At 65.2% G+C, this 114613-nt stretch carries 102 protein-coding genes and 1 tRNA gene (2 of these 103 cut by a window edge); 55 read left to right on the forward strand and 48 right to left on the reverse strand.

Going from position 1 to position 114613, the window contains the following annotated elements; translation table 11 throughout:
- Positions 1-441 carry the 5' portion of a TetR/AcrR family transcriptional regulator gene (locus tag BN1263_RS11620; protein WP_058981287.1) on the reverse strand. Its footprint begins 216 nt before the window's first position, so 441 of the gene's 657 nt are visible here — the first part of the coding sequence; the start codon lies at positions 439-441; its stop codon lies beyond the left edge, outside the window.
- Between the two features lie 250 nt (positions 442-691).
- On the opposite strand from BN1263_RS11620, the gene BN1263_RS11625 reads away from it, so the two are divergent.
- From BN1263_RS11625 to BN1263_RS11640, 3 genes are all read left to right on the forward strand, one after another.
- Positions 692-5668, forward strand: coding sequence for an NAD-glutamate dehydrogenase (locus BN1263_RS11625; protein WP_058981289.1), 4977 nt, complete (start codon positions 692-694; stop codon positions 5666-5668).
- Between the two features lie 291 nt (positions 5669-5959).
- The gene (locus BN1263_RS11635) at positions 5960-6733 is read left to right on the forward strand and encodes an NAD kinase (RefSeq protein WP_005410243.1); all 774 of its coding nucleotides are present in this window, start codon (positions 5960-5962) and stop codon (positions 6731-6733) included.
- 47 nt (positions 6734-6780) lie between these two features.
- Positions 6781-7725, forward strand: coding sequence for a 5'-nucleotidase (locus BN1263_RS11640; RefSeq protein ID WP_019660382.1), 945 nt, complete (start codon positions 6781-6783; stop codon positions 7723-7725).
- Between the two features lie 48 nt (positions 7726-7773).
- Here BN1263_RS11640 and BN1263_RS11645 read toward each other — a convergent pair whose 3' ends face one another.
- The 12 genes from BN1263_RS11645 to asnS form a co-directional block, all read right to left on the reverse strand.
- Positions 7774-8325: a DUF2939 domain-containing protein gene (locus BN1263_RS11645; protein ID WP_058981293.1), complete on the reverse strand. Its 552-nt coding sequence runs from the start codon at positions 8323-8325 to the stop codon at positions 7774-7776.
- A gap of 42 nt (positions 8326-8367) precedes the next feature.
- Positions 8368-9348, reverse strand: coding sequence for an aldo/keto reductase (locus BN1263_RS11650; RefSeq protein ID WP_058981295.1), 981 nt, complete (start codon positions 9346-9348; stop codon positions 8368-8370).
- The gene (locus tag BN1263_RS11655) at positions 9348-10034 is read right to left on the reverse strand and encodes a DUF2461 domain-containing protein (RefSeq protein WP_021202728.1); all 687 of its coding nucleotides are present in this window, start codon (positions 10032-10034) and stop codon (positions 9348-9350) included. The genes BN1263_RS11650 and BN1263_RS11655 overlap by 1 nt, the downstream gene beginning before the upstream one ends.
- A complete protein-coding gene (gene sbcB, locus BN1263_RS11660; RefSeq protein WP_058981297.1) occupies positions 10031-11470 on the reverse strand; it encodes an exodeoxyribonuclease I in 1440 nt (479 codons plus the stop codon). Before sbcB ends, BN1263_RS11655 begins: the two co-directional genes overlap by 4 nt.
- Complete coding sequence (locus tag BN1263_RS11665; protein WP_019660377.1) at positions 11470-12837, reverse strand: FAD-dependent oxidoreductase; 1368 nt, start codon at positions 12835-12837, stop codon at positions 11470-11472. Before BN1263_RS11665 ends, sbcB begins: the two co-directional genes overlap by 1 nt.
- Positions 12838-12868: 31 nt before the next feature.
- Complete coding sequence (gene kynU, locus BN1263_RS11670) at positions 12869-14143, reverse strand: kynureninase (protein WP_019660376.1); 1275 nt, start codon at positions 14141-14143, stop codon at positions 12869-12871.
- 138 nt (positions 14144-14281) lie between these two features.
- On the reverse strand, positions 14282-14803 hold the full coding sequence (locus tag BN1263_RS11675; protein WP_026347065.1) for a 3-hydroxyanthranilate 3,4-dioxygenase: 522 nt from the start codon (positions 14801-14803) through the stop codon (positions 14282-14284).
- Between the two features lie 19 nt (positions 14804-14822).
- On the reverse strand, positions 14823-15485 hold the full coding sequence (can, locus tag BN1263_RS11680) for a carbonate dehydratase (RefSeq protein WP_005417406.1): 663 nt from the start codon (positions 15483-15485) through the stop codon (positions 14823-14825).
- A 72-nt stretch (positions 15486-15557) separates the two neighbouring features.
- The gene (locus BN1263_RS11685; protein WP_058981300.1) at positions 15558-16196 is read right to left on the reverse strand and encodes an FMN-binding negative transcriptional regulator; all 639 of its coding nucleotides are present in this window, start codon (positions 16194-16196) and stop codon (positions 15558-15560) included.
- Between the two features lie 7 nt (positions 16197-16203).
- On the reverse strand, positions 16204-16518 hold the full coding sequence (locus tag BN1263_RS11690; protein ID WP_019660373.1) for a hypothetical protein: 315 nt from the start codon (positions 16516-16518) through the stop codon (positions 16204-16206).
- Positions 16519-16525: 7 nt separating this feature from the next.
- Positions 16526-16825: a hypothetical protein gene (locus BN1263_RS11695; protein ID WP_005417403.1), complete on the reverse strand. Its 300-nt coding sequence runs from the start codon at positions 16823-16825 to the stop codon at positions 16526-16528.
- A gap of 30 nt (positions 16826-16855) precedes the next feature.
- Entirely contained in the window at positions 16856-18250 is a 1395-nt protein-coding gene (asnS, locus tag BN1263_RS11700) for an asparagine--tRNA ligase (protein ID WP_021202732.1), read from the reverse strand.
- Between the two features lie 128 nt (positions 18251-18378).
- Between asnS and BN1263_RS11705 the strand changes: the two genes are divergently transcribed.
- The 6 genes from BN1263_RS11705 (at position 18379) to zipA (ending at position 24714) form a co-directional block, all read left to right on the forward strand.
- Entirely contained in the window at positions 18379-18717 is a 339-nt protein-coding gene (locus tag BN1263_RS11705) for a HesB/IscA family protein (RefSeq protein ID WP_058981301.1), read from the forward strand.
- 217 nt (positions 18718-18934) lie between these two features.
- Positions 18935-19372 carry a 30S ribosomal protein S6 gene (gene rpsF, locus BN1263_RS11710; RefSeq protein WP_005410228.1) on the forward strand — a complete coding sequence of 146 codons (438 nt, stop codon included), beginning with the start codon at positions 18935-18937 and terminating at the stop codon, positions 19370-19372.
- Positions 19373-19383: 11 nt separating this feature from the next.
- On the forward strand, positions 19384-19614 hold the full coding sequence (gene rpsR / locus BN1263_RS11715; protein ID WP_002804494.1) for a 30S ribosomal protein S18: 231 nt from the start codon (positions 19384-19386) through the stop codon (positions 19612-19614).
- A gap of 104 nt (positions 19615-19718) precedes the next feature.
- Positions 19719-20168 carry a 50S ribosomal protein L9 gene (gene rplI / locus BN1263_RS11720; protein WP_005410227.1) on the forward strand — a complete coding sequence of 150 codons (450 nt, stop codon included), beginning with the start codon at positions 19719-19721 and terminating at the stop codon, positions 20166-20168.
- A gap of 258 nt (positions 20169-20426) precedes the next feature.
- Entirely contained in the window at positions 20427-23930 is a 3504-nt protein-coding gene (gene smc, locus BN1263_RS11725) for a chromosome segregation protein SMC (protein ID WP_058981303.1), read from the forward strand.
- Positions 23931-23976: 46 nt separating this feature from the next.
- Complete coding sequence (zipA, locus tag BN1263_RS11730; protein ID WP_058981305.1) at positions 23977-24714, forward strand: cell division protein ZipA; 738 nt, start codon at positions 23977-23979, stop codon at positions 24712-24714.
- A 95-nt stretch (positions 24715-24809) separates the two neighbouring features.
- Here zipA and BN1263_RS11735 read toward each other — a convergent pair whose 3' ends face one another.
- Complete coding sequence (locus BN1263_RS11735; RefSeq protein WP_058981436.1) at positions 24810-25934, reverse strand: pyridoxal phosphate-dependent aminotransferase; 1125 nt, start codon at positions 25932-25934, stop codon at positions 24810-24812.
- A gap of 303 nt (positions 25935-26237) precedes the next feature.
- Between BN1263_RS11735 and ligA the strand changes: the two genes are divergently transcribed.
- The 8 genes from ligA (at position 26238) to BN1263_RS20085 (ending at position 38718) form a co-directional block, all read left to right on the forward strand.
- On the forward strand, positions 26238-28709 hold the full coding sequence (gene ligA, locus BN1263_RS11740; RefSeq protein ID WP_186008967.1) for an NAD-dependent DNA ligase LigA: 2472 nt from the start codon (positions 26238-26240) through the stop codon (positions 28707-28709).
- 47 nt (positions 28710-28756) lie between these two features.
- The gene (locus BN1263_RS11745; RefSeq protein WP_019660365.1) at positions 28757-29242 is read left to right on the forward strand and encodes a GNAT family N-acetyltransferase; all 486 of its coding nucleotides are present in this window, start codon (positions 28757-28759) and stop codon (positions 29240-29242) included.
- Positions 29239-30195 (forward strand): EF-P lysine aminoacylase EpmA, encoded by a 957-nt coding sequence (epmA, locus tag BN1263_RS11750; protein ID WP_021202737.1) that lies wholly within the window; start codon positions 29239-29241, stop codon positions 30193-30195. The genes BN1263_RS11745 and epmA overlap by 4 nt, the downstream gene beginning before the upstream one ends.
- 141 nt (positions 30196-30336) lie before the next feature.
- Complete coding sequence (locus BN1263_RS11755; protein WP_058981310.1) at positions 30337-31065, forward strand: DUF3011 domain-containing protein; 729 nt, start codon at positions 30337-30339, stop codon at positions 31063-31065.
- 47 nt (positions 31066-31112) lie between these two features.
- A complete protein-coding gene (gene mtnA / locus BN1263_RS11760) occupies positions 31113-32177 on the forward strand; it encodes an S-methyl-5-thioribose-1-phosphate isomerase (protein WP_058981311.1) in 1065 nt (354 codons plus the stop codon).
- Positions 32178-32438: 261 nt separating this feature from the next.
- Positions 32439-35153, forward strand: a complete 2715-nt coding sequence (gene gyrA / locus BN1263_RS11765) for a DNA gyrase subunit A (RefSeq protein WP_058981314.1) — start codon at positions 32439-32441, stop codon at positions 35151-35153.
- Positions 35154-35476: 323 nt separating this feature from the next.
- Positions 35477-38005, forward strand: a complete 2529-nt coding sequence (locus BN1263_RS11770; RefSeq protein ID WP_058981316.1) for a membrane-bound PQQ-dependent dehydrogenase, glucose/quinate/shikimate family — start codon at positions 35477-35479, stop codon at positions 38003-38005.
- Between the two features lie 230 nt (positions 38006-38235).
- Complete coding sequence (locus BN1263_RS20085; protein ID WP_186008968.1) at positions 38236-38718, forward strand: REP-associated tyrosine transposase; 483 nt, start codon at positions 38236-38238, stop codon at positions 38716-38718.
- 151 nt (positions 38719-38869) lie between these two features.
- On the opposite strand, the gene BN1263_RS11775 is transcribed toward BN1263_RS20085, so the two are convergent.
- Positions 38870-39271 carry a DUF3037 domain-containing protein gene (locus BN1263_RS11775; RefSeq protein WP_058981318.1) on the reverse strand — a complete coding sequence of 134 codons (402 nt, stop codon included), beginning with the start codon at positions 39269-39271 and terminating at the stop codon, positions 38870-38872.
- Positions 39249-40025, reverse strand: a complete 777-nt coding sequence (locus BN1263_RS11780) for a HipA family kinase (protein ID WP_058981320.1) — start codon at positions 40023-40025, stop codon at positions 39249-39251. The genes BN1263_RS11775 and BN1263_RS11780 overlap by 23 nt, the downstream gene beginning before the upstream one ends.
- 239 nt (positions 40026-40264) lie before the next feature.
- On the opposite strand from BN1263_RS11780, the gene BN1263_RS11785 reads away from it, so the two are divergent.
- From BN1263_RS11785 to BN1263_RS11800, 4 genes are all read left to right on the forward strand, one after another.
- Positions 40265-40594 carry a hypothetical protein gene (locus BN1263_RS11785; protein ID WP_058981322.1) on the forward strand — a complete coding sequence of 110 codons (330 nt, stop codon included), beginning with the start codon at positions 40265-40267 and terminating at the stop codon, positions 40592-40594.
- A 166-nt stretch (positions 40595-40760) separates the two neighbouring features.
- Positions 40761-43223, forward strand: a complete 2463-nt coding sequence (locus BN1263_RS11790; protein ID WP_058981324.1) for a S9 family peptidase — start codon at positions 40761-40763, stop codon at positions 43221-43223.
- Between the two features lie 165 nt (positions 43224-43388).
- Complete coding sequence (locus BN1263_RS11795; protein WP_058981326.1) at positions 43389-45221, forward strand: M3 family metallopeptidase; 1833 nt, start codon at positions 43389-43391, stop codon at positions 45219-45221.
- A 250-nt stretch (positions 45222-45471) separates the two neighbouring features.
- Entirely contained in the window at positions 45472-45792 is a 321-nt protein-coding gene (locus BN1263_RS11800) for a hypothetical protein (RefSeq protein WP_058981328.1), read from the forward strand.
- Between the two features lie 13 nt (positions 45793-45805).
- On the opposite strand, the gene BN1263_RS11805 is transcribed toward BN1263_RS11800, so the two are convergent.
- Positions 45806-46789 carry a hypothetical protein gene (locus tag BN1263_RS11805; protein WP_026347064.1) on the reverse strand — a complete coding sequence of 328 codons (984 nt, stop codon included), beginning with the start codon at positions 46787-46789 and terminating at the stop codon, positions 45806-45808.
- Positions 46790-46927: 138 nt separating this feature from the next.
- Between BN1263_RS11805 and BN1263_RS11810 the strand changes: the two genes are divergently transcribed.
- Both BN1263_RS11810 and BN1263_RS11815 read left to right on the forward strand, forming a co-directional pair.
- A complete protein-coding gene (locus BN1263_RS11810) occupies positions 46928-47893 on the forward strand; it encodes a DUF2268 domain-containing putative Zn-dependent protease (protein ID WP_058981329.1) in 966 nt (321 codons plus the stop codon).
- 47 nt (positions 47894-47940) lie between these two features.
- Positions 47941-48771: an SGNH/GDSL hydrolase family protein gene (locus BN1263_RS11815; RefSeq protein WP_058981330.1), complete on the forward strand. Its 831-nt coding sequence runs from the start codon at positions 47941-47943 to the stop codon at positions 48769-48771.
- Between the two features lie 89 nt (positions 48772-48860).
- Here the strand turns inward: BN1263_RS11815 and BN1263_RS11820 are convergent, their stop codons facing one another.
- Complete coding sequence (locus tag BN1263_RS11820; protein ID WP_058981331.1) at positions 48861-49406, reverse strand: thioesterase family protein; 546 nt, start codon at positions 49404-49406, stop codon at positions 48861-48863.
- 69 nt (positions 49407-49475) lie between these two features.
- Here BN1263_RS11820 and BN1263_RS11825 point away from each other — a divergent pair, with 69 nt between their 5' ends.
- The 3 genes from BN1263_RS11825 (at position 49476) to BN1263_RS11835 (ending at position 51224) form a co-directional block, all read left to right on the forward strand.
- Positions 49476-50057: a TetR/AcrR family transcriptional regulator gene (locus BN1263_RS11825; RefSeq protein WP_058981333.1), complete on the forward strand. Its 582-nt coding sequence runs from the start codon at positions 49476-49478 to the stop codon at positions 50055-50057.
- A 44-nt stretch (positions 50058-50101) separates the two neighbouring features.
- Positions 50102-50482, forward strand: coding sequence for a VOC family protein (locus BN1263_RS11830; protein ID WP_058981335.1), 381 nt, complete (start codon positions 50102-50104; stop codon positions 50480-50482).
- 223 nt (positions 50483-50705) lie between these two features.
- Entirely contained in the window at positions 50706-51224 is a 519-nt protein-coding gene (locus tag BN1263_RS11835) for a hypothetical protein (protein WP_058981337.1), read from the forward strand.
- A gap of 46 nt (positions 51225-51270) precedes the next feature.
- Here the strand turns inward: BN1263_RS11835 and BN1263_RS11840 are convergent, their stop codons facing one another.
- The 4 genes from BN1263_RS11840 to BN1263_RS11850 all read right to left on the reverse strand — a co-directional run bounded on the left by BN1263_RS11840 (position 51271) and on the right by BN1263_RS11850 (position 58683).
- Entirely contained in the window at positions 51271-53382 is a 2112-nt protein-coding gene (locus BN1263_RS11840; RefSeq protein ID WP_058981338.1) for a TonB-dependent receptor family protein, read from the reverse strand.
- 347 nt (positions 53383-53729) lie between these two features.
- Complete coding sequence (locus BN1263_RS20465; RefSeq protein WP_144435347.1) at positions 53730-55940, reverse strand: hypothetical protein; 2211 nt, start codon at positions 55938-55940, stop codon at positions 53730-53732.
- Positions 55941-55942: 2 nt separating this feature from the next.
- Entirely contained in the window at positions 55943-56746 is an 804-nt protein-coding gene (locus tag BN1263_RS20470; protein WP_144435348.1) for a hypothetical protein, read from the reverse strand.
- Positions 56747-57228: 482 nt separating this feature from the next.
- Entirely contained in the window at positions 57229-58683 is a 1455-nt protein-coding gene (locus BN1263_RS11850; RefSeq protein ID WP_049449033.1) for a serine hydrolase domain-containing protein, read from the reverse strand.
- 224 nt (positions 58684-58907) lie between these two features.
- Here BN1263_RS11850 and BN1263_RS11855 point away from each other — a divergent pair, with 224 nt between their 5' ends.
- Positions 58908-59501: an Imm30 family immunity protein gene (locus tag BN1263_RS11855; protein ID WP_144435349.1), complete on the forward strand. Its 594-nt coding sequence runs from the start codon at positions 58908-58910 to the stop codon at positions 59499-59501.
- Positions 59502-59632: 131 nt separating this feature from the next.
- Here the strand turns inward: BN1263_RS11855 and hutU are convergent, their stop codons facing one another.
- From hutU to hutI, 4 genes are read right to left on the reverse strand one after another with little or no spacing between them, the layout of a single operon-like run.
- Entirely contained in the window at positions 59633-61300 is a 1668-nt protein-coding gene (hutU, locus tag BN1263_RS11860; protein ID WP_058981340.1) for a urocanate hydratase, read from the reverse strand.
- Positions 61297-62151, reverse strand: coding sequence for an N-formylglutamate deformylase (hutG, locus tag BN1263_RS11865; RefSeq protein ID WP_058981342.1), 855 nt, complete (start codon positions 62149-62151; stop codon positions 61297-61299). The genes hutU and hutG overlap by 4 nt, the downstream gene beginning before the upstream one ends.
- Positions 62148-63689, reverse strand: a complete 1542-nt coding sequence (gene hutH, locus BN1263_RS11870; protein ID WP_058981343.1) for a histidine ammonia-lyase — start codon at positions 63687-63689, stop codon at positions 62148-62150. Before hutH ends, hutG begins: the two co-directional genes overlap by 4 nt.
- Positions 63686-64909, reverse strand: coding sequence for an imidazolonepropionase (hutI, locus tag BN1263_RS11875; protein WP_058981438.1), 1224 nt, complete (start codon positions 64907-64909; stop codon positions 63686-63688). The genes hutH and hutI overlap by 4 nt, the downstream gene beginning before the upstream one ends.
- Positions 64910-64976: 67 nt before the next feature.
- Between hutI and BN1263_RS11880 the strand changes: the two genes are divergently transcribed.
- On the forward strand, positions 64977-66347 hold the full coding sequence (locus BN1263_RS11880; protein ID WP_058981345.1) for a formimidoylglutamate deiminase: 1371 nt from the start codon (positions 64977-64979) through the stop codon (positions 66345-66347).
- A 28-nt stretch (positions 66348-66375) separates the two neighbouring features.
- Entirely contained in the window at positions 66376-67104 is a 729-nt protein-coding gene (gene hutC / locus BN1263_RS11885; RefSeq protein ID WP_033835268.1) for a histidine utilization transcriptional repressor HutC, read from the forward strand.
- Between the two features lie 86 nt (positions 67105-67190).
- Here hutC and BN1263_RS11890 read toward each other — a convergent pair whose 3' ends face one another.
- The 3 genes from BN1263_RS11890 to BN1263_RS11900 all read right to left on the reverse strand — a co-directional run bounded on the left by BN1263_RS11890 (position 67191) and on the right by BN1263_RS11900 (position 69287).
- A complete protein-coding gene (locus tag BN1263_RS11890; protein ID WP_021202769.1) occupies positions 67191-68201 on the reverse strand; it encodes a restriction endonuclease in 1011 nt (336 codons plus the stop codon).
- A gap of 238 nt (positions 68202-68439) precedes the next feature.
- Entirely contained in the window at positions 68440-68931 is a 492-nt protein-coding gene (locus BN1263_RS11895) for a phasin family protein (RefSeq protein ID WP_058981347.1), read from the reverse strand.
- A gap of 80 nt (positions 68932-69011) precedes the next feature.
- A complete protein-coding gene (locus BN1263_RS11900) occupies positions 69012-69287 on the reverse strand; it encodes a polyhydroxyalkanoic acid system family protein (protein WP_005417302.1) in 276 nt (91 codons plus the stop codon).
- 125 nt (positions 69288-69412) lie between these two features.
- Here BN1263_RS11900 and BN1263_RS11905 point away from each other — a divergent pair, with 125 nt between their 5' ends.
- From BN1263_RS11905 to aroA, 4 genes are all read left to right on the forward strand, one after another.
- A complete protein-coding gene (locus BN1263_RS11905) occupies positions 69413-70219 on the forward strand; it encodes an FHA domain-containing protein (RefSeq protein WP_058981349.1) in 807 nt (268 codons plus the stop codon).
- Positions 70220-70400: 181 nt separating this feature from the next.
- A complete protein-coding gene (gene serC / locus BN1263_RS11910; RefSeq protein ID WP_058981351.1) occupies positions 70401-71486 on the forward strand; it encodes a 3-phosphoserine/phosphohydroxythreonine transaminase in 1086 nt (361 codons plus the stop codon).
- A gap of 51 nt (positions 71487-71537) precedes the next feature.
- Positions 71538-72737: a prephenate dehydratase gene (pheA, locus tag BN1263_RS11915; protein ID WP_058981354.1), complete on the forward strand. Its 1200-nt coding sequence runs from the start codon at positions 71538-71540 to the stop codon at positions 72735-72737.
- Positions 72738-72814: 77 nt separating this feature from the next.
- Positions 72815-74122: a 3-phosphoshikimate 1-carboxyvinyltransferase gene (gene aroA, locus BN1263_RS11920; protein WP_058981357.1), complete on the forward strand. Its 1308-nt coding sequence runs from the start codon at positions 72815-72817 to the stop codon at positions 74120-74122.
- Positions 74123-74294: 172 nt separating this feature from the next.
- Here the strand turns inward: aroA and BN1263_RS11925 are convergent, their stop codons facing one another.
- Positions 74295-74867 carry an energy transducer TonB gene (locus BN1263_RS11925; protein ID WP_058981358.1) on the reverse strand — a complete coding sequence of 191 codons (573 nt, stop codon included), beginning with the start codon at positions 74865-74867 and terminating at the stop codon, positions 74295-74297.
- Between the two features lie 119 nt (positions 74868-74986).
- Positions 74987-75625 carry an energy transducer TonB gene (locus BN1263_RS11930; RefSeq protein ID WP_058981360.1) on the reverse strand — a complete coding sequence of 213 codons (639 nt, stop codon included), beginning with the start codon at positions 75623-75625 and terminating at the stop codon, positions 74987-74989.
- 113 nt (positions 75626-75738) lie between these two features.
- Between BN1263_RS11930 and serS the strand changes: the two genes are divergently transcribed.
- Positions 75739-77019 (forward strand): serine--tRNA ligase, encoded by a 1281-nt coding sequence (gene serS, locus BN1263_RS11935; RefSeq protein ID WP_058981362.1) that lies wholly within the window; start codon positions 75739-75741, stop codon positions 77017-77019.
- A 42-nt stretch (positions 77020-77061) separates the two neighbouring features.
- On the opposite strand, the gene BN1263_RS11940 is transcribed toward serS, so the two are convergent.
- Together BN1263_RS11940 and BN1263_RS11945 are read right to left on the reverse strand one after the other, a co-directional pair.
- Positions 77062-77418 carry an SH3 domain-containing protein gene (locus tag BN1263_RS11940; RefSeq protein WP_058981365.1) on the reverse strand — a complete coding sequence of 119 codons (357 nt, stop codon included), beginning with the start codon at positions 77416-77418 and terminating at the stop codon, positions 77062-77064.
- Between the two features lie 243 nt (positions 77419-77661).
- Positions 77662-78249 carry an FMN-dependent NADH-azoreductase gene (locus BN1263_RS11945; protein ID WP_058981366.1) on the reverse strand — a complete coding sequence of 196 codons (588 nt, stop codon included), beginning with the start codon at positions 78247-78249 and terminating at the stop codon, positions 77662-77664.
- A gap of 128 nt (positions 78250-78377) precedes the next feature.
- Here BN1263_RS11945 and BN1263_RS11950 point away from each other — a divergent pair, with 128 nt between their 5' ends.
- Entirely contained in the window at positions 78378-79370 is a 993-nt protein-coding gene (locus BN1263_RS11950) for a LysR family transcriptional regulator (RefSeq protein WP_005410175.1), read from the forward strand.
- 81 nt (positions 79371-79451) lie between these two features.
- On the opposite strand, the gene BN1263_RS11955 is transcribed toward BN1263_RS11950, so the two are convergent.
- On the reverse strand, positions 79452-80525 hold the full coding sequence (locus BN1263_RS11955; protein ID WP_058981368.1) for a DUF4241 domain-containing protein: 1074 nt from the start codon (positions 80523-80525) through the stop codon (positions 79452-79454).
- 123 nt (positions 80526-80648) lie between these two features.
- On the opposite strand from BN1263_RS11955, the gene BN1263_RS11960 reads away from it, so the two are divergent.
- Positions 80649-80738: transfer RNA gene (locus BN1263_RS11960), tRNA-Ser, on the forward strand.
- Positions 80739-80790: 52 nt separating this feature from the next.
- Here the strand turns inward: BN1263_RS11960 and BN1263_RS11965 are convergent.
- Positions 80791-83544, reverse strand: coding sequence for a UvrD-helicase domain-containing protein (locus BN1263_RS11965; protein WP_058981370.1), 2754 nt, complete (start codon positions 83542-83544; stop codon positions 80791-80793).
- Between the two features lie 150 nt (positions 83545-83694).
- Positions 83695-84684 (reverse strand): acrylyl-CoA reductase (NADPH), encoded by a 990-nt coding sequence (gene acuI, locus BN1263_RS11970; protein ID WP_058981372.1) that lies wholly within the window; start codon positions 84682-84684, stop codon positions 83695-83697.
- A 101-nt stretch (positions 84685-84785) separates the two neighbouring features.
- Here acuI and BN1263_RS11975 point away from each other — a divergent pair, with 101 nt between their 5' ends.
- Entirely contained in the window at positions 84786-85139 is a 354-nt protein-coding gene (locus BN1263_RS11975) for a winged helix-turn-helix transcriptional regulator (protein ID WP_019660307.1), read from the forward strand.
- 133 nt (positions 85140-85272) lie between these two features.
- On the opposite strand, the gene BN1263_RS11980 is transcribed toward BN1263_RS11975, so the two are convergent.
- From BN1263_RS11980 to BN1263_RS12015, 9 genes are all read right to left on the reverse strand, one after another.
- Positions 85273-85743: an outer membrane lipoprotein gene (locus BN1263_RS11980; protein WP_260832944.1), complete on the reverse strand. Its 471-nt coding sequence runs from the start codon at positions 85741-85743 to the stop codon at positions 85273-85275.
- Positions 85740-86306: a putative periplasmic lipoprotein gene (locus tag BN1263_RS11985; RefSeq protein ID WP_019660305.1), complete on the reverse strand. Its 567-nt coding sequence runs from the start codon at positions 86304-86306 to the stop codon at positions 85740-85742. Before BN1263_RS11985 ends, BN1263_RS11980 begins: the two co-directional genes overlap by 4 nt.
- Positions 86307-86504: 198 nt before the next feature.
- Complete coding sequence (locus BN1263_RS11990) at positions 86505-88646, reverse strand: TonB-dependent siderophore receptor (RefSeq protein ID WP_058981373.1); 2142 nt, start codon at positions 88644-88646, stop codon at positions 86505-86507.
- A gap of 236 nt (positions 88647-88882) precedes the next feature.
- Positions 88883-90586 (reverse strand): ATP-binding protein, encoded by a 1704-nt coding sequence (locus tag BN1263_RS11995; RefSeq protein ID WP_058981443.1) that lies wholly within the window; start codon positions 90584-90586, stop codon positions 88883-88885.
- A 217-nt stretch (positions 90587-90803) separates the two neighbouring features.
- Entirely contained in the window at positions 90804-90986 is a 183-nt protein-coding gene (locus BN1263_RS12000) for a hypothetical protein (protein WP_058981376.1), read from the reverse strand.
- Between the two features lie 10 nt (positions 90987-90996).
- Positions 90997-91245 carry a hypothetical protein gene (locus tag BN1263_RS20090; RefSeq protein WP_080398811.1) on the reverse strand — a complete coding sequence of 83 codons (249 nt, stop codon included), beginning with the start codon at positions 91243-91245 and terminating at the stop codon, positions 90997-90999.
- Between the two features lie 253 nt (positions 91246-91498).
- Entirely contained in the window at positions 91499-91768 is a 270-nt protein-coding gene (locus tag BN1263_RS12005) for a hypothetical protein (RefSeq protein ID WP_019660300.1), read from the reverse strand.
- 196 nt (positions 91769-91964) lie between these two features.
- Positions 91965-93176: an MFS transporter gene (locus tag BN1263_RS12010; RefSeq protein ID WP_058981378.1), complete on the reverse strand. Its 1212-nt coding sequence runs from the start codon at positions 93174-93176 to the stop codon at positions 91965-91967.
- Positions 93177-93423: 247 nt separating this feature from the next.
- On the reverse strand, positions 93424-93720 hold the full coding sequence (locus BN1263_RS12015) for a hypothetical protein (protein ID WP_227844464.1): 297 nt from the start codon (positions 93718-93720) through the stop codon (positions 93424-93426).
- Between the two features lie 130 nt (positions 93721-93850).
- Between BN1263_RS12015 and BN1263_RS12020 the strand changes: the two genes are divergently transcribed.
- The 18 genes from BN1263_RS12020 (at position 93851) to BN1263_RS12095 (ending at position 111942) form a co-directional block, all read left to right on the forward strand.
- Entirely contained in the window at positions 93851-94108 is a 258-nt protein-coding gene (locus tag BN1263_RS12020) for a hypothetical protein (protein ID WP_058981379.1), read from the forward strand.
- Positions 94109-94144: 36 nt separating this feature from the next.
- Positions 94145-95824, forward strand: a complete 1680-nt coding sequence (locus BN1263_RS12025; protein ID WP_058981382.1) for a type IV secretory system conjugative DNA transfer family protein — start codon at positions 94145-94147, stop codon at positions 95822-95824.
- A 424-nt stretch (positions 95825-96248) separates the two neighbouring features.
- The gene (locus BN1263_RS12030) at positions 96249-96695 is read left to right on the forward strand and encodes a hypothetical protein (protein WP_021202791.1); all 447 of its coding nucleotides are present in this window, start codon (positions 96249-96251) and stop codon (positions 96693-96695) included.
- A gap of 89 nt (positions 96696-96784) precedes the next feature.
- A complete protein-coding gene (locus BN1263_RS12035) occupies positions 96785-97840 on the forward strand; it encodes a VirB8 family type IV secretion system protein (protein ID WP_019660295.1) in 1056 nt (351 codons plus the stop codon).
- Positions 97837-98616, forward strand: a complete 780-nt coding sequence (locus BN1263_RS12040; RefSeq protein WP_014037652.1) for a TrbG/VirB9 family P-type conjugative transfer protein — start codon at positions 97837-97839, stop codon at positions 98614-98616. Before BN1263_RS12035 ends, BN1263_RS12040 begins: the two co-directional genes overlap by 4 nt.
- A complete protein-coding gene (locus tag BN1263_RS12045; RefSeq protein WP_058981384.1) occupies positions 98613-99884 on the forward strand; it encodes a TrbI/VirB10 family protein in 1272 nt (423 codons plus the stop codon). Before BN1263_RS12040 ends, BN1263_RS12045 begins: the two co-directional genes overlap by 4 nt.
- A gap of 14 nt (positions 99885-99898) precedes the next feature.
- Positions 99899-100942 carry a P-type DNA transfer ATPase VirB11 gene (gene virB11, locus BN1263_RS12050; protein ID WP_021202793.1) on the forward strand — a complete coding sequence of 348 codons (1044 nt, stop codon included), beginning with the start codon at positions 99899-99901 and terminating at the stop codon, positions 100940-100942.
- A gap of 3 nt (positions 100943-100945) precedes the next feature.
- Positions 100946-101929 (forward strand): lytic transglycosylase domain-containing protein, encoded by a 984-nt coding sequence (locus BN1263_RS12055; RefSeq protein WP_058981386.1) that lies wholly within the window; start codon positions 100946-100948, stop codon positions 101927-101929.
- Positions 101930-102002: 73 nt separating this feature from the next.
- Entirely contained in the window at positions 102003-102413 is a 411-nt protein-coding gene (locus BN1263_RS12060) for a TrbC/VirB2 family protein (protein ID WP_058981388.1), read from the forward strand.
- Positions 102406-102714, forward strand: coding sequence for a VirB3 family type IV secretion system protein (locus BN1263_RS12065; RefSeq protein WP_019660289.1), 309 nt, complete (start codon positions 102406-102408; stop codon positions 102712-102714). Before BN1263_RS12060 ends, BN1263_RS12065 begins: the two co-directional genes overlap by 8 nt.
- 81 nt (positions 102715-102795) lie before the next feature.
- Entirely contained in the window at positions 102796-105234 is a 2439-nt protein-coding gene (locus tag BN1263_RS12070; RefSeq protein WP_058981390.1) for a VirB4 family type IV secretion/conjugal transfer ATPase, read from the forward strand.
- Between the two features lie 59 nt (positions 105235-105293).
- Positions 105294-106085, forward strand: coding sequence for a hypothetical protein (locus BN1263_RS12075; protein ID WP_058981392.1), 792 nt, complete (start codon positions 105294-105296; stop codon positions 106083-106085).
- A 77-nt stretch (positions 106086-106162) separates the two neighbouring features.
- Entirely contained in the window at positions 106163-107305 is a 1143-nt protein-coding gene (locus BN1263_RS12080; protein ID WP_058981395.1) for a TrbL/VirB6 family protein, read from the forward strand.
- Positions 107306-107335: 30 nt separating this feature from the next.
- Positions 107336-107860 (forward strand): DUF4189 domain-containing protein, encoded by a 525-nt coding sequence (locus tag BN1263_RS20095; protein WP_260832945.1) that lies wholly within the window; start codon positions 107336-107338, stop codon positions 107858-107860.
- Between the two features lie 601 nt (positions 107861-108461).
- On the forward strand, positions 108462-108629 hold the full coding sequence (locus BN1263_RS21005) for a DUF4189 domain-containing protein (RefSeq protein WP_080398812.1): 168 nt from the start codon (positions 108462-108464) through the stop codon (positions 108627-108629).
- A 345-nt stretch (positions 108630-108974) separates the two neighbouring features.
- The gene (locus tag BN1263_RS12085; protein ID WP_019660284.1) at positions 108975-109511 is read left to right on the forward strand and encodes a hypothetical protein; all 537 of its coding nucleotides are present in this window, start codon (positions 108975-108977) and stop codon (positions 109509-109511) included.
- Between the two features lie 57 nt (positions 109512-109568).
- Entirely contained in the window at positions 109569-110576 is a 1008-nt protein-coding gene (locus tag BN1263_RS12090; protein ID WP_058981397.1) for an XVIPCD domain-containing protein, read from the forward strand.
- A gap of 97 nt (positions 110577-110673) precedes the next feature.
- Entirely contained in the window at positions 110674-111942 is a 1269-nt protein-coding gene (locus BN1263_RS12095; RefSeq protein WP_448226385.1) for a hypothetical protein, read from the forward strand.
- Positions 111943-111994: 52 nt separating this feature from the next.
- Here the strand turns inward: BN1263_RS12095 and BN1263_RS12100 are convergent, their stop codons facing one another.
- The 3 genes in view from BN1263_RS12100 to BN1263_RS12110 are tightly spaced (at most 43 nt apart) and all read right to left on the reverse strand, a layout consistent with a single transcriptional unit that may run on beyond the window.
- Entirely contained in the window at positions 111995-113323 is a 1329-nt protein-coding gene (locus tag BN1263_RS12100) for an XVIPCD domain-containing protein (protein WP_058981400.1), read from the reverse strand.
- Positions 113320-113973: a hypothetical protein gene (locus BN1263_RS12105; protein WP_021202801.1), complete on the reverse strand. Its 654-nt coding sequence runs from the start codon at positions 113971-113973 to the stop codon at positions 113320-113322. The genes BN1263_RS12100 and BN1263_RS12105 overlap by 4 nt, the downstream gene beginning before the upstream one ends.
- A 43-nt stretch (positions 113974-114016) precedes the next feature.
- A protein-coding gene (locus BN1263_RS12110; protein ID WP_058981444.1) for a hypothetical protein crosses the window boundary here: on the reverse strand, positions 114017-114613 show its 3' portion. It continues 60 nt past the right edge of the window; only the last 597 of its 657 coding nucleotides appear in the window; its start codon lies off the right edge, out of view; the stop codon is at positions 114017-114019.

A 114613-nucleotide genomic window follows, 5' to 3' on the forward strand; every position in this document is an offset into this window, starting at 1 on the left:
GCCCTGCATGCAAACGGTTTCAATCCATTCAGCAAGATGAAGCGTCAGTGCGCCGGCGCCATGCCGGTACAGGGTACGCGCCTCTTCGGGAAACTGGGCCGCGTCGGAGGCGATCAGCCGGCAGGCCTGGCCCACGTGCGGTTGGTTGAAGTGCTCCAGGAAGTCGGTGGCGAACTGGAGCAGGCTGGCACGCAGGTCGTCAGTGCGGAGTGCACGAACCATGGCGCCGGTAGCGTGGCCGACGTGGCGCTGCATTACCCGGCGCAGCAGTTGCTGCTTGCTGCCGTAGCGCGAGTAGAGGGTCTGCTTGGAACAGCCGGCATGCTGGGCCACCGCGTCCATGCTCATCTGCATGCCCTGCTGGGCCAGCAGTTCGCGCACGGCATCGAACACGCGCTCATCGCGTGCGTCGAGGGCAACGGGAAGGTAGGCCGGGTTCACGCGGTGGACTATACCGTCCAGTTCAGGATTGTGGAATCGAATCGGCGTCGCCGCGTGTGTCTTCCGGTAACACGCTTTGCCGATCCTGTCGGCAGTGCTGAAGCCGGCGCCATCTCCATACCGGAGCGAACTGAATAGGCGTCTAAACCGCAGCAAACCCGGATCTGCTTATTCCGTCCTGCAGCAAGGCCTTTTCGTGCGGTAGGGCTACAATTTCATTTTCCCAACTGAGCAAGCGCATCGCTCTGCCATGAAACCGCAAAAAACCGCAGCCAAGACCGTGAAAAACAAGACGAAACCAGCAGAGTCGGAGGTCGCAGTGACCGCTGGTTTCTCCCTGGAGCCGGTGTACACGGCCTTGCGCAAGCGCTACCCCGCGGCCGCACAGGCCGAAGCAGTGGCCTTCGCCACTGACTTCTACAAGCGCATGGAGTCGGACGAGTTCCCGCACCACAGCGCTGAAGAGTGGGCCGCTCTCGCGGCCGAGACGCTGGAATTCGCCCGGGCCCGCAAGGCTGGCAAGGCCAACGTCCGCGTGTTCAATCCGACCGCGAAGGCCAACGGTTGGGAATCGCCGCATACCGTGCTGCAGATCGTCAACGACGACATGCCGTTCCTGGTCGATACCGTCACCATGTCGCTGGCCGAGCAGGGCGTGGGGGTCCACGTGCTGGGCCACCCGGTACTGCGTTTCACCCGCGACAAGGCCGGCAAGCTGGTCAAGGTCGGCGAAGGTGATGCCGAGTCGGTGATGCTGCTGGAGATCGACCGCCAGCCGGCCGTTGCAATGGCTGCCATCGAGCAGGCCATCAACAAGGCGCTGGATGAAGTGCGTGCGATCGTGCGCGACTGGCAGCCGATGAAGGACAAGGCGCTGGCACTGGCCGACGACCTGGGCAGCCGCCAGCTGCCGGTCGACGACGCGTCGCGCAAGGAAGCACAGGAGTTCCTGCGCTGGGCCGCTGACAACCACTTCACCTTCTTCGGCTACCGCGAGTACCGCGTCGAGAAGCAGGGCAAGGAAGAGGTGCTGGCGCCGCTGAACGACACCGGCCTGGGCCTGATGCGCGGCAAGGACAAGTCCGCCGCCCGTCCGGTCAAGACCCTGGCCGCGCAGGGCCTGAACACCACGTCCGGTTTGAAGGACGCGCTGATCCTGACCAAGACCAATGCCCGTTCGCGCGTGCACCGCGCCGGTTACATGGACTACATCGGCGTGCTGGAATTTGACGCCAAGGGCAAGATCATCGGCGAGCAGCGTTTCCTCGGCCTGTTCACCTCCAGCGCCTACAACCGTCGCCCGTGGGAAATCCCGCTGGTGCGCCAGCGCCACGAGCACGTGATGAAGCAGTCCGGCCTGGCCCCGGCCAGCCACAGTGGCAAGGCCCTGCGCCATATCCTGGAAACCCTGCCGCGCGAAGAACTGTTCCAGTCCAGCGAGGACGAACTGTTCCGCACCGCGATGGGCGTGCTGGGCCTGCAGGAACGCGTGCGCAGCCGCCTGTTCCTGCGCCGCGACAAGTACAGCCGTTTCATCTCCGCGCTGGTCTACCTGCCGCGCGAGCGCTTCAACACCGACGTGCGCCTGCGCATCGAAGCGATGCTGAAGGACGCGCTCCACGGCGAGTTCGTCGACAGCTCGGTGGTGCTGGGCGAATCGCCGCTGGCCCAGGTGCACCTGATCGTGCGCCCGAAGCCGGGTGAAATGCTCGACGTCGATACCGCCGAACTGGAGCAGAAGCTGGCCCAGGTCCTGCGCAACTGGCAGGACGACCTGCGCGAGGCGCTGGTGGCCCGCCATGGCGAGACCGAAGGCCTGCGCATCGCCGCCCGCATCGGCAAGGCGCTGCCGGCCGGTTACATCGAAGACAACAGCACGGCTGTTGCGGCCAACGATGTCAGCCAGCTTGATGCCCTGACCGGCCCGGACGACCTGCGCCTGAGCCTGCAGGCCGTGCCGCGCGAAAGCGGTGATGGCCTGCGCCTGAAGCTGTATCGCCAGCTGGACGACATCCCGCTGTCGGACGCGCTGCCGATGATGGAAAACATGGGCCTGCGCGTGATCGCCGAGCGTCCGTACCGCCTGTCGGTCGACAACGCCCCGGTGTACGTGCAGGACTTCGAGGTCGAATCGACCGCCGGCGCGATCGATGCCGCCAGCGTCGATGAAGCCTTCGGCGAGACCTTTGCCCGCGTCTGGCACGGCGATGCCGAGAACGACGGCTTCAACCGCCTGGTGCTGGCTGCCGGCCTGCACTGGCGCCAGGTCGCCATGCTGCGTGGCTACTGCAAGTACCTGCTGCAGACCGGCGTGCCGTTCTCGCAGGCCTACGTGGAAGGCACCTTCGCGCGCTACCCGCTGCTGGCCCGACTGCTGGTCGAGCTGTTCGAAGCGCGCTTCGATCCGGCTACCGGCCACGAGAGCAAGGACGACATCGCCGCCGGCCAGGCCCAGCTGAAGGCCCACTTCGATGTGCTGGCTGCTGGCGACGACGCCACCCTGAAGGTGCTCAAGACCGTGGTCGACGCCCGCAAGGGTGACCGCGACGCGCAGATGCAGGCCGCGCGCGATGCGCTGCTGAAGCTGATGGACCGTGTGTCCAGCCTGGACGAGGACCGCATCCTGCGCTCGTTCATGGGCGTGATCGACGCGACCCTGCGCACCAGCTACTACCAGACCGATGCCAACGGCCAGCACGGCCATGTCATCAGCTTCAAGTTTGATTCGGCGCTGGTGCCGGACCTGCCGAAGCCGCGCCCGTACCGCGAGATCTTCGTCTACGGCCCGCGCGTGGAAGGTACCCACCTGCGCTTCGGCGCGGTCGCCCGTGGCGGCCTGCGCTGGTCGGACCGTCGTGAGGACTTCCGTACCGAAGTACTGGGCCTGGTCAAGGCACAGATGGTCAAGAACACCGTCATCGTGCCGGTCGGCGCGAAGGGCGGCTTCTTCGCCAAGACCCCGCCGGTGAACGGCGACCGTGATGCGATCTTCGCCAACGGCGTGGCCTGCTACAAGCTGTTCATCCAGGGCCTGCTGGACATCACCGACAACATCGTCAACAACAAGATCGTGCCGCCGGTGGATGTCGTGCGCCACGACATGGACGATCCGTACCTGGTGGTGGCGGCCGACAAGGGCACCGCGACCTTCTCCGACATCGCCAACGGCCTGGCCATCGCGCACGGCTTCTGGATGGGCGATGCGTTCGCTTCGGGTGGCTCGGTGGGTTACGACCACAAGGGCATGGGCATCACCGCACGCGGCGCGTGGGAATCGGTCAAGCGCCACTTCCGCGCCCTGGGCCGTGACAGCCAGAGCCAGGACTTCACCGCAGTCGGTGTCGGCGACATGTCCGGCGACGTGTTCGGCAACGGCATGCTGCTGTCGCGCCACATCCGCCTGGTGGCTGCATTCGACCACCGCCACATCTTCCTGGACCCGAACCCGGACGCGGCCACGTCGTTCGTCGAGCGCGAACGCCTGTTCACCCTGCCGCGTTCCAGCTGGGCTGATTACGACACCAAGCTGATCAGCAAGGGCGGCGGCGTGTACCCGCGCAGCCTCAAGTCGATCGAGATCACCCCGCAGGTGCGCGAAGCGCTGGGTTTGGACGAGAACGTCAAGGCGCTGTCGCCGAACGATCTGATGAGCGCGATCCTGAAGGCTCCGGTCGACCTGTTGTGGAATGGCGGCATCGGTACCTACGTCAAGGCCGCCAGCGAGCAGCACAGCGATGTCGGCGACCGCGCCAACAACGCGCTGCGCGTGAACGGTGGCGAGCTGCGCTGCAAGGTGGTGGGCGAGGGCGGCAACCTGGGCATGACCCAGCTGGGCCGCATCGAAGCCGCCCAGGCCGGCGTGCTGCTCAACACCGACTTCATCGACAACTCGGCCGGTGTGGACACCTCCGACCACGAAGTCAACATCAAGATCCTGCTCAACGATGTGGTGCGGGCCAAGAAGCTGACCGTCGAGCAGCGCAACAAGCTGCTGGCCTCGATGACCGATGAAGTCGCCGAGCTGGTGCTCAACGACAACTACCGCCAGAACCAGGCGCTGAGCCTGATGGAGCGGATGGCGGTCAAGCGCCTGGGTTCCAAGCAGCACTTCATCCGTACCCTGGAACAGCAGGGCCTGCTGGATCGCCAGATCGAGTTCCTGCCGTCCGACGCCGAGCTGTCCCAGCGCAAGGCACGCGGCCAGGGCCTGACCCGCCCGGAACTGTCGGTGCTGCTGTCCTACTCGAAGCTGGTGGCGTTCGCCCAGCTGCTGGAATCGGACATCCCGGAAGATCCGTACCTGTCCAAGGAACTGCAGCGTTACTTCCCGACCCCGCTGCAGAAGAAGTACGCCGACGCGATGGAGCGTCACCGCCTGAAGCGCGAAATCATCGCCACGGCCGTGACCAACCAGACCATCAACCGCATGGGCGCCACCTTCCTGATGCGCATGCAGGAAGACACCGGCCGTTCCATCGCCGAAGTCGCCAAGGCCTACACCATCAGCCGCGAAACGCTGGATGCGCGCGCGCTGTGGGCGCAGATCGATGCACTCGACGGCAAGGTGCCGGAGTCGGTGCAGATCGACGCACTGGAAGTGATCTGGAAGCTGCAGCGTTCGTTCGTGCGTTGGCTGCTGTCGCGCCCGGGCGCGATGCCGGGCATCACCGAAGCGGTCAACCGCTACCAGGGTCCGTTCAACGACATCCGCGTTGCCTCGGGTGTGCTGCCGGATTCGCAGCGTCCGACCTACGAAGCCCTGGTGGCCGAGTGGAAGGAAAAGGGCCTGCCGTCCGCGCTGGCGCAGCAGCTGGCCGAACTGCACTTCCTGGAGCCGGCGTTCGACATCATCGAACTGGCCCGCACCCGCAAGCTGAAGCCGGTGGACGTGTCCAAGGTCCACTTCCGCCTGGGCGATGCCCTGCAGCTGCCGTGGCTGTTCGAGCAGGTCGATGCGCTGGAGGTCAACGGTCGTTGGCACGCCGTGGCACGTGGCGTGCTGCGTGACGAGCTGGCCGCCAACCACCGCAACCTGGCCGGCCAGGTGCTGGGCACCAAGGGCAGCAGCGCGGAGGCCAAGGTCGCAGCCTGGATGAGCCGTGACGACAACAGCCTGCGCTTCACCCTGGCGATGCTGGCCGAACTGGCCGAGCAGAAGACCCTGGACTACCCGACCGTTTCGGTCGCGGTGCAGCGCCTGGGCCAGCTGGCGGCACACGGCGCGTAAGTGAAGTAGTGCCAGGCCATGCCTGGCATGCGTGAACCGGAACGGCCCCGCGAAAGCGGGGCCGTTTTGTTTTTGCTTTCTCTTCTACGATCACTGACCCGACGCCGGCCGTGAACCTGCCAGGTGGATGACCGGCATATCCGCCGGGACCGTGAGCGCCATGGATGGCGCGATCGAGCCCCCAGGGATGGGTTTACGGCGTGTCCCGGCGGATATGCCGGTCATCTGCCCCACGGGGTCCAACTCCCGGCGCTCGGTTATGCTCTCCATCAAACCCACCCGGATCCACCGATGAGCGACACCCCCCGCATCGCTTTCCTGGCCAGCACCGCCGAGCCCGCGCAGATGGCCCGCGCGGCGATGATCTCGCGTTATGGCGATCACGCGCCGGAGCAGGCCGACGTGCTGTGCCCGCTGGGGGGCGACGGCTTCATGCTGCAGACCCTGCATCGGCATGGGCACCTGGGCAAGCCGGTGTTCGGCATGAAGCTGGGCACGGTCGGCTTCCTGATGAACCAGTACCGTGGAGACGACGACGTGCAGGCCCGCATCGCACGCGCAGAACCGGCCAACCTGCGCCCGCTGGAAATGGTGGCGCTGACCGAGTCCGGCACCAGTACCGGCTCGCTGGCCTACAACGACGTTTCGCTCCTGCGCCAGACCCGGCAGGCCGCGCATATCGGCATCGACCTCAACGGCCAGGAGCGCGTGGCCGAACTGATCGGCGACGGCGTGCTGGTGGCCACCCCGGCCGGCAGCACCGCCTACAACTATTCCGCGCATGGTCCGGTGCTGCCGCTGGGCTCGCACACCATCGCGCTGACGCCGTTGGCCCCGTACCGGCCGCGGCGCTGGCGCGGCGCGATCCTGAAGGCCGATACCGAAGTGCGCTTCCGCGTGCTCGATCCGTACAAGCGCCCGGTCAGCGTGACTGCCGACTCGCACGAGACCCGCGACGTGGTCGAGGTGACCATCCGTGAGTCGAAGGACCGCCGCGTGACCCTGCTGTTCGACCCGGAGCACAACCTGGAAGACCGGATCCTGAGCGAACAGTTCGTTTTTTGAGGACAATGGGCAGCCGGCCGTGCCGACCGCTTGAAGGACCCCCACCGATGGGCGACAACTCCCCCCGTTTGCTGACCGTCGCGGTGACCTCGCGCGCGCTCTTCGACCTCGAGGAAAGCCACGCGCTGTTCGAGAGCGATGGCGTGGCGGCCTATGCCGAATTCCAGCGCCAGCACGAGGACGATATCCTCGGCCCCGGCGTGGCCTTCCCGGTGGTGCGCAAGCTGCTGGCTTTGAACCAGGGGGCCAGCCCGGAGAATCCTCGCGTCGAGGTGATCCTGCTGTCGCGCAACTCGGCCGATACCGGCCTGCGCATCTTCAATTCGATCCAGCACTACGGCCTGGGCATCATCCGCGCGACCTTTACCGCCGGTGAGCCGACCTGGCCGTACGTGAAGCCGTTCGGCACCGACCTGTTCCTGTCGGCCAACCCCGAATCGGTGCGCAGCGCGCTGCGCCATGGCATCGCGGCGGCGACCATCCTGCCCAAGCCGCCTGGCGAGACCGCAGCCGCAGCGGCCGACCAGATCGACATCGGTCGCCCTGCCGGGCAGCTGCGCATCGCCTTTGACGGTGACGCGGTGATCTTTGGTGACGAGAGTGAACGCATTTCGCGCGAGCAGGGCGTGGAAGCCTTTGGCCGCCATGAGCGCGAACGGGCCCGCGAGCCGCTCAGCGGCGGTCCGTTCCGTGGCTTCCTGTCAGCGCTGCACACGCTGCAGGAAGTATTCCCTGCCGGCGAGAGCGCGCCGATCCGTACCGCACTGGTGACTGCGCGTTCGGCGCCGGCCCATGAGCGGGTGATCCGCACCCTGCGCGAGTGGGGCGTGCGCCTGGACGAAGCGCTGTTCCTCGGCGGCCGGCACAAGGGGCCGTTCCTGCAGGCGTTCGGCGCCGACATCTTCTTCGACGATTCGCAGCACAACATCGACAGCGCCCGCGAGCATGTGGCTGCCGGCCACGTACCGCACGGCGTCGCCAACGAGGGGTGAAACCATGCCGGGTGGGTGCCAACCGTTGGTTGGCACTGCCGTTACCGGTCAATGCGCGACCGACATCCCCAGCTGCAGATCCACTACCTTCCAGCGCAGCCCCTGCGGCTCCAGTACCACCTTCATCGGCGGCTGGCCGGGACCGCGATCGACATCGATCACGAAGCGGTCCAGCGCTTCGAAATGGTGTTCGGCATTCTTCAACGGTCGCGCCGGTTCGGTCGGGCCGAAGGCATCGCCGCCCTGCAGTTCATTGCGGCCGCGCTTCCACAGCACGTGGCCCTGCAGCATCGCGCCGATCCCGGTGGGGGTCACCATGGTGTCCACCGCGGCACCGCCCAGCTGGTCGCCCAGCCCGTACAGCAGGGCACCGAAGGGACTGGCCGCCACGTCCGGGCCGGCCTGGCGCACCAGGTAGTCATTGAGCTGCGCGCGCAGGCTGCTGCGCACGCGCGGGAAATCGACGTAGCGTTCCAGGCGCGCGGTGTCGCGCTGCTCGATGGCCTTGGAAAGGCCATTGACGGTCAGGTAGGGGCCGCCGAACCACCAGGCCGCCAGGGCCAGGACCAGCAGCACAACCAGTGCGGAGAGTTTCTTCATGGCGGACAGACTGCCGCAACGGCGGCAGTGCCGGGTGAAGACTCACTGACTGGGCGAACCACGGCCATCACCGAAGGCATCGACCAGCCGTTGCCGTTCCGCCGGAGTCAGCGCCTCCAGCCGCGTCGCCAGCACTTCGTCCAGGCTGCGGGTGCGGGTGGTGCCGAGGATGCCGCTGGCAACGCCGGGATGGCCCAGGGCGTAGGCAAACGCGGTCTGGGCGGGGCGCTGGCTGTGGATGGCGGCGATGGTGTGGCGCATCCGGCGTGCGCTGTGCATCAGGGAGCGGCTGCTCGGCTTCAGCCAGGCTCTGGCCAGGTACCAGGCGTCGGCCGGGCGCGGCAGGCGGGCCCGTGATGGGAGCAGGTGGCCCTGCGCCAGCACGGTGCCGGCCAGCACGCCGATACCGGCCGCGTGCAGCCGGTCGATGAGAGGTTCACGATCCTGCTGCAGGGCGTTGTAGTCCAGAAGCACCACGTCGAACAGCGTGGGATGGTCGATCATCCAGTGCAGGGTCGACGCCGTGTGCGTGTTGATGCCGGTATGCCGGATCAACCCGCGTTCGCGCAGTCGCTGCAGCGCGGCCAGCAGGTCATCGTTGATGTCGTGCTGGCTGGCACCATGCAGCTGGTAGATATCGAGGTAATCCAGGCCGAGGTTGCGCAGCGAGGCTTCGCAGCTGGCGGTGATGGCCGCTGGCGAAAAATTGCGCTGCTCGGCGCCGCTGACGCCGGCCTGGCCGGTCAGCGTGCCGCCCTTGCTGGAGATCACCAGCGAATCGCGCGGGTATTGCTTGAGCAAGGAGCGCAGGATGCGGCCCAGCCGCGGCTCGGCGTGGAAACCGGAGTAGTTGTGACCGGTGTCCAACAGGTTCACGCCCTGTGCCAGTGCATGCTCGACGACGTGCGCGGCCGACTGCTCCGGGAAGCGCCGATGCCCCCAGAAGCCGGAGCACCCAAGGCCGACCGGCGAAACCGCCAGGCCGGTGCGGCCCAGCGTGCGCCGTTGGTGCGCCAACGGCATCAGAATTCCAGGTCCAGCGCTGCGCACAGATAGTCGACGAACGGGCCGAGCGCGGCCAGATCCTTGCCCAGCGTGGACAGCAGGCGTGGGCCGGTCATGGTGGCGTCATCCAGCGGGCGCCACATCACCCAGTTGCGGTGCTTGAGATCGTCGATGAACTCGAAGTCGGCCGGGAAGCCGCGCGGCGGACGCACCAGCTTTTCGCTCTCCTCGAACTCGAAGCGCCTGCGCAGCGCAGGTGCATGGGCCGCGGCCTTCCAGCTGCCCGGATTGTCGAGGATGAAGTGGCGCACGCGGCGCTGGGTTTCCGGTTCCGGGTGCCACAGGCCGGCACCGACAAAGCTCTCGCCCGGCTGCAGGTGAACATAGAACGAGGGCGCGGCCACTTCGCGACGGCGCTCATGGAACAGGCGCGCACCCTGCCAGGTCTTGTAAGGCGATTTGTCGTTGGAGAAACGCGCGTCGCGGTGGATGCGGAACAGTGAGCCGCCGACGCCGCGGGTATCGGCGCGGAAGTGTTCGCTGACCTCGGCAAGGGCTGGCTGAAGGTCACCCAACAGGCGCAGGAACGGCTGTCGCACATGCTCTTCGTACTGCTGGCGGTGGTCGTTGAACCACGCCTTTTCGTTGTGGCGCGCCAGGCTGCGCAGGAACTTGAAGCTGGCGTCCGAGAAATAGGTACTCACAAGGTCTCCTGCAGGTGCTGGCCCCAGTCGCGCAACGATTGCAGCAGGGCCTGGCGCCGCGCGTCGTCGGGCGACTCGGCGGCCAGCGCATCGAGCTGCTGCTGGTACTGGGGCAGGTTGAGTTCGCCCAGGCCGCCGTCTCCCAGCAGGCGCTGGCGCCGGTAATCCTGCCAGCGCTGGCGTTCAGCCGGCGCGAGGCTGTCGGGATGATTGCGCGCACGGTAGCGGAACAGCAGCTCCGGCAGGCGCGGGTCGCGGAAGCGGCCTTCCAGCGCGGCCAACTGCTCCGGTGCGGTGGTGCGGGCCAGCGCCAGCAGCGGTTTGTCGCCGTTGCCGAGGAAGCCGTCGTACAGGGAGGCATCGACGTCGGCCACGGTGGCCGCGCGCGGCTGGTTGTAGACCTGGCGCGCCTTCTCGGCAAGCTGAGGGGCGAACCCGCGCAGCCGTTCAACCTTGGCCTCGATCGCGGCCACGTCCAGGCCCAGGCGCGCGTGGTCGTCGCCACGAAGGTGGTTCCAGGCGACCAGGGCGGGCACCTTGTTCAGGTGCACTTCCTTCAGCGGCACCCGTGCCACGCCCTCGGGCAGTTCACTGGCGCGCAGGTACAGGCGCTGTGCGATCACCTCGGCCGGCAGGGCCAGCAGGTCGTCGATGTCGCCGTCCAGGTCGAACACGATCACCCGGTTGCTGATCGTCGGGTGCACGGCCAACGGCAGCACCGGCGCCGCGCACAGACGGCTGGCGGGGTAGCGCATGGAAATGTGCAGCACCGGCGTCATCGCGGTGACATCCAGCAGGCCGCCGACGAAGCGCTTGTCGCGCAGCTTCAGCGCGTACTCCCACAGGCGCGGCTGCGACTGCTTGAACAGCCGTGCCATGCCGATCGTGGCTCGCACGTCGGATAGCGCTTCGTGCGCATCACCCTCGCGCACGTTGTTGGCTTCGGCCAGGTGCTCGAGTTTGAACGAGGTGGCACCGTCCTCGCGCAGCGGCCACTGGATGCCATCCGGGCGCATCGCGCGCATCAGCCGCAGCATGTCCAGCAGGTCCCAGCGCGAATTGCCGTTGCGCCACTCGCGTTCGTATGGGTCATGGAAGTTGCGGAACAGGCCGTAGCGGACGAATTCATCGTCGAAGCGCAGCGTGTTGTAGCCCAGCGCGCAGGTGCCGGGTCGCGACATCAGTTCGTTGATGCGGTCGAACGCTTCGGCCTCGCTGATGCCTTCGGCCAAGGCCTGCTGCGGGGTGATGCCGGTGACCAGGGTGGCCATCGGTGAGGGCAACAGGTCATCGGCCGGGCGCACGAAGAAGCTGACCGGCGTGTCGATCTCGTTGAGGTCGGGGTCGGTGCGGATGGCGGCGAACTGCGAGATGCGGGTGCGCCGTGGATCCTGGCCGAAGGTTTCCAGGTCGTAGAACAGGAAGCTGTCGGCCATCAGTGCGCACCCTCCAGGACCGGTAGCTGCGCGTGGATCTGCGCTTCCAGCGCCGCCCAGTCGATGTTGTCCAGCGACTCGTGGCCGACCGTGGCCGCCGCCAGCAAATCGCGCTGCAGTTCGGTGCGGCGCAGCGCTTCGGCGTACGGCGTGTGCAGGAAGGTGACCATCGTGTAGTGCGGTACGAAGCGGGTCGGCCAGCGCCGCTGCAGTTCCCGCTCCAGTTCGCGCTGCAGCAGGAACGAGGGATCGGCCACGCGGTCGCGCATTTCCAGGTAGTTCTCCAGCGCCATCTGCTGGATCGCGCGTGCATTGGGTTTGCGCTCGGCCTCGAACGCAGCGAACGCACTTTCCAGGTCATCCGCCTCCATCAGGTGACGGGCCAGCGCAACGCAATCCTCGAACGCGCAGTTCATGCCCTGGCCGTGGAACGGCACCATTGCATGCGCGGCGTCGCCGATCAGTACGGCGCGACCCTGCTGGTGCCAGCGCTCCAGGGTGAGCGTGCCGAGCAGGCCCGGCGGGTGCTGTTCCCAATCCACCCGCAGGTTCGGGATCAGCGGCAGCGCGTCTGCGAACTCGCGAGCGAACAGCGCCTCGGCCTGCGCACCGGTATTGATCGTGGCAAAGCTGGGATCGCCCTGGTTGGGCAGGAACAGGGTGACGGTGAAGGTGCCTTCATGATTGGGCAGGGCGATGCACATGTAGTGGCCGCGTGGCCAGATGTGCAGCGCGTTGCGCTCGATGCGGAAGCCCCCGTCTTCGGCCGGCGGAATCTCCAGCTCCTTGTAGGAGTGATCGAGGAAGGCGATGTCCTCGCCCAGCGGCGCGCGCCGGTTCATTGCCGCACGCAGCGCCGAACCGGCACCGTCTGCACCGATCAGGGTGTCGAAGCGGATGTCGTGCGGGCTGTCATCGCGGTCATCGATGAAGCGGGCGTAGCCGGCATCGAAATCAACGGTGTGCAGGCGGCGATGGAAATGCACGGTGGCCCCTGCCTGTTCGGCCAGTTCCAGCAGCGTGGTGTTCAGGTCGCTGCGGTGGATCGACCAGATCACTTCGCTGTCATCACGGCCATAGCGCTGCAGCTGCGGTTCGCCGTCGCGTGGATGCACCATGCGTCCGCGCATCATCACCGCGCGCGCCATCACCTCGTCTTCCACACCGGCCTGGCGCAGGGCGTTGCGCCCACGCTCGGCCAGCGCCAGGTTGATCGAGCGGCCGCTCTCGTAGTCGGCCACGCGCGGATCGCCGCGGCGTTCGTACAAGGTGATGCGCCAGCCCTGGCGTGACAGCAGGATGGCCAGCAGGGAGCCGGCGAGGCCGGCACCGATAATGCTCAACGAGCGGGAGGCGTGTGCGATCAACGAACTGTCCAGCAGTAGGGGAGGGACCGGCTCAAAGGCCGGCCCAGGCTTCCACTTCCTCGACGAAGTGGTGCACGTCCAGGTAGCGGTTGTAGAGAGGGGTGGGCGAGATGCGGATCACGTCCGGTTCGCGCCAGTCGCCGAGCACGCCGATGCTGCGCAGGTGCTCGAACAGGGCGCGCCCGCGCTCGCGGCCGCCGATCACGCGCAGCGACAACTGGCAGCCGCGGCGCTGCGGGTCTGCCGGGGTGATGATCTCCAGCACCTGCGGCAGGCGTGCCCGCACCAGTGCTTCGAGCATGCCGGTCAGCGCCAGCGATTTGCTGCGCAGCGCGTCCATGCCGGCTCGCTCGAACAGGTCCAGCGAGGCGCGCAACGGTGCCAGCCCCAGAATGGGCGGATTGCTCAGCTGCCACCCTTCGGCACCGATGGCCGGGGTGAACTGCGGTGCCATCTGGAAACGGGTGGCTTCCTCATGGCCCCACCAGCCAGCGAATCGGGGCAGGGTGGTGTCGCGATGGTGGCGCTCGTGCACGAAGGCGCCGGCAACCGCGCCCGGGCCGCTGTTGAGGTATTTGTAATGGCACCACACCGCAAAGTCCGGCGCCACGTCATGCAGGCGCAGCGGCAGGTTGCCCACCGAATGCGCCAGGTCGAAGCCGATGCGCGCCCCCTGCAGGCGTGCGGCGCGGGTGATTGCATCGAGGTCGAAGGCCTGGCCGGTGCGGTACTGCACGCCGGGCCACAGCACCAGCGCCAGGCGCGGGCCGTGCTCGGCGATGGCGCGTTCGATCGCGGTCAGCGAGATCGTGCCGTTGGCTTCGTCCGGCTGCACTTCCACCAGGCACTGGGCCGGGTCGAAGCCATGGAAGCGGATCTGTGCTTCGACCGCGTGGCGGTCGGTCGGGAATGCGCCGGCTTCCATCAGGATCACCGGGCGCTGCGTGGTCGGCCGGTAGAAGCTGACCATCATCAGGTGCAGGTTCACGCTCAGCGTGTTCATCGCCACCACTTCGCTGGGCAGCGCACCGACCACGCGGGCCAGCTGCGCGCTCACCAGGCGGTGGTAGGACAGCCACTGGGTAGGGCCGGTGAAGTGGCCTTCCACCGCCAGCTCGCCCCACTGCTTCATCACTTCCTGCACCGCGGCCTGAGCGCCACGCGGCTGCAGGCCCAGCGAGTTGCCGACGAAGTAGGTCTGCTCGCCGCCGCCATGGCGCGGAATCAGGAATTCGTTACGCATCGGACGCAGCGGATCGGCGGCGTCCAGGGCAATGGCGTGGGTGCGGCTGAGCAGGTCGGACATGGTCGGGCAACAGGCTGCAACGGGACCGCCAGTGTAGCGCTTGGCGGCGTGCCTGCCGCCGAACCTGTAGAGCCGAGCCCATGCTCGGCTGCCGGGCCACGAAGCCGAGCATGGGCTCGGTTCTACAGGGGCAGGTGCTCAGCCCGCCGCCGGCACCGGCAGCGGATCCACGTGCCCGCACTGGCTGCAGGTGCGCAGTTCCAGGCTGGCGTGGTAGCGCGCGAACACCTTGGGCAGGTCGGTCTCGATGTTCTGCAGCGCGAAGAACTCTTCGTGCAGCTTGTGGTTGCAGCGTTCGCAGTGCCAGATCACCCCGTCCTTCTCGTGCGGCAGGCGCTTGCGCTCGACCACCAGGCCGATGCCCCCGGGCGGGCGGCGCGGCGAGTGCGGCACCTTCGCCGGCAGCAGGAAGACCTCGCCGGCGCGGATCGGGATGTCACGTACCGCACCGTCCTCCTGCACCTTCAGCACCATCTCGCCCTCGAGCTGGTAGAACCACTCCGGGCCTTCGTCGTAGTGATAGTCGGTGCGCGAATTCGGCCCGCCGACCACCATCACGATGAAATCGCCGTTGTCGATCATCTTGTTGCCCACCGGCGGCTTCAGCAGGTGGCGGTTCTCCTCGATCCAGGCGTGCAGGTTGATCGGCGAAGCGAGCATGGTGGTCATCCGTGAGGGATCAGTCGCGACGGCCCTTGCGCGGCACGAAGGATAGTGCCTTCTCATACGCCGGCTGCAGCTCTTCCAGCGAGCCTACGTCGATGCCCATTTCACGCACGCGACCGTCCTTCAGGCTGTACACCCAGCCATGCACCATCAGCTTCTGGCCGCGGGCCCAGGCGTCCAGCACGATGGTCGAGCGACAGAGGTTGGCGACCTGCTCGATCACGTTCAGCTCGCACAGGCGGGCGTGCTTGAGTTCATCGTCTTCGATCGCATCGAGGATGCCCTGGTGCTTCTGAACGACGTCGCCGACGTGGCGCAGCCAGTTGTCGGCCAGGCCGACGCGGGTATTGTGCAGGCAGGCGTGCACGCCGCCGCAGCCGTAATGGCCGACGATCAGAATGTGCTTGACCTTCAGCTGGTCCACCGCGTACTGCACCACGCTCAGGCAGTTCAGGTCGGTGTGGGCGACCACGTTGGCAACGTTGCGGTGCACGAACACTTCGCCGGGTGCCATGCCGATGATCTGGTTGGCCGGAACCCGTGAATCGGAGCAGCCGATCCACAGGTACTCGGGATGCTGCTGCTTGGCCAGCTGGTGGAAGAAGTCCGGGTCTTCCTTCTCGATGCGGTCGGCCCAGTCGCGGTTGTTCTGCAGCAGCTTGTGGATGTCTTTCATGTTCGGATGCCTGGCGTCAGGTGGGGGCGCGCCGCAGCCATCCGGCTGCGTCGTCGCGGGAATCGGGGGCGTTCAGCCGCTGCGGGTGGCCTGTTCGCGGTGCCAGCGCATCCACTGCGCCAACTCGGTGGAGGAAGGGGTGCCCAGCTGTTCCAGTTCGGCGATCACGGCACGCTGGTTCGCATCGGGGTGGTTCTGGCTCAGCTTCAGCTTCAGCTGCACGTGTTCAACCTGGAAGCGGAAGCCGACGATGGCGCGCAGCTCCGGGCCGTGTTCGGCGCGCGCGGCATCGAAGCGCCAGGCCTGGCCGACGCTGGCTTCGAAATGGTCGCTGATCGCGCCGACCAGTTCGGCCAGCGCATCGGCGTCGTCGAAGGTGTGCAGCTGGCCGCGCAGCTCGGCGGCGGCGTAGTTCCAGGTCGGCACCCGTGCGGCGGGCTCCTTGTCCGGATACCAGCTGGCCGAGACGTAGCCGTGCGGGCCATCGACCAGTACCTTGGCCGCGCCGCTGTGGCGCGACTGCGGGTTGGCGCGGGCCCAGTGGCCACGCAGTTCGATGTGTTCGCCGTCGCGGTGGTACAGCACCGGCATCCGCGTCAGCTCCGGCAGGCCATCGCTGCCCGGGGTGAGCACGCTGACGAACGGATCGCGCGCCAGCAGGCGGTCCAGCCAGAGCAGGTCGGTCTCGGCGAAGGCGCGCGGGGTGAACATGCCAGGGTCAGGCGCGCCCGCCCAGCGACTGGATCATGCGGCCACGCAGGCCCTCGTCGCTGTCGGCCTGCGGCGGCTGCACTTCGTGCAGGCTGAAGCCGCGCACCAGCGCGTCCTCCTCGTCCAGGCCGTCATACTCGACGAATTCAGCGTCGAACAGCTGCGAACGGGCGGTGTCTTCACTGTCATAGCTCAGCGTGTTGCCGTCGCTGTCGAGCACTTCGGCGGTGCCGGCAGGGCGCACCCGCAGGCGTGCCCAGATCAGGGTGTTGCCGAGGCTGGCCAGCCACCAGCTGTCGCGCGAAGTGGTGATGTCATTCATGGATGTGTTACCAGAGCGAGGCCAGCCAGAGCAGGGCAGCCATGCCCAGTCCGGCCAGCAGGGTCAGCAGCGATACCCAGGCCGGCGTCGCCAGCCCGGACAATGATCGGTCCGGCTGCTGGCGATAGTCGCGGCGCAGCAGCCAGGCCAGGGCATCGGGCTTGAGGAAGGCGCCGCTGCCGAAGCGCTCGGCGAGCGCCGGATGGCGGTCGCGCACGTGCACCAGGGTCAGTGGCCAGAAGATCACGAAGGCACTGAACCCGGCCACTGCAACGCCAACGAAACAGAGGGCGAAGAACAGGGTCATGGGGGCAGCACCTCCGTGGTCGTTTGGGGCTTAGAAGTCCGCGCTGCCCGGGGCGCGCGGGTAGGGGATCGCATCGCGGATGTTGGACAGCCCGCAGACGTAGACCACCAGGCGCTCGAAGCCCAGGCCGAAGCCGGCGTGCGGCACCGAACCATAGCGGCGGAAATCGCGGTACCAGCTGTAGTGCTCACGATCCAGGCCGAACTGGGCCATGCGCGCATCCAGCACGTCCAGGCGCTCTTCGCGCTGGCTGCCGCCGATGATCTCGCCGATGCCCGGGGCCAGCACGTCCATCGCGGCAACGGTCTTGCCGTCGTCGTTCAGGCGCATGTAGAAGGCCTTGATGTGCTCCGGATAGTTGGTCACCACCACCGGACGACCGACATGCTCCTCGGTCAGCCAGCGCTCGTGCTCGGTCTGCAGGTCCAGGCCCCATTCCACCGGGAAGTCGAACTTCCTGCCGGACTTCTGCAGCAGGCTGACCGCATCGGTGTAGTCGATGCGCTCGAACGGCGCGTTGATGAAGTCTTCCAGCTTGGTGATCGCGTTCTTGTCCACGCGCTCGGCGATGAAGGCCAGGTCGTCGCTGCGCTCGTTCAGCACCGCGCGGAACAGGTACTTCAGGAACTCTTCGGCCAGGCGTGCGTCTTCGGCCAGGTCGGCGAAGGCGATTTCCGGCTCGATCATCCAGAACTCCGCCAGATGGCGGGTGGTGTGGCTGTTCTCGGCGCGGAAGGTCGGGCCGAAGGTGTAGACCTTGCTCAGCGCCAGGCAGTAGGCCTCGACGTTCAGCTGGCCGGACACGGTCAGGAACGTTTCCTTGCCGAAGAAGTCGCGGCTGAAATCGATCGCGCCCTTCTCGTCGCGCGGCAGGTTCACCATGTCCAGGGTGGACACGCGGAACATCTGGCCGGCGCCTTCGGCGTCGGAGGTGGTGATGATCGGGGTGCTGATCCAGTTGAAGCCGTTCTCGTGGAAGAAGCGGTGCACGGCCTGGGCCAGGCAGTTGCGGATGCGGGTGACCGCCCCGAACAGGTTGGTGCGCGGGCGCAGGTGGGCCACTTCGCGCAGGAACTCCGGCGACATCGGCTTGGGCTGGATCGGATAGGTGAGCGGGTCTTCGACCCAGCCGACCACTTCAAGCGTGCTGGCCTGGATCTCGAACGACTGGCCCTTGCCCTGCGACTTCACCAGGGTACCGGTGGCGATGACCGAGCAGCCGCTGGTCAGGCGCTTGATCTCGTCGAAGTTGCCCAGGGTGTCGTTGGCCACGACCTGGATCGGGGCGAAGCAGGAGCCGTCGCTCACATTCACGAAGGCCAGATTCGCTGAACCGCGCACCGTGCGCACCCATCCGCGTACCGTGACTTCGCCGCCTTCCGGGATCTTCCCGGCAAGCGCATGTTCAACGCTGACCACCGTCATGACTTGAATCCTCTGCTGATCGACTCGATCTGTGAACACGGGAGTTTACCGGTTGCAGCGTTCTGCTTGCGAGGCATTTTTCGCAGCCACAGCTCCTTATAATGTCCCCGTACCTCTGGAGTAGCCCCATGGCCGTCAGCCTGACCCCCGTTGCCTTCCAGCGCGTGCAGCGCTTTGTCGCCCAGACCCCCGGCGCGCTGGGCCTGCGTTTCGGCGTGACCAGGACCGGCTGCTCCGGCTGGGGCCACATCACCGACCTGGCCCGCGATGAGCGCGAGGGCGATACCGTGTTCGAGCAGGACGGCGTGAAGATCTATGTTGACGCCAAGAGCCTGGCGCTGGTGGACGGCACCGTGATCGACTTCGGCAAGCACGGCCTGAGCGAGACCTTCACGTTCAGCAACCCGAACGCCACCGCCGAGTGTGGCTGCGGCGAGAGCTTCACCACTGACGCCGACAAGGCCTGACGGCCGGCCGGGGCCTGATCGTTCTGGTAGCGCCCAACCCGGGTTGGGCGCTCGCCCCCGGTTCAGGGTGTCAGGTGGCCCACCGGTTGCCCGGCCACCCCATCTGCGCCATAATGCGCGGCTTCCTGCCTCCCTGGCGGGAACCCTTGCCCCACCGCGGTCTCAACGGCGGGGGGCTGTCCGGCCGCAAGGCCACATCCGAAAGGTAGAAAAAAACATGAGTCGTCATTACGAAATCGTGTTCATGGTCCACCCGGACCAGAGCGAGCAGGTCCCGGCCATGATCGAGCGCTACAAGTCGCTGGTCGAGAACGGCAACGGCACCATCCACCGTCTGGAAGACTGGGGCCGCCGCCAGCTGGCGTACCCGATCCAGAACCTGGTGAAGGCCCACTACGTGCTGATGAACATCGAAGCCGACCAGGCCGTTCTGAACGAACTGACCGAGAGCTTCCGCTTCAACGACGCCGTGCTGCGCAACCTGGTCATCAAGCGTGACGAGGCTGACACCGAGCAGTCGCTGATCATGAAGAGCAAGGACGAGAAGGGTGACAAGCCGGAGCGCGGTGAGCGCCGTCGTCGTGACGACGAAGAAGGCGAGTCCAACAACACCGCTGACAACGAAGCCGGCGACGACGCCGCTTCCGCCGCCTAAGGAGCCTTCCCATGTCCAAGTTCTTCCGTCGCCGCAAGTTCTGCAAGTTCACTGCTGAAGGTGTGAAGGAGATCGACTACAAGGATCTCAACACCCTGCGCCAGTACCTTACCGAGAACGGCAAGATCGTGCCGAGCCGCGTCACCGGTACCAAGTCGAAGTACCAGCGCCAGCTGGCGACCGCCGTCAAGCGCGCTCGCTTCCTGGCCCTGATTCCGTACACCGACAACCACGACGTCTGATGCAGGCGGGGCGGCCCGACGCCGCCCCCGCTGTGCCAGCTATTCGGACAGCCTTTGTTGCGGGGCGTTGCCTCGCTAACGAATAACTTATCTGGAGCAATACCATGCAGTTGATCCTCCTGCAGAAAGTCACCAACCTCGGCAACCTGGGCGACCTGGTCGACGTGAAGCCGGGCTACGGCCGTAACTTCCTCGTGCCGCAGGGCAAGGCCGTGCCGGCCACCGAGAGCAACAAGGCCGAGTTCGAAGCCAAGCGCGCCGAATACGAAGCCAAGGCCCAGGCCATCCACGCCGACGCTGAAGGCCGCAAGGCCAAGCTGGAAGGCGCGAGCGTGACCATCGCCGCCAACGCTTCGACCGAAGGCAAGCTGTACGGCTCGGTTGGCCCGCGCGACATCGCCGAGGCCTTCACCGCCGCCGGCCTGCCGCTGGAAAAGAGCGAAGTCATCCTGGGCGAAGGCGCCTTCCGCAACATCGGCGAATACGACGTGCTGGTCCACCTGCACGCCGACGTCGAGACCACCGTCAAGGTCGTCGTCGTCGCCGAAGCCTGATCCCACGCCGCAAGGCCTGGCATCACCGCAGAACGGGCGCCCGCAAGGGTGCCCGTTTTGTTTTGTGGCCCCGTTTCATGGCGTCGATCCATGTTCGCCTGGCGGCAGGGGACCGGTAATGTTCCACGCCCATTCGTAGAACACGGCCACATCGGTATACTCAGGGCGTCACACCCGTTCCACGGGCATCGATCCCAGCAGGATCAATGACTTGGAGGGTACACGCAGGCCGCTTGCCGGCCCCAGTCCGGAACCCCTATGCGTCTTTCCACGATCAAGCTGTCCGGCTTCAAGTCGTTCGTCGATCCGACCACCCTGCACCTGCCGACCAACATGACCGGCGTGGTGGGGCCCAATGGCTGCGGCAAGTCGAACATCATCGACGCCGTGCGCTGGGTCATGGGCGAGAGTTCGGCCAGCCGCCTGCGTGGCGACTCGCTGACCGACGTGATCTTCTCCGGGTCCAATGCCCGCAAGCCGGTGTCGCAGGCCACGGTCGAGCTGATCTTCGACAACTCCGACCACACGATTTCCGGCGAGTACGCCTCGTTCAACGAAATCTCGGTCAAGCGCACGGTCAGCCGCGACGGCACCAGCAACTACTACCTCAACGGCACCAAGTGCCGTCGCCGCGACATCACCGATCTGTTCCTCGGCACCGGCCTGGGGCCGCGCAGCTACTCGATCATCGAGCAGGGCATGATCAGCCAGATCATCGAGGCACGCCCGGAAGACCTGCGCGTGTACCTGGAGGAGGCGGCCGGCATCTCCAAGTACAAGGAGCGCCGCAAGGAGACCGAGACCCGCATCCGCCACACCCGCGAGAACCTGGACCGGCTGGGCGACCTGCGCGACGAGATCAGCAAGCAGCTGGAGCACCTCAAGCGCCAGGCCAGGCAGGCCGAGCAGTACCAGGCCCTGCAGGAAGAGCGCCGGGTCAAGGACGCCGAGTGGAAGGCGCTGGAGTTCCGCGGCCTCGACGGACGCCTGTCCAAGCTGCGCGAAGGATTGTCGCAGGAAGAAACGCGGCTGCAGCAGCTGATCGCCGACCAGCGTGATGCCGAAGCCCGCATCGAAACCTCGCGCGCGCGGCGCGAAGAGGCTGCCGACGCGCTCAACACTGCGCAGGCGGCGGTCTACCAGGTCGGCAGTACGCTGGCGCGCCTGGAACAGCAGATCCAGCACCAGCGCGAGTTGTCGCAGCGCCTGCACAAGGCACGCGATGAAACCCAGCAGGCCCTGGCCGAACTGGGGCAGCACATCAGCGGTGATGAGGCCAGGCTGAGGGTGCTGCGTGAGGCGGTGGAGGCCGCCACTCCGCAGCTGGAAGCACTGCAGGAAGAAAACGAGATCAAGCAGGAAAGCCTGCGCGAGGCCGAAGAGCGGCTGGCCAGCTGGCAGCAGCGCTGGGAACAGCACACCTCGCAGAGTTCGGAAGCCTCGCGCGCCGGCGATGTCGAGCGCACGCGCGTGGACTATCTGGACAAGCAGATCCTCGATGCCGACCGGCGTCGTGAGGCCCTGGCCGCCGAGCGCGCCGGGCTGGATGTGGATGCGCTGGAAGAGGCCTTCGAGCAGCTGCACCTGCAACACGACACGCAGAAGGCTGCGCTGGATGAGCTGAGCGAAGACGTCGAGCTGCGCAAGCAGGGCGTGGCGGCGGTGCAGGAACAGCAGCGCAATGGCCAGAACGAACTGGCCGAACTGCGCAAGCAGGCCAACGGCCTGCGTGGCCGCCTGGCCTCGCTGGAGGCCCTGCAGCAGGCCGCGCTGGGCCAGGAGCAGGGCGCGGCAGTCGCGTGGCTGAAGGCGCGGGGGCTGGATTCTGCGGCGCGTGTCGGCGAGCGCCTCGACGTGGATGCCGGCTGGGAAAACGCGGTGGAAAGCGCGCTCGGCCACTTGATCGAAGGTGTGCTGGTCGATGACCCGGCCAGCCTGGTCGATGCCCTGGGTGAGCTCGGCGATGGTCACCTTGCGCTGGTCGCCAACGGCGATGACGACCTGAAGGTCGCACCGACCTCGCTGGCCGCGCGCGTGCGTGGTCCGGTGGCGATCCGTCGCCTGCTGGCACACCTGCATGCTGCCAAGGACCTTTCCGAAGCGAAGACGTTGCAGGGCAGCCTGCCGGAAGGTGATTCGGTCATCACCCAGGGTGGCGAGCGCCTGGGCCAGGGCTGGCTGCGTGTATCGCGCTCCGGCGCGGCCCAGCAGGGTGCGCTGCTGCGCGAACGCGAGATCCAGGAGCTTCGCGAGCAGATCGAACAGCTGCAGGACCGCGAGGCCGAGCTGGAAGAACAGCTGGCCGGTTTCCGTGAGCAGCTGCACGCTGCCGAACAGCAGCGTGAAGACGCGCAGCGCGCGCTGTACCAGGCCCATCGTGCGGTCTCCGAACTGGCCGGCCAGTTGCAGGGCCAGCAGGGCAAGGTGGAGGCGGCGCGCACGCGCATCGACCGCATCGAAGGCGAGCTGAAGCAACTGCAGGAAACCATTGAAGCCAACAACGAGCAGGCGCGTGAAGCACGCTCGCGGTTGGAGAGTGCGGTCAGCAGCATGGGCGACCTGGAGTCGACCCGGCAGCGGCTGGAGGGCGAACGCCGCCAGCTGACCGAAGCCCGCGACCTGGCCCGTGATGCTGCCCGCGCGGTACGCGAGCGCGCGCATTCGTTGGCCCTGACTTTGGAATCGCAGCGGGCGCAGCTGGCCTCGTTGAGCCAGGCGCTGGAACGCATGGGCACCCAACGTGGACAGTTGGATTCGCGGCTGGGCGAACTGCATTCGCAGCTGGACGAAGGTGATTCGCCGATCGAAGCACTGCAGGCCGAGCACCAGAATGCGCTGGAAGAGCGTGTGCGCGCCGATCGCGTGCTGACCGAGGCGCGAACGCTGCTGGACGGCATCGACGCCGAGCTGCGCAATTACGAGCAGACCCGCCACCAGCGCGACGAGCAGGCGTTGGTCCAGCGCGAGCGCATTTCGCAGCGCAAGCTCGACCAGCAGGCGCTGGTGCTCAGTGCCGACACCCTGCAAGCGGCGGTGGAAAAGGCCGGCTTCGTGCTGCAGGACGTGCTCAACGCACTGCCCGAGGATGCCCGCCTGGGCGACTGGGAGCAGGCGGTCCACCAGATCGATGCTCGCATGCGCCGGCTGGAGCCGGTCAATCTGGCGGCCATCCACGAGTATGGCGAGGCGTCGCAGCGCTCGGACTACCTGGATTCGCAGCACGCCGACCTGACCACAGCACTGGAAACCCTCGAAGATGCCATCCGCAAGATCGACCGCGAGACCCGCGGCCGCTTCAAGGACACTTTCGACCGCGTCAACGCCGGCGTGCAGGCGCTGTACCCGCGCCTGTTCGGTGGCGGCCACGCCTACCTGGAATTGACCGGTGAAGACCTGCTCGACACCGGCGTGACCATCATGGCGCGCCCGCCGGGCAAGCGCGTGTCCAGCATCTCGCTGCTGTCCGGCGGTGAGAAAGCGATGACCGCGGTGGCGCTGGTGTTCGCCATCTTCCAGCTGAATCCGGCGCCGTTCTGCCTGTTGGATGAGGTGGACGCACCGCTGGACGAAGCCAACGTCGGCCGCCTGGCCAACATGGTCAAGGAAATGAGCGAGAAGGTGCAGTTCCTGTTCGTCAGCCACAACAAGGCGACGATGGAGGCCGCGCACCAGCTGTCCGGCGTGACCATGCGTGAGCCAGGCGTCAGCCGCCTGGTCAGCGTGGACCTGGAAGAGGCCGCGCGATTGGCGGGCGCGGCCTGACGTGCCATCCTAGTTACCTGAATGGACTAGCCGGAGAACCTATCGAATGTCCGACACGGCACTGTTGCGCATCGGCATCCTGGCCGCCGGCCTGCTGTTGATCGCCGCGATCTTCCTGTTTGGCCGTCCGAAGAAAAAGCCCCAGGGGCGGCGCGTGGAAAGCGCGGAGCCCACCAGTGGCGAGCGCCGTGAGCCGGTGCTGGGCGACGACGGCGTCGCCGTGGCCGAGGGTCGCATCGAACCGGGCATGGGCACGGAGGGCGAGCAGGCCGAACTCGGCCTGACCGATACCGACCCGGGCGCCAGCGACCTCGGCAAGCGCGCCACCCAGGATTTCGACAAGATCGTCTCGCTGTTCGTGGCCGCCCGGGCCGGCGAGCAGCTGCGTGGCGAGGACATCGTGGTGGCCGCAGAGAAGACCGGCCTGGTGTTCGGCCACATGAACGTGTTCCACCGCCTGGTGGAAGGCCACCCCGAACGCGGGCCGATCTTCTCGATGGCCAGCATCATGAAGCCGGGCAGCTTCGACATGGCCAACATCCGCGCCATGGAAACCCCGGCCATCGCATTCTTCCTGACGCTGCCGGCGCCGCTGACCGCGCTGGACGCCTGGGAGAAGATGCTGCCGACCGTGCAGCGCATGGCCGAGCTGCTCGATGGCGTGGTGCTGGATGACAGCCGCAACGCCCTGGGGCGCCAGCGCATCGCGCACATCCGTGACGAGCTGCGCGCCTACGACCGCCAGCACCAGGCACCGCCGCTGACCAAGACCCCGCGCTGGTGAGCGCCATGGTGTGCCGACCAACGGTCGGCACCCACAACAGTAGATGCACGCCATGCGTGGATGGGGCGAACCAAGGTTCGCCCCTATCAACAGGGTCAGGCCGGTACGCCGGCCACCTTGGCGAACGCACGGCGGAATGCGGCCATCTCCTCTTCGGTGCCGACCGTTACGCGCACGCGCTGCGGCCAGATCGGCCAGCTGCGCCCGATCACCACGCCGTTCTCCGCCATTGCCTTGGCGAACGCGCTGCCATCGCGCTGCACGTCGACTATGAAGCAGTTCGCCTCCGAGGGTACGCAGCTGAACCCGCGCTTGCCGAGCCAGGCGATGGTGGCCTGCCGCACCGTGGCGTTCTGCAGGCGCCGCTGGGGGATCAGCTGCGGGTCGCGCAGGCTGGCCAGTGCCGCCGCCAGCGCCGGAACCGGCAGCGGGTTGTCGCCCAGGCTGGCCAGTTCGCGCAGACGGTCGGGATGTGCGGCCGCCACGCCCAGGCGCAGGCCGGCCATGCCGTACAGCTTGGAAAACGTGCGCAGCACGATCAGGTCATCGCGCTGCGTCACCTGGGTGATCAGGCTGGGCTGATCGCTGTACTGCAGGTAGGCCTCGTCGACCAGCACGCGGGTCGATGCGGGCTTGTGGGCCAGCAGCCAGGCAAGCTCATCTGGCGGGCTGATCGACCCAGTCGGATTGTTCGGGTTGCACACATACAGCAGCCCGGTCGGGCGCGCGTGCGCGGCAGCGACCATCGCACGTAGGTCATGCGCACCGTCCTCGCGCAGCGGCACTTTCTGCACATGCGCACCGTGGGCGGCGGCGACCTCGCCGAGCGTCTCGAAGGTCGGGTCGGCGACTACCAGTCCCGCCTGCGGCCCGGTCCACAGCACGGCGGCACGGTTCAGCGGTTCGCTGGAACCCGGATAGAGGCGCACGTGATCAGCCGGGATGCGCGCCTGCTCGATGAAGGCATCGCGCACTTGGCCTGCCAGCGCGAAGCGGTAGCGACCGCATCCGGCGATGCTGTCGCGTGCTGCCTGCCGGGCTGCAGGCGAGGGGCCGTAGGGACATTCGTTGAAATTCAGCAGCACCGCACCTTCGGCGGGGGCGGGAGCGGCGGCTGTCGCCGGTTGGGTATGGCCAAGCTGCGGCAGCCCGCTGCCAGCGACGGCGAGGCCAGCACCGGCCAGTTGCAGGAAGCGTCGACGGGAAGCAGGCAGGGGCACGGGCAGGGTCACGGGCAGGAATCCGAGGGGAGACCGTGGCACGCTAGCGTCGGCGGGGGCCGGGCGGCAAGCAGGTTTTTTTGTAGCGTCGAGGCATGCTCGATGACAGCTGTGCCAACCAGGGAGAAGGTTTGCATCCACCGGGGCGGGGAGAAAGCTTGCATCCACCAAGGCGGCGAGAAGGTTGGCATCCACCAGGGCAGGGGAGCGGCCGTCGAGCATGGCTCGACGCTGCGAAGGCAGGGCGTTACAGGGCCTGACGGCCGGGCGCGGTAGAATCCCCGGCCATCCCAGAACCACCGGATCCCGATGAGTCCCAGCCCCGCCGAACGCGCCGACGACCTCCGCCGGCAGATCGCCCAGGCCAACCGCGCCTACCATGAGCTGGACGCGCCGGAGATCCCCGACGTCGATTACGACCGGTTGGTGCGCGAACTGGAAGCACTGGAGCGCGAACATCCTGAACTGGCCCGCGCCGACAGCCCGACCCAGCAGGTCGGTGCGCGTCCTTCCGGCCGCTTCGCCGAGGTGCGCCATGCTGTGCCGATGCTGTCGCTGTCCAATGCGTTCAGCGACGAGGAGGTGGCTGATTTCGTGCGCCGCATTGACGAGCGGCTGGGGCGTCGCAGCCTGCGGTTTTCGGCCGAGCCGAAGATGGACGGGCTGGCGATCAGCCTGCGCTACGAGGACGGTCATTTCGTGCTCGGCGCGACCCGTGGCGATGGCACGACCGGCGAGGACGTGACGGCCAATCTGCGCGAGATCGGCGACATTCCCAAGCGCCTGCACGGCAAGGACTGGCCGGATGTGCTGGAGGTGCGCGGCGAGGTGTACATGGCCCGCGCCGACTTCGAGGCCTACAACGAGCGTGCGCGCCTGCACGGCGGCAAGGTGCTGGCCAATCCGCGCAACGCGGCGGCCGGTTCGCTGCGCCAGCTCGACCCGAAGATCAGTGCGCAGCGCAGGTTGAGCTTCTTTGCCTACGGTACCGGTGAAGTGCAGGGCGGCGAGCTGCCCGATACCCATTCGGGCACCCTGGCCCAGCTCGGCGCCTGGGGCTTCCCGGTCAGCGAGCTGTGCAAGGTGGTGGAGGGCACTGATGGCCTGCTCGGCTACTACCGCGATATCGGTGAGCGCCGCGATCGCCTGCCGTTCGACATCGACGGCGTGGTCTACAAGCTGGATGACCGCGCCGGCCAGCAGGCCATGGGCTTCGTTTCGCGCGCGCCGCGCTGGGCCATCGCGCACAAGTTCCCGGCGCAGGAACAGAGCACGACGGTAGAGGCCATCGAGATCCAGATCGGCCGCACCGGTGCCGCAACACCGGTCGCGCGACTGGCACCGGTGGCCGTGGCCGGCGTGATCGTGTCCAACGCCACCCTGCACAACGCCGACCAGATCGCACGCCTGGATGTGCGCGTGGGCGACAGCGTGATCGTGCGCCGTGCCGGCGACGTGATCCCGGAAGTGGTCAGCGTCATCCTTGATCGCCGCCCACAGGGCACTTTGCCGTGGCAGATGCCGACGCGCTGCCCGGTGTGCGGCTCGGAGATCGTGCGCGAGGAAGGGGCAGCAGCATGGCGCTGCTCGGGCGAACTGTCCTGCCCGGCGCAGCGCAAGGAAGCCATTGCCCATTTCGCCTCGCGTCGCGCGATGGACATCGATGGCCTGGGCGACAAGTACATCGAAACCCTGGTCGACGCCGGCATCGTCAGGAGCGTGGCCGACCTGTACCGGCTCAGTCGTGACCAGCTGCTGCACCTGAAGCTGGTGCTGGATGCGGAAGACCCGTCCGCACTGGCCGCTGCGCTGAAACCGCATCTGCCCGCCGAGGGCAGTGGCGCGGTACTCAACGCCGTGCTGAAGCTGGACGGCAGCGATCCGGGCTGGCGCGCGCAGGCGCTGGCACAGCCCGCCAGCTTCGAATGGAACACGAAGAAGATCGCCACCAAGTGGGCCGACAACCTGATCGCAGCAATCGACGCCAGTCGTGCCGCCACGCTGGAACGCCTGCTGTTCGCGCTCGGCATCGAACACGTTGGCGAGAGCACCGCCAAGGCCCTGGCGCAGTGGTTCGGTGACCTGGAACTGATCCGCCATCTGCCGTGGCCGCTGTTCAAGCGCGTGCCGGACATCGGTGGCGAAGTGGCGCGCTCGCTCGGTCACTTCTTCGAACAGCAGGGCAACCAGCAGGCCATCGATGACCTGCTGCAGGTCGGCCAGGTGCGCATCAGCGATGTACATGCCCCCAGTGCCAAGCTGCGCGAGGGACTGGACCTGGCGCAGCTGCTGGTCGAGTCGGAGATCCCCGGCATCACCCGTCTGCGCGCCGAAAAACTGGTGGCAGCGCTCCCGGGGGCACAGGCGGTGCTCGATGCCGAGCATGGCCAGTTCGTCAATGCCGGCTTGTCCGATGACACCGCGCGCGGACTGGCGGAGTGGCTCGATGCCGATGGCCATGGCGAGATGTTGCTGGCGGCCGAAAAGGCGATGCAGCAGATCCTGGCCAAGGCGCCGGCGCTGACCGAGATCGTGGCGGGCCCGCTGGACGGGCAGACCGTTGTGCTCACTGGCACCCTGGCCCAGCTCACCCGCGATGTCGCCAAGGAGCGCCTGGAGGCGCTGGGCGCCAAGGTTTCCGGCAGCGTGTCGAAGAAAACCAGCTTCGTGGTCGCCGGCACCGAGGCCGGCTCCAAGCTGGACAAGGCGCAGTCGCTGGGCGTGCCGGTGTGGGACGAGGAACGCCTGCTGGCCTACCTTGCCGAACACGAATGATGATCCCGCCGGGTGCCGCGCCTGGCATGCAGCACAAAGGAACACCGATGCAGACCGCCCCACTGGATTTCCGCCTGGCCACCCGTGCCGACGAGGAATTGTTGATCACCTTGATGCGCGAGTTCTACGCCGAAGACAGGATCGACTTCGATGACGCGCGCGTGCGTCGCGGCGTGGACGCGCTGCTGGCCGATCCGCGCAATGGCGAAGTGCTGTTGTGGCTGGACGAGGCGGGCGAGGTGGTCGGCTACGCGGTGATCGCGATGGGCTTCAGCCTGGAACAGGGCGGCCACTTCATGCTGCTGGACGAGCTGTACCTGAGCCATCGCGCGCGTGGGCGTGGCCGCGGCAAGCAGGCGCTGGCCATCTGCGAACAGCGCGCTCGCGGTCGTGGCGTCAGCCGCCTGCGCCTGGAAGTGAACCACCACAACGAACTGGCACGGCGCCTGTACCTGGCCAGCGGCTACATCGACGATACGCGCGATCTGCTGACCCTGCCGCTCGACCATCCGCGCCCGGAGGGCATCCTGTGAGCGAGGCCCTGCTGCGCGCGCTGCAGCAGCGCGCCGCGCTCAATGCGCTGGTGCGCCGCTTCTTTGCAGAGCGCGATGTGCTCGAGGTGGAGACGCCGATCCTGTCGGTCGCGGGCAACACCGAGCCGAACATCGACAGCTTCCATACCGACTTCACCGGCCATGTCGATGCCGGTGGACGCCGCCGATGGCTGCGCACCTCGCCGGAGTATCCGCTCAAGCGCCTGCTCGCTGCCGGCGTGGGCGACTGTTATGAACTGGGCCGGGTGTTCCGCAATGGCGAGGCCGGCGGCCGCCACAACCCGGAGTTCACCATGCTTGAGTGGTACCGGGTCGGCTGGGACCACCACCGGCTGGTGCAGGAAACCGCCGAGCTGGTAGGCCAGGCGTTGGCCCTGGTCGGGCGCCATGCGACGCTGCATGTGCTCAGTTACCGGGAGCTGTTCCAGCAGTACGTGGGCGTGGATCCGTTCGAGGCCGATGAGGCCGCGCTGCGTGCCGCGTTGGGCGAGGTGCACATTGACCCGGTCGGGCTGACCCGCGATGACTGGCTGGATCTGCTGATGACCCACCGTATCCAGCCGCGCTTCGATGGCGATGTCATGACCGTGGTCCACGACTGGCCGGCCAGCCAGGCAGCATTGGCCCGCGTCCGCCCGGGCACGCCCCCGCTGGCCGAACGTTTCGAGCTGTACCTGGGCGCGGTGGAACTGGCCAACGGCTACCACGAACTGAACGACGCCGACGAGCAGCGCGCGCGCTTCCAGCGCGATCTGCAGCGCCGCCACGAGCGCGGCCAGGTGCTACCGGCCGTGGACGAGGCGCTGCTGTTGGCGCTGCCGTCGATGCCCGCCTGCGCCGGGGTGGCGGTGGGTGTCGACCGCCTGTTGATGGCGATGAACCGCACGCCGCGGATTGCTGATGTGCTGGCCTACGACTTTGCCCACGCGTGAGTGCGGCGCACGTTCCTGAACGTTGAAGACTGAACGGATTGCCGCGTTTCCGCGCTTGCTTCGGTAAGCGGGATGATGCTCTTATCACGGCAGATGCGGGACACTGGCATCGGAATTCGTCCACTCCTGTTGGGGAAGGCATTGGTCAAGTGGTTTGCGGTCGTGGCGGCACCGGTGTACTCCATCGCGCTTTGGGGTGCCTGGCTGCCGTCATCGGCGTCGGCCCAGCAGGCAGGCTATGACGGCGAAGTGGTGACCTGCGAATCGCGCGACATGGGCTGGGTGCACTGCGATATCGATGTGGACAACGGCGTCGATCTGGTGCGCCAGCTGTCGAGCAACAGCTGCATCCGCGGCAGCGAGTGGGGCACCGACCGCAGCGGCGTGTGGGTCACCCTTGGCTGCCGCGCCGAATTCCGGGCGCGCCGTGCGCAGGGTGCGGCGCCTGCGGCAACGGAAGGCAAGCGCCTGGTGCGCCGCGTGGTGCGCTGCGAATCCAATGGCCGTCCGCAGAGTTGCCCGGTACGCCTGGATGGCGCGCCGGTGCGCCTGCTTCGCCAGTTGTCGGTGCTGCCGTGCCGCGAAGGCCAGGGATGGGGCTACAAGCGCAATGAAGTCTGGACCAGCCGTGGCTGCCAGGGCGATTTCGAGGTGGCCGACGAGGAGGGCCGCTTCGTCGATGTGCCGCGCCGCCTGACCTGCGAATCGAAGTCGAAGAAGCGCCGCTTCTGCGGCGCCAGCATCTCGGTGGGTGCTGTGGTCTCCGAGCAGCTGTCCAGCACGCCCTGCGAGGAAGGCAGCACCTGGGGCTGGAACCGCAACGGGATCTGGGTGGACGGCGGCTGCCGCGCCGAATTCTCGGTGAATTGAGCCGGGACGGGCTCCAACCACGCGGGGCGTGGCCCTACAATGGGCCCATGAACACTGCCTCCGACATCGACTACGCCCGTTACGACCACATCCGCCCGATCCTGTGGACCGGCGATGCCTTGCAACTGCTGGACCAGCGCAAGCTGCCGTTCGTGGTCGAGCACGTGGTCTGCCATGACAGTGACGAGGTTGCCAGCGCCATCCACGCGCTGACCGTGCGTGGCGCGCCGGCGATCGGTATTGCCGCCGCGTGGGGCGTGGTGCTGGCGGCACGCGAGGTGCAGGCCGCCGATGGCGCGCATGCGCTGCAGCAGCTGGAGCCAGCCCTGCAGCGCCTCAATGCGTCGCGCCCGACGGCGGTCAACCTGGCCTGGGCGCTGGCGCGCATGCGCCGTTGCCTGAACGCCGCCGGCGCAGACTGGAAGGCGTTGCTGGAGGCGGAAGCGCAGGCGATTGCCGATGAAGACCTGGCCGCCAACCGCCACATGGGGGCGCTGGGTGCTGGCCTGATCGAGGCCGGCAGCGGCGTGCTGACCCATTGCAATACCGGCTCGCTGGCCACCGCAGGCTTCGGCACGGCGCTGGGCGTGATCCGCGCTGGCATGGCCCAGCACCGCATCGCCCGCGTGTTTGCCGGCGAGACCCGGCCCTGGCTGCAGGGCGCCCGCCTGACCGTGTGGGAACTGCAGCAGGATGGCATCGACGCTACCCTGATCGCCGATTCGGCTGCCTCGCACCTGATGAAGACCGGCGCCGTGCAGTGGGTGATCGTCGGCGCAGACCGCATCTGCGCCAATGGCGATACCGCCAACAAGATCGGCACCTACCAGCTGGCCATCGCGGCCCGCCATCACGGCGTGAAGTTCATGGTCGTAGCGCCGTCCTCGACGGTGGACATGGACACCGTGGACGGCAGCCAGATCGAGATCGAGCAGCGCGATCCGGGCGAACTGTACGGCGTGGGCGGGACCCGCACCGTGGCCGAGGGCATCGCCGCCTGGAACCCGGTGTTCGACGTCACCCCGGGCGAGTTGATCGACGCCATCGTGACCGAGCGCGGGGTGATCCTGAACCCGACCGCCCACAACATGCGCACCGCCTTCGACGGCTGAGGCGGGACAGTATCGAGGATGTCTGTAGAGCCGAGCCCATGCTCGGCTCAGCCAGCGAATCCGCCGCAGCCGAGCATGGGCTCGGCTTTACAGGGCGGTATGGGGCCCTAAGTTCCTGATTTGTGCCGGTAAAATCCCCATGAAGGGAGGCGGAAAACGGCCTGTTGTGGTAGTATCCACAGGTTGAATCGAGGTTCCGGCGCGACCCCCTCCCGCAGAGGGCTGCGCCGGACTGGACCGCTACCAGACAACGGAACCCGAATGGCAGAAACCGCCAAGGAAATCATCCAGGTCAACCTGGAAGACGAGATGCGCAAGAGCTACCTCGATTACGCCATGAGCGTGATCGTGGGCCGCGCGCTCCCGGATGCGCGCGACGGCCTCAAGCCGGTGCATCGTCGCGTGCTGTTCGCGATGAACGAGTTGAACGCGCACAGCAACAAGCCTTACTTCAAGTCGGCGCGTATCGTCGGTGATGTCATCGGTAAGTACCACCCGCATGGCGATCAGTCGGTATACGACACGCTGGTGCGCCTGGCTCAGCCGTTCTCGCTGCGCTACATGCTGGTCGACGGCCAGGGTAACTTCGGTTCGATCGACGGCGACTCCGCTGCGGCGATGCGATACACCGAGGCGCGCATGTCGCGCCTGGCGCATGAGCTGATGGCGGACATCGACAAGGAAACCGTCGATTTCCAGCCCAACTACGATGAAAAGGAACTGGAGCCGACGGTCATGCCGACCCGGTTCCCGAACCTGCTGGTCAACGGTTCGGCCGGTATCGCGGTGGGCATGGCGACCAACATCCCGCCGCACAACCTGAGCGAATCGATCAACGCCTGCATCGCGCTGATCGACAACCCGGACATCGACGTCGACGGCCTGATGGAATACATCCCGGGCCCGGATTTCCCGACTGCCGGCATCATCAACGGCACTGCCGGCATCGTCGCCGGCTACCGCACCGGCCGTGGCCGCGTGCGCATCCGTGCCAAGGCCGATATCGAAGTGGCCGACAACGGCCGCGAATCGATCATCGTCACCGAAATTCCCTACCAGGTGAACAAGGCGCGTCTGATCGAGAAGATCGCCGAGCTGGTCAAGGAAAAGAAGATCGAAGGCATCAGCGAGCTGCGCGATGAGTCCGACAAGGACGGCATGCGCATCTACATCGAGATCAAGCGCGGCGAATCTGCCGAGGTTGTGCTGAACAACCTGTACCAGCAGACCCAGATGGAGTCGGTGTTCGGCATCAACATGGTGGCGCTGGTCGATGGCCGCCCGCAGTTGATGAACCTCAAGCAGATGCTGGAGGCGTTCGTCCGTCACCGCCGCGAAGTGGTCACCCGCCGCACCGTGTTCGAGCTGCGCAAGGCGCGCGCCCGTGCCCATGTGCTGGAAGGCCTGACCGTCGCGCTGGCCAACATCGACGAGATGATCGAACTGATCAAGACCTCGCCGAACCCGAATGAAGCCCGCGAGCGCATGCTGGCACGCGTGTGGGAGCCGGGCCTGGTCGGTGCGATGCTGGGTGCCGCCGGTGCCGAAGCATCGCGTCCTGAAGACCTGCCCAAGGGTGTGGGCCTGATCGAGGGCGGCTACCAGCTGACCGAGATCCAGGCCACCCAGATCCTGGAAATGCGCCTGCACCGCCTGACCGGGCTGGAGCAGGACCGCCTGACCGACGAGTACAAGCAGCTGCTGGAAGTGATCGCCGGGCTGATCCACATCCTGGAAGATCCCGATCGCCTGCTGCAGGTCATCCGCGAGGAGCTGGTCAACGTCAAGGCCGAGTTCGGCGACGAACGTCGCACCGAAATCCGCCACAGCGAAGAAGACCTGGACATCCTCGACCTGATCGCACCGGAAGACGTGGTGGTCACCGTGTCGCATGCCGGTTACGTGAAGCGGCAGCCGGTGAGCGTGTACCGCGCACAGCGCCGCGGTGGGCGTGGCCGCAGTGCGGCGGCGACCAAGGAAGAGGATTTCATCGAACAGCTGTGGCTGGTCAACACGCACGACACGCTGCTGACCTTCACCAGCTCGGGCAAGGTGTTCTGGCTGCCGGTCTACCAGCTGCCGGAAGCGGGTTCCAACGCCCGCGGCCGTCCGATCATCAACTGGATTCCGCTGGAACCGGGCGAACGCGTGCAGGCCGTGCTGCCGGTGCGCGAGTACGCCGATGGCCAGTTCGTGTTCTTCGCTACGAAGAACGGTACGGTCAAGAAGACCCCGCTGGGCGAGTTCGCCTTCCGCCTGGCCCGCGGCAAGATCGCGATCAACCTCGATGAGGGCGATGCCCTGGTCGGCGTCGGCCTGACCGATGGCCAGCGCGACATCCTGCTGTTCGCCTCCAATGGCAAGACCGTGCGCTTCGGCGAGGACAAAGTCCGCTCGATGGGCCGTACCGCAACCGGCGTGCGTGGCATCAGGATGCCGGCCGGCGAGGAAGTGGTCAGCCTGATCGTGGCCGAAAGTGCCGGTGGCATAGAGGACGAGAACGAGGACGACAACGGTGTCGAGGAAGCCACCGCCAATGGCGATGCGGTGATCGATAGTGCCGATGACGCCAGCGTGCAGTACATCCTGACCGCCACCGAGAACGGCTACGGCAAGCGCACCCCGCTGCCGGACTACCCGCGCAAGGGCCGCGGCACCCAGGGCGTGATCGGCATCCAGACCACCGAGCGCAACGGCAAGCTGGTCGCTGCGGTGCTGATGGGCTCGAATGACGAAGTCCTGCTGATCTCCGATGGCGGCACCCTGGTGCGTACGCGTGGCTCGGAAATCAGCCGCGTCGGCCGCAACACCCAGGGCGTCACCCTGATCCGCCTGTCCAAGGATGAGAAGCTGCAGGCGGTGGAGCGCTTGGATGCCTCGATCGATGAGGACGAGGACGAGGTGGCGGTCGCCACCCCCGCCACGACCGACGGCGCACCGGCTGCGGCCAGCAGCGAGGACGCCGCGCAGGAATGACCCTGCCGCTGTGAGAGGTATCCGACGACGCCGGCCCTGTGCCGGCGTCGTCATTTCTGCGGATCTTCGTGGTGGATTCTCCGATCGCTGCGGACCCTCCGATCGCTGCGGTAGAGTCGACTGTCAGTCGACTGCTCTGCGCAGGGCGATGAAAAGCCCGCGCTGCGCGCGATAGTCGACTAACAGTCGACTCTACCCAGCCGACAATCACCCAGTCGGCAACCACCCAGCCGACGATCACCCCGTCAGGTCCACCCAAAAAATGCGCGCGCGCTTCACATCGGCGGTGGGATAAGGGCGCATGCTGCCCCCGGAGATCGACGATGTCCGCCACGCCGCAATCCGCTCCTGCTCCCGTCCGCGCCTCCCGGCATCCCCTTGTCACCGTGCTGTCGCTGCTGCTGGTCGTGCTCGGCTTGGTCATCGGCGGCTTGGGGGCGTGGCTGCTCAGTCTCGGGGGCTCGGCCTACTACGCCATCGCCGGGGGCGGCCTGCTGGCCAGCGGCATCCTGCTGTTCGGCAACCGCCGCAGCGGGGCGCTGCTGTACGCACTGGTGTTCATTGGTACGCTGCTGTGGACCTGGTGGGAGTCAGGCAGCGACTACTGGCGCTGGGTGCCGCGGCTGGGCCTGGTGACCGCGCTCGGCATCGTGCTGGCGCTGCTCGCGCCGACCCTTCGCGAACCGGTTTCAAAGCGGCTGTCGCGCAGCGTGGCGGGCGTGCTGATGCTGGTGTTCGTGGCGGCCTTCGGTCTGGCTTTCGCCCCGCATGGCGAAGTGGATGGGCACTTGCCATTCCCGGAAGGCGCAGCCAGTGCCGGACTGGAACCTACGCGCGATACCACTGGCCTGCAGCCGGCTGACCAGCCCGCCGAAGGCGACTGGCCGGCCTGGGGGCGCAGCAATGCCGGCACCCGCTACTCGCCGCTGCAGCAGATCACCCCGGCCAACGTGGCCACGTTGCAGCTGGCCTGGCAGTTCCGTACTGGCGACATGCCGAACAAGCGCTGGGGTGCGGAAACCACGCCGCTGAAGGTCGGCGACCGCGTGTACCTGTGCACCGCGCGCAACCGCCTGATCGCACTCGACGCCGCCAGTGGCAAGGAACTGTGGCGGTTCGATCCAAAGGTGAGGGATGCTTCGATTCCGTATACCGCCGCCTGTCGTGGCGTGAGCTATTACGAGCAGCCCAGCACGCCGACCATTGCCGATGCGGCGTTGGCCGATGCCGCTGCGGATCTGGCCCTTCCCGAGCCACCGCCAACGGTCACCCGCAGCGCCGCACCCGGCAGCCGTCCGGCGTGCTGGGCGCGCATCATCGAAGGCACGCTGGACGGGCGCATCATTGCAGTGGACGCGGACAGCGGCCGTCCGTGCGTGCATTTCGGCAACAACGGCCAGGTCGACATCACCCTGGGCATGGGCGAGGTCCCACCGGGCTATGTTTCGATCACCTCGCCACCGGCCATCGTGCGTGGGGTGATCGTCACGGGTCACCAGGTGCTGGATGGGCAGCGCCGCGATGCGCCGTCGGGCGTGATCCAGGCCTACGACGCGGTCAGCGGCAAGCTGCGCTGGGCGTGGGACATGGACCAGCCCGAGCGCAGCGGACTGCCGCCACGCGGGCAGACCTTTACGCGTGGCACCCCGAACATGTGGACCACGGCCACCGGTGATGAGGCGCTCGGGCTGGTCTACCTGCCGCTGGGCAATTCAGCCGGCGACTACTGGAGTGGCTCACGCACGGAAAACCAGAACCGCTACTCGACCTCGCTGGTGGCGATCGACGTTAGCACTGGCAAGCCGGCCTGGCATTTCCAGGCCGTGCGCAAGGATGTGTGGGACTACGACCTCGGTTCGCAGGCCAGCCTGATCGACTACCCGACGGCTGCAGGCAAGGTGCCGGCGATCCTGCTGCCGACCAAGCAGGGTGACATCTACATTCTCGACCGCCGCAACGGCCAGCTGCTGACCGCTGCCGAAGAGCGCAAGGTCCCGGTGGGTGGCGTCGAGCCCGAGCAGCGTTCACCCACCCAGCTGTTCTCGCTGTACCACACGCTGCGTCGCGAGCATGACCTGACCGAGCGTGACATGTGGGGCATCACCCCGATCGACCAGCTGGTCTGCCGCATCCAGTTCCGCAAGGCGTACTACGAAGGCTTCTACACGCCGCCGAGCAGCGAGCGCCATTCCATCGAATACCCCGGCTACAACGGCGGCTCGGACTGGGGCAGCGTGTCCATCGACACGCGACGCGGCGTGATCGTAGCCAACTACAACGACATGCCCAACTACAACCGGCTGGTGCCACGCGCAGAGGCCGACCGGCTGGGCTGGTTGCCGCGCGAGAAGATCCGCGCCGACAAGGGCGGCGGCGAGGGCGCCGGCGATCCGCAGGTCGGCACGCCGTATGCCATCGACGTCAACGCCGGTTGGCGCCTGCCATTCACCGGCCTGCTGTGCAAGCAGCCGCCCTATGGCGGCATCCGTGCCATCGACCTGCGCACCGGCAAGCTGCTGTGGGACCGCCCGTTCGGCAGTGCGCGCGGCAATGGTCCGTTCGGCATCCGTTCCGGCCTGCCGATCGAGATCGGCACGCCGAACAACGGTGGTTCGGTAGTGACCGCCAGCGGCCTGATCTTCATCGCCGCCGCCACCGATGACCTGCTGCGCGCCATCGACCTGAAGACCGGCAAGGAGCTTTGGCATGCCAAGCTGCCTGCCGGCGGCCAGGCCAACCCGATGGTGTACGAGCAGGGTGGGCGCCAGTACGTGGTGATCATGGCCGGGGGCCACCATTTCATGGAAACCCCGAACGGCGATTACGTGATGGCGTTTGCGCTGCCCAGGTAGGGCCGACAGCGTATAACCGGCTGGGTCGAGCCGACCGGGTAGAGTCGACTGTTGGCCGACTGCTCTTCTCTCCCACGCTGGAAAGCCCGCGCTTCGCGCGATAGTCGACTAACAGTCGACTCTACCCAGGCGACTCCACATACCCTGACGCTCTATCGAGAGGATCCCTGATTCTGGCATTGGCAGGGAACCGATGCCGGAAATCCATGCGGGCGGGCATTCTCGAACTCATGCCCAGCCCTCAACTGCTTGCCGGCCGGCGATCCATCGCGGGCAACGTCTACAGCATCACCATGGTGTGCCGGAACCGCCATCGCGTCTTCGATTGTCCTGCCAATGCCGACCTTGCCATGCAGCTCCTCCGATCGATGGATCGGGAAGGCCTGACTGCATCCCTTGCCTGGATCATCATGCCGGATCACATTCACTGGCTGGCTCAACTTCGTGGTCATTCGCTGGGCTACTGCGTGCAGCGTTTCAAGGCACGCAGCAGCTTTCTAATAAACCGACGGCGAGGGAGCCGGGGTGCAATCTGGCAGGCAGGCTATCACGATCATGCGATCCGCAGTGACGCGTCGCTGCACAGGCACGCTTGCTACATTCTGGCAAATCCCGTTCGAGCCGGTCTTGCCGCGCAGATCGGTGACCATCCGTATGGATGGTGCCGCTGGCCGTTGAGTGAGCTTGAATCCGCAGGCGAACGCGCATGGTGATGGAACCGGCCGGGCAGAGTCGACCGGGCAGAGTCGACCGGGTAGAGTCGACCGGGTAGAGTCGACTGTTAGTCGACTGCCTTTCTCGCTGCCGCCGAAGAGCCCGCGCTGCGCGCGTTAGTCGACTAACAGTCGACTCTACCAGTTGCCGCTACGCGGATGGTGCCGGTACCCGCACCATCTTCGTCATCAAGTGTTCCACCACGCCCGCCGGGTCCGCCGTGCGGCCCACATGCGTGCTCGACATCTGCACAACCGAACTGCGCTTGGCGGTAAGGAAATGGAAGCGCGCACGCGCGGGCAGCTGTGCGATCGGCCCGGCGCTGGCATCGCCGCGGCAGATCGCCACGATCGCATCCAGCCACGGCTGCAGCGCCTCCTGGTCCAGCGCCGGCGCGAAGGCGCGCAGGCGCGCAGGATCGATCTCGATGGCCGCCTCCAGATGACGCGCGCCAGGACAGGACACGATCACCCCGACGTTGATGAATTCCTCGCGCTCCACCCGCGGTACCACGCGGATGACCGCATAGTCATACGTGTGCAGCGTGGGCACGGATGGCCTCCTGCACGAACACCGCACGCACCTTCAGGCGGTGCTTGAGGTAATTGATATAGCCCTGCCGGTAGGCCTGCGGGCTGTCGAACGCCGGTTCGTCCACCAGCCAGCTGTCCGGCACCAAGCCGACGATGCGCTCGATCTCGGCATCGGTCAGGCGCGCGGCCAGCTCGACATCCACCTCGGCGATGCGGCTGGCGAACGACAGCAGCACATGGTCGCGGATCAGCACGAACGGTTTCTCGCAGGCATCGCCGGCGTTGGCCCAGTCGTGATGGAAATACATGGCGGCACCGTGATCGATCAGGTACAGCTTTCGATGCCACACCATCAGGTTGGGATTGCGCGTGGTGCGATCGACGTTGCTGGTGAACGCATCGAACCAGACGATGCGCGAGGCCAGGTCGGCGTCCACCGGCATCGCCGCAGGGTCGTAGTTGATCGCACCGGGCAGGTAGTCCAGGCCCAGGTTCAGGCCTTCGCTGGCACGGATCAGTTCCTGGATTTCCGGGTCGGGCTCGGTACGGGCGAACTCGCGGTCCAGCTCGACGAACAGGATTTCCGGAATCGGCAGGCCCAGCGTGCGTGCCATCTCGCCGGCGATCAGCTCGGCGATCAACGCTTTCGGGCCCTGGCCGGCGCCACGAAACTTCAGCACGGCCATGCCGTCGTCGTCGGTCTCGACCACGGCCGGCAGGGAGCCACCTTCCCGCAAGGGCGTGATGTAGCGGAGGGCATGTACGGTGCGCATACGTGCATTCTAGCGTGGGTGCAGGCGCAACCCTCTGACCGGCGAGAACCGATTTCGGCCTTCACCTGTCCCTTCCGCCTGCGATGGCAGCATCGTGCTCCAGGAACCCTTGGGTTCATGGGCGTACTGGCACTCTCGATGCAGAGGCTACAGGCTGGGTACCTGCTCGGCTGCCAGCGACGCGCACTGCGAAGCGGAAACCTCATCCACGATGTCCTGCAGGCTACGGAGGTACACCGATGAGCGACGAATTCACTCCCATTCTGCCGGCCTTGGACGATGCCAAGGTCGAGGAAATGATCGGCAAGGTCGTACTGGTCGGGGTTACCCGCTATGGCGGCGACGGCCAGGTGAAGGGGCTGGAGCAGTATGCCGGCACGGTGCTGCGCATCAGCGCCGACGAGGGCGTGGTGCTGGCCGACGAGAATGATGGCCACGAGCGCTATCTGCCGCCGATGCTGGATCAGTACCAGCCAGCCGAGCCTGGGGAATACCGCATGCGCACCAGCGGCATGATCGTGGTCGATCCCGATTACCTGGCCACCTGGGACCTGCACGCGCAGCAGTAGTGCCAGGCCACGCCCGGCATGTGCCGGCAGTTCCGCGGCACCTGCCGGGGCTGCACTTTGCCCCATCCGGCCACTAGCCCTTCCGGCCCATTCACGACAACCCCTGCGGTGCTAGATTCGGGTTCATGCCCGATTCCGGGTACCCATTCACACCCAGGGGATAAGGATGCTGATCCGTCGAACCTCTCTGGCGGCGGCCGTTGCCGTTGCCACCGTCGGCCTGCTGGCCGCTGGCCCGGCGCTTGCCGACTACGCCAAGCCGCCGGAACACCTGCTCAAGGTGCTGAAGGCACCGCCGCCGCCGGCGCCGAACGTGGCCCCGGGCGGCCAGCGCCTGCTGCTGACCACCGCGCAGACCTACCCGTCAATCAGCCGCGTCGCCCAGCCTTACCTGAAGCTGGCCGGCGTGCGCCTGGAGCCGAAGAACCGCAGTCGCCATGACACCCCCGGTGGCTACGGCATTCCGGCCTGCGTGGCCGACTTCACCCTGGTCGATATCGGCAGCGGCAAGGAGACCAAGGTCAACCTGCCGCAGGGCTGCGCCACCGGCGCGTTGTGGTCGGCCGATGGCAGCCACTTCGCCTTCCAGAATGCGGTCGATACCAGCGTGCAGCTGTGGGTGGGCGATGCGGCAACCGGCCAGGTGAAGCAGGTGCCGAATGTGCAGCTGAACCCGATTTTCGGCTATACCGTGCAGTGGCTGGGCGGCAGCCAGAACCTGCTGGTGAAGCTGGTGCCGGCCAACCAGGGCCCAGCACCGTCCAATGGCGGCGTGCCGACCGGCCCGGATGCACAGGAGTCGCTGGGCAGCAGTGGCGAGAGCAGCACCTACGAAGCCCGCGACACGCTGACCAGCGTGCATGACGAGAAGCTGTTCGCTTATTACGGCGCCTCGCAGCTGGCCGTGGTCGACACCGCCGCCAACAGCGTGCGCCCGGTCGGGCAGCCGGCACTGTTCAGCGAAGTCAGCGCCGCGCCCGATGGCGTGCACGTGCTGACCGAATCGATCAAGGCACCGTATTCGCATGCGGTGACCTACCAGCGCTTCGCCAACGACGTGGCCGTGCTGGACATCGCCAGCGGCAAGTCCACGCCGATCGCCAGCCTGCCGTTGGCCGACCGCGTGCCGGTGCACGGCGTACCGGAAGGTCCGCGCGGTTTCGACTGGCGTGCCACCGATCCAGCCACCCTGGTCTATGCCGAGGCACTGGACAAGGGCGACTGGAAGGTCAACGTGCCGCACCGCGACCGCGTGCTGATGCTGAAGGCGCCGTTCAACGGCAAGCCGGTCGAGGTCACCCGCACCGCGCAGAGATTTGAGGGCTTCGCATGGACTGCCGATCCGGCCGTGGCGTTCCAGTTCGAGAACGACGAGAACCGCCACTGGATGCAGACCCGCATCGTCGATGTGGACCAGCCGAAGAAGGAAGGCCGCCTGCTGTGGGACATGTCCAGCGATGAGCTGTACGGCAACCCCGGCAACCTGGTCTTTACCCGCCTGCCGAACGGCGCACAGGTCGTGCGCCAGGAGGGTAATCACGTGTTCCTGAGCGGCCGCGGCGCCTCGCCGCAGGGCGACCGTCCGTTCCTGGACCGCCTCGACCTGGGCACGCTGAAGAGCGAGCGCCTGTTCCGCAGCAGCGCCGATGCCTACGAGCAGTTCCTCGGTTTCAGCAACACGCCGGGGCGCTACCTGACCTGGCACCAGTCGGTAATCGATCCTCCGAACGCCTTCATCCGGCAGCGGGGTGAGGCAGTGGCTGATGCGAAGACCGGCGAGGCGCAGTTCGCGTCCACCGCGACCGCGCTGACCAGGCTGGTCGACCCGACCCCGGAAGTGCGCCAGATCAAGAAGCAGCTGGTGACCTACAAGCGTGCCGACGGCGTGGACCTGTCGTTCACCCTGTACACGCCGCCGGGCTACAAGGAAGGCCAGCGCGTGCCGGCGATCCTGTATGCGTACCCGGCCGACTTCGCCAATGCCGCGCAGGCCGGCCAGGTGTCCGGTTCGCAGCAGACCTTCACCCGTCTGCAGCCGTACCGCCTGATGCTGCTGGCCGGCTACGCGATCATCGACAACGCCTCGTTCCCGATCGTCGGCGACCCGAAGAACGCCTACGACACCTACCTGGAGCAGCTGGAAGCCGACGCCAAGGCGGCGGTGGACAAGGCCGTGGACATGGGCGTGGTCGACCGCAACCGCATCGGCGTGACCGGTCACAGCCATGGTGGCCTGATGACCGCCAACCTGATTGCGCACACCAACCTGTTCAAGGCCGGCGTGGCGACCAGTGGGTCGTACAACAAGACCTTCACCCCGTTCGGCTTCCAGAACGAACGCCGCTCGGTCTGGCAGGCGCAGGACGTGTACCTGAAGGCCTCGCCGTTCTTCTATGCCGACAAGATCAAGCTGCCGCTGCTGCTGGTCCACGGCGAGGACGACGCCAACCCGGGCACCGAGCCGTTCCAGTCGCGCAAGCTGTACCAGGCGATCCGCGGTAACGGCGGCACCACCCGCCTGGTGATGCTGCCGAACGAACCGCACTGGTACACCGCGCTGGAATCGAACGAGCAGCTTGTAGCGGAAATGCTGAACTGGTTCGACACCTACGTGAAGAACGCCAAGTAAGGGAACAGAAAGGCCACCTCCGGGTGGCCTTTCTGTCTCGGGATGTGAGTGGGCAGACGGCCTGGATCCGGATGCGCAATCGGGAATCGGGAAGCCACCTGCCATGCGGCACCCGGGTCCACCCGGGCTGCTAAGCTGGGAATGGAAACAGACCAGGAGACATCGATGCATCGCAATGGAATGCGCGCCATCACTTTTGTCATCGCGACGCTGTTGGCCGGGATGACACACGGAGTGGAAGCGCAGGCTCTGCGGGCAGATGACCGCAGCTACTTTGGCAGCGCCTCCCTTGAACGTGAGGCATGGCAGAACCTCGAGCGCAGCAGCCATGCCCTCAAGGCCCTTCAGGCGCCGCCAGAGGTGCGGTTCCAGCAGGCCGAGCAGCTGTATGGCGAGTGCCTCCGGCACCATGGCTACCTGCATCTTCAGGCAGCGCGCAATGCTGATGATGCCCGGCTGGCCATCACCCAGGGCGAAGTGGCCGGTACATGTGGACGCATCGCGGCGATTGCCAAGCAGGCATTACGTGATGCGCCCGCGCAGGCTGCCTGGATCGAGCCGCATGCCGACCTGCGTGAACGGGCGTTGCGGGAGGATGTGCAGCCGGCCAATGCAGCGCTGGTGGATGCGGTCGACACGTTGGCCGACCCGGCGCTGGACAGCTTCGGGCGACTGCACCGGCAGCTGCTGCAATCGGCGCCCTTTGCGCGCTTCGAACATGAAGGCGGCACGTTTGACAGCCGCACCGATGCGCGAGCCCTTTCCCGCCTGCCGGACCGTTCACTGCGCGAAGCGGCATGGCGTGCTTACTGGCAGGGAATGGCGTCGCGGCGCCGCGAAATGGCAACGGTGCTGCTGGGCCTGGTCCGCCTCAACGAGCAAGCGTCGGAACTGCAGGGCGATGGAACTGCGCCTGACCGCAGCTACCGGCACATGGGCCTGGATCAGGCCGCCGTCGACGCGACACTGGCGGCGGTAGCGCGCCACGCGCCGCTGCGACGCAACTACCAACAGATGCAGTTGACCCATCTTGAGCGCATGGGCCAGGCCTCCCCAAGGATCTGGGACATGGGCCTGCCTGATGCGGGCTATATCCCTCCGCCGCTTGACCTGGCGCAATTGCGTGATGCGGCAGCGGCATCGATGCAGGTGCTGGGGCCGGACTACGTGACAGGGCTGCGCGGGCTGCTCGATCCTGCGGGCGGACACATGGATCTGGGTGGATCGGCAGGGCGGCGCGCGATGGATGCGTTTTCGATCAGCGCCCCTGGCGCGCCTTCGCTGCTGTTCGTTGGTCATCGACAGGGCGATCTGGCGGGGGATGTCCAGATCGCTCACGAAGCCGGCCATGCCATGCATGGGCAGTGGATGCAGCGCGGTGGCGCATCCTCGTTCCAGCGCAACGGCAACAAGTGGTTGACCGAGGCCTTCGCCATCTACAACGAACTGAAGTTCCGCGATCAGCTCTATCGGCAGGCCAGCGATCCACGTGCCAAAGCGTATTACCTGAAGTCGTTGCTCGATGACATCATCCTGCAGCTGTTTGTATCGTCTGAAGAGGCCGATCTGGAACAGTCCATCTATCAGCAAGTGGCCGCCGATGAGGTTGGCAACGCAGACGCGCTTGATGCGCTGACGGTGAAGGTACTGGGCCGGTATGGGGGCGCATCGGAGCAGTATCCCGAGCTGCGCAGCACCTGGGTATCCAAGCGGCTGATGTATGAGGATCCGCTTTACCTGGCCAATTACCTGTATGCCGGATTGATTGCGGTGCAGCTCTTCGCACAGGACCAGCAGGATCCGGAGGGATTCAGGGAGCGCTACCTGGCCGTCCTGGGCGAAGGGTTTGATCGCCCGCCGCAGCAGCAGGTCGAGCAGTTGCTGAATGCGAAGCCCGACTGGCCACGCCTGGTCGAGGAGGATCTGGGCCTCTTCCAGCAGTACCTGGCGCAGCTGCAGGTACTGCACGCGGAAATCGAGCGCCAGCGCGCTCGCTGAGCAGGCGACAGCCTGCTGCTGCCGGCACCCGGGTGATGTACGCGGTGCGCAGCGAGCCGGACGCGCTTTCCGCGGTCCTCGACTCGGCCAGCAATGCGCCGGCCGCGCGCGAAGCGAACCGGATGGTGCCCCAGGGTGACCTCGTGTCATCGGCCGTTGCGATTGCGTAACCGTATGTGATGCGGGTGCAATGGCGTGCGGAAGCTGCGATACGCTGCAGGCCTGTTGCTGTCTGCCAGGGGTTTCACCAATGAAGTCCAAACGTATCGCTGCAGTGTTGGCGCTGGTGATGACGCCGATCCTGCATGCGCAATCACTCCCCTCCGAACTGGCGCAGCTGGGCATTGTTGCCGGCATGCCTTATGCCAAGGCCAAGCGCCTGATGGATGCGGCAGGGTGGCAGGCGAGTCCGGTCCAGGGCGCGCCTGAGTCACTCGAGGGCTTTCCGGAAGTTGGATGCCAGAAGGGCGCCAAGCAATGCGCAACAACCTTCGAAAAGGGCGGGCAGCAGGTCGCGATGCGGCTGGGCACTACCCTGGCAGGGCAGCCGTTCGTACAGGGCGCTGATTGAGCGCCTGCTGCGCTCACGCCAGCGGCAGACGGTCCTGCGCGTGCGACAGGCGGTCGTGCAGCGCACGCACGTGCTCGGCCTTGGCATGGATGCGCGCGGTATCACCGAAACTGCGCAGGTAGGTGCACGCGGCAAAGCCAGCGCTCTTCTTTTCGTATTCGGCAATCCAGGCCAGACGGTCCGGGTTGTTGGCCTGTTCGGCTGACCACGCGGCCACCGGTGGGCGGATGCGGTATTTCAGGCCGACGCGCCAGGGCTTCGGTGTCAGTCGCGCACGGAAGCAATGCTGCAGCCGGCACATGCGCGCGTACAGGGCGTCGGTACCCAGCGCCTTGAAGAAGGCCTGCAGTTGCTCGTCCTCGGGCGAGAACGTGGCATGCATGACCAGCACGCGTAGTCCGGCTGGCGTGCGGTAGGCGCGCAGATGCCAGTCCGGATGCTGTTCGCTGAAGGCCGCGACCCGCTGCAGCGCCACACCTTCGGCGCCACCGGCGGCGGCCAGCCGCCGCCTGCGCTGCATCAGCATCGCGGCATTCACCAGCACTACGGCCGCCACGCCCAATACCAGTCCCACCAGCCAGTGCCACAGCAGGGTGCCGACGATGGCGCCAGCAAACAGCAGCGCTGCGGCGATGACAGCGGGCATCACGCAACCCGCCGGTGGCTGCGCATGGTCGATATCGGCGAACAGCACGTCAGGGGTATTGAGGCAGAGCGCACCGTAGCTGTTGCGGGTGATGATGACGTCGCCGTCGCGCTGCACGATCTGCTCGCGGATCGGAACGCCCTCCACGCCGTAGTTGCTGCGCACTTCGCGACGCGGCAGCACCTGCCCGGCAAGGATGGCGTTGAGTGCCTCATTGGCACGGCGTTCGGCGTGGACCTGGGCTTCGGCAGGCCCCTCGTCGGACCAGCCAAAGCGGCGCACGACCACCGGCCGGCCACGGAAACGGGCCTGCAGGCGGGCTTCGGCCCAGTACGCGGGAACGATCATCATCGTGCGGTGCTCCATCTTCCATGGCAGGTGCCACAATGAGTCTGGCACAGCCCCAAAGGGCCTGCATGTGCCCGCTGCGGCGAACCCGGCGCAGTGATAGATTGCGCGCTTCGCATGCACTCCACCAAGGACGGAGCGATGTTCATGATCCTGCGCGGCCTGTTGGCCCTGGCCTGTGCCGGGGCGGTAGGCATGGCCACCGCAGCGGTACCGGCAGGGCCGCAGATCCTCACCGAGGATGTCAGCCGTTTCTATGCACTTTATGACAGCGCTGGCGGCAAGCCCAGCGTTGCGCAGCTGCGTGGATACCTGGCCGAGGGTTCGGCCGGCCTGGCCGAACTGGCCAAGGCGCGCCGGGTCACTCCCGAACGCATTGCCGAGTCCATCGCCAGCCAGCCCGAGCTGTATGCACAGGGACGAAACTGCCTGGCCGAACTGCCCGCGGTGAAACAACGCCTGACGCAGGTGTTTTCCAACCTGCAGGCCGTCTACCCGCAGGCCGCGTTTCCGCCGGTGACCATCGCGGTGGGCCGTGGCCGTCCGGTCGGGCTGACCTCGAAAAGCGGGGTGATCATCGGCCTGGAAGCGCTGTGCGCAGCCGATTTCATGAATCCCAATGTGCAGGACCGCTTCGTCCACGTGATCGCGCACGAGTACGTGCACATCCAGCAGACCGGCCTGACCGACTTCGAGCCGGGCGATCCGCATGCCACGGTGCTGCGCGTGTCGTTGGGCGAAGGCATCGCCGAGTTCATCGCCGAACTGATTTCCGGCAACGTCGGCAACGGGCGCCACGCGGCCTGGACCCGTGGCCGGGAAGTGCATATCGAAAGCGCCTTCGCGCTGGATCTGGACAGCACCGATCTGTCGCCGTGGCTGTACAACTACAAGCCGGGCTCGCAGGAGCCCTATGACCTGGGCTACTGGGTGGGCTACCGCATCGCCAAAGCCTACTACCTGCAGGCCAAGGACAAGCGTGACGCGGTGCGCGCGCTGATCCAGCAGGACAACCCCAAGGCGATCCTGGCTGCCAGTGGCTGGACGCCCGGCATGTGGATGCCGGCCAAGGTGACCGGCGTGGCAGCGCGCGCGGCAGCACGCTGATTGCAGGCCGGGGCGCTAGACTGCCACCGTGAACCGGGAGAGTCTCCATGCGTATTCCTGTAGTGCTTGCCGGAACGTTGGCCATCGCCTTCAGCATTGGCTTGACCGTTCCGACCGCGGCTGCTGAAACGGGCGCGGTCAATCCGATGCTGCTCAAGCCCGTAGAGCAGCTGCGCCCTGATGAGATTCGTTTCATGCAGCAGCGCCTGGCTGATTGGCCGCAGCTGCAGCACTATCGTGATGCCAACGCGCGACTGCCCGCGGCGGCGCCGGGCCAGCCACGCGTGGTCTTCTTCGGCGACTCCATCACCGAAGGCTGGGGCAGGGAAGGCAGCGCGGCTTTCTTCCCCGGCAAGGGCTGGCTCAACCGCGGTATCAGCGGCCAGACCACGGCACAGATGCTGGTGCGCTTCCCGCAAGACGTGCTGGCGCTGAAGCCACAGGTGGTGGTGATCCTGGCCGGTACCAACGATATTGCAGGCAACACCGGTCCATCCACGCAGGCGATGATCGAAGACAACCTGCACGCGATGGTGGACCTGGCCCGCGCACATGGCATCGCCGTGGTGCTGGCATCGGTGCTGCCGGTCAGCGATTACCCATGGATGCCCGGGATCGCGCCTGCGCCCAAGGTGCGTGCGCTGAACACGGCGTTGAAGCGCTATGCCGATGCACAGCAGCTGGTCTATCTGGACTACCACACGCCGATGGCCGATGCCGCCGGCGGACTCGATCCGCAGCTGGCCGAGGATGGCGTGCATCCTACGGCGAAGGGCTATGCGGTGATGGCGCCGCTGGCCGAAGCGGCAGTCAAGCGCGCGCTGCAGCAGAGGTCGCAGCGGCAGGCAGGTTTGTCGACCACCACGTATCGAAACTGATCAGCAGCGGATCTACCGCCCTGTACTGGGGCATCAGCCTACTGCGGCGCGGCGGAAAGCGCCCCATGCAGGTCGCCCCCATCTGTGCCTCAGGCATCGTCCTGCTTCAACGCCGCATCGGCCGCCAGCAGCGCCTCGGCGGCTGCACTGAGCGGCGGCGACGGTGGGGCGACCACGCCGATCGCTTCCATCATCTTCGGCATGCCCAGGAACTGGCGCGCGCGACGGTCGTAGATGCCGGTGACCAGCAGCGCACGTGTGGCGATCTTCTGCTCGGGCCCGATCAGCACGCGCTGCTCCATGATGCCGCGCGAGCCGACCCAGCCCACCAGGCGCGTTTCCAAGGTAAAGCGCTGGAACGGCTTGAGTTCGCGGCGGAACTGGATGGTGCCGGCACCGACGATCGGTGCCCACTTCTCGCGCAGCGCCACCCGGCCCAGGCCCATGCGCAGGATCAGGTCCAGCCGGCCCAGATCGAAGATGTTCCAGTAGCGGCCGTTGGTCATGTGCAGGTTGCTGTCCAGGTCGTTGGGCAGTACCCGGAACTGCAGCCGTGAGACCCCGAACGGGGCCTCCAGCTTGGGCCGGAACAGGCTGCTCAGCAGCAGGTGGAGCAGGCGGAACCAAAGATTCATGGCTATGACGACTGTTATAGAACGGCCGGTACGCTAATCTATGACGACTGTCTTAGCAAGGCGATCGCCGTGAGTCCACGACCCTCTGATGCCCCGCAACGGGTGATTGATGCCGCAGCACTGATGCTGGCGCGGGTAGGCCTCAATGCCACCAGCATCCGTGAGGTGACCAAGCTGGCCGAGGCGCCGTTGGGCTCGACCTACCACCATTTTCCTGGCGGCAAGCAGGAGCTTCTGGCGCGCGCCACCTACATGGCTGGCGACAAGGTGGAGGCGCTTCTCGTTGAACTGTTGAAAGGCGGAGCCGTGCAGGGCCTGCAGCAGTTCCTGGCGATGTGGCGCGAGCGCCTGCTGCGCTCCGGGTTCCGCGCCGGCTGCCCGGTGCTGGCCGCCGCGGTCGAGGAACCGGTCGAGGCGGTTCCCAGCCAACCGCGCGTGGCCGCCGCAGAGGTGTTCATGCGCTGGCACGGCCATCTTGCCTCGGCGTTCGTCGCTGAAGGGCATGCCCCGGCAGCGGCGGGTGAACTGGCCAGCCTGGTGATCGCCAGCGTGGAAGGCGCCGTGGCGTTGTGCCGCGCACTGCAGGACATCGCCCCGTTCGACCAGGTCGCAGCGCAGTTGCTGAAGGCCGCCGCGCCACCTGAGCGCTAGAATGCACCCGAACGCGCTACTGCGTGCCCGGCAAGGATGTCCGCATGTTGCACCACCTTTCCCTCGGCGTTCGTGACCTTGATATCGCAGGCCGCTTTTATGACGCCGCGCTCGCCGCACTCGGGTACCGCCGGGTGTTCGAGGACGAGACCGCGATCGGCTATGGGGTGGTCGATGATGAAGACGCGTTGTGCCTGAAGCTGCGTGATGACGCCGCAGCGCCGGGCCCCGGCTTCCACCTGGCGTTCGCTGCAGCGTCCGCAGCGGCGGTGGATGCCTTCCACGCAGCAGCCATCGCCAACGGAGGCGCTGACAATGGAGCGCCCGGACTGCGCCCCGATTACGGTGACTTCTACTACGCCGCGTTCGTGGTCGACCCCGAGGGCCATCGCATCGAGGCGGTGACCAAGGCGCGGCCGGCGTGAAGCAGCCGGGCATTCCGGCGCCAGCCCGCTGAAGCTGCCAATCGCATGCCGTAGCGCGGCATGGCCCATACCAGGCCGGCGATCGGCCAGCGCCCGTCCGCCCCTGGTACTCCCCAAGCCGTAGAGGCACGCGCAGTTTTCGATCCTGCCCGACTCTGCGCTATTATCCGCCGGGGCCTCGGAACGTGGCCCGGCTTCAATCAACCCTGACAAGGACAAGCGCATGGATGTCGCTGCACGCAGGAACAGGACGTTGTTTCGTTGGATCATGGTGACGCTGCTGGCGGTGTTGTTGCCGTTTGCAGCACTGGCGCAGCCGGCAGCCGGGCAGGGCGATGGCGCTGAAGCCGCCACTGCCGCGGATGAGGCGCAATGTCGCGCCTGCACTTATGAGCGCATCGGGCCCAAAGTCGATATCGGGCTGGTTGCACTGGTGTCGCTGCTGGTGGTGGGCCTGCTGGTAGCGGCGTCCCGCGAGTGGGGCACCACCTCGCAGCGCTGGACCTGCCGCACGCTGGCTCTGTTGCTGGTGGGTGTCGGTGTGGCATTGCTGTGGTGGGCAGGCAGCATCGTCTACCTGGGCTACAACCCGTGGCAGGAAATGGCCGCCCCTGTCGATGGTTCGCTTACCTCGACACTGCTCAACACCTCACCGAAGTGGCTGGCGGCGCTGGCGTTGATTGGTTTCGCACCTTCCATCTGGAAGCGCAGCGAGCGCCTGCCGGCCTGGCGTATCGGTTGATCCTGGAACGACGGCGCCGGATCACACCCGGCGCCGCCTGCGGTCATCAGTCAAACCGCAAACGCACACCAGCGTAGATGCCACGGCCTTCGCCCGGCGTCGAGCGGGCAATATCCCTGCCTGCGTCGTCGTAGCCCGGCGTGACCGTGGCGGCGTAGTGGCGGTTGCCGAGGTTGCGCATCTCCGCCCAGGCCTGCCAGCGGCCACCGGGTGCGTCGTAGCCGATGCGGCTGCCGAAGATCACATGGCTGTCAGCCCAGTAGCTGTTGGCGTAGTCCACGGCGATGCGCGAGGCGTATTCGGTATTGAGCGCGGCGTACAGGCCGGATGCATGATCGAAGCGCAGCTCGGCCTGGTAGGCGTGGCGCGGCAGGCCGGGCAGGCGGTTGCTGCCGAAACGCGCGTCGTGGCGATAGCGGAAATCGCTGAAGGTATACGCCTGGCGCAGCGACAGGCGGCCCGGTGCAGCCTGCCACAGCGTGCTGTCCAATCCGGCCTCGATGCCGCGGTGAACGGTGGGGCTGGCGTTGTTCTCGGCGATGAACAGGTTCGGCACCGGTTGCAGTTCGACGCTCAGCAGTTCGTGGTTCACGTGAGCGTAGTAGCCGGTCAGTTCCCAGCGGCCCAGCGCCGCGTCACCGCGCGCGCCCAGTTCCAGCGTGGTGGCGGTCTGGTTCTGCATCGGCACCGGCGCGCGCTGGCGGCCGGTAGACGGGCCATTGCCCGGCCCGAAGTACTGGTTCGAGCCCCAGATAATCGACCACGGATGTGGCGCCTCCACCGAGCGGCTGAGGTTGCCGAACCACTGGGTCTGGGCGCTGTGCTGCCAGGTGAAGCCCAGTCGCGGCGCATAGTCCCAGTCGTGGTCGCGCAGGCGGCCACCGCTGCTTGGCCAGGTCACCTGCACATCGCGGCGGGTGTTGATCAGTGCCAGCCCGGTCTGCATGCGCAGGCGGTCATTGAAGGTGAGGGTATTGCCGACGTGCAGCGTGCTGTCGGTGCCGTGGTGCCGGAAGTCACGCGTGCGCGTACCGGCGGCATAGCCGTTGCTGGCAAAGCGCAGCGACTCGCGCACATCGGCGTCCAGATCGTGGGTGACGCGCAGGCCGACCGTGGTCTCGCTGTCCAGGCCGAACAGCCGGTGGCGGCGGCGGAAGTCCAGCGTGGCGTTGAGGTTGGCGTAGTCCAGCTGCTGCCGGTACAGGCTCTCGTTCAAGTCCATCGGGTACTTGTGATAGACCAGCCCGGCCTGCAACGAGGAGTCCTCATCGATCTGCAGCGTGGTGACGTTGCCCACCCAGGTGCTGCCCGGCTGCGGGCGGCGCGCATCGATGGCCAGGTTGGCCGCATTCGCGGCACGCGGATCGTTGCGGATCTGATCGCGGGTCAGGCGGCCGGGCGTTTCATGATTGGTTTCGCGATAGCGCACGAAGAAGCGCGACTGCAGGTCGGGCGTGATCTGCCAGCCGATGTTGGCCATCGCACCCTTGCCGTCGCCGCGCGAATGACGCTGGTAACCGTCGAATTCGGTATCGGTGTAGGCCAGGAAGTAGTCGACATCACCACTGACGCCGCCCCAGCTGATGCCGCGCTTCTGGTAGCCACGGCTGCCGGCTTCGTAGTGCAGCTGCACGCCCGCCGAATCACGACCGCTGCGGCTGACGTAGTCGATGGCACCGCCCAGCGCCAGCGCCCCGCGCTCGAAGCCGTTGGCGCCGCGCAGGACTTCGACGCGCGACAGCCACAGCGGTTCCAGCAGCTCGTAGGGCGTACCGCCCGGGCCGGTCAGTGGCAGACCGTCGATCGACACTGCAATGCCCGAGGCGTGCGCGCCCGGGCCCCGGTTGATGCCCGAGCCACGGATCGAGATCTTGGTGCCTTCGTTGCCCGGCGACTGCGCGCTGATACCCGGCTGGTAGGCCAGCACATCGGCGCTGGTGGACAGTCGGCTGTCGGCCTTGGCCACGTCGATCAGGTTGCTGGCGCCGGGCACGCGCTTCAGCGCCTCGCGCGCCTGCGCGCTGGCATCGGCGGCAGCGGTGACCTGCACGGCATCCAGCGTGGTGGCCTGTGGGGCCGCAGCGGCGGTGGAAGAGAGGCCAAGGGAAACGGCCAGGAACAGCAGCGAGGGGGTGGGGCGGTACGACGAGAGCGACATGCGGGAATTCTGTAAACCAATAAAGTGGCGCGAAAGTTAACAGGTCATGGGCGCCGCGTCACCCATCGGCGGCATATGGGGTGCATGCCCTTTGTGGTGTCGAGCCATGCTTGCCCGCATCTTTCGTTCTTCCGATTTCAATGGGCCAATCCATACCGATTGGTCCTTTGTCGTCTCTTACCGCAGAGCGGAGCTTCGCTGCGTACGTCGACTGAACGAGCGGAGGTGCACTTCACGCACTTTCGCAGCTCTCCATAGTGATCGCAGCTTGCTCCTGAGCTAAACGCGCGGATTAGTGGGTGTCCGGAAAGTGCGGGCTTGCGAGCGGGAGTGCGTCAGACGCCATTCTACAAATCCTCGGCAATATTCCCCTTTCTATTCTCGGTATCCATAATCCAGCGCATCGCCTTTGCGGGGTCGTGTTGATGCTTGCTGGACAGGATTAAGGATTTTATCTCGAGGAAGTGAGTGGAAACTAGTTTTATGCGGCCAAAGTAAAGCGCAAGAACGAACTCTAGTGAGGACTCTCCAGAATCTGAGTCGGATGACTCAATTGACCTGATTATCAGGTGTTTCATGAAATCGCTAGCTGCATGGTCTGAGCTGTAGTCGAGTTCCGAGGGGTGCGAGCATCTGATTATCGCGGACTGAATTATTCCATCGTTGTAACGCGAAAAGTTCTCTGGGGCGAGAAGAACCTGTCTGAACGTTCTTGATGACAATTGATCTCGTTCGCTAAGCTTCGAGTCTTCGCGAGATCTCTGCAGAATGGCCGCGATAGTGAAAATCAATTCTGGTTGAAGGCTCGAGGGGTTGTATCCGTCTGGCCAGAATGCAAAGCCCTTCCTTATTGACATGCTGTCTTGATGGTTTGCTCCTGAAGGGAGAAGAGTGTCGCTACCCAATGGCTTGCCTTGGCGAATCTTCTCGATGCGCTGGTGGATTCGAGGAAGAGGCGTAGGTTCCGCCTTGGGCCAGAGATTGATATCGCTAGCCTCTTGAACGAACGAACTCAGGAGTTGTGTTCCAGTTGCAATTGAGCCATAGCATTCGAAGTCATAGAAATGAGGCTCGCTATACCTAATGTTTGATTTAAGCGTAGCTACTTCACTGGCCGACTCTGCCACTTGGTATCCAATTGTATATAGGCGCGGGCCTTCGTGGATGTCGCGAAGGGCTCTGCTAATTTGAAGGAGTCTAGATCCTTTCCCGACAACGGCGGCGCAGACAATAATGGCGCTTTTTCTACAAATGCTATCCGCATCAATCTCGCGCTCGCCAACTAGATCAATGGTTGAGTCTGATAATTCTCCGAATGTATTTCTAATTAGTTCCGCCATTGCTCTAGAGGATTCATCTCCTTGGTATACTATTTTTTTCGTTGTGGCTCTTGCGAAATGCCTCACGATGCCATCAAGCCATTGCGTGAATTCGACTACTTGAGTGAGTTTGACGCCGTCGATGTAAATTGCCCGATGTTTTCCGGGGCGGGATTTGTCAATTCTGAATATGTCGATTACGTTTGATCCCGCCAGATTGAATGCAGAATTCACCGGCAAATCTTTCAGGAATGGTTCGGCTCTGATCAGAACTTTTTTATGCGGTTCCTGTGCAGGCAGGAAGCTCTCGCCAGAGATTCGGATGCTGACCTTGGCGGGCTCCTTCGTCTGGCTGATGTTTTTGCCTGGAAGCGCGTATAGCGCTCTGTCTGCTCGCTTCGCCATGCTCAAGGTGATGAGAGTTACAACGTCCTCATCGCTCACACCTTTGTCAGATATCCACTTGTCATGCAGTGACATGGAAGAGGATGCTGATATTAAGCAGATCGAAGTCCCGCGCATGGGCCTTTTGACTTCATCGAAGCCTCCGTACGAATGGAAGCTGCTAATGGTTATGCCTGGCGGTCCGCCGCTCGTCGAGAGGATATCCCTAAGTGCATAGGCGACGGAAGATATTGCCATTGTGTCGACAAATATTGTCTTTGTATCTGAAATCTTTTGCTTCTTTGTGAAAAAGAACCTAATGGCAATAGACAGGGCGACAAAGGATGATATTGGGGAGGAGCTGAGTGCTAGATCTGGCTTCAGGAAAAAGGTGGACGATTCACCGGATGGCTTGTGATACGTGTATCCCGGTGGCGCAACCAAGATAACCTCTTCCTCTCCGAAAATGGAGGATAATCCCTCCTCGGCCCAACTCATTCCTTTAAGAAGTTTCTCGATGGAAGGGGATCTGTCCTTGCTTTGTGATATTGGTTGGCAGTCGATCTTCCCAGACGCAATGTCTATGGATGCGAAGAAGAGAGAAGCCTTTCCGCCAATTCTGTCCAATGCGGCTTGGTCTGAATCGTTCTTGATCTTGTCTGCAATGTTGGAGCCAGATTTTCCAGCGCTGATGAGCACAATTACATCGGGTATGTCTGGGCCGCTGTACACTGCAAGCACTATGCTATCGAGTGATTTTATGAATTTAGACGGATCGGGGGAGTAAACGAAGCAATGGTTCTGCGTCGGGGATTTGGAGAAGTTGAAGATAAAGAAGTCTGAGGGACGTTCCATGTCTATTTGATCCTGAACCAAATTGTGAAAGAGGTTCCGCTTGTCTCTTCCAATTCTACATTTTTGAATCGCGGGGTTGGATTGAATTGATCTATGTCCTTCTTATTGAAGTCTTGGTAAAGACTTACTCGGCCGGTTCTTAGGGTCATGAAGGCGCCTAAGTTGCGTAGTGAGCGAAGAACTATTGGCAAACCCTGTCCGCTAACATGGTTTGCCTTCGTTGTGGCATGTTTCTTGAAGCATGTTTCTACTGCTGCTGCTTCCTCGTCCCTCGTAAAATCGCTGTAGCTGCTAGCGTTGGATCGTTTTGCTAGCCAATTTAGGCCCATCCCTACGCCTGTATCAAATACTGTTAGTTCAAGGAGGGTCGGGTTATCGCTTGAGGGAAATTCGTTGCTAAGGATTGATCCTGCAAGATAGGTTTGAAGTGCAGAGTCTCCTTTTGCTTCATTAACCACCTCTTCTATTCTTCCTAGGGCGGTTACCCGGATATTAATTCCTCTTATCGATGTTGGTAATGGTTGCCCGCCAAGATCGAAAGATCCATGTTCATCTGAATTTAGGAATAGTTGATGAATGAGCTTGGATAAATAAACGTATTGGCCATCAACCATTGAGGTTGCCGCGGTTCTTCCAAGCCTCTTTGTGATTCTCCTGATTATTAGTTCAAATTCCGCCTCGGTGCGAACCGCTCTGCTCTCTGTTTTGCTGTAGAGTGGAGAGAGAAACTCAAGCCTTGCTCCAGAGAAGCAGCAGAGCGTCACGCCTTGCCCTCTTGTGGTGTTCTCAAATGCTTCGGTATTCATTGCGTTCACTCGAGGAATCAGGCTCCTGAGTGCTTGGCGGCGTGGAATTGTGATGTCGCCAGATTGCACTGAGTCGGCAAAATAGAGGCATGCCATTCCGTGAAGTGTCGAGCTTAGTCTGTCCGCAGTGGATTCAAGGCTAAGAAATTCTCTGGCCGTTTTGAAGGTGAGTCCTGTGGCGGAATTTCTTGATATCCTGGCAATCGCTTGGGCTGCTTGCGGTGCACAGCCCAGTCCTCCACCCAAGTACAGCGATATTGGTGTGGATACCTCATTGGCATTGTTGGCGATCGCGTCGCTGAGAAATTTCTCGATATTTGGAGCAAGGGAGTTTTTAGGTAGGCTGGGCATCACTTGAATCTCTTTGGTGGGGCATGACTATTTTGGTCATATGTTTCGAGATGATGCTTTCCATCTTGTAAATAGAAAATAAGCTGAGGTTATTGTCTTTTTTGCGATGATAGGGCGGGCCGAATGCTCTGTCACTCAGTTGGGGGTGGGGCTGATTGCCTCCCCGCCAGCGCCTTCGACTTCGCGTACATCGCCTTGGCAATCTCGGCATGCCTCAGCGCCGCATGGCATTCGGCCAGGCTGTCCCACGCGTTGGCCGAATCCGGATACAGCTCGGCGTTGAGCGCGAACACCTTCAGTGCCTTGCGTGCACCCAGGCTTTCGCGGATGGCGTAGCCATCGGCATTGATCGCGCGTTCCAGTTCGCCGGTGGGAACGCCATTGCTGTCGCGCAGCCAGCTATGCATCAGCGGTTTCGCATCGGCGCTGTCATCCAGCGCGTAGCCGATCAACCGATCGGACAGCACAGCGTGCGGAAACTCCCCGGGCGCAACCACCGCCATCGTGCTCTCCACCAGCGTGCTGGACCAGACATTGCGGGCGCTGCCGTTGGTCAGGTACACGAACACCCAGTAGCCGTTGGCCAGCGTGCCCTTGTAGGCCAATCGCGCACGTGTACGGGTGCCACCATCGTGACCTACCAGGGTGTAGCCGTCGCTTCGGGTGGTGTCCCAACCGGTGGAGAAGAAATTGCTGCCGCCACCGACCAGCTTCTGCGGCTGCCAGAGCTTTTCCAGGGTCGCCGTGCGCACCAGCTTGCCGCTCGCCAGCGCCTGCAGGAAACGGTTCATATCGCCCACGGTGGTCTGCAGGTCGGCATGGCCCCAGCCGTAGTCCGGCCAGGGATCTTCATTGGCGGGCTGCAGTTGGCCATCCTTGCCGATGTACGGCACCGCCGCGCGCCGGGCCGGCACGCTGGCACCGCCCCACGAGGTGCTGGCCATCTTCAATGGCTGCAGGATGCGTTCGCGAGCGATGGCCGGGTAGGGCTTGCGGTAGTGCGCTTGCAGCAACGCCGTCAGCACCAGGTAGTTGGCCTGGGTGTACTGCACGCGGCTGCCGGTGGCGAACTGCATCGGTGTCGCGCCGGCTACCTTCAGTGCAGCGCCAAGGACAGGGGCTACACCAGGGTAGCCCTTGCTGACCCAACGGTTGTCGACACGATCGTAGTACTCGCCGATACCCGAGCTGTGGTTGAGGAAATCGCGCACGTGGATTGCCTGCCATGCTGCAGGCAGGTCCGGCACATAGCGGCTGGCCGGTGCATCCAGATCCACCTTGCCCTGGTCGACCAATTGCATCACCAGCGTGCTGGTCAGCAGCTTGGCCATCGACTGGGCGGCGAAGATCGTATCGACAGTGGCAGGCGCATGGGCAGCGGGATCACGTTCACCGCTGGCGCCTTGGTACAGCACCTGGCCGTTGTGGGCGACCAGTACCGCTTGGCCGGCGATGCCGTAGCGTTCACGGTTGGTCTGCAGCTGGGTGTCGAGCTGAGTGGAGAGGTCAGGGGTGAGGCCACGCGCCGAAGCGATCGGAACGACGAAGAGGGCGCAGAGCAATGCAGCAACAAAGGTGCGGTACATCGCGGCGATCCATCAGCGGTGATGGCGCATGTTGGTCAGCGGCGGGCACTGGGTCAAGCGGGACGAGCACCTATGTGAATGCGTGAGTTCCCACTGACCTGTCGTAAACAGCTCTTTGCGACTGATGAGGCATCAGATGTAAGAGCGCCTCAGCCCACACCGACGTAATAGCCTTAAGTGGGTTTAGACGGCTCCACCCATGCGGCGAACTTTCAGGCTCTGGCTTGAGCATCGATTCGATCGACGCCCGGCGGCATTTCACTCCAGTATCAGAGTTGTCCTGGTGCGCGCGTACAATCGAATGCCACTCCATTGATGGACAGGTGCAAGCAGTGCCAACTGCCACCAACGACGCTTTGATCAAGAGCCAACTTCTGGACGAGCTGTTGCGGGCTTCGCAAATGCTCACTTCAGAAGAGGTTGCGGTATTTGACCGCACGGTTCAGGCGCTATCAGGTCTGGAGTTTTCCGGTCGGGAGCTAGGAGTTCTCTTCTCGATGTTCGCCGATGACACTCCGCATCATGACGTCATGTGGGGCCTTCTTCATCTTGTCGAGGCAAGTGACGGCGACAGCATGGTTTCCGCGCTTGTCCAATCAGCTCCGTACATGCTTCGCGTGGCACCAGAATGGTTGGAGACTTTCATCTGCAGATTGCTTAATAGTGATCTACACAGAAATGTGTTGATTGCTTACTTGAAGAGCATGGCTTCGACGGAGGGCGCAGCAGAAGTCGTCTCCTTGATCGAAGCGCTGAGGGATGATGCGTCGGACAGTATTCGAGCAAAGGCATCGGTGGTCGCCTCGGCACTGATGTAGCGGAGTGAGCGTCGACCAAGGTCGGCATCTACCAGAACGGCCCCGCACCAGGGGGGGGAGCGGACGGCTGCCGGCGGCACGGGCAATGCATGGGCGGTGCCGGCCAGCGGCCGGCACTACCCAAACCTTGATCAGCCGAGAATTCCCGGCAGATCCAGCCCCTTTTCCTTCGCGCATTCAATCGCGATCTCATAGCCCGCGTCGGCATGGCGCATCACGCCGGTGGCCGGGTCGTTCCACAGCACGCGGCCAATCCGCTTGGCCGCTGCCTCGGTGCCGTCGCAGACGATCACCATGCCGGCGTGCTGCGAGAAGCCCATGCCGACGCCACCACCGTGATGCAGCGACACCCAGGTCGCGCCGCTGGCGGTGTTGAGCAGGGCGTTCAGCAGCGGCCAGTCGGACACCGCATCGGAACCGTCGGCCATCGCTTCGGTTTCGCGGTTCGGCGAGGCGACGCTGCCGCTGTCCAGATGGTCACGACCGATCACCACCGGTGCCTTCAGTTCGCCGTTGGCCACCATCTCGTTGAACGCCAGGCCGAGTCGATCGCGATCACCCAGGCCGACCCAGCAGATGCGAGCCGGCAGGCCCTGGAACTTGATCTTCTCGGCGGCCATGTCCAGCCAGCGGTGCAGGTGCGGGTTGTCCGGAATCAGTTCCTTCACCTTTGCATCGGTCTTGGCGATGTCTTCCGGATCACCGCTCAGTGCCGCCCAGCGGAACGGGCCGATGCCGCGGCAGAACAGTGGGCGGATATAGGCCGGCACGAACCCCGGGAAATCGAAGGCATTGGCCACGCCTTCTTCCAGTGCCATCTGCCGCAGGTTGTTGCCGTAGTCCACGGTCGGCACGCCCAGCGCGTGGAAGCCGAGCATGGCGCGGATGTGGTTGGCCATCGATGCACGCGCAGCCTTCTCCACTTCCTTCGGTGCACTCACACGCTTCTCGTCCCACTGCTCGACCGTCCAGCCCTGTGGCAGGTAGCCGTTCACCGGGTCATGCGCAGAGGTCTGGTCGGTCAGCAGGTCCGGCTTCACGCCACGCTCGAGCAGTTCGGCCAGCACGTCGGCCACATTGCCGAGCAGGCCCACCGACTTCGGCGTGCCGGCCTTGCACGACTCGTCGATCAGGCGCAGCGCTTCGTCCAGATTATCGGTCCAGGTGTCGAGGTAGCCGGTGCGCAGGCGCATGTCGATGCTGCTCTTGCGGCACTCGACGGCCAGGCAGGAGGCGCCGGCCATCACCGTGGCCAGCGGCTGTGCGCCACCCATGCCGCCGAGGCCGCCGGTGAACAGCCACTTGCCGGTCAGGTCGCCACCGAAATGCTGGCGCCCCATTTCCACGAAGGTCTCGTAGGTGCCCTGCACGATGCCCTGTGCACCGATGTAGATCCAGCTGCCGGCGGTCATCTGGCCGTACATGGCCAGGCCCTTCTTGTCCAGCTCGTTGAAGTGGTCCCAGTTGGCCCAGCGCGGCACAAGGTTGGAATTGGCGATCAGCACGCGCGGTGCATCGGCGTGGGTGCGGAACACGCCTACCGGCTTGCCCGACTGCACCAGCAGGGTCTGGTCGTCGTCCAGGCGCTTGAGTGTCTCGACGATGGCATCGAAGCTCTCCCAGTCGCGCGCGGCGCGGCCGATGCCGCCGTACACCACCAGTTCCTGCGGGCGCTCGGCCACGTCCGGGTGCAGGTTGTTCATCAGCATGCGCAGCGGCGCTTCGGTCAGCCAGCTTTTGGCGTTGAGCGTGGTGCCGGTCGGCGCGGCAATGGTGCGGGACGGGTCGTTGCGGGTCATGCGGCGCTCCGGTTCGTAGCGAATTCAAGGCAGGCGTTGAGCACCTGCGCCAGGGTGTGGCGCAGTGGTGCGGCGTGGTCGGGGTCGAGCGGGGTGGGCCAGCTGTGTTCGTCCACCTGGTCCGGCAGGGGCTCGTGCATGTAGCCACGGCAGGCAAGTTCCATCTGCAGGCTGTGCACGCCGCCGGCGATGTTGCTGTAGTGGCGGGTGATCCAGCCGCCCTTGAAGCGGCCGTTGCGCACCTGGCTCATGCCACTGATCTTCAGCAGGTTCTCCACCACGTCGCTCAAGGCGTTGTCGCAGGAGGTGTCCGGTGCGCCGGACGGACCGGCAGTCCCCAGGTTGAACTGCGGCAGTTCGCCCTCGAACAGGTGCGGGATATGCGAGCGGATCGAGTGCGCGTCGTACACCACCACGGTGCCGTGGCGTGCGCGCAGGCGCGTGATCTGCGCCGCCAGCGCATCGTGGTAAGGCAGGAAATACGTGTCGCGGCGACGGGCGATTTCCGCTTCACCCGGTTCGCGCCCGGCGTGGTACAGCGGCTGGTTGTCGAAGGTGGTCAGCGGGCACAGGCCGGTGGTGTTCTGCCCCGGGTACAGCGAGACGCCGCTGGGATCGCGGTTGAGGTCGATCACCGAACGAGAGATCGCCGAGCGCACCGTGGTCGCGCCCATGCCGCGCACGAAGTCGTACAGCTCGTGCACCCACCAGTCGGCATCGCGGCGGGCCAGCCACGGCGAGTGGTAGTCGCCGATCAGGTCGTGCGGCAGCTCGCTGCCGGTATGCGGGAAGCTGACGATGAGGGGGGCGTCGCCTTCGTGCACCGTCAGCCATTCGGGACGGGTATTCATGCGTGGGGTTCCACGGTTGGCAGCAGGTCGGTCAGGCCCTGCGCCAGCGCGCCACTGCGCACCAGATTCGTGGCGGTCACCATGTCCGGATGGAAGTAGCGGTCTTCTTCCAGCGTCGGCACCTGCGCGCGCAGCGTGGCGCGCACGTTTTCCAGCGCGGCGCTGGAGCGCAGCGGCGCATGGAAATCACAGCCCTGCGCGGCGGCCAGCAGCTCGATGCCGATCACGTTGGCGGCGTTCTCGGCCATCTGCATCAGCCGGCGTGCGCCATGCGCGGCCATCGACACATGGTCTTCCTGGTTGGCCGAGGTCGGGATCGAGTCAACGCTGGCGGGGTAGGCGCGCTGCTTGTTTTCCGAGACCAGCGCCGCAGCGGTCACCTGCGGAATCATGAAGCCGGAATTCAGGCCCGGGCGCGGGGTCAGGAACGCCGGCAGGCCGGACAGCGCCGGGTCCACCAGCATCGCCAGGCGGCGCTCGCTGATCGAACCGATCTCGCACACCGCCATCGCCAGCATGTCGGCGGCGAAGGCCACCGGCTCGGCGTGGAAGTTGCCACCGGACAGCGCTTCGCCGGTATCGGTGAACACCAGCGGATTGTCGGACACGCCGTTGGCTTCGATTTCCAGCGTGGTCGCGGCCTGGCGCAGGATATCCAGCGCCGCGCCCATCACCTGCGGCTGGCAGCGCAGGCAGTACGGGTCCTGCACGCGCACGTCGTTGTCGCGGTGCGATTCGCGGATGCCTGAGCCCTGCATCAGCGTGCGGAGCGTGGCGGCGGTGGCGATCTGCCCGCGCTGGCCACGGATGGCATGGATGCGCGGATCGAACGGCGTGTCCGAACCCTTGGCCGCTTCCACCGACAACGCGCCGGTGACCAGTGCCGCCTGGAACACGGTTTCGATTTCGAACAGGCCGGCCAGCGCATAGGCGGTGGAGAACTGGGTGCCGTTGAGCAGGGCCAGACCTTCCTTTGCGCCCAGATCGATCGGCTGCAGGCCGGCCCGCGCCAGTGCGTCGGTTGCGGGCAGGCGTTCGTCACCGATGTAGGCTTCGCCCACGCCCAGCATCACGCCGGCCAGGTGCGAAAGCGGTGCCAGATCGCCGGAAGCACCCACCGAGCCTTGTGCCGGCACCACGGGCAATACGCCCTTGATCAGCATCGCTTCGAGCAGCAGCAGGGTTTCCTCGCGAATGCCCGATGCGCCTTGCGCCAGGCTGACCAGCTTCAGCGCCATCATCAACCGCACCACGCTGGCCGGCATCGGTTCGCCCACGCCAGCAGCGTGCGAGAGCACGATATTGCGCTGCAGGGTGGCCAGGTCTTCGCGCTCGATGCGCACGCTGGCCAGCTTGCCGAAGCCGGTGTTGATGCCATACACCGGTGCGCCTTTGGCGACGATGGCAGCCACCGCCGCAGCGCTGGCGCGCACCACCGGCAGCGCGGCCGGGTCCAGTGCAAGCGGCGCACCGCGATAGACCTGCCGCCACTGGGCGAGAGTGACATGGCCGGGGCGAAGAACCAGGGTGTTGCTCATGTGTTGCTCCAGGAGGCAGGCAGGTCGGGCTGTCCGCGCACCACGCGCGCGTGCAGCGGGTTGAATCCAATGCGATAGACCAGGTCGGCGGGGGCATCGATGTCCCAGATCGCCAGGTCGCAGTCCAGGCCCACGGCGAGGCGGCCGATGCGGTCGCTGCGCCCGAGCGCGCGCGCCGCTTCACGGGTGAAGCCGGCGATGCACTCGTCCACGGTCAGGCGGAACAGGGTGGCGCCCATGTTCATCGCCAGCAGCGGGCTGGTCAGCGGCGAAGTGCCCGGGTTGCTGTCGGTGGCCAGCGCCAGCGGCACGCCGGCCGCACGCAGCGCGGCGATCGGCGGGAGGGTGGTATCGCGGGTGAAATAGAAAGCACCGGGCAGCAGCACGGCGACGGTACCGGCAGCGGCCATCGCGGCAATGCCGATATCGTCCAGATGTTCGATATGGTCGGCCGACAGTGCACCGAAGCTGGCGGCCAGTTCAGCACCATGCTGGTTGCTCAGCTGCTCGGCATGGATCTTCACCGCCAGCCCGTTGGCGCGCGCCGCTTCGAAGACCTGCCGCGCCTGCGCCGGCGAGAACGCGATGTTCTCGCAGAATACGTCCACCGCTTCGGCCAGGCCTTCGGCGGCGATGGCCGGAATCATCACGTTGCACACCTCGTCGATGTACTCCTGTGCTTCGCGGCCCGGCGGAATCGCGTGTGCGCCAAGGAAGGTGGTCACCACATTGACCCGGCATTCCTCGCCCAGCGCACGCGCTACCTGCAGCTGCTTGCGTTCGTCGGGCAGGGTCAGGCCGTAGCCGGACTTGATCTCGATCGTGGTCACGCCTTCGGCACGCATCGCCAGCAGGCGTGGCCGGCTTTCGCGGGCCAGCTGTTCCGGCGTCGCGGCACGGGTGGCGCGCACGGTGGAAACGATGCCGCCGCCGGCACGGGCGATCTCGGCATAGCTGACGCCCTGCAGGCGCTGCTCGAACTCGTTGGCGCGGTTGCCGGCGTAGACCAGGTGGGTATGGCAGTCGACCAGGCCGGGCGAAATCCAGCGGCCTTCGCCGTCGATGCGGGTGGTTGGCTGCAGGTGAGCGTCGCTGCCGGCCGGGCCAACGTGGACGATGCGGCCGTCGGCGCTGGCCAGTACGCCATCGCGGATGACACCCAAGCCCTTGCCGTCGAGGGTGATCAGGTGGACGTTGGACCAGAGGGTATCGACGTGCATGGCATCCACAACGCGGCTGTGCTTATATGTCTATACAATATAGGCGTCCATTTCGGGTTGTCCAGCCATGTCCGATTCGCGTTCCCCGCACAGTTTCCATGCTGCCCACGCCCTGCTGGCCGAGGGATGGGCCCGCGATGTCCGCCTGCAGGTGCAGGACGGCCGCATCACCGCGATCCACACGGGGCAGGGCGCCCAGCACGGCGACACCCGCGTCGGCATCCTCGTGCCGGGCCTGCCCAACCTGCACAGCCACGCCTTCCAGCGCGGCATGGCCGGCCTGACCGAGATCGGCGGCGGTGACGGTGACAGCTTCTGGAGCTGGCGCGAGCTGATGTACCGCTTCCTGGCCCACCTGCGGCCGGACGCGGTGCAGGCCATCGCCGCCCAGGCCTACATGGAAATGCTCGAAAGCGGCTTTACCCGCGTCGGTGAATTCCACTACCTGCACCACGACGCCGATGGTCGCGCCTATGCCAACCGCGCCGAGATGAGTGCACGGATCGCGGCGGCAGCCGAGCAGACCGGCATCGGCCTGACCCTGCTGCCGGTGTTCTATGCGCATGCCGATTTCGGCGGGGCGGCGCCGAATCCAGCGCAGCGGCGCCTGATCCACGACGTGGAGGGTTTCGCGCAGCTGCTGGAGGCCGCCAAGCCGGCATTGGCCGTGCTGCCCGACGCGGTGCTCGGCATCGCACCGCACAGCCTGCGTGCGGTCACCGGCGAGGAACTGAGTGCGTTGCTGCCGCTGACCGACGGCCCGGTGCACATCCATATCGCCGAGCAGGTGCGCGAAGTGGAGGCCTGCCTGGCCTGGAGCGGCCAGCGCCCGGTGCAGTGGCTGTACAACCATGCGCCGGTGGATGCGCGCTGGTGCCTGGTGCATGCCACCCACATCACCGATGACGAGCGCGCGGCCATTGTGGCCAGCCAGGCCGTGGCCGGCCTGTGCCCGATCACCGAGGCCAACCTGGGCGACGGCCTGTTCCCGATGCAGGCATTCGCGCGCGAGGGCGGACGCTTCGGCGTCGGCTCCGATTCCAATGTGCTGATCGATGCGGCCGAAGAACTGCGCCTGCTTGAATACGGCCAGCGGCTGACCCAGCGCGGTCGCAACGTGCTGGCGCCGGATGCCACCCGCAGCACCGGTCGCTTCCTGTTCGAAGGCGCACTGCACGGTGGTGCACAGGCGCTGGGCGTGCCCGCTGGCCTGCAGGTGGGCGCCAGTGCCGACCTGGTCGAACTGGATGCCGGGCACCCCGCGCTGCAGGCGCGACAGGATGACGCATGGCTTGACAGCTGGGTGTTCGCCGCACGTAATGGCGCGCTGCGATCGGTCTGGCGCCATGGCCGCCAATGCGTGGCCGGGGGCCGCCACCTGCAGCGCGAGGCGATCACCACCGCCTTCGCCGCCGCCCTGCGCGGCGTGCTGGGCTGATCGCCTCCCGCTATCGAGACCCCATTACGTGAAGGCCAGCAAGTCCGCCACGCTCAACCAGCGTATCCGCAGCGATCTGGAAAGCCGCATCCTCAGTGGAGAGTGGGCGCCGGGCTTCCGGATTCCATACGAGCACGAGCTGATGGAGCAGTACGGCTGCTCGCGGATGACCGTGAACAAGGTGCTGACCGCGCTGGCCGAGAGCGGTATGATCGAGCGCCGCCGTCGCGCCGGTTCATTCGTGGCGCGGCAGCCGCCGCACCTGGAACAGGTGGCGCTGGAGATTCCCGATATCGCGATGGAGGTCGGCTCGCGCGGCCATCAGTACGCCTATCGCCTGCTGCAGCGCGATCTGCGGCTGGCCGATGCCGGCAATGCTGGTGAAGTCGAGCTGGCTGGGCAGGAGAACCTGCTGGCAATGCGCTGCCTGCACCTGGCCGATGGCCGTCCGCTGGCGCTGGAGCACCGCCTGATCAGCCCGGTGGGGGTGCCCGAGGTGCTGGAGGTCGATTTCAGTACCACCGCGCCGGGCAGCTGGCTGCTGCAGAACGTGTCGTGGACCCGCGCCCAGCACCGCATCAGTGCCTGGGGGGCAGATACCGCCACCGCCAGGCTGCTGGACGTGAAGCCCGGTACCGCCTGCCTGGTGATCGAACGCCTGACCTGGCGTGGCGAACAGCCGATCACCCGCGTGCGCCAGGTGTTCCTGGGGGATGCCTGGGACCTGGTCGCGCGCTTCGCGCCGGGCGCGCGATAGGGATTCCATCCACGCGTGGCGTGGATCCAACAAGGGGTCGCCCATCGGGGTTCAGTAAATCCACGCCACGCGTGGATGCGGCCCCATCAATACGTGGCGCATTGGCGCCAGCGCACCGGCTCATCCACGCCGGGGCGGGCGTTGAGTTGGATGCGCACGTTGCGCAGGGCGGGGTAGTGCAGCACTTCCTCGCAGACCTGCGGCCACACCGCGTCCAGCTCGCCCGTGCGGTTGATCGCCAGCGTCTGCCGGGTCAGCCAGACCCCGCTGGCGATACCGGGCTTGCCGGCCAAGGCGCGGGACAGATCGGCCTGGAAACGCTCCAGCGTGGCGGCATCCGGGTTGGGGTTGCTGCGCGCGTCGGCTGAGGGCGTGGCCGGTGCAGGCGCAGCGGCCGGCGGCGTGGTGGCGGGGGCCGGCGCCGGTTCGGGCGCCGCTTCAACCGCAGGCGCAACCGGCGCGGGGGTGTCCGCCACCTCGGCAACAGGTGGGGTGTCCTGCACATGCAAGCCTTGCAGGCTCAATCCCACCAGCAGGCCCAGCGTGACCGCGCCGAGCGCGGCAATGGCGATCCGGCGCAGGGCTTCATGGCGGGCGCTGGCGCGCACACGGGTTTCGATTTCTGCCGGCAGGTAGGGCTGCAGCAACGGCCACAGGCGCGGACCGTCCAGTACTTCTACCGCCTGCTTCTCGGCAGCGCTGCGCCCGTCGCGTTCCATCCGGCCTTCGGTCAGCAGCACGCCGCCCTTGGCGCCGGCCAGGCGCGCAGCAGCCCCCAGCTCGTTCACTGCGGCGGTGCCGATACGGTAGGCAAGGCCATGCTTGCAGGACACCAGCCACTGGTTGGGGCCGTCGCTGAGCAGGAAGTCGCTGCTCGGCTCGCGGGATTCCTCCGCCGGGTCATTCAGTTCACGCAGGCCGCGCTGTTCGCGCAGCATGCGCTTGACCAGTACCGAGAACTCGCGCCAGTGCATGCCGGCCAGGGCTTGCAGGCCGAGTTGCATCTCCTTCTGCCGCCGCTTGATCCACCACAGATAGACAACAGCCAGGGAACAGGTAAGCAGGGCCGACAGCAGGGCCAGGATCCAGGGGAGCATGCAGGAGTAGGGCGGAAGGGGCGAAAGCGGAGAACGACAGTGTAAAGGTCGCGGTACCTGGCCGGGTCAGGAGGTTCCTGACAGGAAGCGTGATGGAACGCGCAGTTCGGAATGCAGCAGGCACGAAAAACCCGCCAATCCTGAAGCCGTGAGGGGAGGGAACAAACGGCAGCCGAAGCGATTGGCGGGTTGCTCGCGATTGTCAATCAAAGTTTATTGCATTGCAACAATGAGCCGGTCAGGGCAGGCCGCCTGGCGACTGATGGCTGCCCGGAGCAGGGGCGTCGGTGCCGGACGCGGCGCGGTTTTCCAGCTTGGCCAGGCGCGCGTGCAGGGCATCGATGCGGGCTTCGAGCGCCGTCACTTCGTCGGCGGTGGGTACATGCAACCGCTTGAGCACGCCCTGCACCTGGTCATCAAAGGCCTTCTCGACCTTGTGCCAGGTGCCCGAGGCCTTCTCGCGGGCTTCGTCCAGCGAGCTCTCGACGTTATCACGCCAGCCCGGGCCCTGTTCGCTGCTGCGCTCACGGCGGCGGGCTTCCCAGGCTTCGCCTTCCTTCACCAGACCGTCAAAGAAGCGGCTGCCTTCGGCCTGTGCACGGCCGAGAGCGCCAAGACCGGCCAGCCACACCTGCTGCGCCGAGTCACTCAGCTTGCGCGAAAAGCGCTCGGCCTGGTCACCGAAAGAGGCGTCGTCGTTGCGGCGGTCGTCGTTCTCGTAGTGGTTCATCGCAGTTCCCGTGGGAGTTGGGCCTGCCCCGAGAGTAGCGCGCCGTGGCGTTGCACGGCCGTGATGGCCGCGGCCGGGGTTCAGCCCAGCTTTTCCTTCAGAACGCGCTGTATCTCGCCTTCGACCATGCCCTTCATCGCCGACAGCAGGAAGCCCAGCTTGGCCGTCACGCGCACGGCGCCTGGCTGCAGTTCGATCGCGCCGTCCACGCCGCTGCCGGAGAAGTTCAGTACATCGGCGGTCCAGGACGACTTCAGGCCGAAGCGCTCGGACAGCTTGGCGGCGACCTGCTCGATCGCGGCGCGTGCCTGTGCGTCGGGCAAGGCGTGGGCGTGGCGGACATCGATGGTGGACATGCAGGCTCCTGGCGCAGGGCGGGGATGATCAATGAGGGCGAGCATTGTGCGCATGGAGGGCCTCCGCGCCAAGCACTCATCCTGGGTTCTTCTTCGTTGGCGACCAACCTGCTAGGCTGCGCCGCGTGCAGAACCTGCTTGTTCACTTCAGCCAACAACAACAGCCCGACCAGCCGCTGCGGCCCGGGGTGCAACGCATCGTGCGCCAGGCCAACGGCAGTGTGCGGCTCGGCGATGCCGGCCATGGTGCCCTGTTGCTGGCGCAGTTCTGCCTGGATGATCGCGGCCTGTGGCTGCAGGTCGGCAACGGGATCCGCGGCATTCATGTGAACGGTCGACCGGTGCGGCGCATGGCGCTGCTGCGTGCGGGCGATGCGGTGTATGTGGACGGCGTGGAGATGGTCCTGCAAGGTGAAGTCGAGAGCCTGCTGCAGGCGCCTGCGCCGAAGAACGAGGAAGGCAGCGACGAGCAGCAGCGGCTCTTGCGCGGAGTTGGCGGCCTGCACCACGGCCGCAGCTTCACCCTGTCGAGGGCCCGCCTGATCGGCCGCGGCGGCGACGCTGACATCGCTATTGACGATCCGGCCTTCGCCGAACGACACGCCCGCGTGGAAGTGCATGGTGATCGCGTGCTGCTGCGCGATCTGGGCAGTGCCGACGGCACCTGCGTCAATGGCGTGGCCGTGCGCCATTGCTGGCTGCAGGCCGGCGACCAGGTGGTGTTCGATGGCCAGCACCGGTTTGTGCTGGAAGTGCCGCATGACCCCCGTCGGCGCCCGCTGCCGGGTGAAGACGAGTCCGGCCAGGACGCCGAGCAGGCGCCGGTGCTGCCGGCGGTACCGCGCAAGGTCCGGCGCTGGCCGTGGCTGCTGGCCAGTGCGCTGCTGCTGGCCGCGCTGCTCAGCCTGCTGCTCTGGTTCGGCGCGCGCTGACGGCAGTGCCGGCCGCTGGCCGGCAACCGCCGCCCCTGAATCCGTGAGGTGGCCGGCCAGCGGCCGGCACTACCCGGTCGCGTTGCCGATGGATTCCAATGAAACCAAATTTCCCTTGCGCCACAAGGCCGCAAGGCTGATGCGCTGCGGCATACTAGGGGTCTTGCCCCACAGGTGTGACATGACGCGCGCGTTCAACTTCAGTGCCGGCCCTGCGACCTTGCCGGAATCGGTCCTGCGCCAGGCGCAGGCGGAAATGCTGGACTGGCACGGGTCCGGCGCTTCGATCGTGGAAATGAGCCATCGCGGCGCGGAGTTCATGTCGGTGGCCGCCGAGGCCGAGGCCGACCTGCGGCGCCTGCTCGACATCCCCGACGACTATGCGGTGCTGTTCCTGTCCGGTGGTGCCACCACCCAGCAGGCGCTGATCCCGCTCAATTTCGCCGCCCCGGGCCAGCGTGCCGACTACGTGGTCAGTGGCCACTGGGGCAAGACCGCGGTCAAGCAGGCCGGTGTCTACGTCGACGTCAACATCGCCGCCAGCAGCGAGGCCAACGGCTACCGCACGCTGCCGCCGCGCGCCGGTTGGCGGCTCTCGCCGGATGCCGCCTATGTGCACGTCACCGCCAACGAGACCATCCACGGCGTCGAGTTCCGTGATGTGCCCGATACCGGCAACGTTCCGCTGATCGCCGACTTCAGCTCGTCCATCGCCAGCGAGCCGCTGGACGTGCGCCGCTACGGCGTGATCTATGCCGGCGCGCAGAAGAACCTGGGCCCGGTCGGCATCGCGGTGATGATCATCCGCCGCGACCTGCTGGAGCGCAGTGGCCAGCCGCGCGCGGACATCTTCGATTACCGTTCGCATGTCGCCCGCGATTCGATGCTCAACACCCCGCCGACCTGGAACTGGTACCTGGCCGGCCTGGTGTTCAAGTGGATGCTGGCCGAGGGCGGCGTGGCCGAGTTCGCCAGGCGCAATGCCGCCAAGGCCGCGCTGGTGTACAGAGCCATCGACGACTCCGGCGGCTTCTACCGCAACGAGGTCGCGCATGCGGCACGCTCGCGGATGAACATCCCGTTCTTCCTGCCCGATGCCGAACTCGACGCCCGTTTCGTCGCCGACGCCAAGGCCGCTGGCTTGCTGGCGCTGAAGGGCCACAAGGTCGTCGGTGGCATCCGTGCCTCGCTGTACAACGCCATGCCGCTGGCCGGGGCCGAGGCGCTGGTCGCCTTCATGGCCGATTTCCAGCAGCGTCACGGCTGAGCAATGAACGGCGCGCACCGTCGGGTGCGCGCCCCGCAACAAGGAATTCCGATGGCAAGCAGCAAATCCAGCAAGAAGGCGCCGAAGAAGGCCGAACCGGCCAAGGACAGCGCGCCCGCCAAGGCGAAGGGCAAGGCCAAGGCCGCCTCGAACCCGGCACCCACCCTGGCGCCGCTGGCGCTGGCCGATGTGCGCTCGAAGATCGACCAGATCGACCGCGACATCCAGAGCCTGATCGCCGAGCGCGCGCGCTTCGCCCATCAGGTCGGCAAGGCCAAGGGCAAGCTCGCCGCCGCCGTCGACTACTACCGCCCCGAGCGCGAAGCGCAGGTGCTGCGCATGGTGGTGGACCGCAATGAAGGCCCGCTCAGCGATGAGCTGCTGGTGCACGTCTACCGCGAGATCATGTCGGCCTGCCTGGCCCAGCAGGAGCCGCTGAAGATCGGTTACCTCGGCCCGGAGGGTACTTTCAGCCAGCAGGCCGTGCTCAAGCACTTCGGTCGCTCCGCGCTGGGCCTGCCGATGGCCAGCATCGAAGAAGTGTTCCAGGAAGTGGAAGCGGGCAACGCCGATTTCGGCGTGGTGCCGGTGGAGAACTCGGGGCAGGGCACCATCCAGATCACCCTGGACATGTTCCTGACCTCCAACCTGAAGATCTGTGGCGAAGTGGAACTGCGCGTGCAGCAGTTCCTGATGTCGCGCAGCGGCCGCATCGAGGACATCGAGCGCATCTACGCACATCCGCAGTCGTTCATGCAGACCTCGGCCTGGCTGCGCGCCAACCTGCCGAAGGCCGAGAAGATTCCGGTATCCAGCAACGCCGAAGGTGCACGCCGTGCGCGCAACGCCGACGACGCGGCGGCCATCGGCGGCGAGAGTGCCGGCCACGTGTACTGCCTGAAGAAGGTGGTCACCAAGCCGATCCAGAACGATGCCGACAACACCACCCGCTTCCTGGTGGTGGGCCGCAACATCTTCCCGACCTCCGGCCACGACCGCACCTCGGTGCTGGTGTTTATCCATGACAAGCCCGGTGCGCTGTTCGACGTGCTCAGCCCGTTCGCCCGCCACGGCATCAGCATGAACCGCATCGAGTCGCGGCCGTCGCACCATGGCAAGTGGGAGTACGGCTTCTTCATCGACCTGGCCGGCCACATCGACGACGCGCCGATGCAGGCGGCGCTGGCCGAACTTGAAGCGCACTCGGCGCAGATCAAGGTGCTGGGCTCCTATCCTGTGGCCGTGCCCTGAGTGCTGCTGCGGTGGTCCTGGCCGCACCCCCTGATGCATCGCCGGCGGGCTGCCGGCGTTTACGGAATGATCGAACGATGAGCAACGCGCAACACTGGATCGCCCGCAAGGGCCAGCCCCTGCAGGGCAGCCTGACCATTCCCGGCGACAAGTCGGTCTCGCATCGCTCGGTGATGTTCGCCGCGCTGGCCGATGGCACCTCGCATATCGAGGGCTTCCTGGAAGGCGAGGACACCCGCGCGACCGCGCGCATCTTCAGCCAGCTGGGGGTGCGCATCGAAACGCCCAGCCCGTCGCAGCGCATCGTGCACGGCGTCGGCATCGACGGCCTGAAAGCGCCGGATGCACCGCTGGACTGCGGCAACGCCGGTACCGGCATGCGCCTGCTGGCCGGCCTGCTGGCAGGCCAGGCATTCGACTGCACGCTGATCGGCGATGAGTCGCTGTCGGGCCGACCGATGCGCCGCGTCACTGGCCCGCTGTCGCAGATGGGCGCGAAGATCGACACCCAGGATGACGGCACGCCGCCGTTGCATGTGCATGGCGGCCAGTCGCTGCACGGCATCGACTTCGCCTCGCCGGTGGCCAGCGCGCAGATCAAGTCGGCGGTGTTGCTGGCAGGCCTGTACGCACAGGGCGAAACTAGCGTTGTCGAGCCGCACCCGACCCGCGACTACACCGAACGCATGCTGTCCGCCTTCGGCGTGGACATCGAATTCTCGCCTGGCAAGGCCCGCCTGCGTGGCGGCCAGCGCCTGCGCGCCACGGACATCGTGGTGCCGGCCGATTTCTCCTCGGCCGCGTTCTACCTGGTCGCCGCCAGCATCATTCCCGGCTCCGAGCTGCGCCTGAAGCAGGTCGGCCTGAACCCGCGCCGCACCGGCCTGCTGCACGCGCTGCGCCTGATGGGGGCGGACATCACCGAAGAGAATCCTGCCGAGCAGGGCGGTGAACCGGTGGCAGACCTGGTGGTGCGCTACGCCCCGCTGAAGGGGGCACGCATTCCGGAGGAATTGGTGCCGGACATGATTGACGAGTTCCCGGCGCTGTTCGTGGCGGCTGCAGCCGCCGAAGGCCGGACCGTGGTCAGTGGCGCCGCCGAGCTGCGGGTGAAGGAATCCGATCGCCTTGCGGCGATGGCCACCGGCCTGCGCGCGCTGGGCATGCAGGTGGACGAGACCGAGGATGGGGCCACCCTGCACGGCGGTGTGCGCCTGGGCAGCGGCACCATCGAAAGCCACGGTGACCACCGCATCGCCATGGCATTCGCCATTGCCGGCCAGATCAGCGATGGCGAAGTGCGGATCAACGATATCGCCAACGTCGCCACGTCCTTCCCGGACTTCGATGGTCTGGCCCGCAGCGCCGGGTTCAACCTGGCCTGATCGGCATCGCGACCACCGGGCCATGCCCGGCGGATCGCATTGCCCGGCAGGTGCCAACTTCGTTGGCACGCTCACATCTCCCGGTAGGTGCCAACCTTGGTTGGCACGCTTTCCGCATAAAAGGACGGAGGCCGAAGCCTCCGTCTAAACATCACGAACCCCTCGTCCGCGATCAACGCTGCTCGGTACGGAAATCCACCGGGACCCGCACCACGCTGGCTACTGCGCGGCCATCCTGCACCGCGGGTTGGAACTTCCAGTTCTGCACGGTGCTGAGCACCGCACGATCCAGATCACGACTGCGCTCGCCGCTGCGCGAGACGATCGCAGCGTTGGCGACATTGCCGCGGGTATCCACATTCAGGCTGGCGATCACGCTGCCCTGCACGCCGCTACGCAGCGCGGCGGCGGGGTAGGTGGGCATGCGATTGCTGGCCAGCGGGCGGGCCTCACGGTTGCGCACTACCGGCGCGGCCTTCCGCGAAGCGGTAGCCGGGGTTGCCGGACGCGCAGCAGGCGCCGCTGCATCCGTCACCGCGGGCTGCTCAGGGGCCGGCAGCATGCGCTCACCGACCGGCGCCGGTGCCACGTCTTCCTGGTTCGAATGACGCAGCCAGAGCAGGGCGCCGGCAAACATCGCCACGATCAGCGCGATCCACATCCAAGGCGACGTGGGCTTGTGCTGCGCGCCTGAATCCTGCGGCAGCTGCGGCGAATGAAGGTCTTCGTGGGTGGTGGCGGTCATCGCAAACTCCTTCCGTCAATGGACGACGTGGGCAGTGTTGCCCGAGCCACGGACGGGAAGTGTCAGCGTTGCGTCAACGCCACCGGCAGGGTTCAGTTTGCCTGCCGGGAAGTGTTCAGTTACTGCGTCTTGAAGTCGAACGGCACTTCAATGCTGCCGGGTACGGCCTGGCCGTTGCTCTGCGCCGGAGTGAAGCGCCAGCGGCGCACAGCGTCGGTGGCGGCACGGTCGAGCTCGCGTGAACCGCTGCGCTGGATCACCGTGGCGTTGTTCGGATAGCCGGTGGCGTCCACGTCCACGCGTACCACCACCGTACCGGTTTCACCGGCGCGCAGGGCGGCGGCGGGATAGGACGGCGGCGGCGACTGGCCGGCAATCGGCATCGGCTGGCTGTTGCCGGTGGTCGCCGGCGCAGGGCCCGGTGCAGCCGGGGTCGCTTCAGCCAAGGGCGCGGGCGGCGGCGGGGCCGTTTCCACCAGCTTCGGCGCTTCTTCCTCCACCGGTGCCGGCTTGGCATCGGGCATGTCGCTGGAACCGGCCGCAGCGGCCAACGGTTCCGGCAGGGGCTCGATCTCGGCGGTTTCCTGCGGGGTCTGGGCAGCCGGATCGGCGCGGAAGAACTCCTTGTCGCGGCCGGTCAGCCAGACCAGCACGAACAGCAGTACGCCCACGCCGAAGGCGATGCCGGCGATCTTCAGGGCGTTGCGCGGGATATGCACAGTGAACGACTTGGCGGACGACGAGCGGGGTGCAGACATGGACCGGACCAGTACGGAATGGCTCGATTCTGCCACGGCGGGAATGAACCGGGCGGCAGAAATCCGTATAACAAGCGATAATCCCATCCCTGATACCCACCACGACACCTGCCATGCTTGATCCAGCCCTGCTCCGCCACCAGCCCGCCGACCTCGCCGAACGCCTGCGCACCAGCCGCGGCTTCGAGCTCGACGTGTCTGCCCTGGAGTCCCTGGAGGCTGATCGCAAGCGCATCCAGGTGCGGACCCAGGAACTGCAGAGCCTGCGCAACAGCCGTTCCAAGGCCATCGGCCAGGCCAAGGCCAAGGGCGAGGACGTTTCGGCCATCATGGCCGAGGTTGCTGCCTTCGCCGACGAGTTGAAGGCCTCGGAAGTGGCGCTGGACGAACTGCGCGAGAAGATCGAAGCGATCTCGATGGGCATCCCGAACCTGCCGGCTGATGACGTGCCGGCCGGTGCCGATGAGAGCGACAACGTCGAGCAGGCGCGCTGGGGTACCCCGCGCCAGTTCGACTTCAAGGTGCTCGACCACGTCGAACTGGGCGCCCGCAATGGCTGGCTGGACGGCGAGACCGCGGCCAAGCTGTCCGGTTCGCGCTTCACCGTGCTGCGCGGCCCGATCGCGCGCCTGCACCGTGCGCTGGCCCAGTTCATGGTCGACCTGCATACCGGCGAGCACGGTTATGAGGAAACCAACGTGCCGCTGCTGGTCAACGCCGATTCGCTGCGCGGCACCAGCCAGCTGCCGAAGTTCGAGGACGACCTGTTCAAGACCGCCGTGGGCGATTCCACGCGCTACCTGATCCCGACCTCGGAAGTGCCGCTGACCAACATCGTGCGCGACGAGATCGTCGATGCCGAGCGCCTGCCTTTGCGCATGACCGCCCACTCGATGTGCTTCCGTGCCGAGGCCGGCAGCGGCGGGCGCGACGTGCGCGGCATGATCCGCCAGCACCAGTTCGAGAAGGTCGAGCTGGTCTCGATCTGTCGCCCGGAAGAGAGCGATGCCGAACACCAGCGCATGACCCGCTGCGCTGAAGTGGTGCTGGAAAAGCTGGGCCTGCCGTACCGCAAGGTGCTGCTGTGCACCGGCGACATGGGCTTCTCGGCCATCAAGACCTACGACCTGGAAGTCTGGCTGCCGTCGCAGGAAACCTACCGCGAGATTTCCTCGTGCTCGAACTGTGGTGATTTCCAGGCCCGCCGCATGCAGGCGCGCTGGCGCAACCCGGCCACCGGCAAGCCGGAGCTGGCGCACACGCTGAACGGCTCGGGCGTGGCCGTTGGCCGCGCGATGATCGCGGTGATGGAGAACTACCAGAATGCCGACGGCAGCATCACCGTGCCGGAGGCCTTGCGCCCGTACATGGGTGGCCTGGAAACCATTGGCTGACAGCCAGCGCTTCGCGCTGCCGCCCGAGCATAGGCTCGGGCGCTACCGAGTTTGTGCTGCCCTCAGCTTCTCCAGCGGCACCCATCCCGGTTCGCCGTTCTCCGGCACGCACCACGCCCAGCCATTGAGCGTGCGCATTCCTCGCAGCAGCTGCCCCGGATCCACATCCAGCTCCCGCGCGCAGTAATCCTCCGTGGCATAGGCGTCACCCTGCGCATTGCGACCGATCACCGGCGCCGGCACGAAACCGGGCTGCTGCCCCTTGGCCTCGCACAGGAACCAGTCTTCCCAGCCCTCCGGGCCTTCATAACGTTCGCCCACCACCAGCGCCTGGCCACGGCGCAGGGTGATCGGGTGCGGAAATTCGCTGCGGTGCGCAGCCGTCACGATGTAGTTCATGACCCCAGCCTAACCCCCTGTAGAACCCCGCGCATAGCGCTGCATCCATGCATGGCGTAGATCTACCGCGCGTGCATCAGTAGATCCACGCCATGCGTGGATAGCGCAGGCCCTCAGGCCAGGCACCACAAAAAAGCGGCCCCGCTGTGCGGGGCCGCCAGGGTGGGCCGGAATGGGGGAGGGGATCCCGGCCCGCGTTCAGCGCCCAGACGAGGAGAGAGGGGCGCCGAACGCTGGGACGCGTTATGCGGCGACGGGTTCGGCCGCTTCGTGCGACGGCAGCGCCGCCAGCGCACCGGCAATGGCGTCTTCACGGTGCTGCGGCGAATAGGCGATGCCTTCGGCGCGCACGAATTCGATCTCGTTGATGCCCATGAAGGCGAACACCTGGCGCAGGAACGGCTCCTGGAAGTCGGCCGGCGAGTCGGTGTAGATGCCGCCGCGGCTGCTGGCGATGATCACCCGCTTGCCACCGGCCAGGCCCACCGGGCCGTTCTCGGTGTACTTGAAGGTGCGGCCGGCCACGGCCACGCGATCGATCCAGGCCTTCAGGGTGGACGGGATGCTGAAGTTGTACATCGGCGCGCCGATCACAACGATGTCGGCCTCCAGGAACTGCTGCATCACCTGTTCAGCATCGGTCGCTTCAGCGGCGTCGGTCTTGGCCAGCGAACTGCTGCGCAGGTGCGGTACCGGATTGGCGTCAAGATCGCGATAATCGACCTGCAGGCCGTCGATCTGGCTGGTGAAGCGGGCGACCACGGCGGCCGACAGCTGGCGCGAGACGGAATTGTCGCCAAGCACGCTGGCGTCGAGATGCAGAAGCTTCATGGCAGTCACCTGTGTTCTAGAAGAAGGGGGGCGGGATGGCCCCGCCGACGGAGAGAACGATAGGTTGTTGCAAAGGCGGAATAAAGGTGGTTGAATGCCACGTATTGTTCTAGATATGGAACTAGGGTATGCATGACCTGAATGACCTGTACTACTTCGCGATGGTGGTCGACCACGGCGGATTCGCCGCCGCCGAGCGCGCACTGGGTATTCCCAAGTCGCGCCTGAGCCGCCGCATCAGCCAGCTGGAAACCGACCTGGGCGTACGCCTGCTGCAGCGCTCCACGCGCCGTTTCGCGGTCACCGATGTCGGCACCAGTGTGCATCGCCATGCGCAGACGATGCTGGCCGAGGCCCAGGCCGCCCGCGAAGTGGTGGACCGCCTCAGCGCGGAGCCGCGCGGCGTGGTGCGCGCCAGCGTGCCGGTGTCACTGGCGCAGATGCAGCTTCCCAAGCTGCTGCCCAAGTTCCTTGAGCAGTACCCGAAGGTGCGGCTGCAGCTGAACATCAGCAACCGCCGCGTGGACATCATCAACGAAGGCTACGACGTGGCCCTGCGCGTGCGTTCGCGCCTGGACGACGACGGCAGCCTGGTGATGCGCAGCTTCGGCCAGGTGCAGGAACTGCTGGTGGCCAGCCCCAAGTACCTGGACCGCGCCGGTCGCCCCAAGGACCCGGAAGAGCTGACCCAGCACGTCACCCTCAGCATCAGCGAAGACGAAGCCCGCCAGCGCTGGGAACTGCATGGCCCGGAAGGCGAAGTGCGCCGGGTCGACCTGCAGCCGCGCGTGGCCGGCTTCGACTTCCCGCTGCTGCAGAGCATGGTGAAGGACGGTTTCGGCATCACCATGCTGCCGGAAACCGTGTGCGCCGACGCCGTGCGCAATGGCGAGCTGGAAGTGGTGCTGCCGGACTGGTCACTGCCGCAGGGCGTGTGCCACGCCGTGTTCGCCTCGCGCCGCGGCCTGTTGCCGGCGGTGCGCGTGTTCATCGACTTCCTGGCCGAGCACCTGCCGCCGCAGCTGGAGGCTTCGCGCCTGGATTGCGGTGGCGCCTGTGAAAAGGCCAAGGAGCGGATCAAGGCCAGTGCACTGGGCGCGCTGGCGGTGGATGCGGGCTGAGGCACCTACCCGCAACTGCACCGCCAATCCGTGAAACGGTAGCGCCGGGCCATGCCCGGCGTTGCTGTTTTCCGGCCCCGGTCAGTTCCGGTGGAACAGCCGGTCCCAGAAGCTGCGGCGTTGCGGTGCGGCCGGTGGCGGTTCGGCCGCAACGACGGGTGCTTCCAGAACCGCCATCAACTCCGCGCTGCGCGGCTTCTTCAGGAACCGCGCGTAGTCCAGATAGCCGGTCACCTTGCTCATGTGCAGGCGCTCGGGCATCGTCGGTAGCTCGCCACCCTGTAGCAGCACCCGCAATGCCTGCGGGCGGTCCAGGCGGATTGCCTCGTACAGAGCGGTGCCGCCACAGCCTGGTTCGATCTGGTTGGCGCGCTGCGGCGCGTCCTTCAACAGGTCGCGCAGTGCGTTCGCATCATCGCGTTCCACCGCCGCTACAAGCCGTGCCAGCGCTTCAGCCTCTTCGGGTGGAAGGCTGTCGCGATAGGCCTGGTCGGCGATCTCGCGCTCGTCGCGCCCGTCTCCGCCCTGGATGCACAGGAAATCGGTGACCAGAGCGACTGGAATGCCGGACGTATCCAGCGCCCAGTAGCTGGGGTAAACGCCGTCGCCCCAGCCGCTGGTGAATACGACCAGGCCATGCGGTGAGTCCTCGCCCCAGGGGCGGTATTGGGTGCCTTCGTCCAGGCCATCATGGTCGATCAGCGCATCCGACCACTCGCCGCCTTCGTCGCCATCGGCTCGTTCGATCAGGGCCAGCAGTGCCTGCTGGGTGTCGGTGTCCATGAAGCAGCCGGTGCCGGCGTCGACCGGGTAGCCGATGAAGCTGTCCTCATCCAGTCCGGTCAGGTCCTGCGTGGTCCAGCGCGCCATCTGCCAGTGCAGGGCAGACGCAGTGAGGGCTTCGCGGGGCTTGAACCAGACCACGGCCAGCGCCGGCCGGCCGCTGTGCACGATGATCTCGACCGGATGCCGACCCACCGGAGCGGTGTAGTCGGCCAGCGCCGGTGCCTCGGCCTGGACCAGCGGATCGCAGACCACCAGATGCCCGCTGCTGACCGGCAGGTGTCCAGCGAAAGCGCGGTGCAGGGCCACTGCGGCCAGCTGGGTGTCGTCCAGCAGGGTGGTGCGCAGGTTGGCCAGGTCGAGGTGGGCCATGGGGGCTCCGAGTGCAGTGGAGGCCCCACCGTGCCGGATGCGAAGGGCAGGGGCAAGGTGGTCTTGGGCAAATGGCCTTCACGTGCGAGAATACGCCGCTGCCCGGGCGACCGGGACCCGATTGGAGAGATGGCCGAGCGGTTTAAGGCACCGGTCTTGAAAACCGGCGAAGGGTCAAACCTTCCGTGGGTTCGAATCCCACTCTCTCCGCCATGATTCCACAAGGCCCCTGGCGACAGGGGCCTTCTTGTTTTCTCAAGCTTCTCTACCCGCGACGCCCATCCTTCGGCTTGTTGTGGCACAACGGATAGCTGGAGCACGACCGGAACGCCCCATGCGGCCCATTGCGGTCCACGAACACGCCCACCCTGCACGCTGGGCAGCGCTCTTCCGAAATGGCCGCACCTGAAATCGCGGTTACTTCCACTGCTCCGTCCTTTACCAGCTCATCCAGGAATGGCGAGTGCTTGCCCTGCAGGGTGAACATCGCAACCGACCGCCGCGCACGCGTGAGCGCGACATAGAACAACCGTCGTTCTTCGCTCAATGGGTAGGTATCGCCGTCCGGCATCGCCAGCGAAAGCACCGGGTCATCCGCACGCAGGCTCGGGAAGCTGCGGTTGATCATGCCCGGCAGGATCACGTAGTCCGCCTCGCGCCCCTTCGATCGATGTGCGGTCAGGAACTCGACGTCCATCGTGCTGCCAAAGGCCGTCTTCCAATCCGAAGGCATCGCACCGCGATCCGCGCGATACCGCCCCAGAACAAAGACCGTCACGCGTCCATTGCGGCCCTGCGCCACCGCGCCTGACAACAGTTGCTGGTGCAGCTTCGAAAGGTACTGGCGAACGCCATCCTGCACCTCCTCACGCCGGTTCATCTGGAACGCCTGCAGCACCGGGCGGACTGCCGGCGCAGCAGAGCGGACCTTCTTGGCCATCTGCGCGGGGTTGCGGCTGATGAAGCGGCTGGAAACATCACACAGTGCCTGCGGGCAGCGGAACGTCTGCTCCAGTTTCAGCACCTGGCCATGCCCCATCCACTCGCGGAAACCGGTCATCACCGAAACGTCGGCGCCAGCGAAGCGATTGATCGACTGCCAGTCATCGCCCACCGCAAACAGATAGCGGCCCGGTTGGCTGACCAGCGCACGGCAGAGGCGCGCACGGGCGCGCGAAGCGTCCTGGAATTCGTCGGCCATCACCAGTTCGTAGGGTGATTCATAGTGGCCCTGTTCCAGCAGCCCGGCGGCCATGTTGAGCATGTCTTCGAAATCAATGCTGCGCTCGTCAGCCAGTGCATCGTCCCAGGCCTGGAAAACCGGCCCGGCGATCTCCAGGAAGCGCCGGTAGCGTTCCTTGAACTGATCCTCAGGCATCTGCCGCAGGCGCGCTGCCATATCCTCCAGCGTCAGGCAGTTGCTCTTGGCGTGCGCAATGAAGGTCCGCATCAAGCCGATCAGGTCGGCATCGGGCATCGGCCTGGCACCCTGGTCAGTCAGCTCGCGATCCGGGTTCGGGTCGAGTTCGACACCAGACGCACCCAGCCGCTCGGTCAGATCCTGCAGGGCCTGTCCACTGCGCAGGCCAAATGACGTCGTCTCGACCAGGGCGGAGCCGCGCGCCACATGCTGCTGGCGCTTCCAGTGCATCCCTTCGCTGTAATCGGCAAAGTGCGGCGGCGGCTGGCCATGGGCATCCAGCGCGAAGTGCTCGTGATACAGCCGGGCGTCCGGGTAGTAGAAGTCCGGACGATACTGGCGGTGGGTGTCTGTCGCGGTATCGAACTCGTAGCGCCGCTCGTAGTCATACGCCACGCCGTTGTAGAACAGCCAGTCGGCGATCACGCACTCTTCCAGGCTCTTTACCCGCTCGCCCTGCAGTGTGCGGATGTAGGGCGTGCCATCGCGGTCGTAGCCATCGGCCTCCATTTCCGCGCCGAATGGCGGCAGGTCGCGCCCGAATACCAGGCGGAACATGTCCCACTGGGTGCGGAAGTGGGTCGAGCGATCCTTCAGGTCGTCCACCAGGTCGGCCAGCTTGTTGAAGCCCAGCGCCGCGTCGACCGCCCATTCCGGGATATCCGGCTTGCGCCCCGTGGCCTTGGCGATGATGGACAGGCCCAGGGCGTGAAAGGTCCGGGCCTCCACTACGGTGTCGCCCATGCCGAGCCGGCTGAAGCATCGCTGTGCGCGCTCCTGCAGCTCCTGGGCGGCATCCTTGTTGAAGGCGAGCATCAGGATCCGTTCGGGTTCGACAAAGCCGCGATCAATGGCATACGCGGCCTTGGCGACCATCGTGGAGGTCTTCCCGGAGCCGGCCGCGGCCACGACCTGCACGCGGTTGTCGAAGCAGATGACGGCGCGAGCCTGCTCCTCGGTCAGCGGCCTGCTCTCGACCCGGTCCAGGATGGGCTTGGCCAGACCCAGTTCGCGGGTCGCCATTGCCTCATTGGCGTCCGCCCACACGGCGGGCCAATCCAGCTGCCAGTCGTGCAGTGCGTCCAGCGCGATGCGGTGGCCGGGCGCGTGCAGGTCGTCATGCACCTCCTCGTCGAGGAACAGCTGCTCCAGCTTGGCGGGCGGCAGGGGCAGGGCGGGGCGGTCGGCCAGCAACGCCTGCTGCTGTTCGTACGTGATCCAGCGGCGTCCGGTAGTACCTCGGTCGGCAAGCGCATCTGCCTCGGCCAGCCACGCCTGGATCTGCGCCAGAACGTGCTCAAACAGTGCCTTGCGCCCCCGCCTGGAGCGCGCGAAAAGCACGTGCTGCACGGCAGCGGCAAGCCGGGAGCCCTGGCTGTTGGGCAGCCCATCCACGGACAGTGCTTCACCGCGCTCGGTCGTCAGTTCGACCCTGGACCAGAGCACGCCGCGAACGACCCGCACGCTGTGTTCGTTCGCTACATGCTGGCGGTACTGCCTGCCGTCGATCAAAAGCGCGACCTGTTCGCCATCCAGCCGCAACTGCCAGTCCGGCGAGCGGGTCACACGCTGGCCCCAGCCCGAGGGGCGCCATTCCATAGACATCCAGATACTGCCTTGCGTACGTCACCGGGCGTAAAGCGCCCTTGCCGACCCATGATAAGGCGGCTTGGCATGGCACGCTGCGTTTCCGGTCACTCGCGCACGCGAGCCAGCGATGGCATTGCACCCTCGCCAGCGCGACAGGCGTCAGGCGTTCACATCCACGACGATGCGGCCGCGCACCTTGCCGGGGATGATCTGCTCATAGACATCCAGCACCTCTGCCAGGCCGATCTGCTGCACGGTGCTTTCCAGCTTCCGCGGATCCAGGTCGGTTGCGAGCCGATCCCAGGCGCGCTGGCGAACCTCTTGTGGCGCATTCACCGAATCGATGCCGGCAAGGGTCACATTGCGCAGGATGAAGGGCAGCACCGAGCCGCGCAGCGCATCGCTCTGGGCCAGGCCACAGGCGGCCACGGCACCGCGGTACTTCGTTTCGGCGATGGCATTGACCAGCGTCGTGCCGCCGGCCACATCCACCACGCCGGCCCAGCGCTCGGCACTCACCGGCCGCTCGCGCGGTTCGGAAAGCTGCGCACGATCGATGATCTCGGCCGCACCCAGGTTGTGCAGATAGTCGGCGTGCTCCGGTCGCCCGGTGGCGGCCACCACGCGGTAGCCCAGCTTCGAGAGGATCGCCACCGCGATCGAGCCGACGCCGCCGTTGGCGCCGGTGACCAGCACATCGCCCTGTGCAGGCGCCACCCCGGCATGTTCCAGGGCCAGCACGCACAGCATCGCGGTGTAGCCAGCGGTGCCGATGGCCATGGCGTCGCGGGTTGTCAGGTTGTCGGGAATCCGGTTGAGCCACTCGCCCCGCACGCGCGCGCGCTGGGCCAGGCCGCCGTGGTGGCCCATGCTCAGGTCCCAGCCATTGAGCACGACGCGATCGCCGGGCTTGAAGTTGGCCCTGCTGGATTCCAGCACTACGCCTGCCAGATCGATGCCTGGAATGAGCGGGAACGTCCGGATGACCGGACTCTTGCCGGTGAGCGCCAGCGCATCCTTGTAGTTGAGCGTGGAGTACTCGACCTGTACCAGGACGTCGCCGTCCATCAGGTTGGCCTCGTCGAAATCGACCAGTTCGGTCGAAAGCTGGTTGTTCGTCTTGCGGGTCAGCAGTGCTTTGAACGTCATGGATGGCCTCACATTCATGGGATGGGGCCATGCTAGGCTCGCGCCTCTATCGCAACAAGAACGACGATTTTCCGTAGGTACTATGGTTTTCCGGAGTATGCATGCGTAGCAAACGGTGGGACGGCAAGAGTGGTTGCGCGGTGGAAGTCACGCTGTCGGTCATCGGTGGCGTGTGGAAGCCGATCATTCTGTTTCACCTGATGACCGGCAAGCGGCGTTTCATGGAGCTGACGCGGCGGGTGCCCAATGCCACCCAGTCCATGCTCACCAGTCAGCTGCGTGAACTGGAAGCAGATGGCGTTGTGATCCGCCACGTGTACCCGGAAGTGCCGCCGAAGGTGGAATACGAGCTGTCCGAGTTCGGCCGCACGCTGGTGCCGGTGCTGCTGGCCATGCGCGAGTGGGGAGAAACCTATCGCGGCCATGGAAGCACGGAAGGCGATTGCCAGGGTTGAAGACACTTCCGGTTCCACTGCGGGGGCGCATTCCGGCCGGATGCGCTCGCGCTTACACGCAATACGGATGGGTTGAATGACACCACCCGTAGCGGCTGGAGCGATGCCCCTGGCAGGAGGGGCATCACGGGTACTACGGAGCAGCTTTCGGTTGACGCGGATCGGCAATGATCCGCGAGGGGGATCCATACAGCACCAAGACCCGCGTGCCGGTGCTGAACACCGGGTCCGGGCCCTGCACAACGGTCATCAGATTGCCGTTCTCCGTCTGCACCACGTACTCCAGGCCCTTGGCCTGGGAGAGTGCGCGTTCAGAGGCCGCACCGGCAATCGCGCCTGCCACCAGGCCGCCAATGGCACCGATGGCCGCTGCCTGGTCGCTGCCGCCGATGGTGGAGCCGGCCCCCCCGCCAGCCGCAGCGCCGGCAACGGCTCCGCCTCCCTGCGAACCGTCGATACTGACCGCGCGAACGCTGATGACCGTACCGCCCACCGTGCGGTTGACCTGTCCCACCGAGCCGATGGAGTAACTGTCGGTGCGCACGTTGGGTGCGCAGGCCGTCAGCATTGCCGCCACCGAAGCGGTCAGCAACGGGCGTCTCACGGCGCTTCCTGCTTGTTGGGGAACATCGGCTTGGTGATGTCCACGGTCTCCAGCGCCTGCAGGAACTGGGCGATGTTGTTCTGCGCCGAGCGGCTGATGGATTCGCGAGCGCGAATGACACCGGCAAATGCATAGTTGAACGGCACCTCGCCGGAAGCGCTGACGTCCTGGGTGTAGACGATGCTGCCGGTGGCACGATCGATCAGCTCATAACGGGCGATCGTCTTTGTGGTCATCGATGCCCCGAAACTGGGAATGTCAATGGCCAGGATCTTCACCGACAGGCTCAGCTTCACCGGCGCATCGTCGCGGAACACCGCCATCTTGTTCAGTGCTTCGGTCAGCGCGTTCTGCCACATCTGCGGCACTTCGTGCTGGGCCTGCGCCGGGATCTTGCCTTTGGCCTCGTCCGGGCGTGCCAGTGTGACCGTCAGCGACTTCAGCTCACCGTCGATCTTCTTGCTGCTGACCCCGACGTTCGGCACCGAGAAATTGAGCGGCGGATTGGTGGTGCAGCCCACCAGCGACACAGCGAGGATCGCTGCGAACAGAAACTTCTTCATCCATTTTCCCCTGTGGTTACGCTGAAACATCCATGGTGTGTCTCGTGCTCGTCCGCAACGTCCGTGCTGCACCGCGTGCTTTGCCGCCGGCGACCTGCTGGTGTGGCTGAACGCGCAAAAGCATACCTGAATCGGGGGCGCATGCGCGGCCGCCCCGCGGCTCGCCTGAATTCCCAAAAGGGGGACCGGATCAATGGCTCAGAAGCGGTAGGCCGCCTGCACATACACCCGCCGCGGCTCGCCCGGGAAATGCCCGTTGCGCTCGATGAAGCCGCTGGCCGCGTACACCTTGTCGAACAGGTTCTTGACGTTGGCCTGGAACTGCCACTGCTTCCACGTGGTCTTCCAGCTCATGTCGAACGCCGTGTAAGCCTTGACCGTCTGCCCATCCAGGCTGACACGCTGGCCCACATGGTCGGCGCCGAAGCCAATGGCCGAATTGATCGACGGCAGGTCGTAGCGCGTCCACAGGCCGAGCTTGTTGCGTGGCGCATTCGCGAAGCGGTCTCCGGAGGCATTGGTGATGCCGTTGGGGCCGGCATCCTTCACCCGTGCGTCGTTGTAGGCGTAGGTCAGGTTCACCACCCAGCGCTCGGTCACGTCGGCCAGCAGGTCCAGTTCCATGCCCGTGCTGCGTACCAGGCCCAGCGCGGCCAGCTGGTTCACGCCGTCCCGCACTTCGCCGGTGGCCTGCACGATCTTGCTGCGGTCGATGCGGTAGGCCGCCATGTTCAGGGTCACACGGTCGGCCAGCAGGGATTTCAGGCCGATTTCCCATTGCCTGCTGCGCTCAGCGTCGAAGGGCCCACCGGCTGCCGGATTCTGGTTGGCGGCACTCTGCGGCACGAAGCCGCTGGCGATGTTGGCATACAGGTTCACGCCGTCCCGGACGGTAAAGGTACTGCCCAGCCGCCAGCTGAGGTCGTTGCCATCCACGCTGCCACCAGTGATGCGATCGTCGTCCTGGAAACCATCCCAACGCAGTCCGGCCAGCACATGCCAGCGCGTGCCCAGTGCCAGCTCATCCTGCAGATAGCCACCGTAACGCTTGCTGCGGGTGGCGGTGCTGCGCCAGGGCAGGGCGGCCAGGTTGTAGTCGTGCCAGGTGCTGGCGTCATAGACCGGGTTGAACAGATCGATGCCGCGCACCGGACCGGCGCCGCGTGCCAGGTCGGCACTGTTGGCGGTCTGCGCGGTGAAGTCGGCGTCGAGCTGGTAGACGTCGGCGCCGAACAGCACCTTGTGTTCGATACGGCCGGTGTTGATCCGCCATACGGCATTGCCGCTGGCGGTGAACGCCTCGTTGTCGCGGATCTGGTTGCGCAGCTGGCGCGTCATCCACTCGGCCACGCCATCGCGGTCACGATCGATCAGGCCCATCGGTTCGTGGTACATCTGGTGCTCGTTGTTGCTGAACCAGCGCGCAGCAATGTCCACGTCCAGCGTATCGAGCGGTGCGAAGCGATACTGCGCCAGTGCGACCCTGGCGCGCATGTCGAGGAAATCACTGGCCTCGTTGTGGTTCCATCGCCGGTCGGTCAGGAAGCTGCCGGCATCGTTCACCGGCACGCCGCGCAGCCGGTTGCCGCCCAGGTTCTGGGTGATGTCGGTGAACTGCAGCACCAGCTCGCCGGTCTGGCCAACGTCGAAGGCCAGCGAGGCATCGCCGATCACGCTTTCGCTGTCGGCATTCCAGCGCACGCCCTGCTCGGTGTCGGCATACAGGCCGGCGCGATAGCGGATGCTGCCGTTGGCATTCAACGGGCCGGTGCCTTCGATCGATCCGGCGCGGAAGTCCTTGTCGCCTGCCTGCAGTTCGATCCGGCGTTCGGCGGTAGCCCTGGGCTTGCGCGTCACGTAGTTGATGACACCGCCCGCATCACCACCGCCGTACAGCGCACCGGCCGGGCCCTTCAGAACTTCCACGCGTTCGATGTTGAACAGCTGCGGTACCGAGAAGCCTGCATAGGGATCACCGCGCAGACCGTCGTAGAGCACGTTTTCCTGGCGGAAACCGCGCAAGGTAACGCCGGCATAGCTGAAGAAGCTGATGCCGCTGATGCTGCGATACAGGTCGGTGACCTGACGCGCGGCCTGGTCGTCGATCAGCTCGCGCGGCACGACCTGGATCGACTGAGGGACCAGTTCCAGAGGCGTGTCAGTGCGGGTGCCGACAGCGGCATCGTTGGCGCGGTAAAGCGTCTGCGCGCGGCTGCGGACTTCGACCTTGTCCAGATCCTTCGGGGCGTCGGCTGGGGCTTGGGAGGCCAATGCAGGCGTCGCCAGGGAAAGGGACAGCGCCGCGCAGAGCGCGTTCTTCAGAAGGGCGGGAGGGGGCATGAGGGAGTCAGGATGGGCTGCAAATGAGAAAGATTAGCATTTGCACAGGTTCGTGGCCCATCCCCCCTGGTGCGCTGTGGACGCAGGCTCGGGTGGGTGTACGGTGTGCCCGGCAAAGCCACCCGCACACCGGTGCGGCCCCCCACGTGCCATCAGCGGTGCGAGGTCGGCGGCAAAGCGTCCGCGCCGGAGTCCTCACTGGGACGCGGATTCGGTTCGCTTCAGCAACGCGCCCGCTAGGGCGATGCCACCACGGCCTGCGCGCGGCGCGCGGCCTCGGTCATTACCGAGGCCAGCTGCTTCAACGAGTAAGGCTTGCGCAGCAGGGTAAAGCCGTGGCCCGGATCCCGGGCAAGCAACTCGCTGTAGCCGCTGGTGAGGATGACGGGGAGCTCTGGCAGGCGGTCGCGGATGGTGCGGGCCAGATCCAGTCCGTTCATGCCCGGCATCACGACGTCGCTGAACACCACGTGGAAGCGCGAGGCATCCCGTTCCAGCTCCGCCAAGGCCTCGTCTGCATTGCGCGCAAGCATCACGCTGTAATCGAGCTCGCGCAGGGCGCCAACCGCAAATTCGGCCACGTCGACGTTGTCTTCCACCACAAGCACGCAGACGCCGTGGCCATGCTGCAGCCCCGATTGCGCCGCCGGCCGTTCCGTCGTTTCTCCTGCCTGCGCCAGCGGCAGGTACAGCGTAAAGCGGCTACCGGCGCCCGCCTGGCTCTGCACGTCCACCTCGCCTTCGGACTGCTTGACGAAACCGAACACCTGGCTGAGACCGAGCCCGGTCCCGGCACCGACGCTCTTGGTGGTGAAGAAGGGCTCGAAGATGCGGTCGACCACTGCAGGGTCGATGCCTGCGCCGGTATCGGTGACACTGATGGCAGCAAAGTCGCCCTTCATCGGGGCGGCGAAGCGCACCGAAGGCACCGCAGTGACCTGTTCCACTTCGATGGTCACCCTGCCGTGCCCGTCGATCGCATCGCGGGCGTTGACCGCGATGTTGATCAATGCGGTGTCGAGTTGGGTCCGGTCCAGCAGCACGGGCAACGGCGTACTGGGCAACGACAACGATACCTGGATGCGCGCGCCCAGAACCGTGGTGATGATATCCGAGAGCGCGTGCACGCTCTCGCAGAGATCGAAGACCTCCGGCGACAGGCTCTGGCGACGCGAGAAGGCCAGCAGCTGCGCGGTCAGCTTGGTGGCGCGGTCCGATGCTGTTGCAATGGCCTGGATGTACCGGCGCCGGGAGTCGTCTGCCGGCCACGTATGCAGGAGCATGTCCACCGAACCGGTGATGACCTGCAGCAGGTTGTTGAAGTCGTGGGCCACCCCGCCGGTGAGCTGGCCGATCGCTTCCAGCTTCTGCGATTGCCGCAGCTGCTCGCGGGCGCGGACCAGTTCCAGGTGGGCCTCCCGCGCCTGCTCGGTGATCGCCGCGACCTGGCGGCTGTGCAGGTCGCGCTCGATCACCCGTTCGGTCTGCTCGCTCACCACGCACAGGATGCCCGCCACACTGCCGCAGCCGACGCGCAGCGGCGAATAGGAGAACGTCCAGAATGTTTCGCGCAGCGTGCCGTCGCGGTCCATCATCAGGGGCAGGTTCTTGAAGCTGCGGCTGGTGCCGGCAAAGGCATCGTTGACCGCCTGCACCACATCCGGCCATACGTCGGTCCAGACATCCTCCAGGCGATTGCCCATCGCGCCGTGCAGCTTTTCCCCCAGCATCGGCAGGTAGGCATCATTGAAGAAGAAGGCCTTGTCTTCCTTGCCCCAGGCGAGCCAGAGGGGTTCGGGCGAATCAAGGATCATCGCCAGCAACATGCGGAGCTCGGCCGGTGCGCTCGCGGCAGTGGCCGAACGCGCCCAGTCACTGTCCTGCAGCAGTCGGTAGGCAAGCTGCTCAGGCGCCGAGACGGGCAGGGGAAAAGGATGCATGGCCGCCATTGGCGCAGGAAGGTGGCGCAGCATAGCCGAGTGGATGTCATGGCGCCCTGCACATCACCGGTATGAAGGGCATCACCACTTCGGTTGACGGGGCAGCGTTGCACCTCTGTCCTGCAGGTTGCCGCGATCGGGACCGCCGCGCGCTGCTCACTACGCCCGCGGACTCTGCCCCTGGCGGAAGGTCGCGAAGGCGGCCTGATCGCCGCGTCTAGTCCTCACGTGCGGTCCGCGCGGCGAGGGCGTCGCGGCCGGCGTCGGTGAGATCGATATCCCCGTCTTCCGCCTGTACCGCCAAACCCGCGTTGACTGCCCACGTCGCCGCGTCGCCGCGCACCGGTTGCGCAGCGGCGATTGCCTCCAGGATCTCCCGCTGTTGCGCCGTCATGCCCATGAGCCGGCCCTCAGATGCCCAGCAACGAGGTCGGTTGCCAATCCGACAGCCTGGCGTGGCTGACCGGTTGGTGGCAGCCGCACCCGTCGCAGCGGAACAGTGCTCCACCCGGAAGGTGAACCAGATTGTCTTCGCTGGCCGAACTGGTCGAGGAGCAATGCCGGCAGGTAACAGTGAGCGCAGTGATGCGCTGCACGCCGCCGGACAGATCGAACACGGCCTCGAATGCGCGAATGACAGGATGGGCAGTGTCCGGCATCTGGATCTCGACAGGGCAGGGAGGTTGGGAGATCGCATCGTCGCGCGTTGGCCGTGATGGCGCAGTCAGCCAGATGCATGGACACGATCAAGACAGGCGCGGCAATGGGGAGGGGTTCCTTTTCAGGGATCCTTTCCAATCAGGTCCCACGGCTTGTCACAGCCGTCGCGCTCGCTTGATCACACTCCACGCCCTTGTTGCAGCGGGTCCCGCAGGACAATGAAGGCGACAGAAGAAGTCCCGCCCTGCCGGCTCAGGCGATGCAGATCATCAGTACCGTGCACAGCACCAGCATCAGCACGAACACACGCCGGCTCAGCGCCAGGCACGCCAGATAGGCGGCCAGCGCCCATGCAGCCAGCAGCGCGCAGGCCACCAGCCACAGCCCGATGGCCATCACCGATCCGGCCGCCAATGCAGATAACGCGATGGCCTTGAACAGCGCCACGCCCAGCACACTGCCCAGCATGCCGGCCTGCAAGGCAATGGCATCGTGGTGGGCAGGAACGCGGTGGTGGCGCATTGCGGGTCCGGTGCAGGCCGAGGGGCGTCGGCTGCACTTTGCCCAAAGGCACATCCACGAAATGTGTTCATTGCACCCGAAGCGCGTGGTCGAGCATCCTTGGTGGAACACCCCTCGGCAGATTGCAGGTGCTGCCGGTACGAAGCGCCGTGCTGGTCAAGGCGCTGGCATCCACTTGCCTGTGAATGCCGGTTCTTCAGTGGCTGCCGGCGACGGCGGCCTTACGCTTCCTGTCCAGTGACACCGCCACGCACCACAGCAGCAGGCCGCCAATGGCAGTGGCCGCACCGACATAGCCGGTGCTGGCCGGGCTGAAGCCGGCGCTGATCGCCATGCCGCCCAGCCAGGGGCCGAGCGCATTGGCGGTATTGAACGCGGCGTGGTTGGAGGCGGCCGCCAGCGTCTGCGCTTCACCGGCCACGTCCATCAGGCGGGTCTGCAGCACTGCCGCCAGCGCGCCCATGGTGCCGACGGTGATGATCATCGGGCCGATCGTCCACACGGACTGCGCGGCCAGCGGATACAGCAGCAGCATCAGGATCGACCACAGCAGGACCACGGCGGCGGCCTTGAAGTGGAACCTGTCCACCAGCCAGCCACCGGCGATGTTGCCGATGATCGCGCCGATGCCGAACACGCCCACCGCCAGCGGCATCCACGATTCGGCCACGGCGGTGACCTGCACCAGGGTCGGAGCCAGGTAAGTGAACACGCAGAACATGCCAGCGAAGCCGACTGCGCCGATCGCCAACGCCAGCCACACCTGGGACGTGTTGAAGGCGCGCAGTTCGCGCATCGGCGAGGTGCGCACCTCGTCCGGATCCGGCAGCAGGAAGCGGGCGATCATCGCCACGGTGGCGATGGCCAGCACGCTGACCAGGGCAAAGGCGGTGCGCCAGCTCAGCTGCTGGCCCAGCCAGGTGGTCAGCGGGTTGCCGACCAGGATTGCGATCGACAGGCCCAGCAGCACCCGCGACATCGCCTGGCCGCGCTGGCCGGCAGGGCTGATCGCCGCGGCCACCAGCATCGCAACGCCGAAGTAGGCGCCATGCGGGAGGCCGGCGACGAAGCGTGCCGCCAGCATGGTGCCGTAATTGGGTGCCAGCGCGCTGGCGAGGTTGCCCACCGCGTAGAAGCCCATCAGCGCCAACAAGAGCTTGCGGCGCGGGAAGCTGGCACCCACGAAGGCGAGGATCGGCGCACCGACGACAACGCCGATGGCATAGGCGCTGATCAGGTGACCGACCTGCGTTTCGGAGATCGACAAGCCGCGACTGATCTCCAGCATCAGGCCCATGCTGGCGAACTCGCTGGTCCCGATGGCGAAGCCACCCAGAGACAGGGCGAGGATGATCAGGGTGCGCTGACGGGGCGTCAGCCGCGCAGCCAGGGAAGAAGTGGGGCTCATGCGGGGGGCGCGACGGGGCGGGGGAGCCCCCCATTGTACTGCTGCACCGCAACAAGGGCAGCCGCGCTCAGGTAAATCAGCGTTCGATCAGTGACACGCCGCCCCCCGCTGTCCGTGCGGCCTGGTCAGATGCCCAGCGCTGCCCGGGCGTGCGCGTACTTGCCGCGCAGGCGCCCGGCCGTCGCCGCGTCGAGCATCGCCAGGCGCTGCGGATCGGCGTTGTCATCCAGATCGGCCCGCTTCACCTTCAGTGCCAGCGGTGGGCGGCAATGCGCGCGTAGTAGCTGTCCGCGTCGGGGGCCGCGGCGCGCTTGAGCAGGTGCACCGCCTCGCGCAGCGGGGCGGGGAATGCCTCGATGCGTGCGGCAAACGCCGGGCAGTCCTCGGCGACATCATGCAGCCACGCCACCACTTCGGCGTCATCGTCGCCGCGCACCGCAGCCGCCACCCGTGCCACATGACCGATGTAAGGCTGGCCGGCCTTGTCCATCTGGCCGGCGTGCGCCTCGGTGGCCAGGGTGCGGGCAAGTGCTACCCAGTCCATATCGGTCTCCTTGGATATCGGCGCGCAGTTTCGCGCAAAAGCAGGGAGCGGTTGTCGATGCGGCGATGACACTGCGATGGGCATGATGGCTGGGCAGGGGCGCGGCGTCGCCCCGAGGAGGAGGAGTTCGATGCAGGAATTCAGGCATGTGCTGGAAACCCGTGGCCGCTTCCAGCTGGTAGCGGTGTCCCACGAGCCGGTGTACGCTCCGGGCGATGTGGTCGGCCATGCGGTCGTTGCCGACGATGGGGATCGTCTGACCGACCTGGTATCGCTGGCCGAAGCGCGCCAGTTGCTGTTGCAACGGGTGCGTGAAGAGGGCGAAGAGCCCGGGCTGGAGAACGAAAATCACCTGCGGAAAAAGGCGTCGCGCTGGCGCCGCCGCTAGGCCGTCGCGCCCTCGTGCGCATCATGGAGGATTCGGGTGTTGCCCAGTAAGAAGTATCTGCTCATCGCCATCATCACGCTGGCGACCCTGCTGCTTGGTTTCGTGTTTTCCGGCTACCTGACGCTGCTGTTCCTGGGCCTGGATACCAAGCTGTTCACCTGGAACACCTACTACCAGTACTTCAACGCGCTGGACCAGCCACAGGTCGCGCCCTTCGTTGGCAAGATCCGATGGGCCGGCTACGTGGGCTTCGGCCTGCCGCTGCTGGTATTGGTGGTGACCGGCCTGGTGCTGCTGCTGAAGAAGGACAAGCGCTCTCTGCACGGCGATGCACGCTTTGCCACCGGCGCCGACCTGGCCAGGCATGGCATGTTCAAGAAGACCGGCCAGAGCATCGTGGTCGGCAGCCATGGTGGCAAGCTGGTGCGCCTGGATGGCCAGCAGTTCGTCATCCTGGCCGCGCCCACCCGCTCGGGCAAAGGCGTGGGCGTGGTCATCCCGAACCTGCTGGAGTACGGCGAATCTCTGGTGGTGCTGGACATCAAGCAGGAAAACTTCGACCTGACCAGCGGCTGGCGCGCCAGCCAGGGTCAGGAAATCTACTTGTTCAATCCTTTCGCCGAGGACCGGCGCACGCATCGCTGGAATCCGCTCAGCTACGTCTCCGACGATCCCGCGTTCCGCGTCTCGGACCTGATGAGCATCGCTGCGATGCTGTATCCGGATGGGGCCGAGGACCAGAAGTTCTGGGTCAGCCAGGCGCGCAACGCGTTCATGGCCTTCGCGCTGTACCTGTTCGAGAACTGGGACGACGAGCGCAGCAGCGGTTTCCCGGGGGGCGCCGGCACGCCCACGCTCGGCGCGGTGTACCGGTTGTCCTCGGGCGACGGGACCGACCTGAAGAAGTACCTCAAGACCCTGTCGGAGCGGCCGTTCCTCAGTGCCAACGCACGTTCGGCCTTCGCCAACATGCTGTCGCAGGCGGACGAGACCTTCGCCTCGATCCTGGGCACCTTCAAGGAGCCGCTGAACCCCTGGATCAACCCGGTGCTGGACAAGGCCACCAGCAGCAACGATTTCCTGCTGACCGACGTCCGCAAGAAGAAGATGACCATCTACATCGGCATCCAGCCGAACAAGCTGGCCGAGAGCCGGCTGATCATCAACCTGTTCTTCAGCCAGCTGATCAACCTCAATACCAAGGAACTGCCCAGGTCCAACCCGGACCTGAAGTACCAGTGCCTGCTGCTGATGGACGAATTCACCTCGATCGGCAAAGTCGAGATCATCGCCTCGGCGGTGTCCTACATGGCTGGCTACAACATCCGCCTGCTGCCGATCATCCAGAGCATGGCCCAGCTCGATGCCACATACGGCCGCGAAGTCTCGCGCACGATCATCACCAACCATGCCCTGCAGATCCTGTACGCGCCGCGTGAGCAGCAGGATGCCAACGACTATTCGGACATGCTGGGCTACACCACGGTGCGCAAGAAGAACGTCACGCATGCCAGAGAGAAGACCCACAACTTCACCGAAGAGCGGCGTGCACTGATGCTGCCGCAGGAGCTGAAGGCGATGGGGCCCGACAAGGAAGTGTTCCTCTACGAAGGCATACCGCATCCGGTGAAATGCGACAAGATCCGCTATTACAAGGATCGCTATTTCACGTCCAGGCTGCTGCCGAAGGTCGATGTTCCGATGCTTAACGTCTAATTCACGACGCTAAATTTGTGACTTGGATTCATATTCATTGAAGTGAAAACGTGAGGGAAGTCAAAAATTCGGCATCTGTTCATAGATTTTCAGACTTGTCTGACATGGAATTGACGCGTGGTTGTGCGACCCTATGTCTGTCGTCCAGAAATGTGTGCTGGATGTCAAAGATGTGGCAGTAGGGTGGCCAGGAGTTTGTGCCATGGAAACAAGGATGGTTTCGACGTTGGTGAGGTATGCGGGTGGGTTGTCGGCTATGTCCGGCGGCCCCGCAACTTGGTTGGCAGCCGTTGGCTGCAGGGGAGCCGGAGTGGGTGTGCCGCACGCAGCGCATCCCTCTGATTCCGGCGTGCGCGATGCAGCGCCGGACGACCAGGGGACCAATGCTCGGGACTGCTTTTTCGTACGTCAAAGTGAAGCCCGTATGAATCAGGCGTTTATCGCGAAAATGTCCATCGCCGCAGTGGCGGCGTTGATGGTGGCCGGTTGCGCCACCAAGTCCGCTCCCGATTTCGGAGGCCGCTGGAAGCCGGTCAACCGCTTTGCTGCGACAACGACCGAAATTCCGCTGTACTCCAGCTACGTCTACCAGGCCTCGCCGATGGATGGCACGCTCAAAGCCATGCTCGAGCGCTGGGCCAAGGATTCCGGGCGCACGCTGGACTACCGCCTCAGCTCGGATTTCACCCTGTATGGCGCGGTCTCGAAGATCGATACGACCAACGCGCAGCAGGCCGTGATCGATCTGACATCGGCCTATTCGGCGCAGGGTATCTCGGTCTCCATCGTTGGCAACCAGATCGTTGTGCAGAGCGCTGGCTCGACGCCGACCGCGTCGGCGCAGGGCGCTGATTCCAACAGCGGCACCTGAGTCCACCTCGAAATCATCGAACGTGCCGCTCCCCGCGCCTGTCGCAGGGGTGCCACGCCCATTGATGTTTCAGCAGTACGGAAGAATCCATGTTCCGCAAGAAGGATCCCGGCAATAGCCCCAAGGTCGAGCAGTCGGTCGCCAAGGCGGTCAGCTACGAGATCACCGTGGCCGACATGGCACGCCGCAGCGAGCGGCGCGCATGGTGGGTCGCCACAGGCTCGTTGCTGATGTCGCTCGCCCTGGCGGGCGGCTACTACTACATGCTGCCGCTGAAGGAGAAGGTGCCGTTCCTGGTGATGGCCGATGCCTACACGGGTACCGCGACCGTCGCGCGCCTGAGTGGCACCTTCCAGGGCGAGACGATCACCACCAACGAAGCGATCAACCGCAGCAACGTCGCCCAGTACGTGCTCGCACGCGAATCGTACGACTCGGCGGTGATGGGCCTGCGTGACTGGGAACTGGTGTTCGTGATGTCCACCGATCCGGTGGCGCAGTCCATGCGCGTCCGCTATGCCGGCAACAATCCGCAGAACCCGTTCGTGATGTATGGCCGCGAACGCGCGATCCGGGTCAAGATCCTCAGCATCACGCCATTGGGCGCAGAACCGAACGGCAGCTTCCGCGGCGCTTCGGTGCGCATCCAGCGCAGCCTGCTGGACAAGCGCACCGGCGTCTCTACCTACCTGGACAACCAGTTGGTGACGATGCGCTTCGAGTACAACCAGAACCTGGCGTTGTCCGAACAGGATCGCATCCTCAATCCGCTGGCGTTCCAGGTCACCGAGTACCGCGTCGACAACGACTATTCGCGTGGCGTGCCGGTGCCGGATGACGGTGCCATGCAGGCGCAGGCGCAGCAGGCCGCACAGGCGGCGCAGCAGGCACAGGGTGTCTACGATCCCAACAATCCGGCCGCAGCCACCATGATCGACCCGGCCACCGGCCAGCCGGTCGCGGTGCCAGCCAACGGCCAGGTACCGGGCCAGGCAATGCCGGGACAGCCTGTACAGGGCCAACCGATGCCGGGTCAGCCGGTGCAGGGGCAAGCAATGCCGGGGCAGGCCATGCCCGGACAGCCGGCCATGAGGCCGGCGCAGAACAATTCCACCGGAACTGCTGATGGAGCAAGCAACCGATGAGTAGTCGAAATATCAGGGGAAGCGCGCTGGCGCTGCTGTCGATGTTGTCGTTGCTGTTCTCAGCAGCGGCGATGGCGCAGGCGGTTGACCACTACGAGTACGAGAAGGACCGCATCTATCCGGTTCGCACCGGCCTGGGCCTGACCACCCAGATCGAGTTGAGCCCGAACGAGAAGATCCTCGACTACAGCACCGGCTTCAGCAGCGGCTGGGAACTGACCCGTCGCGAGAACGTGTTCTACCTCAAGCCGAAGAACGTCGACGTCGATACCAACATGATGGTGCGCACCGAGACCCATTCCTACATCTTCGAACTGAAGGTGGTGGCCACCGACTGGCGCCAGCTGGAGCAGGCCCGTCGTGCAGGCGTGCAGTACAAGATCGCCTTCGTCTATCCCAACGACACCGTGTTCGGTGTCGCCCAGGAAGCGGTGGAGGAAGAGGCCAAACCGCTGTTGAGCTCGGAACTGGCCAAGGACCGCCAGTACAACTTCAACTACTCCTATTCGACCAGCAAGGCGAAGAAGATGGGGTGGCTGATCCCGGTCAACGCCTACGACGATGGCCGTTTCACCTACCTGAAACTGCCGAATTCGCCGGAGTACAAGACCGGCATCTTCCCGGCCGTGTTTGGTCGTGAAACGGAATACGGTGAAGACTTTGTGGTCAACACCACGGTTGAAGGCAATACGCTGATCGTGCACGGGACGCACCCGTACCTGGTCATCCGCCACGGCGACTTCGTCGTCGGCCTGCGAAGGAACGTGAAGAAATGAGCCAGCAGAACACTCCCGGAAACGACCCGAACAATGGACGCGACGAGAGCCAGAGCCCGTACGGCGCACAGGGTGCCGCGGACGCGCCGTCGAATCCCTACTTCGGCACGGTCCAGGCCGAGCCGGCGCCGGATCTGGACGCGGCCGCGCCGCAGCTGCGCTCGGCCGAAGAGCAGCGGCTGAACCGCAAGGCGCTGCTGTTCCTCGGTGGCATTGTGGTGCTGCTGATGGCCATGGGCTTCCTGCTTTTCCGCAAGGGCCAGGATGACAAGGATGCGGCGCAGAAGGCGCCGGAAGTCGCGCGTGTGTCCACGCCGACGCTGCCGGACGCTGTGCAGACGGATCCGGTTCCGTCCCAGGCGATGCAGCCCGTTGACCCGATTCCGATGCTGCCGCCGCCGCCGTCCGGGCCTACTCGCGCAGAACCGGCCTTCAGCACGAGCGAGCGCGAAGCCCCGCGGGGTCCGACGCTCGCCGAGCGCCGGATGGGAGCGTCGGGGAACGGCTTCGTTGGTGCTGGCGACAGCGCGGGCGGTGATGGGCAGGGGGGCCAGGAAGACGAGCTGACCCGTACCCTTCGCCTCCAGGCCCAGATGATGGGTGGACAGCAGAATGCAGCGCCGGCCCGGGTTCGTCGCGGCCCCGATGTTGATGACGTGTCCAATGCCAGCTACATCCGCAGTCCCGATGCGCTGCTGGTGCGGGGTACCTACCTGCGTTGCGTGCTGGAAACCCGCATCATCACCGATATCGCGGGCTACACTTCGTGCCTGCTGACCGAACCGGTGTACTCGATCAACGGCCGCAATCTTCTGCTGCCGAAGGGCTCCAAGATCTATGGCGCCTATGGCGGCGGTCCCACCGGCAAGCGGGTGGAAGTGATCTGGGATCGCATTACTACGCCGAATGGCATCGACGTGGCAATGTCCAGCCCAGGCGTGGATCAGCTGGGCGGCGCCGGGCATCCGGGTCAGTACAGCGCGCACTGGGGCAGCCGTATCGCCTCGGCTCTGATGATCAGTCTGCTGGCGGATGCGTTCAAGTACGCCGCTGCAGAGCATGGTCCGGAAACCACTACCGTGGCAAATAACGGCATGACCATCCAGTCGCCCTATGAGAGCGCCACCGCGCGCACCATGGAGCGCTTGGCCAATGACGCCCTCAGCCAGCGCCGTCCGCCGACCGTCACCATCAACCAGGGCACGATCGTGAACGTCTACGTTGCAAAGGACGTTGACTTCACCAATGTGCTGAATCCCCGCCGGTAACCCAACGAACGATCATGGACGCCGAAGTGTCCCCCCTCGCCCTCGTCTCCAGCGATTTCCTGCGCTATCAGTACGAAGTGCTGGGCATCGCCGAGTACATGACTTCTCCGGAAGTGACGGAAATCTGCATCAACCGTCCCGGCGAGCTGTACCTGGAAACCCGGGCGGGGTGGCAGCGGGTGGACGTGCCGAGCCTGACGTTCGAGCGGGCCCGGCAGTTCTGCACGGCAGTGGTGAACGAGAGCAACACCGGCCAGCGCATCACCGATGCCGATCCGGTGGTGTCGCTCACGTTCCCCACCGGCCAGCGTGCGCAGTTCGTGATTCCGCCGGCCTGTGACGCGGGGAAGGTGTCGATCACCATCCGTTTGCCTTCCAAGCACACCAAGTCGCTCACGCAGTATCACGAAGACGGCTTCTTCAACCAGATTCTGGAAAGCGATGGCAGCATCAGCGAGCAGGATCGCGAGCTGCTGGAGCTGCGTCATTCGCGAGAGTACGCCGAGTTCTTCCGGCGTGCGGTGATGTACCGCAAGAACATCGTGGTATCCGGCGCGACCGGCAGCGGCAAGACCACCTTCATGAAGGCGCTGGTCAACCATATCCCGGACAACGAGCGCCTGGTCACCATCGAGGACGCACGCGAGCTGTTCCTGACCCAGCCCAACGTGGTGCACCTGTTGTATTCCAAGGGCGGGCAGAGCACCAGCAATGTGACGGCCAAGAGCTGCATGGAAGCCTGCCTGCGCATGAAGCCCGAACGCATCATCCTGGCCGAGCTGCGCGGTGACGAAGCGTTCTACTTCATCCGCAACTGCGCGTCCGGCCACCCGGGCTCGATCACCAGCTGCCATGCCGGCAGCCCGGAGCAGACCTGGGACCAGCTGGCGCTGATGGTGAAGGCTTCAGCCGAAGGTTCGGGCCTGGAGTTCAACGTGATCAAGCGGTTGTTGATGATGACCATCGACATCGTCGTGCATATCAAGGCGCATGCCGGCTCGCGCTACATCACCGGCATCGACTTCAATCCTGGGCGTGCCCAGGGGCAGGAGGGCTGACCAATGCTGCCAGGACTGGAAATGATGGCGTGCCCGGAAATGGCCGTCTCGATGGACGTGATGCAACACGTCATCAACGTGGAGTCGTCGCGCAACCCGTATGCCATCGGCGTGGTCGGCGGTGCACTGGTGCGTCAGCCCAAGGCGTTGGATGAAGCGCTGGCGACGGTGCGCATGCTGGAAGAGAAGGGCTACAACTTCTCGATCGGGTTGGCCCAGGTCAATCGCTACAACCTGGGCAAATACGGGCTGGATTCCTACGAGAAGGCCTTCCAGCAGTGCCCGAACCTGCAGGCCGGTTCGCGCATTCTCGCCGAGTGCTACAAGCGCTCCGGTGGTGACTGGGGCAAGTCGTTCAGCTGTTACTACTCGGGCAATTTCGAGACCGGCTTCCGTCACGGCTACGTGCAGAAGATCTACGACTCGATCCGCCGCGGCCAGCAGGTCGCCAGCAATGGTGTCGCACCGATCGACGTGGTCAGTCGCGGTGAGCGCCGTGCAGTGAAGGTCGAGCATCATCCGCAGCTCGCTTCGCCGGCGCAGGCGCGCATCGTTGCACAGTCCAATGGCCCGGTCTACGTGCCGTCGGAAGATCCCGCACGCGCCTATGTCGTATACCCGTCCCCCGGTGCGATGGCGCGGGGCAGTCTGCTGAATATCGCCGACCAGGCGCTGTCCAAGGTGGTGCTGGGTTCGGTGGACAGGATGATGCAGCCCCAGGCGCAGCCCAACCAAGAGGCCACCTATCCCCAGCAACAGGCCGGTGGCATGCCGCAGCAGCTGCCCAAACAGCGTGCTGCGCAGGCTATGGCCATGCCGCAGCAGTTGCCGGGCGCTGCCGGTGCCACCAATGAGGGGCCCGTGATGCTGCGGCCCTGGAGCGAGCGGAACAAGCCTGTGGCGGGTGCCGACAATTCGTACAACGCGCCGGTGCAGACCGCACCGGTGCAGCAGATTCCCGCAGGGGATGCGGCCTTCGTGTTCTGACGAAGTCGTGGTGCGGCCAGTCCCCCGGCTGGCCGATTCAGTTGTGTTAGTCCATCAACAAGGAAATCAATCCATGAAGCGATCCAATCTCGACCTCGTCCAGGCCCAGCGCACGCTGAAGACCCTGCTGATGGCCACGGTTTTCGTCGGCGCCATGTTCGCCCCGCAGGTCTTCGCCAACGGTGCCGTCGACTTCGGCGGCACCGACAAGAAGGTGTGCGGCTTCTTCAACAACATCAACGGCCTGCTGAACATCGCCTCGATCGCCGTGGTCACCATCGCGGTGATCTTCGCCGGTTATCAGATCGCGTTCGCGCACAAGCGCATCGCTGACGTTGCACCGATTCTGATCGGCGGCGTGCTGATCGGCGCTGCGGGCCAGATCGCGCGCATGCTGCTGGGTGATGGTAGCGACGGCAAGTGTGGTGGTGGCACCAGCACCTCCTACCTGATCAACCATGTGATCCAGTACTACAGTGCATAAGAACGTCGTGTTCCGCGGCTGCACGCGCCCAGCGATGTTCCTGGGCGTGCCCTATCTGCCATTTTTCATGGTGGCAGGTGGCTTGCTGCTGCTCAGCATGTACACGAACTTCTGGTTCCTGCTCACCATTCCGGTGGCGGTCTTCATCATGCGGCAGATGGCCAAGCGTGACGAAATGATCTTCCGCCTGTTGGGCCTGCGCCTGATGTTCAAGCTGAAAGTCCGCAACGTGCAGGAACACGATGGCATGTGGGTGTTCAACCCCAACCATTACCGCGACAAGCCGGCCCGAATGGATTGAGGTCCGGATCCGGCCTGGCGGGCGTCCGCGCCCGTCGGGTCTGTTGAAACTTTTTGGCAGTACCTCTTTGGAAGCAGTCGTATGTTCAGCCCAGACACCTCCATCAGCGAGTTCATTCCATTGTCGTCGCACGTCGCCCCTAACGTGGTCAAGACCACGGGCGGCGACTACCTGCTGACCTGGCATCTGGAAGGGCTGCCGTTCGTCGGCCGTGAGGAGTGGGAGCTTGAGCATCGCCACAACACGTTCAACCGCCTGCTGCAGACGCTGCGCGCGCCGGATTTCGTCAACGTCGCCTTCTGGGTGCACGACATCCGTCGTCGCCGGACCCTGAAGGGCAGGAGCAACTACAAGCAGCGCTTCAACCAGGATGTGTCCGATCAGTACATGGGCATGTTGTCCTCACAGCGCATCATGCAGAACGAGCTGTACCTGACTATGATCTACCGCCCCGTGGTGGCGGGTAAGCGTTTCGTCGAGAAGTCGGCGAACGTGGACAAGCTGCGCGCCGAGCAGGAGCAGGCAGTAGAAAAGTTGATGGAGCTGGCCGGCAACGTCGAGGCCGTCATCCGCGACTATGCGCCGTACCGCCTGGGAATGTACGAGGCAAAGAACGGCGTGGTGTTCTCTGAAACGCTGGAGCTGTTCGGCTACCTGATCAATCGCATCGACGAGCCGGTGCCGGTGCTGTCGGCACCGATCAAGGACTACCTGCCAGTGAGCCGGCACATGTTTTCGGCCAAGACCGGTGACTTCGTCATCAACACCCCCAACGGTGCCAACCACTTCGGCGCCATCCTGAACATCAAGGAATATGCTGAGGGAACGTACCCGGGCATCCTCAACGGCCTGAAGTACCTGGACTACGAGTACGTCATCACCCATTCGTTCAGCCCGATGGGGCGCCAGGACGCGCTCAAGGTGCTCGACCGCACCAAGGGCATGATGATCTCCTCCGGCGATAAGGCGGTCAGCCAGATCGTCGAGCTGGACCAGGCGATGGATCAGCTCTCGTCGGGCAATTTCGTGCTCGGCGAGTATCACTTCATCATGGCGGTCTACGGCGACAGCCAGGCCAAGCTGTCACAGAACGTGGCCACGACGCGCGCCGAGCTGTCCAATGCAGGTTTCGTGTCGACCAAGGAAGATCTGGCCGTCACCTCGTCCTTCTATTCGCAGCTGCCAGCCAACTGGCGCTACCGCACCCGCCTGGCCAATGTCAGCTCGCTGAACTTCCTGGGGCTGTCGCCGTTGCACAATTTTGCTACCGGCAAGCAGCACAACAACCCGTGGGGCGACTGCGTCACCACGCTGCAGACCACCAACGGCCAGCCGTACTACTTCAATTTCCACGCGACCCATCCGTCAGAGAACTCGTTGGGCGAGAAGGCGATCGCCAACACCATGGTGATTGGTAAGTCGGGTACCGGTAAGACTGCGCTGATCAACTTCCTGCTCAGCCAGGTGCAGAAGTACGAGCCGTCGCCGACCATCTTCTTCTTCGACAAGGACCGTGGTGCGGAGATCTTCGTCCGTGCCTGCGGTGGTAACTATCTGGCTCTGGAGAACGGCGCGCCGACCGGCTTCAACCCGTTCCAATGCGAGAACAATGAAGCCAACGTTCAGTTCCTGGCCGACCTGATCAAGGTGCTGGCCGGCAAGCGTGAGTACAGTGCGCGCGAGGAAGAGGACATCTACCGCGCAGTGGAAAGCATGCTCGATACGCCGATGCACCTGCGCAGCATGACCAACTTCCAGAAGAGCCTGCCCAACATGGGCGACGATGGGCTCTATGCACGCATGCGCCGCTGGACCTCGGGCAATTCGCTGGGCTGGGTGTTCGACAATCCGGTGGATACCGTTGACCTGAGCAAGGCCAACATCATCGGCTTCGACTACACCGACATCATCGACAATCCCGAAGTGCGCGTGCCGGTCATCAATTACCTGCTGCACCGCCTGGAGTCGTTGATCGATGGTCGTCCGCTGATCTACGTGATGGACGAATTCTGGAAGATCCTGGACGGCGAGGGTGGCCTGAAGGAATTCGCGAAGAACAAGCAGAAGACCATCCGTAAGCAGAACGGTCTGGGCATATTCGCAACGCAGAGCCCGGAAGATGCGCTGAAGAGCGATATCTCGGCTGCACTGATCGAACAGACCGCCACGCTGATCCTGCTGCCGAACCCGAATGCCAGCAAGAGCGATTACATGGACGGCCTGAAGCTGACCGAGGCCGAGTTCAGGGTAGTTACCGCCCTGGACGAGCGCTCACGCTGCTTCCTGGTCAAGCAGGGCCATGCGTCCAGCGTCTGCCAGCTCAACCTGCGTGGCATGGACGACATCCTCTCGGTGATCTCGGCCTCGACCGACAACATCGATGTCATGCATCGGGTCCTGCAGACGGCAGCGGTCCGCAACCGGATCACCGTGGATGAGCTGACACCGGAGCAGTGGCTGGAAGATTTCTACAAGAATCGAAAGGGTTCGGGGAAGGAACCCCGGTCCGACGCAGCCTGATGGCAGCGCAAGCAGGAGACAGGCAAGTGGGTGTCAATCTGAACAACAGGAGTTTTGCCATGAACAACGTCAAGCGTCGGGCTAGCGCTCGCAAGGTACTCAAGCCGGTGGCCAAGGTGCTGGGTGTTGCCTTGGCGCTGTCTGCCACCAATGCTGGGGCGTTTGGTCCGGTGCAGGAAACCGGTCCAGCGCTGATGCAGCACATCTGGAATCAGATCAATACTCTGCAGTCCAAGCTGCAGGAGAAGACCCAGTTCGTCAAAGAGAATACCCAGTGGCTGAAAGACTGGAATCAGACATTGACCGAGTACAGAGAGGCGCTCATCAAGGTGCAGGGCATCATGAATGACTTCGGGCTTCCAGATGCAGCGCCCCTGACGCCAGTAGCTTCAAAGTACCTGGTGGCTGAAACCTGCGGTACTGGGGCTGATCTCAAGGATATGTTGCCATCGCTGGTGTTTGATTCCACGGGTGACTGGAAGAAGCAGCAGACCCAGATCTGCGTGAACATCCGCATGATGCAGAATCGCAAATACAACGATGCGGTTGATTTCATGTTGCGCACAGGTCCCTCATTCGCGAAGAGCCTTGAGTCGATCGCTGACCTGAGATTCGGTAGCAACCTGAAGGGCAACATAGATGCGGTTGCGAGCGACTCCCTTCGCACTGCAAACGAAATGAATGCAACTGTCCAGAACTTCGATAGTCGGATGAAGGCATATGACGCCTACATCCAGGTGATGGAAGCGAATCAGAAGATCGTCGCCCAGAATGCCCTGAAGGGAAAGAAGGGCCTGGCTAGCGATCTGGTCAAGACGGTGGCGCTGAAGACTGCGCTGAGCATCGATTGATCGACGCCGGAAATACTGAAATGCATCAACCGGGAGATCGGCACCCGGCATGAAGGAATCAGACAGGAACATCAGGAATGAACATTCGATCGATCACGAGCTTTGACTTCTCAGGTGGCTTGCACGAGCTGCTTGCCTATGCCGTGCGGGTACAGTCGATCGGAGACTTTGTGTTCTTCCGAACGATCCTCGGCTACCTGCGTAAGCGGATCGATGACTTTGGCATTCAGTTGTTGGGCCACATGATGGCTTGGGTGGGCGGCATTGCCCTGACACTCATGACGTTGTGGGTGCTTATTCAGGGATTCCGCATTGTTACCGGCCGGAGTCGTGATTCGATGATGGTACTGGTGACAAACATGGCGCGCGCGGCACTGATTGTCAGTGTCGCCACCAGCATGGCGATGTTTGGCGGGACTCTGAAAGATTTTCTCACCAAGGATCTGAAGAACGAGATTGCTCACGTAGTGACCGGCAAGAACGACTCGCCGGAAGATCAGATCGACAAGAGTCTGGCATGGATGCAGGTGGGCCTGTCCAGTATCGATGCGATCAAGGTGTTGGATGATGGAAACCTGCGTGATGACAAGAATCGCGCACTCTGGGCGGTAGGCTTGGGTACGGGCGGCCCCGCCGTGACGGCAGGTTCGATGCTCTTGCTGTATGAGGTCGCCCTGGCGCTCTTCATTGGCCTGGGGCCTCTGTTCATCCTTTGCTTGCTGTTCGATCAGACGAAACAGTTGTTCCAGAAGTGGCTGTTCTATGGCATCGGTACGATGTTCTCGATGGCAGTGCTGGCCGCCATGATTTCCATAGCGCTTGATATGGTGATCCGTGTATCGGCTGCCTTCTGGACCAGTGCTCTAGTGGACAAGTACCTTCTCAACCCGGACGGCAGTGTTGATTTCACCAGTCAAGCGCTGCAGCAGGGCGGCATGGGCCTGATTCTGACGACCTTGATTCTGACTGCGCCCCCAATGGCGGCCATGTTCTTCCAGGGCACCTTGGGTAGCTTCATGGCATATTCGCAGATAGGTGGCAGTGCGGCCTCAACTCCTAGTGCTGATGGTCGGCCTCCGGGTACCTACACACCTCCTTCGCCATCGAAGAGCGAAGGGCATTCGAGTCATCAGGATGGTGGTGTCACTATAAGGAACTCTGCTCCAAGCACTTACACGCCGTCCAATCAGAAGCAGGGGCAGTATGGCTTGGCGGATTGATGGATCTGACTTAGGTTGAAGGATGTGTGTATGAATAGTGACCGCGCAGCTCAAGTTCTGAGGTGCTCTCTTGCAGCAATCCTAATTTTTGGGGCCGGCGGCGCTGCCTTCGCCGAAGGACGGTGTCCTCCAGGCCAGTATCCGATTGGCGGGCAGGGTGCCGGCGGATGCGCGCCAATACCTGCTGGTGGATCAGGAGCGGAAAGCCCGCGTCCAACGGGGCGGTGGATCAAGACTTGGGGAGCATTTGCCGCCTCGCCTTCCGGAATCGCAGGAGCGGCAAGTGGGTGGAGGAAGAAGGTGGATGCGGGAAGCGCGGCGGTGAGATCCTGCTCTGATGCAGGCGGTCGGGATTGCCAAGTGAAGTTCACCTATAAGAATCAATGCGCGACGGCGGCTGTTTCGAATGCGGGAGCCGGAGGGACTTTCTACTCTGCTGCAGCCACAAAGGAGGAGGCGGCAGGCCTATCCTTGGCGCAATGTCGTGCTGCTTCCAAACGGACATGTGAAGTTGTCATGTCCAATTGCACCGAGCCGGAGTTTGAGAAGTTTTGAATAATTGCCCGCATTTTTCTCATGATGCGGCGATAGAATGGCCCGCCGTTGAGCGGGCTGTTTCTTTTCTGCGCCCATCAAACTAAGAAGAACTCTACTCTTGATGTTGGGAGATTCTCGGTATGATCAGGCGTTCAGCAGCGACAAATTTGGCCGCAGCAATTGACGTGGCGGGTGCTGCGCTCACATCTGAGTAGGTCCGGGCAGCAGTAGCGCGACATGGGCTTGATCCTAGCGAACACTATCTGACTGTCGCCAATGGCGGCCATGTTCGTCTAGGGCGCCTCGGGCAGCTTCATGGCATATTTGCAGATGGGTGGCAGTGCAGTCGAATACGGGCAGGAGGCGCGATGTCTTGGAGGCTTACGCTTCTACGGAGTTGGCGGGTGATCCTGGGCCTTTTGTTCGCCGCAGTCTTCCAGTCGGCAGCGTTCGCGGAGGGCGGGTGTCCTCCGGGGCAGTATCCTATTGGCGGGCAAGGTGTCCAAGGATGCGCTCCGATCCCTGGGGCGGGTGACGGCTCGCTCAAGACGCCGTAACCCGGAGGGAAGTGGATCAAAACGTGGGGCGCGATCTCTGTTTCTCCTGAGCGTGCGTCCGAGTGTCTACCGGGAAGCGTAGTAAGTCTGAGGCAGAGGCAGAGGCTGTGATGCAATGCCGGCACTCAGGTGGTCGTGCCTGTCGAACTTCTTTTTCCTACGAGAATCAGTGCATTGCTGCGGTCGCTGCACCCGTTCTGCTTGCGTCTGCACGAGCGTTAAGTGCCTGATCAGCGCTGCCGTCATCTCCAAGTAGGCATCCATTCACGTTAACCGCACTCTTTCTGTGATCAAGTGCGCTTTTCATCCCAAGCCCCCTTCGACGAGACCCGCCTCCTCGAAGTAAGCTGCGTGCGCGTCAAAATCCCGACGCGCCGGTGCCATCGAACGCAGGAGCTTTTCCGTCCATGAGGACTGTGTCCCCCCGCGGTGCGGGTGACGCTTGCCACCATCGCGGTTGCCGTGGGCTCGGGGCTATCATCCGCCGTGGCGGCCGCCGGGCACGTGCGGGGCATCGCCCCGTTTCCGGCCTCCGCTCGGGAACTGGCAAGACGGGATTGAAGGAGTTGCAGGGGATGGAGAAGGGGAGTGGCACGCACATGGACAATGCCCTGGCGTTCGTTCCGTCCGGCGCGAACCTGCTGGAAGCTGTACGCGGCGATCTGACCGGCAATGGTTTCCAGGACCAGCTCCTGGTGATCGACCAACCTCCTCCGGAGGGCTTGTTGCCCGGCGAGCACGGACCGAACCGGGTCCTGCTGTTGCTGCTGGGCGATGCCACGGGCCGCTGGCAGCTGGCGGCACGCAACGACAAGCTGGTGCCGTGCTCAACGCGCGGTGGCATGGCCGGTGACCCCTTCGCCTACGTGACGATTGAAGACGGCGCGTTCAGCGTGATCACCAACGGCGGCAGCCGCGAACGCTGGAGCAGCGTCTACACCTTCCGGTATGCACCTGCCGAGCAGGCGTGCTGGGTGCATGGCGTGCAGCGCAAGGTGGTGGACACCGAAACCGAAGCGACCCACACGCGCGATTTCTCCGCGGCCGAGCTTGGCCGGGTGCGATTCGAGGATTTCGACCCTTCCGTCGTCGCCGACGTGAGCTTGCCCTGAGTGCCATGCCTGTGAGGAGGCGGGAGTATCCAACGATGATCGAGCAGGAGTTTCACCGTGTCGCAGGATAGGGAGTCGTTGCTGTTGCGGCAGGCCACGGAGGCCGGCATGACTTCGTCCCGGGAACTGGCCAACTTCATGGCGCAGGCCGGGCATGAATCCCGTGGCTTGAGCCGTCTCAACGAGAGTTTCAACTTCACCCGGGGCATCTCGCAGATCCCGGTGGAAGCAGCGTGGCGCAATGGCAACGGTGCGCTGGAGAGCGCCCGTCAGGACGCGCTGCGTGGCCGCCCGGAAAACCTGGCTGAGCTGATGTACGGCGGGCGCATGGGCAACGATGCCCCTGGCGACGCACTGAAGTATCACGGCCGCGGCTATCTGCCGCTGGTCGGCAAGGAGAACTATGAGCGTGCCGGCAAGGCGCTGGAACTGGACCTGGTGAATCACCCGGAACTGGCCGCGCAGCCCGAGCACGCAGGTCGCATTGCCGTGTGGCAGTGGCAGACGCGGGTGCCGGAGGCGGCACGCGAGGATGTGCGCGAAGCCACGCGTGCCCTGAATGGCGCGCTCAACGGCATCGAAGCCCGCCAGCAGCGTTTTGACGTGTGGCAACAGAAGCTGACTCCCGATGTGATGGCGCGCCTGGAGCGCGGCGAAGTGGGGGCGCTTGCCCAGCAGGCAACGGGACGCGACATGTCGCAACCGGGCGAGCCGGGATACACGCTGTTCTCGGGAGCGCGCCAGCACCTGCAGCAGATGGGGCCGCAAAGCGGTCTGCGCAGCGTACAAGAGCTCGACAATGCCGCTGGCGCATTGGCGCTGGGGGCGCATAAGGCCGGCCTGTCGCGCATCGATCATCTCCTGGCCGGCAATGACGGTCGCACGCTGTTTGCGGTACAGGGTGGGCTGGGCGATCCGGCCATGCTGCGCGCATCGGTCGATCGCGAACAGGCGGCGCAGCAGCCGCTGGCGCAGAGCAGCCAGCAGTTGGCCGCCAGCGTCGCCCAGCAGGACCCCGCGGCCGCGCTCGCCCGCGAGCAGGAGCAGCGCTCTCGATCCCTGTAGCACTTGATGCCGGCGGGCAGGGTGCCTGCAGGCGCTTTACGTACGACGCGTGGCGCCCTGTGGCGCCGACATGGAAACCCAATCGTAAGGACACCACATGCGAATCGTTACCTCGAATGCCCGGCACGCTGCTGCCCGCTGCAATGCATCCGCGCGCCGCCTGCCGCCACTCTGGCTGCTGTCACTTGGACTCGCCGCAGCGTCGGCACAGGCTCAGGAGGCCGCAGCACCCCTCGTGGAGACGCCCCCCGCTGCCGAGGCGGCCTTTGACGCGCCTGCAGGGACGGCGCACGTTGCAGCACCCACGGCGGCCGACGCCGTTGTCGTGGCGCCGACGCCCGAGGTGTCGGCTGCCGTGACACCCCCTGCGACCCCTGTGGTGGACGCGCAGCCGGCGCCGACTGCGGATCCGGCGCCGGCGCCCGTTGCGCCCGCAGCGGCGGCACCTGTGGCTGCACCGCCCGCCTCCGTCGAGCCAACCGTTCCCGCGGTAGCCCCCGCTCCGCCCGCATTGGCCATCGTGCCGTTGCCGCCAGAGCAGGCGACCGAGCGGGCGCTCGGTGCCCGCTGCCCGGTGGATCTGGCCGGGCGGCTGGCGACCCAGGGCGACCTGCTGATTGGCGCCTGCCAGGGCACCATGCCGGCGCATCTGGCAGCGTTGCTGGTCGCGCTGCCCGTGCAGGACATCCACCTGCCGCGCAGCTGGCGCGAGCGTGAGGTGCGGCAGAAGGCATGGTTCAAGGCGGTGCCGGGCTATGGCCAGCGCCCGGACTTCATCGTGCGGATGGGCGACATCTGGGTGCGTTCGCTGGAAGGGCGCGACGCCGACAGCACGTTCTATCTGGTGTCGGCGCCGTTCACCTGCAGCGACCAGGTCGCCAACCGCGATGAGTACGGCGCGGAGCCGGTCCGCGTACCCGCAGGTGATTGCCGCGAGGCCTATGTGGCCCAGCGTGTGTACCAGGTCCGCGGGGATGCAGCGCCGCGGGATGTGACCGCCGATGCCATGCCGGTCATGCCGCAGCAGACGGAAGCGGATCGTGCGCGGCAGCTGTCGCGTGAGGGACGGATCAGCCTGGACCACAGCAAACTGCAGTATGGCCCGGCAATGCGTTGGTTCGTGCAGTACCCGGAGACGGTGCAGAAGGGCGGTCCGCGCGCCTACAGTGACTGGAACCGTGAGCACATCGCGTTCGTGGTCTGGACCGGTGATCGCTTCGAGCTGCGCGAGAAGGTCGCGCGCGCGCAGTGGCCCTGTGACCCGGTGGCACCCGGCGATCGCGCCTGTGGCGGATTCCCGGATTCCGGGCCCGATCTGTTCGTGACGGCCGCAGCATCCGTGCCAATGGCAGCGTCCAGCCCCTGAGCCGGAGTCTCGAAGTGATGCGGGAGCCGGGCTGACCGGCTCCCGCGCTGCATCAGGCCTGCAGGCTGCGGGTCTGGTTCCGCTGCTGTTCCAGCTGCTGGTCGCGCTCCAGCGCAACGCGCTGGTCGGCGGCCTGCTGGTCGATGCGCTGGCTGCTCTGTTCCAGCGGGGTGTTCATCGCCACTGCCGTATCCACCGACACACGAAGGTGGGCGGGGTCACCGCCCTGGCCCTGCACGGCGAAGCTGCGCGAGGCGTCGGCATTCATGACCACTTCGTCGATGCGCTTGCCGCCTGCTGCGTGCATTTCGGCGGCCAGACTGCCTGCCAGTTGCGTGCTCATCACGTCTGGTACCCGGCCGACGCGGACATCCTGCGCGTGCACGCCACGGATCGCGTCGTTGAACAGTGGGTTGCCCACATGGTTGGCATCGTCCATTCGCAGCATGCTGGTGTGATGGCCGTTCTTCTCCGCTTCGCGGCGTGCCGGCTCACCGGGCTGCAGCGGGCCGCGGATGTGGTCGTACAGGTCGACGGCGCCGCCCGGAATGCCCCGCGCCGCGCGGGTGACACCACGGCGCAGTGATTCAACGTCGTCGCGGTATTCCTCGATCATCCTGGCGTTGTCTTTTGCCAGCTTCTGCGTTTCCGGGTGCTGCAGCACCGAGCCGTCACCGAGGAAGTTGCCCAGCTTGTGCGCGCCGAACGAGCTGCCTGCGGCGATGATCGGCCGGTCGGGGATAAGGGCGCGCAACGAGTGATTGCTGAAACCGTTCGCGGCGAGCGTGCTGATTTCATTCGGCCTGGCGTAGATCCGCACCTGGCCGAAATGTGGCGACGCCGCGCTGACCGGATCGGAGGCCATGACATGGTTGATCATGGTGTTGCCACCTTCCGGGATGCGGTAGCTGAGGCTGACCGCGCCATAGGCGTTGAAGGTCTCGCCCTTGACGTTGAAGTGGTGCGAGGTGATCTGGGCCAGCGCGCCGCCGAGGGAGTGACCGGTGACGGTGACCTGGGGAGCAGGTATACCGTTCAAGCGAGACTGAAGCGCGACGCCTTCAAGCGTCCTCTGTGTCAGGGCAATCGCGTCAGGAGCCTGCACGTTCGTGCGTGCCACCACCATGCCGCCATCGGTCAGAATCGCATCGCGAGCTATCTGCTCGGTGCCGCGATGCGCAATGACGATCTCTTTGGTGTCTACTCGCTGATAGACGGTGCCTTGATAGCCGTTGAGGCGATTATTGACGTGCTCAAGTATCTTGTACTCATGGCCGTTTAACGTGACTTTCTCCTCTAGGCCGGGTTCACGTCGGCCGACGGCCCGATCCTTATAGGCGTCATCAGATAGCGCGGCGTAATCCTGGGAGGTGATGGTCACGGCGCCACCTCGCTTGCGGAGAGGGTGATCGTAAACAGCTTGTCCTGAAGGTCAGGGGCGTAATTGCTGCGATTGGGCTCGCCACTGGCGGGGAAATTGGGAACGCGATCTGCCTTCGGATAGACCAGATCCGGATAGTAGAGCGTATGTGCGCCACCTTCGGTCAGCGGCTTGGCGTCGACGAAGGTGAGGAAGCGGGTTTCTTCTTCAGCACCCGTTGCCTTGAGCATTGCCCCGGCGCCGGTGAACTCCCACCTGCACACGCCGCGGCCGTAGTAGTCTTCATCCAGCATGCGGTCCACATACAGCGTGCCCCGGTACTCGCCATCAGCGACCTTGCGCAGTTCCACCGGCTCCTGGCTGGTAATCCGTGCAGCCGTGCCGGTGGCCGGCTCGATATAGCCGCACTGGTCTTCATTGGTGACGTCGTACTGGGCCACGCCCTTGACCAGCGCGAAATCGCCGGGGGCGTCCTTCAGGCGCAGCACCAGTTCATAGGCCTTGCGCGGGCTGGGGTTGAGCTTGGCGAGGCCGCGCCCACCCTGGGCGACATCGGCTTCAGCAGCGGCACGTTCCTGGTTCATGGCGGTCTCCGGATGGCAGGCGGTCAACAGAAGCAGAGCAAGGCACGGAATCATCTTGTGGCGCAATGTCGGCCTCCTGGTGTGTAAGGCTGAATGTGGCACTGGCGGCTCATGGCACCAGCTTCTGCACAGTGGTGGTGGATGAGAACAACGCGTTACGTAGTTCCTCTTTGTAGGCCGACGGATCTTCTTTACCGCTGGCAGGGAAGTTGGCAGCAAGCTCGGCGCGGGGATAGGCCGTCTTCGGGTAGTAGAGAGTCAGCGGCGATCCTGCGTCCATGCGCTCTTTATTGACGTAGGTCAGGAATCGCGTATCGGCTTCGCCGTTCGTCGCACGCAACATCGCGCCAACACCGGTCAGCGTCCAGTGGCACGTACCGCGATCGTAATAATCCTGATCCTGCATGCGGTCGAGGTAGAACATACCGCGGTATTCGTTCTCGCCCGTCCTGCGCAGTTCCACCGGTTCCTGGCTGGTGATGCGGCTGGCCGTGCCGGTGGACCAGATGACCCGCCCGCAGTCTTCGTAGTTGCTGACGTCGTACTGGGCCACGCCCTCCACGATCACGAACGGGCCCGGCGCGTCCTTCAGTGTCAGCACCAGTTCGTAGGCCTGCTTCGGTGCCGGGTTGAGTTTGGCCAGGCCGCGTCCACCTGCGGCGACGTCACGCTCGGCATCGGCGTAGGGCGAACATGCCGCAAGCGG

The organism is Stenotrophomonas thermophila (assembly GCF_001499715.1).
Taxonomy (GTDB): Bacteria; Pseudomonadota; Gammaproteobacteria; order Xanthomonadales; family Xanthomonadaceae; genus Stenotrophomonas; species Stenotrophomonas hibiscicola.

Excerpts from the sequence above, each read along its gene's own strand:
- BN1263_RS11975 (WP_019660307.1), top strand. The coding sequence starts at position 84,786 with ATGCGTAGCAAACGGTGGGACGGCAAGAGTGGTTGCGCGGTGGAAGTC.
- acuI (WP_058981372.1), bottom strand. The coding sequence starts at position 84,684 with ATGACGTTCAAAGCACTGCTGACCCGCAAGACGAACAACCAGCTTTCG.
- BN1263_RS11800 (WP_058981328.1), top strand. The coding sequence starts at position 45,472 with ATGAAGTCCAAACGTATCGCTGCAGTGTTGGCGCTGGTGATGACGCCG.
- BN1263_RS11705 (WP_058981301.1), top strand. The coding sequence starts at position 18,379 with ATGGCCGTCAGCCTGACCCCCGTTGCCTTCCAGCGCGTGCAGCGCTTT.
- BN1263_RS20090 (WP_080398811.1), bottom strand. The coding sequence starts at position 91,245 with ATGCCGGACACTGCCCATCCTGTCATTCGCGCATTCGAGGCCGTGTTC.
- BN1263_RS12005 (WP_019660300.1), bottom strand. The coding sequence starts at position 91,768 with ATGCGCCACCACCGCGTTCCTGCCCACCACGATGCCATTGCCTTGCAG.
- BN1263_RS11805 (WP_026347064.1), bottom strand. The coding sequence starts at position 46,789 with ATGATGATCGTTCCCGCGTACTGGGCCGAAGCCCGCCTGCAGGCCCGT.
- BN1263_RS11780 (WP_058981320.1), bottom strand. The coding sequence starts at position 40,025 with ATGCGCACCGTACATGCCCTCCGCTACATCACGCCCTTGCGGGAAGGT.
- BN1263_RS11900 (WP_005417302.1), bottom strand. The coding sequence starts at position 69,287 with ATGTCCACCATCGATGTCCGCCACGCCCACGCCTTGCCCGACGCACAG.
- BN1263_RS11925 (WP_058981358.1), bottom strand. The coding sequence starts at position 74,867 with ATGACCGCCACCACCCACGAAGACCTTCATTCGCCGCAGCTGCCGCAG.
- BN1263_RS12020 (WP_058981379.1), top strand. The coding sequence starts at position 93,851 with ATGCAGGAATTCAGGCATGTGCTGGAAACCCGTGGCCGCTTCCAGCTG.
- BN1263_RS11795 (WP_058981326.1), top strand. The coding sequence starts at position 43,389 with ATGCATCGCAATGGAATGCGCGCCATCACTTTTGTCATCGCGACGCTG.
- BN1263_RS12085 (WP_019660284.1), top strand. The coding sequence starts at position 108,975 with ATGGAGAAGGGGAGTGGCACGCACATGGACAATGCCCTGGCGTTCGTT.
- rpsF (WP_005410228.1), top strand. The coding sequence starts at position 18,935 with ATGAGTCGTCATTACGAAATCGTGTTCATGGTCCACCCGGACCAGAGC.
- BN1263_RS12095 (WP_448226385.1), top strand. The coding sequence starts at position 110,674 with ATGCGAATCGTTACCTCGAATGCCCGGCACGCTGCTGCCCGCTGCAAT.
- BN1263_RS11965 (WP_058981370.1), bottom strand. The coding sequence starts at position 83,544 with ATGGAATGGCGCCCCTCGGGCTGGGGCCAGCGTGTGACCCGCTCGCCG.
- BN1263_RS11675 (WP_026347065.1), bottom strand. The coding sequence starts at position 14,803 with ATGCTCGCTTCGCCGATCAACCTGCACGCCTGGATCGAGGAGAACCGC.
- BN1263_RS12060 (WP_058981388.1), top strand. The coding sequence starts at position 102,003 with ATGAAGCGATCCAATCTCGACCTCGTCCAGGCCCAGCGCACGCTGAAG.
- BN1263_RS12010 (WP_058981378.1), bottom strand. The coding sequence starts at position 93,176 with ATGAGCCCCACTTCTTCCCTGGCTGCGCGGCTGACGCCCCGTCAGCGC.
- hutG (WP_058981342.1), bottom strand. The coding sequence starts at position 62,151 with ATGAATACCCGTCCCGAATGGCTGACGGTGCACGAAGGCGACGCCCCC.
- BN1263_RS11770 (WP_058981316.1), top strand. The coding sequence starts at position 35,477 with ATGTCCGCCACGCCGCAATCCGCTCCTGCTCCCGTCCGCGCCTCCCGG.
- BN1263_RS11955 (WP_058981368.1), bottom strand. The coding sequence starts at position 80,525 with ATGGCCCACCTCGACCTGGCCAACCTGCGCACCACCCTGCTGGACGAC.
- BN1263_RS11625 (WP_058981289.1), top strand. The coding sequence starts at position 692 with ATGAAACCGCAAAAAACCGCAGCCAAGACCGTGAAAAACAAGACGAAA.
- BN1263_RS11995 (WP_058981443.1), bottom strand. The coding sequence starts at position 90,586 with ATGCATCCTTTTCCCCTGCCCGTCTCGGCGCCTGAGCAGCTTGCCTAC.
- BN1263_RS12070 (WP_058981390.1), top strand. The coding sequence starts at position 102,796 with ATGTTCAGCCCAGACACCTCCATCAGCGAGTTCATTCCATTGTCGTCG.
- BN1263_RS11990 (WP_058981373.1), bottom strand. The coding sequence starts at position 88,646 with ATGCCCCCTCCCGCCCTTCTGAAGAACGCGCTCTGCGCGGCGCTGTCC.
- BN1263_RS20085 (WP_186008968.1), top strand. The coding sequence starts at position 38,236 with ATGCCCAGCCCTCAACTGCTTGCCGGCCGGCGATCCATCGCGGGCAAC.
- zipA (WP_058981305.1), top strand. The coding sequence starts at position 23,977 with ATGTCCGACACGGCACTGTTGCGCATCGGCATCCTGGCCGCCGGCCTG.
- BN1263_RS11690 (WP_019660373.1), bottom strand. The coding sequence starts at position 16,518 with ATGAATGACATCACCACTTCGCGCGACAGCTGGTGGCTGGCCAGCCTC.
- BN1263_RS12045 (WP_058981384.1), top strand. The coding sequence starts at position 98,613 with ATGAGCCAGCAGAACACTCCCGGAAACGACCCGAACAATGGACGCGAC.
- BN1263_RS11685 (WP_058981300.1), bottom strand. The coding sequence starts at position 16,196 with ATGTTCACCCCGCGCGCCTTCGCCGAGACCGACCTGCTCTGGCTGGAC.
- BN1263_RS11830 (WP_058981335.1), top strand. The coding sequence starts at position 50,102 with ATGTTGCACCACCTTTCCCTCGGCGTTCGTGACCTTGATATCGCAGGC.
- sbcB (WP_058981297.1), bottom strand. The coding sequence starts at position 11,470 with ATGGCCGACAGCTTCCTGTTCTACGACCTGGAAACCTTCGGCCAGGAT.
- BN1263_RS12000 (WP_058981376.1), bottom strand. The coding sequence starts at position 90,986 with ATGGGCATGACGGCGCAACAGCGGGAGATCCTGGAGGCAATCGCCGCT.
- BN1263_RS11895 (WP_058981347.1), bottom strand. The coding sequence starts at position 68,931 with ATGAACCACTACGAGAACGACGACCGCCGCAACGACGACGCCTCTTTC.
- BN1263_RS11940 (WP_058981365.1), bottom strand. The coding sequence starts at position 77,418 with ATGAACTACATCGTGACGGCTGCGCACCGCAGCGAATTTCCGCACCCG.
- BN1263_RS11890 (WP_021202769.1), bottom strand. The coding sequence starts at position 68,201 with ATGCTCCCCTGGATCCTGGCCCTGCTGTCGGCCCTGCTTACCTGTTCC.
- BN1263_RS12040 (WP_014037652.1), top strand. The coding sequence starts at position 97,837 with ATGAGTAGTCGAAATATCAGGGGAAGCGCGCTGGCGCTGCTGTCGATG.
- BN1263_RS12075 (WP_058981392.1), top strand. The coding sequence starts at position 105,294 with ATGAACAACGTCAAGCGTCGGGCTAGCGCTCGCAAGGTACTCAAGCCG.
- BN1263_RS12030 (WP_021202791.1), top strand. The coding sequence starts at position 96,249 with ATGAATCAGGCGTTTATCGCGAAAATGTCCATCGCCGCAGTGGCGGCG.
- BN1263_RS12015 (WP_227844464.1), bottom strand. The coding sequence starts at position 93,720 with ATGGACTGGGTAGCACTTGCCCGCACCCTGGCCACCGAGGCGCACGCC.
- BN1263_RS12055 (WP_058981386.1), top strand. The coding sequence starts at position 100,946 with ATGCTGCCAGGACTGGAAATGATGGCGTGCCCGGAAATGGCCGTCTCG.
- BN1263_RS12080 (WP_058981395.1), top strand. The coding sequence starts at position 106,163 with ATGAACATTCGATCGATCACGAGCTTTGACTTCTCAGGTGGCTTGCAC.
- rplI (WP_005410227.1), top strand. The coding sequence starts at position 19,719 with ATGCAGTTGATCCTCCTGCAGAAAGTCACCAACCTCGGCAACCTGGGC.
- smc (WP_058981303.1), top strand. The coding sequence starts at position 20,427 with ATGCGTCTTTCCACGATCAAGCTGTCCGGCTTCAAGTCGTTCGTCGAT.
- BN1263_RS11850 (WP_049449033.1), bottom strand. The coding sequence starts at position 58,683 with ATGTACCGCACCTTTGTTGCTGCATTGCTCTGCGCCCTCTTCGTCGTT.
- virB11 (WP_021202793.1), top strand. The coding sequence starts at position 99,899 with ATGGACGCCGAAGTGTCCCCCCTCGCCCTCGTCTCCAGCGATTTCCTG.
- BN1263_RS11695 (WP_005417403.1), bottom strand. The coding sequence starts at position 16,825 with ATGACCCTGTTCTTCGCCCTCTGTTTCGTTGGCGTTGCAGTGGCCGGG.
- BN1263_RS11650 (WP_058981295.1), bottom strand. The coding sequence starts at position 9,348 with ATGCCGTTGGCGCACCAACGGCGCACGCTGGGCCGCACCGGCCTGGCG.
- BN1263_RS11745 (WP_019660365.1), top strand. The coding sequence starts at position 28,757 with ATGCAGACCGCCCCACTGGATTTCCGCCTGGCCACCCGTGCCGACGAG.
- asnS (WP_021202732.1), bottom strand. The coding sequence starts at position 18,250 with ATGACGGTGGTCAGCGTTGAACATGCGCTTGCCGGGAAGATCCCGGAA.
- pheA (WP_058981354.1), top strand. The coding sequence starts at position 71,538 with ATGGCAAGCAGCAAATCCAGCAAGAAGGCGCCGAAGAAGGCCGAACCG.
- BN1263_RS11640 (WP_019660382.1), top strand. The coding sequence starts at position 6,781 with ATGGGCGACAACTCCCCCCGTTTGCTGACCGTCGCGGTGACCTCGCGC.
- hutH (WP_058981343.1), bottom strand. The coding sequence starts at position 63,689 with ATGAGCAACACCCTGGTTCTTCGCCCCGGCCATGTCACTCTCGCCCAG.
- mtnA (WP_058981311.1), top strand. The coding sequence starts at position 31,113 with ATGAACACTGCCTCCGACATCGACTACGCCCGTTACGACCACATCCGC.
- BN1263_RS11930 (WP_058981360.1), bottom strand. The coding sequence starts at position 75,625 with ATGTCTGCACCCCGCTCGTCGTCCGCCAAGTCGTTCACTGTGCATATC.
- gyrA (WP_058981314.1), top strand. The coding sequence starts at position 32,439 with ATGGCAGAAACCGCCAAGGAAATCATCCAGGTCAACCTGGAAGACGAG.
- rpsR (WP_002804494.1), top strand. The coding sequence starts at position 19,384 with ATGTCCAAGTTCTTCCGTCGCCGCAAGTTCTGCAAGTTCACTGCTGAA.
- serC (WP_058981351.1), top strand. The coding sequence starts at position 70,401 with ATGACGCGCGCGTTCAACTTCAGTGCCGGCCCTGCGACCTTGCCGGAA.
- BN1263_RS11645 (WP_058981293.1), bottom strand. The coding sequence starts at position 8,325 with ATGAAGAAACTCTCCGCACTGGTTGTGCTGCTGGTCCTGGCCCTGGCG.
- BN1263_RS11950 (WP_005410175.1), top strand. The coding sequence starts at position 78,378 with ATGCATGACCTGAATGACCTGTACTACTTCGCGATGGTGGTCGACCAC.
- BN1263_RS11840 (WP_058981338.1), bottom strand. The coding sequence starts at position 53,382 with ATGTCGCTCTCGTCGTACCGCCCCACCCCCTCGCTGCTGTTCCTGGCC.
- BN1263_RS11945 (WP_058981366.1), bottom strand. The coding sequence starts at position 78,249 with ATGAAGCTTCTGCATCTCGACGCCAGCGTGCTTGGCGACAATTCCGTC.
- BN1263_RS11635 (WP_005410243.1), top strand. The coding sequence starts at position 5,960 with ATGAGCGACACCCCCCGCATCGCTTTCCTGGCCAGCACCGCCGAGCCC.
- BN1263_RS11810 (WP_058981329.1), top strand. The coding sequence starts at position 46,928 with ATGTTCATGATCCTGCGCGGCCTGTTGGCCCTGGCCTGTGCCGGGGCG.
- BN1263_RS20095 (WP_260832945.1), top strand. The coding sequence starts at position 107,336 with ATGAATAGTGACCGCGCAGCTCAAGTTCTGAGGTGCTCTCTTGCAGCA.
- BN1263_RS11785 (WP_058981322.1), top strand. The coding sequence starts at position 40,265 with ATGAGCGACGAATTCACTCCCATTCTGCCGGCCTTGGACGATGCCAAG.
- hutU (WP_058981340.1), bottom strand. The coding sequence starts at position 61,300 with ATGACCCGCAACGACCCGTCCCGCACCATTGCCGCGCCGACCGGCACC.
- BN1263_RS11815 (WP_058981330.1), top strand. The coding sequence starts at position 47,941 with ATGCGTATTCCTGTAGTGCTTGCCGGAACGTTGGCCATCGCCTTCAGC.
- BN1263_RS20470 (WP_144435348.1), bottom strand. The coding sequence starts at position 56,746 with ATGAATACCGAAGCATTTGAGAACACCACAAGAGGGCAAGGCGTGACG.
- BN1263_RS11820 (WP_058981331.1), bottom strand. The coding sequence starts at position 49,406 with ATGAATCTTTGGTTCCGCCTGCTCCACCTGCTGCTGAGCAGCCTGTTC.
- hutI (WP_058981438.1), bottom strand. The coding sequence starts at position 64,909 with ATGCACGTCGATACCCTCTGGTCCAACGTCCACCTGATCACCCTCGAC.
- can (WP_005417406.1), bottom strand. The coding sequence starts at position 15,485 with ATGAAAGACATCCACAAGCTGCTGCAGAACAACCGCGACTGGGCCGAC.
- BN1263_RS11835 (WP_058981337.1), top strand. The coding sequence starts at position 50,706 with ATGGATGTCGCTGCACGCAGGAACAGGACGTTGTTTCGTTGGATCATG.
- BN1263_RS11880 (WP_058981345.1), top strand. The coding sequence starts at position 64,977 with ATGTCCGATTCGCGTTCCCCGCACAGTTTCCATGCTGCCCACGCCCTG.
- BN1263_RS11790 (WP_058981324.1), top strand. The coding sequence starts at position 40,761 with ATGCTGATCCGTCGAACCTCTCTGGCGGCGGCCGTTGCCGTTGCCACC.
- BN1263_RS12035 (WP_019660295.1), top strand. The coding sequence starts at position 96,785 with ATGTTCCGCAAGAAGGATCCCGGCAATAGCCCCAAGGTCGAGCAGTCG.
- aroA (WP_058981357.1), top strand. The coding sequence starts at position 72,815 with ATGAGCAACGCGCAACACTGGATCGCCCGCAAGGGCCAGCCCCTGCAG.
- kynU (WP_019660376.1), bottom strand. The coding sequence starts at position 14,143 with ATGTCCGACCTGCTCAGCCGCACCCACGCCATTGCCCTGGACGCCGCC.
- BN1263_RS20465 (WP_144435347.1), bottom strand. The coding sequence starts at position 55,940 with ATGGAACGTCCCTCAGACTTCTTTATCTTCAACTTCTCCAAATCCCCG.
- serS (WP_058981362.1), top strand. The coding sequence starts at position 75,739 with ATGCTTGATCCAGCCCTGCTCCGCCACCAGCCCGCCGACCTCGCCGAA.
- BN1263_RS11985 (WP_019660305.1), bottom strand. The coding sequence starts at position 86,306 with ATGAAGAAGTTTCTGTTCGCAGCGATCCTCGCTGTGTCGCTGGTGGGC.